Here is a 115,343-nt window from a genome sequence, read left to right as displayed (position 1 = left end):
CTTCAAAAAGTATAATTACCCCTAAGAATCAATCTATTTTTTATTATTCATATTTTAGTTTCTTTTTCATATATCAAGACTTTACTCAAACTTAAAATATCTTAAATATCAATTTAAGATAATTTCTTTATTTTCAAATATTAATTTGTCGAAATTATAATATTTTTCCCCGTAAAAATCATGTTTTTCATCTAAAAAATGTAGTTTTAAAGATAATTTATAAAAAAAATTAAAAACACAAAATAATAAGTTATTGATTAATAATAAAAATTTTAAACTATTGAAAAAATACAATATTCGTTAAATACAAATAATCATCTTAAAAGTACAAAGATATTTCACACAATAAACTTTACGATGAACTCACATTTGTTTAACTCCATCACTATTTTCACTAACAGTGAGACCAAATGTGATTTATTGAAATCATGAAAAGATGAACTCAATAAATTTAAAAATCGAAAATTAACCTTATCTAAAATAAATAGGTTTTACTATGAAATTGAGTCTATTAAGCATTACAACTTTATCTGCATTAACTCTTTCTGCTTCAGCTTTTGCTGCCGATCCTGTAACTGTGAATGGCGGTACAGTTCATTTTACTGGTGAAATCGTCAATGCAGCATGTGCAGTAAGTACAGAATCTGCAAATCAAACCGTTGATTTAGGGCAGTATCGTACTGCACGTTTGGCTGTTGCAGGTGACAAAACCACGCCAGTTCCTTTCCAAATTAAACTTGTTGACTGTGATCCAACAGTTCAAGCAACTGCTGCAGTCGCATTTTATGGTCAGTCTGTACCATCAAATGCAAATTTACTTTCAGTATCTGCGGGTGGCTCTAACTCAACAGCAGCTTCAAATGTTGGGATCGAACTCGCTGATGATACGTCAAAAATCTTAGGCGTTACTGGTTCAGGTTTCTCAACGCCTAAAACACTGATTGCTGGTGATAACACACTTCAATTCAGTGCTCGTTATGTTGCAACAGGCGCATCTACTCCTGGTCAAGCCAATGCTGATGCAACATTCGTTGTGAAATACGAATAATTTTTTAAATCCAAGTAATTATTTTTAGAAGTAATTATTTATTCATTCGTTCACAGAGCTTATTTTACCCATGAAAAAATATGTGATTTTAATTGCTGGAGTATTACTCAATACTCATTTATATGCAGACAGTTATGTATTCGGTGGAAGAGCTCACTTTTATGGAGCTTTAGTTAATCAAAGTTGCTCTATTTCATTTGAGCAAACAGTTCAAGATGTGATTGAAGCTCCACAATCCCCTATTCAACTTCATTTTTCGTTATGCACTGATAGCATCTACGATAATCTTGCAATTGGTTTGTCTAAGCAGAATAAACAAGTTCCAGAGATTTTTTTTAAATCCCCACAAGCTAAAAATGATCTTGATAAAGAGATAAATATTCAGAATTTTGAATCCATGAGTCGTGGTCAAAGCTTTATTTCTCAGTTCGACCACAAGACGCATTACGGCGCCATTTCAACAAAAAGTGTCAATATATTTCTTCAACCTACACTGAAAAGCTCACTGAATCAATCACCGAATATTTTAATTTCAATTTTTTATCCATAAATGAATTCTAAGGGTGTATATGAACTTCAACTTATTAAAAAAAGGCATTTTAAATATAACCTTAGCCTGTTTAGCATCTTCAAGTTTTGCAAATAATGACGGTTTTGGTGGGATTTCTCTTGGTTCTACACGAGTGATTTATCCAGCTGATGCAAAACAAATTTCATTGGCTATTATTAACAGCAATAACAAAGAACGCTTTTTAATTAATGCATGGATTGAAAATAGCTTAGACCAGAAATCTAAGGATTTTCTTATCACTCCACCTTTATTTGTAGCAGAAGCAAAAACTGAAAATACACTCAGAATCGTCAATCTCAGTCCCAATTTAGCTCAAGATCGAGAATCGGTATTTTGGGTCAATGTGAAAGCAATTCCATCAATTGATAAATCAACATTGGCAGATAAGAACATTTTACAGCTTGCTGTATTATCTCGAATCAAGCTTTTTGTTCGCCCAATAAACTTAAAAACTAAACCTGAAGCCAGCTTAGAAACACTTAAATTTTCGAAAAATACAGATCACATCACTGTAAATAATCCTTCGCCCTACCATGTCTCTTTTGTCAATCTTTATCTAGATGGCGTAAAGCAGCCTAATGTTATGGCGACACCATTTACAGAGACAAAAATTGTAAATGCTTCAGGACACAACTTAAGTTATCAAACAGTCAATGACTATGGTGGTCTAACACCTAAAGTTGATTTAGAACTGAAGTAATTGTTATGAATAATTTATTTTCAATACCATACAGCACTGTATGTATGAGGAAAAATATTCCCTACTACCCATTTGGTATAGCCGTGACTGTTCTTATTTCCGTTTTTACGGTGAGGACAAGTCATGCTGAACAAGTGTTTAATCCAGCATTTTTAGCTGACAACTTATCCAATACTCAAATCTCAGATTTAACCCGATTTGAAAAATCAACACATCAATTACCTGGTATCTATCGGGTAGATGTCTATGTAAATGATCAATATGTCTTTACTCGGGATATTAATTTCACTGAAAAACCTGAATCAGGTGATATTTCAGGGTTATTTCCATGTTTTGACAGTAAAACTTTACAGGGCTTTGGTATCAATATTGCCCAATACCCGTTATTGTCAGAAGAAAATCAGCAATGTATTGATTTCATTTCAATTATTGAAGGTGCAAATAGCCAATTTCAATTTGATAAACAAAAGTTAATGATTAGCTTGCCTCAAGCATCGTTACGTAACCAAATCCGTGGATACATCCCACCAGATCAGTGGGATGAAGGCATCAATGCCTTTTTTACCAACTATAGTTTATCTGGTTATGATAATTCCAAAACAGATACCAACAGTCTATTTTTGCGTTTAGACAACGGTATAAACTTTGGAGCTTGGCAATTTAGGCACTCAAGTAGCTGGAATTATAATGATCATAAAGGTCAAACAACAAACCGTTGGGACAATTTAAATACTTATCTACAAACACTTGTTATTCCTTTAAAAAGTCAATTAGTCATTGGTGATGGTTCAACGAGTAGTGAAATTTTCGATAGCTATGGTTTCAGAGGAATACACTTATCCACTGCCGATGCGATGTATCCAGACAGTCAACAAGGTTATGCACCGTCTATACGTGGTGTGGCTAAAACCAATGCTAAAGTGGTGATTAAACAAAATGGTTATGTGATTCATCAGTTGAATGTTGCACCGGGACCTTTTCATATTCAAGATTTGAATCCAACATCAATCAGTGGCGATCTGCTTGTCACTATTGAAGAAAATGATGGTTCGATCCAAAGCTTTCGTGTTCCTTATTCAACACTACCTATTTTACAGCGTGAAGGTCGGACTAAATATAGCGTTGTGCTTGGTGAATACCGTAGCGGTTTAGACTCACAAGATCGTCCAAGCTTGGTTCAAGCTACTGCAATTCATGGTCTAAATAATGGTATCTCTGTATATGCTGGGACTCAACTTGCAGAAAAGTATAAGAGTGCTTTGCTGGGTCTCGGTGCAAATCTTGGAAATTATGGTGCTTTATCTTTTGATGTAACTCATGCAGACAGTAAGTTAGCTGACCAATCTTCGAGTCGCGGACAATCATTACGCTTTTTATATTCAAAATCACTTTTAAGTTCAGGAACAACCTTTCAACTTTTAGGTTATCGTTACTCAACCAAAGGTTTTTACACACTCAATGATGTGGCATATAACCGCATGAGTGGCTATCACACCTCCGAAACACAAGACGGTAATCAAGCCAACACACCGATCATCACTGATTACTACAATTTATATAATGCAAAGAAAGGTCGTTTTGAAGTCAATATTTCTCATTCTTTGGGTAAATATGGTTCTTTATTTATATCAGGTAATCAACAAACCTATTGGAACACCAATAAAAAGAATGAGTGGGCTCAAGCAGGATATGCAAATTCTTGGAAATCTTTAAATTATTCTTTTTCAGTGAGTCATAACAAATATTCTGAACTTAAACAAAGTGACACGATGTATGCCATGAATTTGTCCTTCCCTCTGGACAAGTTATGGCCTAAAGCAAATTTCAGAGATCACCCTATTCAAAATGCTTATAGCACGTTTTCAACGACTCAAAATTCCAATGGAAATGAGTCATACATGGCTGGTGTTAGCGGTACATTACTCAAAGACCGCAACTTGAGTTATAGCATTAATCAAGGACGAGTGAGCCAGCAAGGTGATATTGGCTCCGTCAGCATTAATTATGATGGAAGTTACGGTAGCATTGGTGCGGGTTATAGCTATGAAAAAGATTCCAATCAATTTACCTACACAGCTTCTGGCGGCATCCTAGCGCATCGAGATGGAATTACTTTTGGTCAACCTTTAGGCTCAACCTCGATTTTAGTCAAAGCCCCAGGGGCTAAAGGTGTCAATATTGAAAATTATACGGGTGTGAAAACAGATTGGCGAGGTTATGCGATTGTTCCTTATGCCACTGAATATCGTGCCAATCGAGTTGCACTCAACTCAAATAGCTTCAGCAATAATCTTGAAATCAGCAATAACGTAGAAAATGTCGTACCGATTAAAGGGGCAATTTCAAGAGCAACCTTTAACACCAGTTTAGGGGTTAGAGCACTGATTACGTTAACTCATAATGGCAAATTTGCACCTTATGCAAGCCGTGTGATCGAAACAGAAAGTTCAGCACGCAGTATGGTTGCCGATGAAGGTCGAGTGTATTTAACAGGGCTTCCTGTCAAAGGGACATTACACATAGATTGGGATGAATCTGACACAGGTAAATGTCTGGCGACTTACGATATTTCAGAAATGGACCTCACTCAACCCGTTATTCAATTTGATCTTGAATGTAAATAAGGAGAGATCATATGACATTTAAGTTTTTAATTTCTGCAATGCTGATGGTCGCATCAACTCAAACTTTTGCAGTGGTATGCTGGAATAGTAAAGGACAAGGTGTTGTGGATGAGGTTTTTTATGATCTTTCCAATAGCTTCAGTAGTTCTAATAATGCTGTAGGAAAAATTGTCGAACTTAAAAAAAATTTTTCGGCACAAGTGAATGCGACTTGCCCTGTTCATAATGCCAGTATCAGTAACAACCGTACCAAACGAAGTTATATAACAGACCTGCCTGTGGTTGAAACTATAGATAACTTCAAATATTTACCAATCAATGACTATTTGGTTGGTGCAATGAAAATTACTGACAGTTATGCAGGCGATTTTTATCCACCCGCTAATTATATACAAATGGGTACGCACGCAAATGTCAGTAAAGGTCAGCCTTTTCCAGTCATGGATTCAAACTTTACCTTTCGATTAAAAGTCATTAAACCATTTATTGACTTCGTTCCAATTCCTAAAAAAACCATGTTCACAGTCTATGTGACTACAGCTTCAGGTGAACCTTTGGATATGCCTGTTTATCGAATCAGTTATAGCGGCTCAGTGAGTGTTCCCCAAAGCTGTAAAATCGGTACAGGTGATTTTTTAGAAATCAAATTTGGGGAAATTCCTGCATACGCATTTAGCCAAGCAGGTCCTGGTAATAAACCCAATAATGTCAATAAACAGACGCATACGTTGGCTATTCAATGCACCAATATCAATGCACAAGCAATTTTGACGCTTCGACTAGAAGCGGAAAAAGCTACTGGGGATATGATGGTTTCAGATAACCCAGATATTGGATTTAAACTTTCTGACCAAAATGACAAAGTGCTTATACCTAACAATATGAATAGCGTCATTCCTTTTAATATTTTACAACAGCCAGCAAATGTCATTATTAAAAGCTGGCCTGTGAGTATTACAGGAAATACGCCACAAATTGGTCCTTTTAAATCTAGAGGATACCTTCGAGTAGACTTTGAATAAGGAGTAAAGCAAACAATGCAAAAATTATTTAAGCCTCTGGCATTGATCGTGGCGATCTACGGTTCAAATGTTATTCAACTTGTTCATGCACAAGATTCTAATGTGGAATTGGGGCGAGTAAATATTGAGCTTTCAGGAATTGTGACGCTCGCAACTTGTGGCGTTTTAAGTTCCGAACAAGATAAATATGTGCAGCTTGGAAGTATCGCAAGTAAAGATTTACCCTCGGTAGGCAGTCAATCTAAAGAAACTCCAATCCACTTTGAAATGAGTAATTGCCCTCCAAATGGAACCGTGACGCTGACCTTTGACGGCATTCGTGACACAAATAATGCTGAACTTTTAGCCATCGATGCTTTAGTGAATAAAGCAGAAAATGTGGCGATTGAAATTCGAAGTGAAGATAAAAAAAGGCTGGCTTTAGGGCAAAAAAGTGAGGCTTTTTCTACCAATTCAGATGGTCATGTTTCTGCACTTTTTTACGCAAATTATATCGTGACCAAGGCACAAGCACAGGCAGGAAAGGCCAATGCAAATGCTCAATTTACAATAGAGTATCAATGAAAAATAAATATCTAAACTTTAACTGTTTGCTTGTCTGAACAAGAGAGGACGATCAGACAAAATATTAAGCATCATTTCTTATTTCAAAAAACTCAAATTCATTCCTGTAAATTCAAAGATTTGCTGGTGTACCTATGGTTTTTTTAATGCAAATAAAGTCAGAAGTAAACAATGAATACAAATGAAAATTCCAAACAAGATGAATTAAAACCCATCAACTTATCAACGATCTGTACGGAGAAATAATGAAATCCTTTTTAAAAACCAAAAGTGTTAATGAGAGCCTAATCGGTCTACTTAGTGACTTTTGTAAAAAAAAAGGGCTTCATTTTCCGCCAGAGTGTCAAAATAGATTAAATAATCATATCACTTTTGGTGAGTGGCTTAAAAAAATAAAAAACATTCGAAAACAATGCGATGAAGAAGGTTTAGGGCTTGATATTGGTGCTCTAATCAAACCCCATCATATGGGGGTGGTTGCCTATATGGCTCAATCTGGAGATACCTTGGAAAATTATATGGAGGTACTTTCAAAGTATGAGAAACTTTGGTTTAACTATACCCCAAAGAATATTCATATCGAAGATGGTTTTTTATCCATTTCATGGGATAAACCAGCTTACGTTCAAGCTGGCTTATATTTATATGAAACAATCATTACCGAAGAAATGCAGGTTTCTATTTTCTATCATCATATAAAACAGCTCATTGAATCAAATGAACCCATTTTTCATAGTTTAGAATTAGCAATTCCCGAACCTAACGATATTGAAAAATATACTCAATATTTTAACTGCCCAATCCTATTTAATACCCAGCAGACAAGAATCTTATTGCCACATACGTTATTAAACACGCAGTTGAAAGGCTCTGATCCCAATTTATTTGCGATTCTTTCAAATCATGCAGATGCGCTACTTCAAAAAATGCCAAAGCAAGATTCACTTAGAGAGATCATTAACTTAAGTATTATTAAAGCATTAGAAAGTAATGATGTAAAAATTCAAACCATTGCCAAATCTTTAAATACCTCACCAAGATTATTGCAAATTGATTTACAGAAAAATGGATTATCTTTTAGAAACATTTTAAACAACCTTAGGCAAACACTTGCAAAAAAATATTTAAAAAATAGAAATTTACTAGTTATTGAAATCGCATTTTTACTTGGCTATAAAGATCAAACCTCTTTTAATCGTGCGTTTAAAACGTGGACTGGTGTTTCACCATCTGAATGGAGAAAACGCCATCTTGATAAAAAATATGAAGCTTATTGAGACTTTGATGAGTTCATCAAAATTTAATGTTAAACATTTCAATAAAAAAACTCATTTTGTTAAAAATGACAAGAAATCATGTCTTATATGGAAAGTCTATTGTCCTTTTTTTAAATAAAATTATTAAAAAATGGAGGTATAAAGTTTTGCTAAAAAAAGTAACCAAACAAAAACTGAAACGAACCTATCTGCGAAAAGGTGATCATAGTCTAGTCTTGATCGCAAGCTTTCTGACGCATGTTAAATATTTAGGTTGGAGTGATGAGCAAATTAAGGAAACATTACAAGATGCAAGAAGTAAAGATTATGAATATTTATATGAAACATTAAAAAGAGCTGTAGAAGTACCATAAGGACTAAGCTACAGCTCTTAGATTTTTATACTATTATTAAAATAAATAGCTACATTAAATTAAAAGTAAAATCATCATTCAACTTATAAATCCAGCACTAATCTCCGACCTTTGGCACGAGAAACACAGATCATCATCGACTGTTGAGAAGACTTTTCATCATCGCTCAAATACTGATCAAAATGTTCTGCTTCACCCTCAATAATTGTAGTTTCACAAGTCCCACAAACCCCTTCACGGCAGAGACATTCCACATCAATATTTAATGCTTCAATGGCTTGTAGAATCGTTTGATTGCCTTGTACTTCAACTTCCTGATTAGATTTCGCCAGTACCACCGTAAAAGCTTCACCCTCTTCAGGCACAGTTGAAGCAAATTGTTCCCAATGAATATATTCATCACGATAACGATGAAAATTACAGCGATCAATCACAGCATCAATCATCGGCTTAGGTCCACATACATATATATGTGTTGCTTTAGGTTGTGATGCGATAAGTTGATCGAGGTCAAGGCTTTTGCCTTCTGAGTCGACATAGCTAAAAATATGTGCTGAATGTTTTTGTTTAAGTTCTTCTAATAATGCTGCATGTTCTGGTGAACGAAAAGCATAATGCAACTCGTAGTCTGCGCCACGCGCCGCCAACTCCTCCATTTGAGGTACAAACGGCGTAATACCAATCCCACCAGCAATTAAAATATGCTTGCTACCATTTTCAGCCAGAGGAAATAGATTTTTAGGCTCAGAAATGACGATTTCACACCCTTCTAGACACTGATCATGCATATACACTGATCCGCCTTTGCCTTCGACATCCTTACGCACACAGACCTGATAAGTCGAGAGATCTTCAGCACAACTCATCAGTGAATAAGCATTGGAAAGCTGATCATTCATTTTCACAATGATATGGCTACCGCCATTGAATTGAGGGAAATTTTGTCCATCCTGACGTTTAAATGTAAATCGTTTGATCAATGGGGTGAGTTGTTCTACTCGAGTAACCACTGATGGAAACATTTCATAATGACTTGCCATGTCTAAATCCTCTTTACCACATGCTGCTTCATACAAGCATTTCTTAATTTTAAGCGCAGATTTCAGGCTGGCTAATCTTCACTGATCGACCAACCTGTGTTGTTGCTATAAGCCTAAACACATATATTTAATGGTCATGAATTCTTCTAAACCATATTTTGAACCTTCGCGTCCCACACCCGATTGTTTAACACCACCAAACGGAACGACTTCATTGGAAATTGCGGTGGAGTTCATTCCCACCATGCCATATTCGAGTTGTTCAGCTACGCGCCAGATTCTCGAAATATTTTCACTGTAGACATAAGCCGCTAAACCAAAAATTGTATCATTGGCTTGTGCAACGACATCTGCTTCTTCACTGAAGCGAATCAGTGGTGCAACAGGTCCAAAGATTTCCTCTTGTACGATTTCCATATGCTGATTTACACCAGTTAAAACCGTGGGTTCAAAGAATGTTTGCCCCAATGCATGCGGTTTACCGCCACAAGCCACTTTCGCCCCTTTTTCACAGGCATCATCAATCAATTGCTGGGCTTTTACGACCGCTTTTTCATTGATTAAAGGACCAATCTGTACGTTTGCTTCAAGACCATTGCCAATTTTGAATTTTTGCACTTCTTGCACAAACTTTTCAGTAAATGCCTGATAAATCTTGTCATGCACATAAATACGATTGGCACAAACACACGTTTGTCCAGCATTACGGAATTTAGCAAAAATCGCACCTTGAACAGCTTTATCGAGGTCAGCATCATCAAAAATGATTAACGGTGCATTTCCACCCAATTCCAATGCCAGTTTTTTAATGGTGCTTGAACATTGCTGCATCAATAAACGACCGACAGGCGTAGACCCTGTAAATGTTAATTTTTTAACTTTTTCATGACTGGTAAATACCGCACCTATTTCTTGTGATTTACCGGTGACAACATTGATTACACCAGCAGGAATACCTGCCATTTCAGCTAACTTCGCCAAGGCTAAAGCACTGTATGGTGTTTCATTGGCGGGTTTAATCACAATGCTACAGCCTGCTGCTAAAGCAGGAGCTGCTTTACGGGTAATCATTGCAATCGGAAAGTTCCAAGGTGTAATTGCAGCAACAACACCGACAGGCTCTTTACTGATGATAAAACGTTGTTGATTGTTGGTGGTTGGAATCACATCACCATAAACACGTTTCCCTTCTTCAGCAAACCATTGGATAAATGAAGCTGCATATTTCACTTCACCCAATGCTTCAGCCAAAGGTTTACCTTGTTCAACCGTCATAATATGTGCCAGCTCATCTGCATTCGCCAACACCAACTGATACCAAGCAAGCAATAAATCTGCACGTTGCTGTGCAGTTAACGCTTTCCATGAAGCCAATGCTTGATAAGCAACTTCAATGGCTTCCGTTGCTTCAGCTGTTCCCATATTCGGAATCACACCAATTTCTTCACCTGTTGCTGGATTGGTTACAGGTACAGTGTCATGAGATTGAGCATCGATCCATTGACCATTGACCAATCCACGTTGTTGAAATAACTGACGACCTTGCAAACTTGTCATATCATGATCCTATAAAGTGACAAGAAGGTACGGCTAGATTTGCCGCACCTCTAAATTGATGAATTACTGATGGTATTGCGCAACCAGATTTTGGAAATATGCAATACCATGTTCGCTGATACCTGAACGTTGTCTATCAGTCATAATACGACCTTGACCACGATATCCCCGTGATTTCAACCCACGTTGCACACTTTCAACCAGATTTAAATCTTCAGGACGGAATACATTACGATACCATTCAATCAAATCTTTCTGATCTTGAGTGAGTTCTTCATTGGTAAAGTAAATGTCATAATGTTGTAAGGTCGTTTCAGCATCAACAGGAAATTCATAAATCACTGTCATAAAATTGCTGCCTGGTGGAACATTAAACATGGTGCATGGCCAAGTCCAAAAACCACTGAAGGTTGGGTCTTGAACAGATGGATCTAATTTGAATGATTTTTCTGAAGAACGTGCATAACCGTATTGTAAAGTCCAGTTTTGATGTGTGGTGTGCCAATATTTATCGACTTGCACTGAATCTGCAAAACCAGGATGTGCAGGACCACAGTGATAACATTCCATATAGTTATCAACGATCACTTTCCAGTTTGCTGGTGTTTCAGTGACAAAACGTGCTGCAAGTTTTAAATCTTTGATGACTGCACAGCTTTCATTGAGCTTTTGGGCAAATTCAGGTAACTGATCTTCTACACAAGTTGCATTTTCATCCATATTGATAAAAATAAAACCTGCATACTCTTCCACCTTTAACGGCACCATACTTGAGTTTTGTTTATCAAATGACTCAACATGGTCACAGTTACGTGCCAAAGCCAAGCTACCATCTAACTTAAATGTCCATGCATGGTATGGACAGGTAATCACGTTTTTTGCTTTACCACTGCCACTGAGCAACTCATGACCACGATGTGGGCATACATTATAGAAAGCGCGTAAAATATTATCTTTACCACGGATCACAATGATGTTTTCACCAATCACCTTGCGGGTAATATAATCATTGGCTTGTGCAACTTCACTGCCATGTGCCACACAAATCCAGCTTTTTGCAAAAATTTCTTCTTTCTCACGTTCAAAAACTTGAGAAGATGTATAGAACACTTTTGGGAAGGTCCATGCTACATCTGGGTTTGAGCAGAAATCTTCGGGTAATTTTTCAACTGCATTCATGGTTTTACTCCATTAAACTCTTTTGTCCTAACGACCGTTTCATTAAAAATTGGCTGATGCCCAAATCAATTGAGCATTTGCTTTATTGAACTCAGCATCTGCTGATATAAATCCTGTACGACTGGGCAATCACGAACTAAGCGTAGACTGCCATGTAGCAATCCCTTTCCAAGATAAAATTCCGTTTCGATATTGGCTTGTTTTAAGCTGTCAGCAAAAATACGTCCGTCATCACTTAAAGGGTCATACTCTGCTACCGCAATAAAACTCGCTGGCATACCAGAAAAATCCTGTGCGAACAACGGCGATAAACGTAAGTCTTGCCAATCATTTTCATTGGGTGCATAACCTTTTAAGTAATAACGCATGTCTGCTACGCTCAGTAACGGTGCTTGTCCATGCAACTGGCAAGATTCGCTATCAAACTGGGTGGTTAGACTTGGATAAATTAGTACAAGACCACATGCTTGATTTGCCGTATGTTGTAACTGAACTGCCAGTGATGCTGCTAAATTACCACCGGCACTATCTCCTGCTAATACGATTTGATCTGGATTAATACTCCATTCAATCGCATGTTGTTTAAGCCAGAGGTAAACCGTTTCACAATCTTCATAAGCTGCTGGAAAGTGATGTTCAGGCGCTAATCGGTAGTCGATACTCAGTACCACAACATTGAGATCACGACACAGATAACGGGTGATAAATTCATGTGAATCTAAATTTCCCACCATCCAACCACCGCCATGAATATAAACAACGCATGACCACCCTTTTTCTGGTGCTTCACCTAATGGTGAATACAATCGAACATTCACTGGATGCGTGATATGCGGTACGACTCTATCTTCAATATTGACTGTGTCATCTCTTGGCAAACTGTAATGTAAACACATTGCATCATAGGCAGCACGTATTGAATCAATATCCTGATCCGCAGGTGAATAAATACTGCTCCAATACACTAAGCTTTGCATTTCTTCACTTAATTCATAGTTCATGTTCGATTGTGCTGTCATGACAATTCCTTTTGACTTGCCTTATCTGCAATCGGTTCAATGGCAACATCAATATGCATATGCTTATTGGCTTCTGCATGATCCAATGATTGCAATTCATTAAAGCTACTTTGCTCAATCAGATGTGATGGAATCTTTGAATAATCTTCAATCAACCATTTCACTAAGCCATACGTCTGTATCAGAATAATCACGATAAAAGGCAAGGCGGTCACAATCGTTGCCGTTTTCATAGTGTCTAAAGGTGCTTTAGAAAAAATCATCGCAATCGGTACCAAGGTCAGCATCAAGCACCAGAATAATCGAGCATTTGGTGATGGATCTTGTCCTTCACTTAAGCCACGTGTACAGGTTGCTGAGACGGCATAACCAACCGCATCCATATGCGCTGCAAGGAAAATCACCATAATGCCGAGAAAAATCCACATCATCAGCTTGCCTGCTGGTAAAAGCCCCAACAGTTGACTGATCGCAACTTCACCGCCTTGCTGACTCAAGACTTGGGGAACATTCACCATGCCATGAATAAAGTTATATACACTGTAGTTTTCAAATACACCGAAGATGAACCATAAACCAACGCTACCACCAATCACCATGGCAAGAATCACTTCTTTAATGGTGCGTCCTTTTGAAACTCGGGTAACAAAAAGTGCGACACCCGGTGCATAAGAAATCCACCACAACCAATAGAAAACGGTCCATTCACGGGTGAACTTTCCATCGCCCATCGGGTCTGTAAATAAACTCATATCAACAAAGTTGGTTGCCATAAGACCAAAACTCATCAATGAATTATTCATAATGAATTGGGTCGGTCCAAAGCACAGGACATAGATTGCGAACAGTACCACACCCAGACAAACCATATGGCTGAGACGCTGCATCCCTTTGTCCATACCGACATAAGAACTCAAGGCAAATAAAATCGATACCGCAAAAATGATGACGACCTTGGTCATAAAGGTATTTGGAATACCGGTTAGCTGCGACAAAATATTGGTAAAGGTCACTGCGGTCAGTACCAATGAAATGGTTAAGGCACCAAACATACACAGCAAGAACATTAAATCAACCAAACGTCCAACGGGTCCTGTTGACTTAAACCCTGTGACCGCCTCTATCATCGAAGCCAAGCTCAAGCCTTTATTCTTTCTCACATGATAGCTATAGCACAGTGAAATAGACGCAAGTGCATAGATCGACCATGCGCTTAAACCAGAGTGAAAGAATGAATATGCCACACTGTATTTGAGTGCTTCGGCAGATTCAGGTGCTAAATTTAAGCCCGGGGTTTGGTAATAATATGCCCAGTCCAAAAAGCCCCAATACAATGTCGAAGAACCAATGCCCGATAAAATGAACATAAAAATCCACGACATGGTGCTGTATTCAGGTTTTCCCTCTCCCAACTTGATTTTGCCGTATTTACTAAATGCCAAACCAAAGGTAAAAATAATTGATAAAAAGGCAAATAAAAGCACGGGCGTGGTAAACACCGAAGTCGTCCAATGCATCCATTTAGAAGCCAATTCTATTGATTCAGATGAGTAGATCGCTAAACCAGCCACCGAAATAAACACAACGGCAAGACTGGTTATGGCTAAGGTCTTATCTGTATAGAGTTTTGTATTTTGATTATCCATATCTATTCAATCCATCTTGGATTTTGATCATTCCATATGGTGGTTATTCCATAGCGAATAAATCCATTTTCTCGTGAGTTACAAATGATGCAATGGCATCTCCAACTTGGTAAGTTTTTGCAGTTCCGCCAACATCCGGCGTTTTAGGTCCATGAACCAAGATATGTTCAATCGCCTGCATAATGTCTTGCCCTGCCTGAATCACCTGTTCATCACCATCTGCCAAGAAATCCAACATCATGGCACCTGACCAGATTGCAGCGATCGGGTTGGCAATTTGCTGACCAAAAATATCTGGAGCAGAACCATGTACAGGCTCAAACAGTGATGGAAATTTACGTTCAGGATTGAGGTTTGCAGATGCTGCTAAACCAATCGTTCCTGTACATGCAGGTCCCAAATCAGACAAAATATCTCCAAACAAATTCGACGCAACCACTACATCAAAACGTTCAGGCTGTAGTACAAATCGGGCAGCTAAAATATCAACATGTTGTTTATCTGCTTTGATTTGCGGATATTGTTTTGCCATTTCATCCACACGTTCGTCCCAATATGGCATGCTGACAGCAATTCCATTGGACTTGGTTGCAGCTGTGATCTTTTGAGCATCACGTTGACTGGCAAATTCAAATGCATATTTCAAAATGCGATCTACCCCATGACGAGTAAATACCGCTTCCTGTAATACGAACTCTCGATCAGTGCCTTCAAAAGCTTTACCACCTATTGCGGAATATTCGCCTTCGCTGTTTTCACGCACCACATAAAAATCAATATCACCTGGCTGTTTACCTGCAAGTGGGCATTTCACCCCTGGCATTAATCGAACTGGGCGTAAATTCACATATTGATCAAAACGACGGCGGAACTGCAGCAATGAGCCCCAAAGTGAAATATGATCGGGTACTTTTTCAGGCCAGCCCACAGCACCAAAGAAGATTGCATCATATTGCTGTAAAATCTCAAACCAGTTATCCGGCATCATTTTGCCGTGTTCAAGGTAATAATCGCAGCTTGCCCAATCAAAGGTATCCATTTGAAGTTCAATACCATATTTATCAGCCGCTGCCTTTACAACCTTGATTCCTTCTGGTAGAACTTCTAAACCAATCCCATCACCTGCAATCGTGGCAACTTTATACTTTTTTGCCATAACGCTCCCTTACACCTTTGGTTAATATCCTTAGATGTAAACATGCTGTTTTCAGCAAAAATGATCAATAAGAAAACTATCACCCCAATGGACACGGATCGTGAATAATCTACCTAACCTATCGGATTTAAAGGTTTTTTGCACAGTCGCAAAACGCAAGAGTTTTGTCGATTCTGCGGATGAGCTTGGCGTTTCGCCTGCTTTTATTAGTAAGCGGATCAACATTTTAGAGACCAATTTAAATTGTAAATTGTTTCATCGAAGTACACGCCATGTCAGTTTGACGGAAGATGGCAAACTTATACTCGATCGTGTTGCGCATATTTTGGAGGAATTTGACGAAATTAGTGAACTGGTCAATAACCCATTAAGTACGCCAACAGGACATCTGGATATTGTCAGCAGCTTTGGGTTTGGTCGAAAACATGTGGCGCCCATCTTGTCAAAATTGATGACCATGTATCCAAAATTGGAGATACAGTTTGATACCATTGATAATACTAAAGATCTGATTCAACACAGCATTGATTTGGATATTCGTATTGGTAACGAAATTGCACCCAATATGATTGCAAAAAAACTGGTGCCTAATTTTCGGATTTTTTGTGCCGCACCCAGTTATATCCTTAAAAATGGTGCGCCTGAAAATTTAGAAGATTTACGACATCATGACTGCTTAACCATTAGTGAGCGTGATCAATCCTCTGTATTATGGAAATTACGTCACGCCTCAGAAGATATGTCTGTACATGTTACACCACGCTTTATTTCAAACAATGGTGAAATTATTCATCAGCTTGCTGTAGAAGGTCACGGGATTATTTTACGTTCAATTTGGGATGTTGCGGATGAATTGATTAGTGGTCAATTACAACATATTCTTCCTGAATATTGGCAAGATGCAGATGTATGGGCAGTCTATCCATCACGTTTGAAAAGTTCATCCAAATTACAAACCTGTATTTTGTTTATTCAAAATGAATTATTGAATCGTTTGCAACATATCCAAAACCTATCACGAGGACAGTTGATTCAACCTGTAGAGTCTGTTCAACACAGCGCTGAGAAGGTATTTTTATAGGTATGCTTAGATTTTTGTTTTTTTAAATATCATCAATCATCAGCTTGATAAAACTGATGATCTACTGACACTAAAACTATGAGCACAACGATATTTGGTCTAATTTTACTGGCAGCAGCATTTCATGCAACATGGAATGCGATTGTCAAAGCGGGCTCAAATAAGTTCTTAACCACCGTACTGGTTACAGCATCAGCAGCAGTTTTAGCCATGCTATTGCTGCCCTTTTTCCCGATGCCCAACAGTGCAAGCTGGGCTTATATTTTAGCATCTACAGTGATACAAATTGTCTATTTTGGTATGGTCGCAAAAATCTATCATATCGCAGACATGGGACTGACCTATCCGTTAATGCGAGGTACTGCACCGCTTATCGTTGCTGTTTTAGGGACATTGTTGCTGGATGAAAAGCTCGAATTCTATGCATGGCTTGGTATCATCACGATTTCCATCGGCATTTTATCCATGATCTTCGCCGCACCTAAAAAGGGACGAAAAGGGATTGGTTTAGCCTTGCTAAATGCAATCTTGATTGCGAGTTATACCTTGGTGGATGGACATGGGATTCGCCTTTCTGGATCAGCTATTTCCTATATTTTATGGAGCTTTGTACTTTCTGGACTGATTTTCTTTATTTTTGCCTTAAAAATGCAGTATCGACAGATGGGGAATTATTTCCGTTTAAATTGGCATCTTGGTTTAATCGGTGGAATCGGCTCATTTTTCTCTTATGGTCTCGCCTTGTGGGCAATGACACTCGCACCTGTTGCCATCGTTGCCGCATTGCGTGAAACTTCAATTTTATTTGCGACTTTAATTGCAATTTTCATTTTAAAAGAACGTGCTACGGTCACTCGAATTCTCTCATCCTGTATTATTTTAATCGGCGCACTAATTTTGAGAGTCAGCTAACGCTTGATCACCAACAGCTCATTCCCAAATAAGCACCCATTAAACATCACTCTTTTTAAACCTTAGCTCAATTAAAAAGCCAGCTTATTTGGATAAAGCTGGCTCAATGGTCATGCTTTGTTTAGAAATAATAGCCTAGTGATAAATAAAACAATTTATTCCACTGATTACTTTCCCCTTGTGCAAGACCGTTTGCACCGCCTCCAGTCATCGGATCATTGCGACTCCAAATATATTCGCCCTGAATGCCAATTGCTTTGTAGTTAAAATAGACCCCAGCGGTGAGTCGATCTGAATCTTGGTAAGCTGTTTGATCTTTAAAGTAGCGACTATAAGCCAAATAAGGTTTTATATTCTCCAACTGATGAAAAGGCTGTGCCAATGTATAATTAATTTCATTAGACATAAACTTGCCTTTATTTGCCACTTGGTATGGATAATCGAAGGCTCCCATAGTCGAACTATTTGGTAGCAAATTGTCCGCATTGTTAATATTTTGCTCACCTGCCAAAAATAGCCATTGCCATGCTTGGTAGTTCAAAGTGTTAAATATAGCCCATGTACGACGATGTCCATCTTGCTGAGTTCGGTTGTTTTCCAATTCTGAATACCAATATGAACCACCGATTTCAGTCGAAAAGTTTTGTGATTTGTCCAAATCAAACTTTCTAGACAAACGTGTGATCCACATATTTTTTTCTTCAATATCTGTACCCTGACTTAAATCATCTGCTTGAACAAAATTGCCACTGTATCGACTTGCATCTTTGGATGTGCCTGTATAATTTCCACCATCAGTAGGATAGAAACCTAAATTAAAATTGTATTGATCATTTTTAAATTGATATTTTAGCCCTAGATTTTGTATGTCTTCAAAACCCACAGTGTTCAGCAATGTTTCATAATAACTATTGCCCCATAATCGACCAAAACCAAAATCTACAGATTGAAACCCGACAGACAAACGCTGCTGATCTGAAAACTTATAGCCTGCCCATGCATCTTTTAAAAACCAAGCATCACATAAACGACTGTATTGATAACAGCGAACATCCATCGAAGCGATCCAATTGGGGTTTTCATAAGTCAAAACAGCTTTAATATCTGCAAGTTGCCAATCCTGATTTTTAGAGCCCTCATTTGCCTCGACAACATAATCTTTGTACATATAGCGTGTTCGAATTGCGCCTGTGAGTTTCAGTTCCCCTGATTCTGTTTTAGGATCGCCTATACTTAAATCAGCTGCTAAAACAGGCATATTCGTTAACATACCCATTGATCCCAAAATTAAGAGTGCCTTCTTCATTATTCTACTTCCTTGTTTATCCTGCTAAGAAAATGAACAAATTCAACAAGACAAACAATGCTGAAACTATGTCGTCAGCATTTACAAAGTGTGTTTAATTTATGCTAATTATATTTAAATCATGCAAAATACCTTATTTTTTTAAATGAATATTCAAGTTATAAGTAAAATTTATTATGAATAAAAATTCATATTCAGGGCTCTTCTATCCCGCTAATCACATCAATATGCTCCTCTTCTTTTTAGATTGATAAATCTTAAATAATGGCTCGATTATGATGACGTTATATATCACTCAAATTTTTCAGAAAAGGATCATGTTATTATTAAACCTCTTGCGAAAATAGGTTTTTTTAATCATTTGGACTTTATCTAATACCTTATATATCAAACGTCGTGTCTGCTCAAATTTTGACTAACGCAAGAAATCTATCCTGCACAATTTTATTTATTTGTATATAAGTAAGAAAGTAAACATGAAATTTCGCACTTTTAAGCTTTCTAATTTAAGACCGTCATTTGTCTTCTTAAAATATACATTTTCAAGACACTAAACATTGAGCATAAACTAACTTTGTTAAATGCTTAAATTGGCTTATGATTCTAATCAATTTGTGCATGCATAACATCCAAGAAGATGATAAAACAAAATTTAACGCTGATTCTCATTTCTACTTTTGCTTTAAGTGCTTGTGCAAAAAGTAATGACACCAAACAAAATGCTTCTCATAGCCAAACTAAAGAAATCACAACCATTGCTCAATTAGATCCTGAACTACAAAAGAAAGTACAAAGTTTATTAGACAAGACCCAAAAAGAGTTGATCTTTGTCAAAGGTGGATCGTTTATGATGGGTGATTTTGGTCCACAACACAGTAAAGATGGACTGCCATATGATGGCGATGGAGATGCTGTCCCGCTTCATAAAGTGACCCTAAGTGACTACAAACTGAGTGCAAGCAAAGTCACTTATGCTGATTTTGATATTTATACCGCTGCTACAAAACAAAAACCTATAGGGGTCTTTGCAGAGTATTCTAAAAAAAATCGAATACCTGAAGTAGCGGCAGGTATTAATTGGCAACAAGGACGTGATTACTGCCAATGGTTAGGTAAACAACTTAATTTAAAAATGGATTTACCTACTGAAGCACAGTGGGAATATGCTGCCCGCAATCGTGGACAAATGATCATGTATCCCACCAATAATGGAAAGTTGGAAAATGGTAAAAATATTTGGAGTTTTGAACAGCGCAATCAAACGACTTCGAAATATAAAACTGTAGAAGTTGTACCACTCCTGAAACAGTTTCCTCCTACACCCATGGGGTTTTATGACATGGTGACTGATAATTATGAATGGATGCTGGATTGGTATGATCCAGACTATTATCGTAAATCACCTGAACATAACCCTCAAGGACCCTCTACAGGTACAAAAAAAGTGGTACGTAGTACCTATCCAGACGATGGACAAAATATAAAAATGTCGGGTGGCTTAACGATTAGCCGACATTCAATGTACCCCATAGCAGATCCAAAAGATTTAGAGTATTACAAGCATTCAAAATATAAAGACTCAATTGATTTAAATAAAAACAACTCTGTCCGATGTGCGGCAAATCTGTAAAAATTTAACTGAATATAGAATACGCAAGAATATTCAAATTTTCATTTTAGTAATGTCTATTTTAAAACATATACAACATAAACTAACTTTGTTAAATGCTTAAATTGGCTTATGATTCTAGCCAATTCATACACACATAACGTCCAAGAAGATGATGAAACAAAATTTAACGCTGATTCTAATTTCTACTTTTGCTTTAAGCGCTTGTGCAAAAAGTAATGACGCCAAACAAAATGCTTCTCATAGTCAAACTAAAGAAATCACAACCATTGCTCAATTAGATCCAGAATTACAAAAAAAAGTACAAAGCTTATTAGACAAGACCCAAAAAGAGTTGATCTTTGTCAAAGGTGGATCGTTTATGATGGGTGATTTTGGTCCACAACATAGTAAAGATGGACTGCCATATGATGGCGATGGAGATGCTGTCCCACTTCATAAAGTGACTCTAAGTGACTACAAACTGAGTGCAAGCAAAGCCACTTATGCTGATTTTGATATCTATACCGCAGCGAACAACAAGCAATTAGTTGGGCACACTGATGAAAGATCTATAGAAGAAAGAGTACCTACTGCTGCTGCTGGAATTAGTTGGCAACAAGGGCGAGATTATTGCCAATGGTTGGGTAAACAACTCAATTTAAAGATGGATCTGCCTACTGAAGCACAGTGGGAATATGCTGCCCGCAATCGGGGTCAAATGGTCATGTACCCCACCAATAATGGAAAGATAGAAAATGGTAAAAATATTTGGAGTTTTGAACAAAGACAAAAAACAAAAAGCAAATATAAAACCATTGTCGTGGTTCCAGAGCTCAAACAATTCCCCCCTACACCTATGGGTTTTTATGACATGGTGACTGATAATTATGAATGGATGCTAGATTGGTATGATCCAGACTATTATCGTAAATCACCTGAACATAACCCTCAAGGACCCTCTACAGGTATAAAAAAAGTGGTACGCAGTACTGCGCCCGATGATGGGCAAAATATAAAGATGTCGGGAGGTTTTACAATTAGCAGGCATGCTATTGATCCCGTAGCAGATCCTGAATTAGTGAAGGGTTTTGCGAATTCGAAATATTCTATTGATTACAATATAGAGAACTCTGTTCGTTGCGCTGTCAATTTCTAAAAACTTAAACTGAGTATAAGGACTATACCTTATACTCATGATCATTTGTAACAGGATTTTGTGGTTCAAATGGCGCTAAGATTTCAAGGTTACTCGCCATCAATACTCCATCTTGAGCTCCCAATGCACCTGGTAAGTTTTGTTGTAACTGTAGTTCACGAAAACGCGGGTCATGTTGATTACGTACAATCATATAATTCATATGATTTTTCACTGTCCGTGCCCCTTTACGATACTCCAGATATAACTTTAACCAATGGTTCAGATCATCACCCCCATAGTCTTGGTCGGTATTCAGGCAATTTAGCAGTGTTTTTAAGCGTTTTTCACTGGTGCTTTTTGTTTCTAATATGTCATAGTTTAAAAAACGAATTAAGTCACCTTCAACCTTTCCTACTTGTTGATCAGTAAGTTTAGTTCCTTCTGGATGTATATGTTGAATGGTATTTTTCCATTCCGCTTCCGAGGTACAAGTGGCTAAAATATTGGTAATCGCAGTTTTTCGTTCAGGGAAAAACTTTATATCAACCTCACTCCAGGATAAGCTTATACTGATGTCAAGGATGGGTGCCGTTTGATGGGTCCAATGTGACACCGCATAAAGTAAAATCCCTTTCGTTTCAGGAGTTGCATCTAAGAGCTCTTTTCGACCCAAATTGGAATTTACACGTCGTGCTGTCAGTAATCTACCTTGGTCTTTGTCTAAATTATTTATCCAGATCCGATACACTCTTGATAAGATTAAAACATGTGTAGTTAATGGCTGATCCTGACCAATACACACAGCTAATATTTGTGACAATCTTAAAAATGCCTGTTCATTTACATAAGCCAATGTTTTAAACCCAGCATAAGCAACCTGAGATTTGATAAAACCTGCAAAATTTATTAATTGATCTGCACCAACATCAAAAGCTGCGGTTCCCTTAGCACCGATCCCCCAACATAGATGAGCAGCAACTAAAACGCGGAAAGTATTTGATGCAGCAGAGTAACCAATCTGAAATTGTCCTTCTGCTCCGACACCTGCACTCACGCCTCCACCTGCCGATGCCGATGCAATTGTGACAAATTTTGCTTTAGAATCTTCAGATGTACCTGGATCAAACCACTCTATCCCCCCTTTTAAAACGCCTTGTAATTCAACCCCAGCAAATGCTTTAATTTGCGCTTGTGCTTGATTTGATCCTTTTTCACCCAACTCCTCCATCAACTCAAGATTGCCTTCTGCAGCATTAAATTTTGCACCTTTGGCTTTATCAATCATATTCGCCATAGAACGCTGAGGATCTCTTTTTACAGCAGTGATCAGCTGTTTAGTTCCTTGATGAGTGATATCAACCGATAAATTACCTGAAATACCTAAATTTGCACCTGAAAAACCTGAAATTTCACACCCGATAAGAAATCTAATTTCCCCTAAATGATAATTTCCATGTTCCAAATACCAGCCATTTTCGCTTGGGAAGAAGTAACGCCATTCCTTTTTACCCTCAAACAAAGTCCATTTAGCTGAAGCATTTGCATTAAGCTTCATTTGTACACCAGCCGATGAAGCACTAATTTCACCTTCACCATGGGCACCTGCCACCATCCTCATCCACTGAGCTTCTTGGCTGACATCAATCCCACGACTGGTTGTGTACTGTTCAGAGATTTCACCTCCTAATCCACCAATCAAGTTATAAACGGCTTTTTCTTCACTTCCAACTTCACCTTTGGCATTCAGGATTTTTTTTGATATTTCGTCAAAACTTTTCTTTATTTTATATGGGTCTGCTACCCTATTTGCGTTTTCTGCATTAGTAATTTCTACACGTATATCTTCATTAAGCCGAGAGTTTTTTAATTTTTCATAGGCAGCAGGTTTTAAATATCGTCTTAATAAATTAGTTTTGGATTGCCCTTTATCTATCTCTTTTGAAGCGATCCAGACTTCTTGTAAATCTGTTCTTTGTTGAAATTCACCATTAATTTTGCTTAAAGCTTCTTGCTGATTGATATTCAGTCGCTTTTCCATTTCACGAATGTCATCAATATTTTTAGCTTGAATAGCCCTTCTTAAACTTGCATTGGTTTGATGAACCTTTTCAACAGCATCGCTTAATATTTTTGTTTTATTATAGAAGTCTTCATAAAGTGAAGGTGGTAATACTACGACTTCATTGGTATATGGATTTATAACAATTGGTGGTTTTTTTAATGGTCCCATACCAATTTTATTGTTTACATTAGGATTGGTTATACCGCCACTCGTAGGAATAATAATTTGAAAAACGATTTGATCATCAACACATGTTATAGGTTTATGTAATGCTGATTTTATAGGTTTTCCTGCCATTGAATATTGGACATAATTATCTTCATATGTATAAGCAACCTGTGTAAATCCTTTGAAGTCAGTTGGACTAGGTCTCATATTTACAACAGGTTTTTCTTGTGTTTTTGCAAATATTTGATAATTAAAATTAGGAATAGATTTACCATTCGAAAATAAAAATTGATAAATACAATAGTTTTTAAATTTAAGATATTTCTGTTGTTTAAAGCTAACTGTATGCTGTTTTTTATATTCTTCATAAGACATATTGAATAGGCTACTATTCAAAATATTACCCACGCCATTACTTGGTGTTTTTTTATTTCCAAAAATAGGAAATGGTTGAGCATTTTGACCAAGGTTTCCAAATATTTTAGAACCTTTATTTGTATTCTTTTGTGCAGTTTTTTTTAAATGCTCTAACTTCTGTTGTGCATTTAGTTGCATGGCTTTGTATTGCTCAGCTGTTGGAAATTTTAGGTTTTCCTCCAATTTAGCTTCATTAATTTCAAAATTATTACTACCTTCGGCCAAAATAGGCGATATTAATGTTTTTTTACTAAAAATGGATGAATACCCTTCAACAAAAACTTGCAACTTTCCGTTTGTATCTATGCGTATAGGTTTAGTTTTTCCATTTTGATCCGTGGAATTCTTGTAAGTTTCCTTGGTTCCATTTTTTTTAGTAAATACTATCGTATATTTAACATTTGATAAGTGTTCATTTCTTTGGGAATAGAAAAGAAAAATCAATTCCAATACATTAAATTTATTCATTTTAAAACCTACTGATTATTATTTTCAACGATTTTATATTTTGAAGCATTTTCATCTGAAATATGTATTGCAATGTGTTCAGGTCCTTTCGTCTCAAATCTTTGAGTACAACCAGCTGCATCTGTTTTGCCTTTTTGCTGTGAACCATCCTCTCTAAATACCACATAATCAATATTCTTTCCTGGATTTCCGTTCTCATCAACAATCTCAAAAGTGAGATAACATGGGGAAGAATTTAACTTCAATGGTGGCGTTTCAACCTTTGCGCCACTGGTCAATTTTTGTTGCCCAGATTTGACTTCAAATAAACCTGGGGTAGTCGCAAATACACCTGAACCATTGATCTTTACTTCAGATGTATCTGCAACTAACCTAATTTCTTTAGAGCTAATAATATAAATCGTATCTTCTGTAGAAATAATTTGAATACCTTTGCGGGCAATCAAATCAGCACCATCACCCTGAGCTTGAATTTCAACTTTGCCTTTGCCTGCATAAAGCCTTGCACCTTCTTGTGCTGCAAAAAGACTGATTTTAGAACTTGCATGACCTAATAAGTTCTTTTGTGTACTGAGGTTAATGCTATCAACTGCACTATGGCTAATTTGTCCATCTGCTGAGAGGTGTATGTCTTCATTGCTCGATAAAGCAATAGAATTCGGTGCAGCTAAAACCATCAAGGCTTGTTTAAATGCATCAGCCTTATCTTTCTCACCGTTTTCTATTTGGTTCATAAATTGCTTTAACTTATCCAATACTTCTAAAGGATCAGTCTGTTGATTTTTCGCGACCTCACTTAAAGTTTTTGAACTATTTAAGCTCGATTCTAACTGCGATTTTGTTTCAGCCGCATCCAGATGATTGCCTGATGCGGAATCCTGAGCGTAAGTAGATAGCAACAAGCCTTTTTTCGCTCTTACTGCACCCCATTGGTCAGTTCTCAGTTCAAAACCTTCGCCTCGTCCTTCACTAGTCGCGGTTTCTTTTGGATGGCTTAAATTCCCAAGATTCAGTTGACTGGCACCATGACTGCTGTGTAACTGACTACTTATTTGGTTGGTGGTATCGTCAAAACGAAGCTGATTAAATCCATCAGATTGATATTCCTTACTTTTAATCCCAGAAAGTTGTTTAGTATCAGGTAGCTTTCCTTTGCCATCAAACTTAGTTGGATGACGATGTCCTTCATGAATACGTCCGACCACAAACGGTCTATCAATGTTCCCATCAAAGAAATCAATTGCGACCAACTCTCCAACCCGCGGTAGGAATCGAGCACCATAGCCTTCGCCAGCCCATGGTGTTAGCACATCCACCCAAGCCGAGTCGGTGTCATTATTGTTAGAACCTGCACCGCCATCATGTTGATGGTCTTCGGTACGAGTAAACAAGAAATTTACCTTAACCATTCCTCTTTCATTGACATAGATTTCTTCCTCACTTGGTCCAACGACTCTAGCACGCATTGGATGGGCTGTTGGTCTTTGGGTTAAGGGATTATATTCAGGAACAATGGCTATCTTGCGTCGTTGTAGTACCAATTGATTGGCTTGGCGTTCGTCACTGTTACCAATATTATTTATGCTGATATTAGCTGGTTGCCAATGGCTTTGTTTTAACAAAGTTTCGACTTGATGACTCAAGTCTTTCGGTAAATTATTCTGGTTATAAAAGTGCTTGGATATGATCAAAAATTGCTGTTCAGCAGAATCTTTTTGATCTAAACGAGGATTTTCATTCAGCTCAAAGTAATAGCCAACATGCGCATCTCGTACAGTTGATACAGCAACAAACTGTTTTGCTTGCGAGTCGTAGTAGTTGCTTAAGTTTTGGTTAAAACGTTCAACCTGACTGCTGCTCGATGGAGTTGCACCATCCTCATCATTGAGGTCTGCCACCCATGCAGGACTAAAGTGCCATACTTGTTCTAGACCTAAACTAGCGTTGTCATAGTTGTCACTGTGTTGGTGTTTACTTAAAACATTGCCTGCACCTTCTTCTATTTCTAGAGTATCTGCTTGCCAACGTTGGATATGCACAGAGGTCGGTTGCAGAGTTCGTTTCGCCAGTAAACTTAAAATCGAATCGCTTTTTTCAACGGCACTACTTCGATGGAAGCGAATACTTCGACGTTCTAAACTGCTATATTGCGTATTATCATCAATTAAACGGAACTTTTGGGGTTGGATTTGTTCGGTAAAACGAGACACTTTAAGTTGTGCTTCATCAATTAAAGTACTCACCCCTTCCTCAGCTAAAAGTCTTTGAACAAAGTCCGCATCCAGTTCATTTTGTTGCATAATGAATGGTCTGACATCGTAGTCTTTGGTTAAACCACTCTTATCCAGTGTTAGACTTGAAGCAAAGAGCTGAGATTTTTCTCGCCATTCATTAAATATAACCTCAACTGCCTGCAATGCAGACATATTCATAAATACACGCGAATTTCTACGCTGTTTCCATAGAGCGGTTGGATCTTCTACAGTTAAACGATAAATTGTAAGGGAACCATCAGATGCGCCCACCTCTGCTTTGGTGACAATGCCTGAAATGCGATTGAGTTCAGATTGATCATTGACAATATCAACGGCTACACGACATCCAATAAAGCTTTTTAAAGCAATATCAGTACGCAGAGACAAGCAAATGAGTTGTAAATGAATTCCTTTGGTAATCGCATGGGTTCCGTCAATACGTTGTAGGAATACCAGCTCATTGAGCGAACTATTGTTGAACTGAATATGTATCGCACGTTTTTGAGCAGTGAGCCCCAATTTGTCTAAAACAAAGTAAATATTATTTAACATAAATTATTGTTAAGTTTTTCTAAATCTGATTCATTATACTAAAAATCTCAATGAATTGTCTATACAGACTTGTCTAGCATTATGCTTAAAACAACAACTGAAAATTTTGCGACTTTGGACTGAGATTTAAACCTTATCTAGTACAGCCCCAAATTAAATATATAAATGCCGACATAAAAGCAGGGCTAAATTAAAACATTTAAGTTAGCCTTGTTTAACCATCATTAATCAATTTTATTAAAAACTTTCACTTAACATCAAAGACTCCGTTGTCTATTCAAGTACTTTTACCCCTTTAAGGATGTACAATAATTTTTACCGCAGATTCATTGTTATGAATCAAGGTTTCAAATCCTTGTGACACCAAATCTTCTAAAGCAATACGTTGGGTGATAAACGGCTCTAAATTAATTTTACCTTGCTCTACCAAACGTATGGTTTCTTGATGATCGTTGACATAAGCAATCGTGCCACGAATATCCAATTCTTTCATCACCACACTATGCACATTAATAGTGGCAGGATGACTCCAAATTGACACGATCACCACCACACCAGTAGGCTTCATGGCTGCAACCAAAGTATCCATGACTTTATTGACGCTACTACATTCAAATGCAACATCTACACCTTTATCTTGAGTCAGTTTCATCACTTCTGCCACCACATCCACTTGTGATGGATCAAGCACATAGTCTGCAACACCTGCTTCTAAAGCTTTTTCTTTACGTTTAGCGCTCAGTTCAGTAATGATGACTGTTAAACCTTTGGCTTTTAAAATTGCAGAAAGCAATAATCCTATGGGACCAGCACCACCGACCAAAGCAATATCACCAGCCTTTGCCCCACTTCTCACAAAGGCATGATGCCCTACAGATAAAGGTTCTATCAGTGCAGCTTGATCCAATGGAATTTTGTCAGAAATCGGATGAACCCAGCGTCGTTGTACAGCGATCTTTTCTGATAAACCACCACCTCGTCCGCCTAAACCAATAAAGTTCATATTTTTTGACAAGTGATAATGATCATTCGGACCCGTGGGTACATCATCTGCAATAATATAAGGTTCGACCACAACATGCTGCCCCACCTGAATATCCTCTACTCCCTCACCAACCGCATAGACCACACCAGAAAACTCATGCCCCATGGTCACAGGTGCAGATTCGCCAGAAATTGGATGCGGATGCCCACAAGGTGGGATAAAGATCGGACCTTCCATAAACTCATGTAAATCTGTACCACAAATGCCGCACCATGCGACTTGTATCCCCACAGTTCCGGGAAGGACTTGAGGTTCTGGAATATCCTCAATACGAATATCCCCTTTGTCATAAAAACGTGCTGCTTTCATAGAACTATTCCTTATACAGATAATAGAAAACTTAACCAAGAGATCGCCACTATCTGCATCTCATGCCTTGTTTATGTCGTTCTAACCGATCACCCAATACATTGTTGAAATGTCCTCAGACTCTAACGATAGACCATGCCACCGTCAGTCAAAATTGATTGACCAGTAATATAATTTGCATCCTCACTTGCCAAAAAGGCAACCAAAGCAGCCACATCATCTGGGGTTTCAGCTCGACCTAAAGCAATGCCATCAACATATTTTTTATAAGTTTCACCTACAGGTGCGCCTGTGATTTCAGCAAAGCGTTGGTCAATTTCGACCCACATATCTGTTCCCACGACTCCCGGACAATAGCTGTTGACCGTAATACCTGCACTGGCATACTCCTTGGCAGCAGCTTGTGTCAATGCTCTGACAGCAAACTTCGTTGCAGAATAGACACCCAATAAAGCAAAGCCTTCATGCCCTGCAATCGAGCAGGCATTGATAATTTTTCCCTGCTGTTGTCGTTGTTTAAATTTATTCGCTGCGGCTTGAATTCCCCAAAGTACACCACCCACATTGACATTCATGATTTGGTTAAACTCGCTGGGTGTGACTTCAGCTAAAGCTTTAACCTGCGCAATGCCAGCATTATTGATCATGATATCAAAACCATTTAAAGATGATTCTGTATGTGCAATAGCTTCACTGATCTGTATTGGATCAGCAATATCGGCAATAAATGTGGTGGCCTTTACACCCAATGCTTCAATTTCTTGTTGCACAGCATTTAACTTTTCTTGATGAAGATCTACCAGCGCAATATGTACGCCTTCTTGTGCCAAACGTAAGGCAATGCCTCGTCCTATTCCTTGTCCTGCACCTGTAATCAGTGCAACTTTGTTGTTTAAACCTTTAGGCATATTGTGACTCCTTAGATATGGATTGCACGTTGCATTGCCGATAAGACCGACTCATGCATCGCCTCAGATAAAGTAGGATGTGGGAAAATTACTTGCGCTAGACTTTCATCTGTAGCTTCTAAATATTTGGCGATAGCAAAGCCTTGGATATGTTCAGTGACTTCGTGCCCAACCATGTGTGCGCCCAACAACTCACCTGTTTCTTGATTAAAAATGGTTTTGACAAAGCCTGCTGTTTTACCCAACGCCAATGCCTTACCATTGGCTTGCAATGGAAACTTACCGACATGGATATTCAATCCTGCTGCTTTGGCTTTCTGTTCAGTCAAACCGATACTCGCCACTTGCGGATGGGTAAAGATACAACCAGGGATTTGAGTACGATCTAGTGCATGTACATGTTCAAGACCTGCAATTTTTTCCACACATAAAATAGCTTCATGACTGGCTTTATGTGCCAAACATGGTGCACCAGCAACATCACCGATTGCATAAACACCAGCAACATTGGTTTTGCACCATGAATCGACTTTGATAAAACCATGTTCAAATTCCATTCCCAGTGCTTCTAAACCTAAATGCTGTGTATTCGGTTGAACACCTATTGCTGAAAGCACCTTTTCCACAGTCACAACTTGCACCCCCTGTGCCGTTTCAATATGGCAATGTACCAAGTCATGATCCCGTTCGATTTTTTGTACTGCAGCTTCTGTTAAAACCCTCATTCCTTGCTGTTCAAATTGCTTTTGTACATATTGAGCAACCTCAAGGTCTTCGCTGGGTAAAATCTGTTTGGCTATATCCACCAAAGTCACTCGACAGCCCAAGTCTTGATATAAGCTTGCAAACTCACTTCCAATTGCCCCAGAACCAATCACCAATAAGGATTGAGGTAATTGTGTAGGAACTAAGGCTTCTCGATAACTCCACACCTGCTCACCATCTACAGGGATATGCGCTAAGTTGGCGGCTTTAGCACCTGTTGCGACAATAATATGTGGTGCTGAAATCTGCTGTTTTTGTCCCTGCGTATCAGTCAGCTCTAACTGTTCTTTGGCAGTGAATCGTGCAGTCGCATTAAAAACTGTCACTTGATTTTTCTTCAACAACTGTCCAATACCTTGCACCAATTGCTCTGAAACTTGTCTGCTATGTCGAACCAATTGCTGAATATCAAATTCAACAGCACCCAAACGAAAACCAAATTGCTCCGAATGTTTAAACTGTTGCGCCAATGCTGCTCCATTTAACAGTGCTTTCGTAGGAATACACCCCCAATTGAGGCAAATCCCACCCAAATGTTGTTTTTCAACAATTGCGGTTTTTAAGCCCAGCTGTGCTGCACGAATCGCAGCAACATAACCACCTGGACCTGCACCAATCACGATAAGATCAAATTGTGTCTCTGACATATTTAATCTCCTACACTAAAATCAATGCAGGATTTTCAACAAACTGCTTAAATGCTGCCAAGAATTGCGCCCCCAATGCACCATCAATCACACGGTGATCACAAGACATTGTTGCTGTAACCATTTGACGAATCACAATCGAGTCTTGTTCAATGACCGCACGTTTTTCTGCTGCACCTAACGCCAATATTGCACCCTGAGGTGGATTGATAATGGCATCGAATTGCTGAATGCCGAGCATGCCTAAATTAGAAATACTGAAACTCCCCCCCTGAAATTCATCAGGCGCTAATTTTCCAGTTTTGGCACGTGTCGCCAAATCACGCATAGCATTTGAAATTTGTGCCAAAGACTTACTATCGGCCGCTTTAATAATCGGTGTGATCAATCCATTCTCAATCGCCACTGCAACAGAAATATCGGCTTGTGCAAACTGTAAAATCTGTTGATTCTTTTCATCATATTGCACGTTGACTTGCGGTACTTTCATCAAAGCAGCGGCAGCAGCTTTAATCAGCATATCGTTAATCGACAACTTCACTTGGGGGACAGTGCTATTGATTTGCTGGCGTAATGCTTGGATTGCTTCAACATTGAGATCTATAGTTAAACGGAAATGTGGTGCATTACGTTTTGCTTCCTGTAGTCGTGATGCAATGGCTTTACGCATACCGTTCATGGCAATTGTGGTAGGTTTTGCTGATTGCGTTGTATTGTCCTGATCGCATTGTTGTGTCTGTACAGGGTTTTCACGCTGATAAACGGCTTCTACATCTTCTTTACAGACTCGACCTCTGGTGCCTGATGCGCGACAATCATGCAGATTTATGCCCCATTGTTTGGCTAAACGGCGTGCAACAGGTGTTGCTAACACTAGACTGTCATCTGCTTTAGATTTTGCTACTTTAGCACTGACTTGCTGGCGAATATCTGGCCATGAACCTCCAGCAGCTTGAACGGCTTGTTGAATATCATGGACACTGATACGCCCTTGTCGTCCTGTACCAGTAATTTTTGCCAAATTGACCTGATGCTTTTCAGCCAATTTCAAAGCATGTGGTGTCGCAAAAATCTCGTCACGCTGTTGATAACCTTGCAATACGGCGGGAATTGAATAGCCGCCTTGAGCAATAGATTTCTGAGTATTTACAGCATTATTCTGTTCAGGCAAATTATTCGGTTGAGCCACAGTAGCGACTGTTGTTTTAGCCTGAGTGGCTGATACCTCTTCTGATGTTTTTTCTGGTGCGTTTGTATGGGATTGCTTTTCACTGACTGTCGATGTGCCCGTTAAAGATTGGGCAAAAGCATCAATTTCTGCATCTGAAACTTGTGAATCAGCACAAATCGCAATTAATCCGCCCACCAACAAAGTATCGCCTGCTTTGGCAATGATTTTACGCAAAGTACTATCAAAGGGCGCTTCAAGCACATTGACGATTTTGGTGGTTTCAATTTCACAAATTTCTTGTCCTTTGCTAAATTGCGCCCCCTCTTGAATCAGCCATTGCGCAATTGTCCCTTCTTCCATGGACAAACCCCATTTTGGGATTTCTAAAGTTTTGATTTCGCTCATCCTAAGCCTCCAACGTTTTACGTACAGCCTGTTCGATACGCTCTACACTTGGTAACCATTCTTTTTCCAAAACGGGTGAGAAAGGTACAGGAGAATGTGGTGGTGTCACCAACTCAATCGGTGCTTTCAAATAATGAAAACCTTTTTGCGCAATCAATGCGGCAACATCATGCCCAAAACCACAGCGCGCAGCCGACTCGTCCACAATCACCACACGACCTGTAGACGCGACTGACTCTAAAATCCCATCCTCATCCAAAGGTGAAATCGTACGTGGATCAACGACTTCAACAGAAATGCCTTCTTTTGCTAATTTATCAGCAACCTCATTGGCGCGATGTACCATTAAACTCAACGCAATAATGGTAATATCCGTCCCTTCACGTGTGTAGTTGGCTACACCAAATGGAATGCTATATGACTCGTCTGGCACTTCTCCCTTGATGTCATAAAGCAACTTATGTTCACAGAAAACCACTGGATCATCATCACGAATGGCTTGAATCAGCAAGCCTTTCACATCATAAGCACTGGACGGTACAACCACTTTTAAACCCGGCACAGCGGCAAACACGTTGTAAGGTGATTGTGAATGTTGAGCAGCCGCAGAAAAACCTGCTCCGATCATGCCTCTTACCACTAAGGGTGCTTTGGCTTTTCCACCAAACATATAACGGAATTTAGCGGCTTGGTTATATAACATGTCATGACAAACGCCATAGAAATCCATAAACATCAGATCTGCTACAGGGCGTAAACCTGTTGCTGCGGCACCTGCTGCCATTCCAATAATGGCTGACTCAGTGATTGGCGTATCAATCACACGTTCTGAACCAAACTCAGTCCATAAACCTTTGGTAACACCCAACACACCACCAAAACCTTCGAGCTTATTGTCATCTGTGTTTTTGCCACCATGACCACCACGTACGTCTTCACCCACCACAATCACCGTGGGATCACGACGCATTTCTGATTCAATCGCTTCTTTAATCGCGTTTCGATAACTTTTATTTGGCATTGTTTTACTATTCCTTTAGTAAGAGACGTAAACGTCGGTGAGAAGTTGAGAAGCTTCTGGATAATTGGCTGCACGTGCTTTTGCTACCGCTGCATCCACATTGGCTTTTGACTCTGCATCAATCGCATCCAGTTTGGCGTCCTCAATTTTTCCTTTGACTTTTTCACGAAAAATTTTCAGTGGATCTTTATGTTCTTTGACATAATCAAGTTCTTCTTTTGAACGAATTAATCCAGGGTCACCTTCAAAGTGCCCGTAAAAACGATTGGTAATGGTTTCGATCACACTCGGACCTTCGCCACGACGTGCACGCTCAATGGCTTTTTGAGCGACTTCATAAACAGCAAAGAAATCTGTCCCATCAACTTTTTCAGCAGGCATACCAAAAGCGGCTGCACGGCCCGCAATATCCTTACTACCAACAGCATAGTCATGTGCAGTACCTTCACCAAAACCATTGTTTTCAAAAACAAAAATAACAGGTAATTTTAAGACCACTGCCATATTCATGGCTTCAAAAGTTAAACCTTGGTTAGAGCCTCCATCACCTGTAAAAGACAAACCGATTCCACCTGTTTTTAAAGTTTTAGCAGTCAAAGCTGCACCAATTGCCAAAGGAGGTCCTCCGCCCACAATACCATTGGCGCCAAGCATGCCTTTGTCCAAATCGGCAATATGCATTGAACCGCCCTTACCTCGACAAAGTCCGTCATCCTTACCGAAAATTTCCAACATCATCCCGTGGATATCACAGCCCTTGGCAATACAATGCCCATGCCCCCGATGTGTTGAGGTAATAAAATCTTTGTCCATCAAGTTTTCACATATTCCAACGGCTACAGCTTCTTCACCACTGTAAAGATGAATAAAGCCGGGAATATCGCCTGTATTATTTTCATCGTGTAGTCGATCCTCAAACTCACGAATATCTCGCATCCGTCGGTATGCTGCTAGCAATTGCTCTTCCGTTAATTGCATATCCTTAATCCTTAATGTTCACGTCTAGAAGTAAAAAACCAGATATTTAAAATTAAATACCGGTATTTAAAACCTGTATATTTATATAAAATTATTTTAATAGAAATTAATATTAGACTAAAAAAATATTAGTTTAAAACCAACACTAAAAACATTAAAAACAATGACTTAAAAATCAAAAAATATTTGTAATTTTTTATAATTTTCAAAAACTTAAAAAACCAAACCTTTAACCAACCTTTATTTTATAATATTAGTATTTTGCATATATTTATTCACAGTTAAAATATTATAAATATAATTGACATATTAAATAAAAATGTCACTTTATATTTATTATTTCATTTAATGGACTATTTAAAATGGATTTAAAGCGTTCAATCACCACAGGTGAAAAATTACGAGGTGCTGATAAACTGGCACGTATTCCAGTTAAAATCATCACTACAGAACAAATCCCTCAGAAACCAGAATGGATTCGTGCCAAAATCAGCCATCCAGAAGAAATACAACGCATTAAAGACTTATTACGCCAACAAAAGTTGCATACTGTCTGCGAAGAAGCCGCTTGTCCCAACCTACCGCAATGCTTCGGAGGTGGAACAGCAACATTTATGATTATGGGAGACATCTGTACACGCCGATGTCCTTTTTGTGATGTTGCGCATGGTCGCCCAAATACTTTAGATCCTGATGAACCTAAACATTTGGCGGAAACTGTTAAAAACTTAAATTTGAAATATGTGGTGATTACCTCTGTAGATCGAGATGATCTTAAAGATGGTGGCGCGCAACATTTTGTCGACTGTATTCAAGAAATTCGCCAAAGTAGCCCAGATACATTGATTGAAATTTTAGTTCCTGACTTTCGTGGCAGGCTAGATCTTGCACTTGAAATTCTCAGTGAAACACCACCAGATGTATTTAATCATAATATTGAAACTGTACCACGCTTATATCGGGCAATGCGTCCAGGCTCTGACTATCAACATTCTCTTGAGTTGCTTAAAAAGTTTAAACATTTGCGTCCTGATATTGCGACTAAATGTGGTTTGATGGTGGGATTAGGCGAGGTAGAAGCAGAAGTCATTGTTCTACTCAATGATCTCAGTGATCATTTGGTTGATTACGTGACGATTGGTCAGTATTTACAGCCGTCAAAGTCCCATGCCCCCATTCACCGTTTTGTATCGTTGAAAGAGTTTGAACACTATCAGACACATGGACAATTATTGAGATTTAAGAATATCTGGAGTGCGCCTATGGTTCGCTCAAGTTATTTTGCCGATCGTCAATATAAAGGCGAGCCTGTTCCTCAGCCATTTAAACGTGAAAATATCTTAAAAAGTGGCTAAAACTCAGCATTTTTGATCAAAGTTGAATAGCTTTGGATGGGTAACTTTATTTAACATTTATGCGCAGAAAACTCATTTTAAATTGAGCTCTGACATTTTAAAGTGGATATAGATCAAGACAAAAATACCCGAATTTTAATGCCATCATTTTGCTGGATTTAATGCGTCTTGAATGTGATGTCAAAACCGAACTATACAATGACAATGAATACAACATATTAATGGCGATAACCGCGCATCATAAAGGAATATGATATGAAGCTATTGAATCAATCGCGTAATCAAACATCAACATTACAAACCACACATTTATTCAATATCGCGCCAATGAATGCTGCGCCACTTTTAAGCCTGCCCATGGAGCAGGAACAATCATTATTTCGCCGTTCAATCCAACATAACTATGCAGATTTATTGAAAATTGCAGATGACTCAGAAATGGCGATTGGGATCACTGACCATCATGGAACATTATTATGGACATGGAGTAGCCGTTCTATGCTTTCGTCCGCAGAACAAGTCCATTTTGTTGAAGGGGGTCATTGGTCAACTCAAGCTGTGGGTACCAATGCAATCGGTCTAGCGCTGAATAATCATATTTCCAGCTGTGTGTATTCTCATGAAAATCAAATGAATAGTGTGCAGGATTGGGTTTGTTATGCAGCGCCAATCGTTGACCCTGTTTCTGGTCAATTTCACGGCATTATTAATTTATCCACCAAATATAAAAAACATACCTCGCTTGGTGTATTGGCTGTCGAGCGATGTGCCGAATTGGTTCAACGCGCAATCCAGTTTGAACAAAAAAATATGCTGTATCTGAAAGTTTTTGGTACACCTAAAGTACAGTTCAATCAACAACTTCTAACACTGACTCACAGACAAATTGAAATTTTGTGCATTCTCATTTTGCATCCAGATGGAATAAATTTAGATGAATTGCATTATGCACTGTATGGCGATCGTGACATCAGCGAAAAAACCTTAAAGGCAGAAATGTCACAACTCAGAACCTTGCTTCCGAATTGTATTTTATCACGTCCCTACAAACTGATTTGTGAAATTCAAACTGACTTTATCCGAGCAGAACAGTCACTCAATGCTGGTTTCCTAGCCAGCATATTTTCATTGTACAAAGGTAGTTTCCTCGCAAAATCAGAAAGTCCATTATTGACCACATGGCGAGACTGTTTCGATGCTCGTTTAAGTCATTTGATCTATCAAATGCAAGATATTGATCCATTACTCAAAATTATTCGCCATATGCCAGAACGAATTGACGCCATACAACGAGTACTGGAATTATTGCCACAGGAAAGCCAACACCGTGATCGCTTTTTAAAACTGCTTTGACCTGAACTGTATAACATCAATATGATTCAATATGCTGTGCTAAGCGTTGAATATTAAAGCGGATTTCCTCAGGGCTATGCGCGGCATAGCCAAATAAAACTGCTGCTTTTTGAGGAGGACTTTGGCAGTAACGAGATAAAGGCTGTACAGCTAAATCAACTTCTGCGCATATTTTTAGGAAATCTTGTTCTGTCCATCCTTGATTGAGCCAACACACCAAATGAATCCCGGAATCTGTCGGCTGTACAGTCAAGACATTAGCAAGTCTCTGTTGGATTTCTGCAATAAGCACCTGCTGTCGTTCATAACAAGCTTTGCGTACTTTTCGTACATGCCTCGCATAATGCCCCTCTTGAATAAACAATGCCAAAGCAACTTGTTCCAGATAAGCGCTTCGTGTATCGGTGTAGTATTTGGCGAGACTAAATGTCTCAATCAATGCTTCTGGAACGACCATGAATCCTAAACGGAACTCTGGAAACATCATTTTTGAAAATGTTCCAGAATAAATCACTCGTTGATGTTGATCTAAACCTTGTAAAGCCTGAATAGGATGCGTGCCATATCTGAACTCGCTGTTATAATCATCCTCAAAGATCCATTTTTGCTGACTCACCGCCCATTCCAGCAACGTCAATCGGCGACTCAAACCTAAAGTTCCCCCAAGTGGAAACTGATGTGATGGTGCCGTATAAATAAGCTGACTGTCTGGATAATGTTGAATGATTTCATTGATCTTCATTCCATCATCGTCACTCGCTATGGGATTCACAGTCATGCCAAAGCTGCGGAAAATATTCAATGCTGCATCATAACCAGGCTCATCCAAACAGACTTGGTCTTGCGCTTGCAATAAAGCATATGCCGCCAAATGAATCGCCTGCTGTGTGCCATTGACCACAATAATCTGCTGTTCATGGCAGTTTAGTCCTCGAGTCGAACGGACATAGTCACAAATGGCTTGGCGTAAAGGTAAATAGCCTCGACAATCATGAAACTGCCCCAACTGTCGGTAAGACTGACGCCATGCTTTTCCCAGCAACTTTCCCCAGAGTCGGTGTGGAAATAAATCAGTACAGCCCACACCGACATGAAAGATTTTCTCTTCCTGTCCAGAAACATTTTGTTTTTGCCATGCGGGCAACAAATTTGCGATGTGCGGATTAACCTTTAATTGCTGAGGAGGCTGGACTGAAGTCGAATTTGTATCCAAGGGTAAATTGATCAAATGATCAGGTATGATTTCAACAACATAAGTTCCAGAACTCGGTTTGGTCTGCAAATAACCTTCATCCAGTAAACGTTCTATCGCAGCCAGAACTGAGTTTCTAGAAATAGACATCATCTCTGCCAAAGCACGGCTTGAAGGCAGTTTGCTTCCTGCCCGCAAACGCCCATCCAAGATAGCATCACGCAAAACACGATATAAACCATCTTTGATCTGTCCTTCAGGCAGAATCAAATGTGGAAAAATAGCAGAAGATCGTGAACGCATAAGCAAAACTGGTACTGTCAAAAATACTAAAAGTGTACCTTATAAAAATACCACAATCAAAACTACACTCAATCTTACCATCCCAAATCATTGAGAAAAAAGACAATCTTTTACTCAAGTGATTGGGCTCTAGACACATGATTAAAATTTTGTGGGGTTGACTTATGCACGCTCAACAGCGCCCATTTCGAGTATTTTCTTCTGATCTGATCCATCCTGTTGTCGCAGGATTGATTTCGGTGATTGTCAATTATGGCGGTACTTTTATTCTGATCTTTCAAGCCGCTCAAGCAGCTGGATTAAGTGCAGAACTGACTGCATCATGGGTCTGGTCTATTTCCATTGGCGTGGGAATTTCTGGCATTCTATTAAGTTGGATCAGCAGAGAACCGATCATTACGGCGTGGTCGACACCAGCAGCCGCCTTTTTGATTACAGCATTAGTCAGCATTCCTTATGCTGAAGCTATCGGAGCTTATCTGATTTCTGCACTGGCTTTTGTGATTTTAGGCATGACAGGATATTTTGAAAAACTGATTGCTTATATTCCTCCAAGCATTTGTTCAGGTCTGCTCGCTGGAATCTTATTACAATTCGGCATTTCTGCATTTTCCAATATCAGTATTGATCCCGTCTTAGCGATCAGTATGCTATTTGTTTACATGCTGACTAAACGAATTTCTGCTCGCTATGCTGTTGTCAGTGTACTTGGGCTAGGTTTGATATTTTTAATTTTACAATCTCGTATTGACTTCTCAGCATTTGAACTGCAATTGGCTGCGCCTGTCTTTACCATACCTGCATTTTCAGTCAATGCACTTTTGAGTGTGGCACTGCCTTTATTTTTAATCACACTCACAGGTCAATATATGCCGGGCATCTTGGTACTTAGAAATGATGGTTATCAAACCAGTTTAAAACCGATATTTACGATCACCGGTTTGGGCTCTTTTTTAATGGCTCCTTTTGGTTCTCATGCATTTAATCTTGCCGCAATCACTGCTGCGATTTGTACAGGGAAAGCATCTCATACTGATCCATCTAAACGCTGGATTGCAGGTATTGCTGCAGGTATATTTTATATTTTGGTTGGAATATTTGGGCTAACGCTTGCAAGCCTCTTTAGTGCTTTCCCGAGTGTTTTTATTGCAACGTTGGCTGGACTTGCTTTACTGGGAACGATTGCAGGAAGTTTGGCAAATGCAATGCATGATCAGGACACACGGGAGTCTGCACTGATCACCTTTTTAGCCACTGCTGCAAATATTCATCTGTTGGGCATTGGAGGAGCTTTTTGGGGACTAGTCATTGGATTAATGTCCTATGTGATCTTAAATGGAAAATTTAAAAGATAAACCATTGTTTTACCATTACACTTTTATCGTGCCTACTATTTGCCATAGTTGTGATTTAGACATTATGGAATTCTATGACATACCTGACTAAAACAAGGGAGACTAAGACTCCCTTTTTTAGGTCTCAAAGCAACTGGTACTCTCAAAAAGATCAAAACTGTATCTTATGAAGATACCACAATAAAATTACACTAATTTCTCTGCTTTCAAACTTATACCGACTGGAGAATACCTGTGGAAAATTTATCAATTCAAATTGTACCTGTCACACAAGTGGACTACACACAGTGGTTAGGGTATTGGTTAGCCTATCAAGAATTTTATCAAGTCAGTTTATCAAGTGCAGTCACTCAAACCACATGGCAACGTTTTTTTTCTGATGCCGAACCTGTTTATTGTGCTGTAGCAAAACATGGAGACACTGTATTTGGCTTCGTTCACTATGTCATTCACCGCTCGACATGGGCTGAGCAGGATTATTGTTATCTTGAAGATCTCTATGTTTCACCAAAATCCAGAGGTCAACAGATCGGTAAACATTTGATTGAATATGTTAAACAACAAGCTCAAAAATCCCGATGCGCACGCCTGTATTGGCACACTCAACAAAGTAATCATACAGCACAAAAACTGTATGACTGGGTGGCAGAGAAACCTGGGGTGATTGAGTACCGTATGCCTTTAAATTAATTTAACGTGAATTCGATGCAATTAAATCTTCAACTCATTGAAAGATAATAAATCTATTTGGATTTTTGCTGGATTTTCATCCGATTTTAGGATGAGGAGCGGAGCTCCGCAAGGGCTCGCCATACTTGTTTTGGCATGAGGAGCGAAACTCCGTAAGCGCAACCATCAATATAGTTTCATTTCTCTGATCAATAAAATGAAGGCGATCAATAGATTGTTTGATGATCTAAAGCTTGCACTGCCACGCTTTACTTCTAAAGTTTAAATTGTTTTGCGTAGGCGATGCCTCACTTTTCAGAGATGAAAAGTGACAAAAATCTTTCGTTGAGCGAGGGGTTTATCCTTTACCCCCGCTCAACATGGCGACATCCATGTCGCCTCACGATAGCAAGAACATCAATGATTCAAAAAGTACAAAATAAATGAATCATCCAAGTCACTTGTATGAATAATCAGGCGGTTTGACTGTATCATCTTTCATCAAGGATTTTTATCGAACTCAGGTTAATTTATCCTTGCCAGAAATCAGTCAATTTCTGGCAATACTTTTGCTCAGCGTCGCTTATTCATTGCGCTCAATTTGGATGGTAAAAACACTATTCGAATCTTTATTTTGATATCTAATCGTGCCCTGATGAGCAATCACAATCGCGTGTACCACAGCCAGCCCTAAACCAGTTCCACCAAACTCTTTATTTCTCGACTGTTCTAATCTAAAAAATGGATCGAACAAATGGTCTTGATACTCTTGTGCAATGCCTGGTCCTTGGTCACCAATCTGTAAAATCCAGTTATGATCAATCACTTTTGAAGAAATAGTCAATTGACCTGCATGTGCATAGCGTACTGCATTATCAATCAATGCCATTAAAACTTGCTCAATACGACGTCGATCGCAATATACAGGTGTTGTCGTCAAATCCAGCTGAGGAATAAGTTGGGCTTGAGCCAAACGATCATCAAACAGTTTAATTACACGTTCAATACTTTCCTGTGTATTGACCCATTCATAATTTAATCTTAACTGCTGATTTTCGACCAAACTCAATGTGCGTAAGTCTTCAACTAAATGAGATAAACCTTCAACTTGATTTAACAGGCTTTTAAATAAGACCACATTGGGTTCAAAAACACCATCGATAATGCCTTGTAAGCGACCTTGTAAAATCGTCATTGGCGTTCTAAGTTCATGCGCAATTGCAGCATTCCAAACCTGAGCATTTTTAACTGAAAGCTCAAGTTTTTGTGCCATATGATTAAAGTTATGCATCAATTCAGAAATTTCAGCAGAATGTATCTGGCGGTCATCTGCTCGTGCTGAAAGGTCACCTTGGCTTATTTTCTCAGCGGCTTCTGCTAAATAATTAATCGGCTTAATAAACCGTTGCGCAAGATGCATCCCGATAATCAATGAAATCACCGACCCGCAAAAAACAACCGTAGACAACCAGATCCAATCGACAAAATGAAAGTCGGTCCATTCCCCTTGCAATGAACTTAAAGTAATCCAACCGACATCAATGGCATAGTTATAAATAATATAACCCAGCAAAACCGAGAATAATGTTACGCTCAAATTCACAATACTGAGTGCAATGAACAGCTGCTTACTGATTCCTGACTTATTCTTCATAAGCTTTCCAGCTTTATTCACCACGTGTTGATCCATATCATAGGTTCATTTTTTCTGATCTTACACACTTTTTCCGCAGTTTAAAGATCATTTCTCCGCAAACCTTGCAAACAATAACAGGACCAAATGTTATAGAGTTAAGTGAGATGATTAAACAAAAGCTAAATCTACGCAAGAAAATCGGTTTTATACTTTTAGCGATTGTCGTGGCGTATTGGATTGCCTTTCCTATCATTCCGTTCTTGGAGATTCCTCATAAAGCTTGGGTGATGACAGTCATGGCAATTGGTGGTGAAATTCTCTTATTGATTGTCATTGCCTTATTCGGTAAAGAATATTGGCACAGCATGAAACACAAATTTAAGCGTGTATATTCAACATTTAAAGATCGACACCAGAAAATCAAATGACCTGAATTAAACCAATCAAGATTCAAAATAGGTAAATGCTGAGGGCTGATCTAGTCGGTAACCTACTCCACGAACATTGATCAACATCTGTTGCAACCCAAGTTCTTCAAGTTTTTTCCTTAACTTGCTGACATGGCTATCTACCGTTCGTTCCAATGCATCACTGTCAGGCAAACAATGATTCATCAATTCACTGCGGGTAAAGACTTTGTGCGGATGGTGAATCATCAAACTGAGAATCTTATATTCAGTTAAGGTCAGATTGAGTAAAACGCGTTGATCTTGTTGATAGACATAGGCGCTATGAATCTCAGCATTGATCTCTATATTTTTATAAACGAGGTGGCTATTTTGAACCGAAATATTCTGTTGTGTCCGTCTCAACACTGCTTGCACCCGAGCAACCACTTCATTGGGATTGAATGGTTTGACCACAAAATCATCAGCGCCAATCCGTAGTGCCATCACCTTATCAATATCTTGATCTAATGCTGTCAGCATAATGACAGGGGTTTGCGCCTTTTGACGAATTTTACTCAGTACTTCCCAACCATTCATTTCCGGCAATTTAATATCTAAAAGAATTAAATCAATCGGTTGAGCTGAATGGATTTCAATTGCATGCCGCCCATTCATCGCTCGAATTACCCGCATTCCTTCACGTTTTAAATAACGCTCAATAATATCGCCAATATCATATTCATCCTCAACAACAAGGATCTGTTTATCGCGGCAATCAAAAGAAAATGAGGCTTCAAACATGAATGAATCATCAGATAATTTCTGTCAATCTGCATGATACGCTGATTTATCTGTTTTTCTCCACACTTTTTCCACACTTTGCTGATCAAGGTTACACAAACATCAAAAATAATGTGAACATCAAAAACTCCCAAGGCTTGGACAGAATGCAAAAGCATCTATTACTTCCATTATTTTTATCCATCGGGCTGCTGATGCAAGGCTGTGGCTCCAAGGAGGCAGCTCAACCAGAAACACCACCTGCAAAAGTCAGTGTACTCAACATCCAACCTCAATCAGTCAATTTCAGTGAGAATCTCCCAGCACGTGTACAAGCATTCCGTACGGCTGAAATTCGTCCCCAAGTCGGCGGTATTATTGAAAAAGTGTTATTCACTCAAGGCAGTGAAGTAAAGGCAGGACAAGCACTCTATAAAATTAATTCGGAAACATTCCAAGCGGATGTAAACAGCAATCGTGCATCGCTCAATAAAGCAGAAGCGGAAGTAGCACGTTTAAAAGTTCAGTTAGAACGCTATCAACAATTGCTACCGAGCAATGCCATCAGTAAGCAAGAAGTTAGCAACGCTCAAGCAGAATATCGACAGGCACTTGCAGATGTAGCACAAATGAAAGCCTTACTCACACGTCAAAATCTCAATTTACAATATGCCACTGTTCGCGCACCGATTTCAGGTCGAATCGGACAATCCTTTGTCACTGAAGGAGCCTTGGTTGGTCAAGGTGACAGCAATAAAATGGCTACAGTACAGCAGATTGATAAAGTCTATGTCGATATTAAACAGTCGATCAGTGAATATGAACGCTTACAAACTGCATTGCAAAATGGTGAACTGTCTGCAAATGATCAAAAGACTTTCCGAATTTCCAACAGTCATGGTCAACCCTATAACGTTACAGCAAGAATGCTGTTTGAAGACATTAATGTAGATCCGGAAACAGGTGATGTCACTATTCGTATCGAGGTCAATAATCCTGAAAGAAAGTTACTCCCTGGCATGTATGTTCGTGTAGATATTAACCGCGCTTCTGTTCCACAAGCTTTACTGATTCCTGCTCAAGCCATTCAACGTAATATCAACGGCGAACCGCAAGTCTATGTGATCAATGCCAAAGGTACAGCAGATATTCGCCCAATCGAGCTGGGACAACAATATGAGCAATATTACATTGCCAATAAAGGTTTAAAAGCCGGGGATAAAGTGGTAGTTGAGGGTATTGAGCGTATCCAACCTAACCAAAAACTTGAGCTAAGCGTATGGAAAGTTCCTGTCAATACAACAGCGAATAACTCTGTACATGCCGAATCAGCTGCAACACAAGGAGCTCAATGATGATGTCACAATTTTTCATACGCCGCCCTGTGTTTGCATGGGTGATAGCGATTTTCATTATTTTATTTGGGGTACTGAGTATTCCTAAATTGCCGATTGCACGCTTTCCAAGTGTTGCTCCGCCGCAAGTCAATATCAGTGCGACCTACCCAGGGGCTACTGCCCAAACCATCAATGATAGTGTCGTCACTTTGATTGAGCGAGAATTATCGGGGGTCAAGAACCTGCTTTACTATAGTTCAACAACCGATACCTCGGGTACAGCTGAAATTTCTGCAACGTTCAAACCGGGTACTGACGTTGAAATGGCTCAAGTGGATGTACAGAACAAAATCAAGGCGGTGGAAGCACGGTTACCACAAGTTGTTCGTCAACAAGGTTTACAAGTAGAAGCTTCTTCATCAGGCTTTTTAATGCTGGTCGGTATCAACTCACCCAATGGACAATACTCAGAAGTTGATTTGAGTGATTATCTGGTACGTAATGTGGTTGAAGAACTCAAGCGTGTTGAAGGTGTTGGTAAAGTTCAATCTTTCGGTGCTGAAAAAGCCATGCGGATCTGGGTAGATCCAAATAAATTAATTTCTTATGGTTTATCGATCAGCGATGTAAATACGGCAATTCGTGAAAACAATATTGAAATTGCACCGGGACGCCTTGGAGATCTTCCAGCGACAAAAGGACAATTGATTACCGTTCCTTTGTCAGCTCAAGGTCAATTGGGCAATGTAGATCAATTTAAAAATATCAGTTTAAAGAGTAAAACCAGTGGTAGCGTGATTAAGCTTTCAGATGTTGCAGAGGTTGAAATGGGTTCACAAGCCTACAACTTTGCCATTTTAGAAGATGGTCAACCTGCTACAGCAGCTGCAATTCAGCTTAGCCCGGGGGCGAATGCAGTCAAAACTGCTGAAGGTGTAAGAGCCAAAATTGAAGAATTAAAATTGAATTTACCTGAAGGTATGCAGTATAGCATCCCGTATGACACTGCACCTTTTGTTAAAATTTCGATTGAAAAAGTGATTCATACATTACTTGAAGCCATGGTTTTGGTGTTTATTGTGATGTATTTATTCTTACACAATGTCCGTTATACCTTGATTCCAGCCATCGTTGCACCTATTGCCCTACTCGGGACTTTCGCAGTGATGCTCCTTTTGGGCTTTTCCATCAACGTTTTGACTATGTTCGGGATGGTGCTTGCTATCGGGATTATTGTCGATGATGCAATTGTGGTGGTTGAAAATGTCGAACGGATTATGGCGACAGAAGGCTTGCCACCCAAAGAAGCTACCTCTAAAGCAATGAAAGAAATCACCAGCCCAATCATTGGGATAACGCTGGTGCTAGCTGCGGTATTTTTACCAATGGCCTTTGCCAGTGGCTCTGTCGGTATTATCTATCAGCAATTTACACTGACCATGTCTGTGTCGATTTTATTCTCTGCACTCTTGGCATTGATCTTAACACCTGCCCTATGTGCAACGATACTAAAACCAATTGATGGTCACCATCAAAAGAAAGGCTTTTTTGCATGGTTTGATCGGAGTTTTGATAAAGTCACCAAAAAATATGAATTACTGTTACTCAAAGTCATTAAACATACCATTCCAATGATGGTGATCTTTGTGGTGATCACAGCAATCACCTTTGCAGGCATGAAATATTGGCCTACCGCATTTATGCCAGAAGAAGATCAAGGCTGGTTTCTGACCTCCTTCCAACTTCCTTCAGATGCAACAGCAGAACGTACTCGCAACGTTGTCAATGAATTTGAACAGCATCTAAAAGACAATCCCAATGTAAAAAGCAATACAGCAATCTTAGGTTGGGGCTTTAGTGGTGCTGGTCAAAACGTTGCGATGGCATTTACTACGCTTACGGATTTCAAAGACCGTACTTCTACGGCGACAGAGATGACCAATTCAGTCAACGCTTTCATGGCGAATAGCAAAGAAGGCGCAACCATGGCGGTGTTACCTCCTGCCATTGATGAATTAGGTACGTTTTCAGGTTTTAGTTTACGTTTACAAGACCGTGGAAATTTAGGTATGCCTGCATTACTGGCAGCTCAAGATGAGCTGATGGCAATGGCAGCCAAAAATAAAAAGTTCTATATGGTCTGGAACGAAGGTTTACCGCAAGGGGACAATATTTCTTTAAAAATTGATCGTGAAAAGCTCAATGCTTTGGGTGTGAAGTTTTCTGATGTCTCTGACATTATTTCAACCTCAATGGGTTCAATGTATATCAATGACTTTCCTAATCAAGGACGGATGCAACAAGTCATTGTTCAAGTGGATGCCAAATCACGGATGCAATTAAAAGATATTTTAAGTCTCAAGGTAGCAGGCTCAAGCGGACAATTGGTTTCTCTGTCTGAAGTGGTCACACCTCAATGGAGTAAAGCACCACAACAATATAATCGCTATAACGGACGACCATCTTTAAGTATCGCAGGTATTCCAAACTTCGACACTTCCTCTGGTGATGCAATGCGAGAAATGGAACAATTGATTGCTAAATTACCCAAAGGTATAGGCTATGAATGGACGGGTATTTCTTTACAGGAAAAACAAACCGAGTCTCAAATGGCATTTTTACTGGTTCTTTCAATGTTGGTCGTGTTCCTTGTATTGGCTGCACTTTATGAAAGTTGGGCGATCCCGCTTTCTGTCATGTTGGTGGTTCCTTTGGGCATTTTTGGAGCAATTGTTGCGATCATGTCGAGAGGTATGATGAATGATGTGTTCTTTAAAATTGGCTTAATCACCATTATCGGTTTATCGGCGAAGAATGCCATTTTGATTGTTGAATTTGCCAAGATGCTCAAAGAAGAAGGCATGAGTTTAATTGAAGCCACAGTTGCAGCAGCTAAACTTCGTTTACGCCCTATTCTGATGACTTCACTGGCGTTTACCTGTGGTGTGATTCCTTTGGTGATTGCATCAGGTGCAAGTTCTGAAACTCAACACGCATTAGGAACAGGTGTATTTGGAGGCATGATTTCTGCGACGATTTTAGCGATTTTCTTTGTCCCGGTATTTTTTATTTTTGTCTTAGGCGCAGTAGAAAAAATATCCTCTGCAAAATCACCATCAAAACAAGACCCGCAACTTTAATACAGCATAATAGATCAGAAGAAAACTGATGTTTTCCTCTGATCTTGCTGATGTTTTCACCTTTTATAAATGGGTAAAAATCATGCCTAAATCAACACTCCTATTGCGTGGATTGATTGTCTCCACACTATCCATTGCTTTGACCGCTTGTATGAATTTACAAGCACCAAAGCCTGTCATTCAATCTAATATTCCTGAAAATTTTACTCAAAATTCTGCTCTAAATCGCTCAGAAATCTCAATTGCCCATCAAGGCTATTCAGATTTCTTTTCGGATGCCCGCTTATTGCAAGTCATTGAAATGAGCTTAGCGCATAACCGTGATTTGCGTACAGCAACGCTCAATATTCAACGAGCGCAGCAACAATATCAAATCACTAAAAATGATCAACTTCCGACAATCGGTGCCAATGGCAGTGCGCTTAGACAAGTCAACCCGACGGTTAATCCCAATAATCCTTATTCATCATTCCAAGTCGGACTGGGCATCACAGCCTATGAAGTTGATTTTTGGGGACGTGTAAAAAGCTTAAAAGATGTGGCTTTAAATCAGTATCTTGCCACTCAAAGTGCGCAACAATCCACCCAAATTAGCTTAGTCAGTCAAGTGACTCAAGCTTGGTTAGATTATGCTTTTGCACAATCTAATTTAAACTTAGCCAGGCAAACACTAACTGCCCAACAGGATTCCTACCATCTGAATAAAAAGCGATTTGATGTAGGGATTGAGAGTGAAGTTCCTTTACGTCAAGCCCAGATTTCTGTGGAAACAGCTCGAAATGATGTTGCCACCTATAAAACGCAAGTCGCACAAGCCCAAAATCTGCTGAACTTATTGGCAGGACAAAGCGTCCCTCAAAGCCTACTCCCCAATCAAGCAGTTGAACGTATCAGTACACAAGCTACTTTTACTACGGGTTTGAGCAGTGATTTACTCAATAATCGACCTGATATCAAAGCTGCCGAATACCAACTTCTTGCCGCAGGTGCCAATGTGGGGGTGGCAAAAGCAAGACTGTTCCCCACGATTAGCTTAACGGGTTCTGCTGGCTATGCTTCAACAGATCTTCAAAATTTATTTAAATCAGGTGGCTTTGTTTGGTCAATTGGACCTAGTCTGGATCTACCCATTTTTGATTGGGGGACTCGAAAAGCCAATATAAAAATTTCTGAAACAGATCAAATGATTGCACTTGCAGATTATGAAAAAGCCATTCAATCAGCATTCCGTGAAGTTAACGATGCTTTAGCAGCACAGGCTCATATAGACGAACGTTTAGATGCGCAACGTCGACTTGTCTCGGCAACACAAACCACTTATCGACTTTCTTCGGCTCGCTTTAAAGCAGGAATCGACAATTATCTTTCAGTTTTGGATGCTCAACGTTCTGCTTATACTGCTCAACAAGGTCTACTCACATTAGAGCAAAGCAAATTGAACAATCAAATTGAATTATATAAAGCTTTGGGGGGAGGATTAGAACAAAAATAATAAATGTTGGCTCAAGTAAAGTACGAAAATTAAGTACTAGAACGATACTTTCGCCATAAAAAATTCGGTATGGCTCAAGCCTTGTTTTATGAATAAGGCTTGAGAAAATTAAAGACTTGGTGAATAGACTAAACACATCTCTATGAATATCCATAAAAGCGAATAGTATTGATCATTTAAATAAAAAATTTATTTCACTTAGAACCAGCAATATTTTGAATTTTAAAAACATCAACTTTACTGATCATTTTTAATTTTAAAAGCAGAAAAATTAATGTTACAGTATATCATAACACTATATTTTATCTTTTCTTTATGTCTACGTCTCCTTCCCAGCGCTTACAAGCCATTGATGCATTAAGAGGTTTAGTTATCTTAATCATGATGGTTGATCATGTCAGAGAAACCTTTTATCTACATCATCAAGTTCCAGATCCGATGATTATTTCAGCGACAGAAGAACCCTTAATTTTAAGCAGAATTTTGGCTCATTTATGTGCGCCTGTCTTTGTCATTTTGACGGGTTTATCGGCATATCTTTATCAAGCAAAAAATAATAGCCTTCAGATGACCCGTAAATTTTTAATCAAACGTGGGCTTTTTTTAGTTTTTCTGGAATTGCTAATAATCAACTTTGCATGGACTGGGAAATTTCCACCCGATGTCATTTATCTACAGGTGATTTGGGCAATTGGCATAAGTATGCTTGCTTTGGCAGCACTGATTGGATTACCGCAAAAACTGCTATGGTGTATCAGCTTGATGATTATTTTTGGTCATAACCTACTTGATCAAATCTCCTTTGAAAATATCCCAGTTTTACACCAACTTTGGCTCATCTTACATGACCGTGGATGGATCGAAATTGGAGACATCGTTCGTTTAAGAACCTCTTATCCTGTTTTGCCTTGGATTGGTGTGATTACACTGGGATATTGTATTGGTCATCAGGTTTTTGCCCCATCCAATGATACGGCAAAAAGAAATCAGATCTTGCTCCGCTTTGGTTTATCCAGCATTGCACTATTTTTCATACTGAGAATCATCAATCTCTATGGTGATCAAGCATGGCAAGTTATGCCAGCATTCTCAGAAACATGGATGAGCTTTATGAACCTCACCAAATACCCACCTTCGTTACTGTTTATTCTTTGGAATGCAGGTATGGGGCTTATTCTTTTGGTACTTTTACAAAAAGTTGAAACACAAAAATGGGTTAAACCGTTAATTATTTTTGGTTCAGTTCCTATGTTTTTCTACATCGTTCATTTATATCTTTTAAAAGCGTTGTATCTGGTTGCAGTGCAAATTTTCGGTACGACACAAGGTCAATACTATGGTGTAGATCAGGTCTCTACCTTATGGTTAATCTCCATACTATTGAGTATTTTGCTCTATCCATTGATGCTCAAATTTTCCAAGTTTAAACATCAAAACAAACACATCCCCATTTTAAAATATTTATAAAATGCGTTTGGGCTAAATCAGCACATATACACTCAACACACTGATGCTAAATGATTTTAGCATCAGTTTTTCTTAAAATATCACCAACATCTTAGAATCATAGTATCCTTTAAATATGGGACTCATCATGTTTCAGTGTCGGTTCTGATCTTAATTTCTGGGCGAGAAATTGAATAAATACTTCTATTTTTGGCGCTAAATAGCGTGTCGGTGGATAGAGTAACCACGCAGCACCACTGTAATAGGTTTTAAAATACCATTCTGGCAGAACTTGCAACAAAGTATGGTTTGCCAAAGCCTGACGGGCAACGAAGTAAGGTAAACTTGCAATCCCCATATGATTTAATGCTGCATCTAAGCGTATACCAGTATGATTTGCAGAATATCGTCCTTTAACAACAACACTGGTGGTTTTATTGCCTTTTTGAAACTTCCACTTTGAGTCGCTGGCTTGCTCACCCAAATAGATACATTGATGATCCACTAAATCCTGAGGCTTTCGTGGAATGCCATAACGTTTGAGATACTCTGGAGTTGCGACCAGTACATGATCAATCTGAATTAATTTTCTTCCCTTTAATCCCAATGCTGGTTCATTGGTAATCCGTATCGCCAAATCAATCTCATCATCAATAAAATCAACAATGCGATCTTCCAATAACAGTTGAATATCGACTTTGGGGTATCGTTCTAAAAATTCAGCAAGATGTGGATGAATCATATAGTGTCCCACAGCTTTGGGTACGCTGATCCTTACTGTACCACTGGGTTCACTGTTTAATTTTCCTGTGTTATCGATTACAGCCTGAGCAGCATTGAGCATTTCAAGACAATGTCCATAAATTTGCTGACCACTTTCGCTCAAACGTAATTTTCGTGTAGTTCTTTGCAACAGTCTGGTTTCTAGTGCCTGTTCAAGTCGAGTAATGGCCTTACTGATTGCAGAAGGTGTATTGCCCAGTTGTCGTGCTGTTTCTGAAAAACTTCCTGTCTCCACAACCTTGACGAAAATAGCCATTTCCTGAAGTAATGCAATGCTTTGATTTGTGCCCATGAGGAAAAAGTAAATTCATTTTTTACTAGATTATCATCAATAGGATTGCTTCATATAATTCTTTCTTAGAAATTTGCGTAGAAGTTAATATGACTCAGGCTTTATATTTATCTGACCAGACCAGTGCAGACGTTCAGGTTTTATTCTGCGAATTAAATCAAGATGGTTTATTTGCAGTTCGGCTAGAACAAACACCGTTTCATCCTCAAGGCGGTGGACAACCGAGTGACTTAGGTACAATCAACGATGTGAATGTCGTGCATGTTGTACAACAGGATGGTGATATTATTCATTATTGTCAGGGTGAAATTGCTCTGGGTCTGGCTTTTGCCCAAGTTGCCCAGAAACAAAGACATTTTTATAGTCGTCTCCACTCCGCAGGTCATTTGATCGGGCATATCATGCAAAGCTTTGGGTGGCATCCTGTAAAGGCACAGCATTGGCCTGAAGATGCAAAAGTGCAATTTACCCAATCAGAAAGCTCACAAGATATTAATCAAATCCATCTACAAGAGATATGTCAGCAATACATTCGCCGTGATTTACCCCGTATGATGCAACAAAATGACCAAGGTTATCGTGAGGTTGGTTTTGGCGACCTGCCTAAATTTCCTTGTGGTGGGACACATGTTCAATCTTTATCAGAAATTGGCAGTATCGAAATTACTGCCTATAAAATAAAAAAAGGCAAACTCACAGTTGCCTATAAAGTTACAGAGATGTGCCTATAATATTTAGGCAGATCTCTTCATTTTTTGGAGATACGCTATATTTGACTAAGATGAAAGATCAGAAGATAAAACTTTAAATAAATCACGATGCCAAGCAACTAAAGTCATCAAGATATACATTGGAATAATTAGCCAGCACGATTAATCATCCTTTGGGGGAATTGAAACTGTTCTATTTTTACAAAATATTTTGCATGATTTTGTTCAAATACATATTCAACTTGAGTGAATAACTATGGATATCACCATCTATTTGCCTATTTCCAGATATTTTACCCAGTCGTAATCGAGCACGAATGATCACAAACTAACGCTCAAGTGCTGCAAGCCTTTTTAACTGCTTTCTTGCGATCACAATTTTTTCTTTGGTGGTTTGCAATTGTTCGGCAATCTGTTGCATGGTCATTGTTGAGCTGGTAATGATTGCTTGATTTGCCAAAAGCCAACGCTTATTTTCGATACGTTGTGGATGAGGTTTTTTGACTTTTGCATAACATCTTAAATAGCGAGCATAACTACTGACTTGATCTTTGTTTAAACCATATTGTTGATACAAATCTTCAAAACCATCCCCCAATAACTCATCTTTATGTTCGATTGCCCATTGATGATTTAATACCACTTTTTCCCGTTGAATATTCAATTCTTTTCGAAGTCGAGAAACTTTGATGCCTGAAAAATTCAATTGCTTCATCACAGTTTGACGGGAGTTTTGCCGTATAAAATCTGCCAGTTCTGGTGTTAGGATGCAGGCATAACTGCCACGGGTCGTACTATACGCCCGACCTTTGTAAATGATTTGACCGATCTCTGTCTTATACTCTTCATAGACATCCCAATCCTCACCTTGCCAATCTTTAATGACTTTAATGGGGTGAAGTTTAGGTTTATATCGAGAAGTCATCACAGCAGCCTTTTTTAATACGACTATACTGTTTTATAAGTTTACCTTTATAATTTCAAGATATATTATCTAAAAAATGAATTATTATTTTAATTTTTTTTAACAATTTGCTATTTTATGAGACAGTTTAGTAGAAATCATCCAATATCTTGAAAATCTTCCGTTCGCGTTAATATTGAAATGATCTCAAACAGAACTGCTCAATCGCGAAACAAGTACCCGCCATATCCTAAAATTTAAATTGAGTACCCGTCAAAATTACCCGCAAAACTCTTAAAATAAGTATAGGGTCTGTGGACAATTCGTCTATGTTTGCGACTAGGTGTGTTTTTTAGGCGATTCTAGGCACAAAATACGAAATTTAGTCATTCTAAATGATTAGTTCGTAACGACGAAGCGACAAAAAACACGCTAGTCCCGAAGGGTTGTGGCTAAAATTATCTCAGGCTACGTTATGAAACTTAAAAATAGTCTCGCTATTCTCTTCATTTCATGCCTTGCCTGCTCAATTTTAACCTACAACGCAAGCCATTTATGAAATGTCCACAGCCCCTAAGTTAAATCCATTATTTTTTAAATAAACAATTGATTTATAGATTAATAATAACTTGATAAATCTGTTCAAATTGTTGGCAAAAGTCTTTCATCTGTTGTTCTGTCATATCAGCCGTACTGATTCTTATGCCTTCAACTTCTTGATTGACGCTAAAATCTCGTCCTGAACGTACCAACCAACCTCGTTGCGATAAAATCTTGCTGATTTTGTCTGCATGTGGCAATTCAAGCCAGATATTTAGACCATCATAATGCATCGCACAAGGGATATTAAACTGTTGTAAATACTGCACAATTTTTTTATTCTGTTGTTGGTAATAAGATTTTGCCTGATTTAAGTTGACTGAAAATTTTTCAGCACTGAACAACTGGAACACCATTTCTTGGATGATATGACTGACCCATGTTGAGCCTGCATTCAATTTTCGTCGCAATCTATCTGAAGTTTCAGCATCACAACCAACAAATGCAAAACGAAAATCTGGCGATAAGTATTTGGATACTGAACGTACTACAGCCCAATGTTTCGTTGTGGTGGGAATGATATGTTGGTAACAGGTTTGAGAAAGCACTGAAAAATGGTCATCAACAATCACCAATACATGTGGATAGTTTTCCAATAGTTTTGAAATTTTCTCAGCCTGAGTGCGATCTAAACTATAGCCTGTTGGATTTTGCGCACGTGGCGTAATAATCAATGCTTGTGCACCTGCATATAAGGCTTGTTCAATTGTATCAAGAACAAAACCATCGCTCCTGACTGTAAAAGGTTGCATTTTAAATTGCTGATGTTCAATTGCAGAGATACTGGTGATAAATCCTGGTTGCTCGACAGCCACTAAATCGGAAGGAACGAGGTAGGCAGCGAGTATTCGCTCAATCGCATCGACTGCACCGTAGGTAAATTCAATTGAAAATGGTTGAGGAAGATCTGCAAAAACCTGTTGTTGGGCAATATTTAATAATTCAGCATGATAGATGTTTTCACCATATAAACTGCTGTTCAGATGACCAAAATTGATTTGACTTAGAGTTGGTAACCATTCTCGGTGGGGATTACCATGAGCCAAATCGACTGTGCCCTCATTTAATGCTTGAAAGCCTTCTGATATTCGACAAGATTGTTTTGATTTGACTTGTGTGCCTAAACGTCCTTTAGACACCACAATGCCCATCGACACTAAACTTTTATAGGCAGCAGCCACCGTATTTCGGTTCAGCCCAAGTTGTTCTGCTAACTCACGGACACTGGGCAAGAAGTCGCCTTCATTTAACTGCCCTTCATTGATCAGTGTACGAATATTATCTTGAATATCCTGAGCGCTGTTGCCTTTAATTTTCATAAAAAAATCTATATCGAGTTTTATACAGGAATGAGGTGATTAAGCCAATCACGTAATAACAGCTTGGCTTTGTCCTGTAAGGATTGCCCATATAGTACATTTTCTTGACGTAACTTTAAAATATCAATCTTCGCCTGATTGAGTTCAGTCGCATGTCCAATCAACCAACGCTCTAATGTTTTTGGATCAACTTCAACATGAAATTGCAATGCCAGAATATTGAGACCCACAGCAAAGGCTTGGTTGGGATAGTAAATTGAACCTGCTAAGCGTTTAGCGGATTCAGGTAAATCAAAGGTGTCACCATGCCAGTGTAAAACCTGAACATTTTCCAAATGCTTTAAAGCTGAGGCAAAGCCTTGACTGGTAATGGTTAATCGACTCCAACCTATTTCTTTGATATGCCCCTGATACACCTTTGCACCTAAAGCCGTTGCTATTAACTGAGCACCTAAACAAATACCCAGTGTTGGATAGTGATGAGCGAGACGGGTACGTAGTGCATGAATTAAATCCGATAAATAAGGATAATTAGCCGTTTCATATACGCCGATCGGTCCACCCAATAAAATAACAGGATGTTTTGAAGCAAGAGCCTCATCCACGGCATCGACACCTAACTGTAAATACTGAATTTGATAATTTAAGTCATTCAGCGTCTGTGCAAAACTGCCTAAATCTTCAAATGCCAAAGTTTGAATCGCATAGATCATTTTCATCTTGGTCACGCTACTTTTTCAATGGGATGAATGACTTTAAGCAAGCCATATATTTGTTGAGCTAAATATTCAATTTGTGTGCTATTGATAATATAAGGTGGCAATAAGCGAATAATTTTTCCTTGGGTGACATTCACTAAGATATCAAATTCTTCACTGGCAATTTTTGTCAGGTTTTCAATCGGATGGATCAGTTCAATTGCAATCATCAATCCCACACCACGAACCGATTGCACATTGTTTAAACCTGTTAATTTGGACTGTAGTAAATCGAGTAAGTGATAACCTTTTGCATGAATTGAGGATAAATACTGTGTTTCCAGTAGATGCAACACTCGATACGCCACACGACAGGCTAGAGGATTTCCACCAAAGGTAGAACCATGTAAGCCTGACTGTAATAGTTGCCCCAACTTAGGGTGGGTTAAACAGGCACCAATCGGCAAACCATTGCCCAAGCCTTTGGCAATGGTGAGTACATCAGGACAAATTTCAGCTTGTTGATAATAGAACCATGTTCCTGTACGCCCCAGTCCACATTGGATTTCATCCAACATCAACAACCAATCCTGTTGATCACATAGTGCTCTGAGTTGCTTGAGATAAAATGCTGAAGCAATATTCACCCCAGCTTCGCCCTGAATTGGCTCAAGTAATACTGCCACAACATCGGGATCATTTTGATAAGCTTCGATCGCAGCCAAATCATGAAATGCAACAAACTCAAAACCAGTTAATAAGGGACCAAAAGCCTGTCGATAATCAGCTTTTGCCGTTGCAGATAACGCCCCTAATGTGCGTCCGTGAAATGCCTGTTGCATGACAATTATTTTGGGACATTGAATGCCTCGCTGATGACCATATAAACGGGCTAATTTAATTGCCGTTTCATTGGCTTCTGTGCCTGAATTACAAAAAAAAGTCTGGGTTAAACCCGTAATCTGTGCCAGTTTTTCAGCAAGACGTTCATTCCAAGTATGTTTAAATAAATTGGAAAGATGTAAGAATGTTTGGGATTGTGCCACGATTTCCGTATGAATATCAGGATGAGCATGCCCAAGTAAGGTGACACCGACACCTGAAATAGCATCCAAATAACGCTTATCTTGGTGATCCCATAGATAGCACCCTTGACCACGTTGAAATTCAATGGCTAAAGGTTGATAAACGGGCATTAAATAACTCATGTCATCTCCTGCGACAAAATATTCATCGAACAGGGCTGATAGATATATTCACTTCCCAAGAGCTGCATCGTCCCCTCTTTTTGCATAAGAAAACGCGAATCTTCAATCACTTGATGTAACTCATAGCTTAATTCGGTTGTATGCTGTAAATAACTCAACAAAGTATTAATTTTCATTAAAGCGTGCATAGAACGGCTTTGAAAATGTCCCAATAATTTGCCCTGTTGATAGATGGTTAATTGATAATGTTGACTCATCTTGGCTTACTCCGCCCAGTAATAATGATCAGGCAGTGCTCTTGCACCAAAAATAGCCTGCCCAATGCGAATATCCGTTGCACCTTCTTCGATGGCAATTTCAAAATCTCCAGACATCCCCATAGATAAACGCTGGACATCAGGATAAATTTTTTGAATTTGATCTCTTAGTACACGTAAAGTCTGAAAACATCGCCTCACCTCAACAGCATCTTGACTGTGAATAGCCAGCGTCATTAATCCAATTATTTTGAACTGCGTAAACTGCTGACACTGCTCAATTAAAGCTAAGGCTTGTTCAGGTTCAACACCAAATTTACTGTGTTCATTAGAGGTATTTACCTGAATAAAAACAGGAATTTTGCGTTGTTCGAGTAATAAGCGATGATTTAGTTTTTCTGCAAGTTTTAAACTGTCTAAGGCATGAAACTCATCAATAAATTTGGCAACATACTTCACTTTATTGCTTTGTAAATGCCCAATTAAAATCCAATGAATTGGTAAATGTTGTAGCGCTTCATATTTGGCTTTCGCCTCTAACACTTTATTTTCACCAAAACTACAAAAGCCTAATTGATATGCCTGTTCAATTTTTTCAATCGCTAAAGTTTTGGTCACAGGCAATAAGCGAATCTCTGCGGGATTACGTCCTATTTTTTGGCATATCGCTGTAATCTGTTGCTGAACCTCACTAAAGTTTTGCTGCAACCCAATTAAATTGCTCGGCGTAACAAAGTGCTCCATAAAAAACCCATGACAAATTAATTTTGTCCTATGACAATAATATGGTTTAAAAAATTGCGCAAGCTTTTTATCGTCTTGCTCGACAAATTAGCTTGCGCTTACTCAATAAAACCCATTCATCACCGTGACTAAATCACGCGCTAAGAATTAAAGTTATTGCCATTTTTTACATACCCAATGCTCATGTTATTGAGCAGGTTTCCAAACAAATTGTGCAGCTTCAATTTGATTAGGAATCAACTTTTGACTATAGAAGAGGTCTGCAATCTTTTGTTGAGATTGAATAGCCTCTAAACTTAAAATCGCAACAGGATTTGGTTTTGGTTTTTTAGCAATGACTTTTTGCGTCACTTTGACATCTAAACCCGTGCTCTTCGCCAAAATCTCAGCTGCTTCTGATGGATGAGCATTAATCCACTGATCACTTTGATTTAATACAGCCAATACTTTTTCTGCATCCTTTGGATGGTTTTTGACAAAATTAGGCTGCGCCAAATAGTAGCTATAGGTCGTTGGCAAATCTGTAGACTCGAATAAAATCTTTGCATTTCCATCAATTTCGGCAGCGCTAATATAGGGGTCCCAAACAGCCCAAGCATCAATTGCCTTTTTATCCAAAGCAGCACGTGCATCGGATGGCGTCAGCCAAACAGGTTGGATATCTGCCCATGATAGATGAGCTTGCTTTAAAGTTTCAGCCAAAAAGTTATGCGCACTTGAGCCTCGGGTTAATGCAATTCGTTTTCCTTTCAAATCCGCAAGACTTTTAATCGAACTCTGATTCGGCAATAAAATTGCATGAGCTTGACGAGATGATTGCTCATAACCTAAATAATTCAATTGTTTCCCCGCGGATAATGCAAATACAATCGGTGCATCACCGGTATAACCGAAATCAATTGAATTGACAGATAAAGCCTCTAAGGTCTGAGGACCCGCAGGAAACTCTTTCCACTCAATTTTTACATGAGGGAATTGTTTTTCAAACAATTGATTCTGCTTCGCCACGATCAATTTTAATGCTGCTTTTTGATAGCCTATATTGAGTGTACTGATCTGATTGCTATCAATGGATTTTTTATCATCCTGTGTCTGTTTTGAACAACCTGAAAGCAGTAACCCTGTACTAAAAATGGTAATCAATCCATACGCTAATAACTTATTCATATTCACTCAAATCATCTAATATTTCATCGAGTGTATACAGACAATAAAATATTGATAAATATATAATCTTTATATATTTATCACATAATATTCACAAAGGTTTTTAACGCTTCAATGTTCTATTTTTTATAGCGAATACAATTACGCCCTTCTGCTTTGGCTAAGTATAAATATTCGTCAGCAGCTTTAAATACCTTATGAATATCTGTAGATATTTCAGGCCAGTGTGCAATACCAACCGACACAGTCACTGCGGGAATATCATCAATTGGACTTTTTTCCAACAGTTGGCGAATTCTTTCAGCAATATTGATACTTAAATTTTGGCTATCTATCGGACTTAATATGACAAATTCCTCGCCACCAATTCGACAACAAATATCAATATTTCGTACACAGTCCTTGATATGCTGTGCCGTACGCTTTAACACCATATCCCCCTTTTCATGCCCATATTGATCATTGATTTTTTTAAAGTAATCAATATCTACAGCAATAATGGCAAAAGGAATATTGGATTTCATCAAGCGTTCAATATGCAGCTCCATCCCACGACGGTTATACAGACCTGTCAAAGGATCAGTATTTACATAATGGTTGAGTGTGGAAATTCGTTTGCTAAAATTTGAAGAACTTTGCAACAAGGATCGTTTAAAATTCCTGACTTCATAATAGAGCGCATCAACATCTTTAATTTGATTGGCTGTTTCTGGATTGTTTAAATGGCTCGCCATCGTTGCCAAGCGGTTTAATGGCGCAGAAATATAATAGGAAATTTTCCAAATAATTAAAAAAATTAGAATATAAAAAACAAGCATATATGCAATGATTTTATAGATAAGGTTGGGTACTTTTTCTAATAGTTTATGCGTGGGTTGTTGTGAAACAATAATCCAATCGGTGTGTTTCACTTTTGCAAAACCCGCTAAATTATCAACCCCTTTACTATTGATCAATCTTATTTTCCCTATCGGATGTTTCTCCATATAATCCAGACCTGTATTGTCTGTTGCATATGTTCCTATTCGATGAACATCAGGATGAAAAATGATTTTATGCTGGCTATCGAGCACATACATATAGCTGTCTTTATAATTAAAACTAATGGTCAATAACTCATTGATAATATTTCTTTCTTTTAAATAAATCGCACCACCTACAAAACCTAGATAATTCTTATGCTGATCAAAAATTGGTTGTGAAATAAACACAATCAAATTCTTTTTGACTGAGTAATACGGACTTGTAATCACGGTCTTTTGGGTATCTAAAGATTCAGTAAAGCCCAATGTTCTATTGATTACATTTTTATTCAATGCAATTTTCGATGGTGAAAAATTGAGGATTCGACCATGTTTATCAGAAATAATCACACTATCAAAAAAGTTAGACTGAAATTTGAGGCGGTCTACTTCTGATTGTTTAAATTTTTCGTCATCAAATGATTGCCCCAATAACATGGCACTGTAATCAAGTTGTTTTAATACCGTCTGAATTTGTGAATCTGTTTTTTGCGCAATCTTCGTTGCATACTCCATATTCACAGACAAAGACGTATCTAATAATTCTTTTTTTTGAATAGAGTAGTTTACGAATAAAGATGCAATAAAGAGGATAACAATACTGAAAACAGCCAAAAATAGAATAAGTTTCCTTAGGTTTAATTTTAAACAAAATATGAATTTTTTTAGTTTCATTGAGTCAATTGCAAACAGCATTTGCTTGAATTTTATGCTCTTTTAATCATTATTACTACAATATTTTTATTATTATTAAACTTATTTCCAATCCCCTTAAAATAAGATGCGCATAATATTATCAACAAATTATAACCATCACTTCATATAATAATACTTAAAAATAATTATAACCCTCTGTAATATAAATAAGAAATTCATTTTACTCTCTAATTGAACAATATACTCAGGGGATGTATTTTTTACCTTCTAGATTTAATGTAAAAATATATTATTCTTATTAACATGACTTTAATCATATATTAAGCTCTACTTCGCATATTCTTTATATCAACTAAATTAATAGATTTTACAACGACAGCAATTTGCCTAATTGTCTTGAATTGATGTCTGTTCAAGAGTCATAACATTACTATGTTTATCGAATAAAAAATATTTAATCAACCAGTGCTTTGACCGACACGAATGTTTATCAATCAAAAGCAATCAACAAGTGACTGCCATGAATATAGAGTATCCTTGGCAATCAAGTTGATTTTCATGGTGATTTAAACTGCTTAGATACTTTTGGAATTATTCGACTTGCCAAGCAAAAAATTTAAATGTTGTCGTACCGCAGCCCATTCACTTTTTAAAATACTATACACATATGTATCACGCAAAATATCATCTTTCACAATTTGATGGCTACGCAATATGCCATCGAGTTTTGCACCTAAACGTTCAATCGCGGCTCGGCTTTTGAAGTTAAATGAGGATGTGCGAAACTCAACTGCAATACAATTCAAGTGATCAAAAGCATAACTTAGCAGTAACTGCTTACATGCTGTATTGATATGTGTTCGTTGCACAGATTGTCGATACCAAGTTGAACCAATTTCGACACGGCGATGGACCGCTTCGATATTCATAAAACTGGTCATACCTAAAACTTGAGCTGTTTGTTTTTCAATGACGGTATAAGGCAACATCTTGCCTTGAGTCTGTAAGTTCAATCGTCGCTGAATCTCAGCCCCCATTTGCTCAGGCGTTGGGATATGTGTAAACCATAAGTTCCATAGTTCTCCGTCACATACAGCTTCTATCAGCGCTTCCATGTGTTGTATTTCAAGCGGTTTTAAAATGACATGATCATTTTCTAAAACCTGAGACGTTAGCCAAGTCATTTAATTCTCCTTCTACCCACATAGAGATGAGTATTTATTTATTTTTCTCTGCTGCAACCTGATACATTGCATCAGCAATTACACCATGCTCTGTCTGAGATAATGCATTGGCAACGCCAACAATATCTCGATAATCTTTGTTCTGACCGAGTTTTGATTTTCCTTGAAGCCGTGTAATTTCAATTTCGATACCAACAATTTCCTGAAGCATCGGTTCTAAATAATCTTTGGGAGCATCAGACATTTTCCACGGCGTAGGTTGAGTTGCTTCATGTGTCCGAGTTAAACGTGCAACTACACCTCGTACATAACGCTCGTCATCATGAATACGGATTTTGCCATGCGCATGTACAACCCTGTAGTTCCATGTTGGCACCTGTCGATGGTGTTCATGTTTACTTGGATACCATTGAGGTGAAATATAGGCATCTCCAGCACGGAATACCACCAACACCTCATCACCGTCATGAAGCTGCTGCCAGATAGGATTCTGTCTTGACACATGGGCATGGAGTGTACCCAACTCTGACTGTTCTAACTGTAGTTCAAAAGGTAAATGGTTAGCATCTAGACCCTGTGTGCTATGACTCAACAGTATTCCCAGTGGATATTCACACATCAGTTGATGCATCTCTTTCACTTCAGTGATTTCAAAATCTTTAGGGATATACATAGTCGACTCCTCTCACTCTCAATCATTAAAACAGTCATTAAACATAAACTTTCTGTTGTAAATTTTCTGATTTAATTGGATTATTCAAAAGTACCAGTTTGTATTTATTTAAGTAGTCCAGAATTATGGCGAGAATGGCAAAAGTGGTTGAGCTTCCTTCAATTTCGAAGCTCAACAAACAGCAAGGCAAAGTGACTGCGCAACTGATACAGATCCTCAGAGAAGCTGTACAACAAGGAGATTTAAAGGCAGGTGATCCTTTGCCCTCGTCACGTGAATTGGCGCTCAGCTTAAGTGTTTCCCGTGGAACGATAATTGAAGCATATGATCAATTACTGGCCGAAGGTGTTTTAGAGGCACATCCACGTAAGGGAACCTTTGTTGCACAGTCTTTAATCAACACGCCACATCAACAACATCAAAAAGACATTGTTACCAATACATTTAAATCAAATCTGACAGCAGCCGCACAAGCCTATGCCGAGATATTAAAAGAATTTAAACCTTTGCCCCATTTACCCTTTGCGATATCTGTTCCTACCGGACGTACTCAACCCAATGATGTCTGGCGCAAATTTGGCAATCGCTATCGCGCTCAAGGAGAAGGCTTACCCTCAGGCTATGATGATCCTCAGGGCGTATGGTCATTGCGAGTTGCAATTGCAGAGTATGTTCGTCGTTCTCGTTCAGTTCATTGCCAACCTGAACAGATTGTGATTACCAATGGCATACAACAAGCTTTATATATTTGCAGTCAAATTTTATTTGAACCGAAGGATCAGGTATGGCTCGAAGATCCTGCTTATCGTGGAACATCAGCCATTTTAGAAAACACTGTACAAAACATCCAAATTGTTCGTGTTCCTGTTGATGAGGAAGGATTGCAAATCAATACAGCCATCAACCTTGCTCCTCATGCACGAGCAGCTTTCGTTACCCCTTCTCATCAATACCCGATGGGTATGCCGATGAGTTTATCTCGTCGTCATGCCTTATTGGCATGGGCATCACAACAACAAGCATGGATTATTGAAGATGATTATGACAGCGAACTACGTTATCACGGGCAACCTTTTCCAGCCTTACAAGGTTTAGCACCTGAACGTGTCATCTATTTGGGTACTTTTAGTAAAGTGCTTTTCCCTTCACTTCGACTGGGTTATGCGATTTTACCGCAAGCCTTAGTTGCACCTTTCTGTGGTTTAAGAGTGTTGATCGACCGTCACCCTGCTTCAGCAGATCAACATGTGCTCGCCAAGTTTATTGAGCAAGGGTATTTAGAACGACATATCCGTAAAATTCGCCAAGTTTATGCCGAAAATCGTCAACATTTGATGACGATAATTGCAAGACATATCCCTGAACATCTCGGTTATTTAGAGTCTGGAGATCAAGGCATGCATATGGTGCTTTGGCTCGCAGAACATATCAATGACCTTGCCATTGCCCAAGCAGCCGTAGACATGAAAATTGCAGTGAAAGCTATTTCTCCAACTTTTTCAGCACAACGAAAACGTTCAGGTTTAATTCTTGGCTTAGGTGATTTTAATCTCAAGCAAATGGAAAGTGCGGTCATAATTTTAGCTGATCTTATTCAACAAGCTAATGTTAAATCAGCATCCATCTAGTCAATCAGTTAAAAACATGTATCGCAAAATCGAATTTCTGTTGATCAATATGAATCTGCGCATATCGATCTATACAGACCAGTTTAGATCTAAACCCAACTGCAGAGAGTCAATTCTTTACAGTTTAGTGCTGTTCTTCTTGATATTCCTGAATAGCTTCTTTGGCTATACGAAAACTGTCTACCGCAGCAGGTACACCACAGTAAATTGCAACTTGTAACAGCACCTCACGAATTTTGTCTTTTGGTACACCATTTCGTAATGCGCCTTTAACATGTAATTTTAGCTCATGTGGACGATTTAATGCAGAAATCATGGCAAGATTAATCAGACTACGCTCAGGTTTGCTCAGTTCTTCACGTCCCCACACTGCGCCCCAACAATACTCAGTGACCAACTCCTGTAAGGGTAAATTAAAATCATCCGCATTGTTGATCGATTGATTGACATAATCTTCACCCAGTACTTGTTTACGAATCACAAGACCTTTTTCAAATTTTTCATTACTCATCTGTTTAATCCTCCAAATAAGGTGTATTTAATTTCAAGGTAATCTTCAATGCCATACTTTGAACCTTCACGCCCTAAACCTGATTGTTTGATTCCGCCAAATGGTGCAACCTCATTAGAAATCAATCCTTTATTGATACCTACCATGCCGTATTCCAATTGTTCACTCATACGCCAAGCACGTCCGAGGTCTTTGGTATAACAGTAGGCTGCTAAACCAAACTCTGTTGCATTGGCCATCTCTAACGCCTGTTGCTCGGTTTCAAACTTAAATACAGCGGCAAGCGGACCAAAAGTTTCCTGAGTTGCCACATCCATGTCTGCGGTCACATCTGCAATAATGGTTGGCTGATAAAATAACTCTCCTGCGCTGTGACGTTGCCCCCCTGTCACCAAACGAGCAGCTTTGGATAAGGCATCTTGTACATGGGCTTCAACTTTCTTCACAGCATTCAGATTAATCAGTGGACCAATTTCACTACCAACATCCAAACCATTGCCAATTTTAAAAGCACTGACTTTTTCACTTAATGCGTTGATGAATTTATCGTAAATGCCTGCTTGAACCAAAAAACGATTTACACAAACACAGGTCTGCCCTGCATTTCGATATTTTGCAATCAATGCGCCTTCAATGGCGTCATCCAAATCTGCGTCATCAAAAACAATAAATGGTGCATTACCACCCAATTCCAAAGAGACTTTTTTTAAGGTTTGTGCAGAACGTTGATAAAGCATTTTTCCCACAGGTGTAGATCCTGTAAATGTAAACTTTCGCACCACATCACTTTCAAAAATAGCATCTCCAATCGTGACTGCATCCCCTGTAATCACACTGAAAATTTCGGCAGGAATCCCAGCTTGCACAGCTAAATCAACCAACGCTAAAGCTGTAAATGGTGTTTCAGGTGCAGGTTTAACAATACAAGGGCAACCTGCCGCCAATGCAGGCGCTACTTTTCGTGTAATCATCGCTGCTGGGAAATTCCACGGTGTAATCGCTGCAACGACTCCGATCGCTTGTTTTTGTACCACAATACGTGCATCTGGATATGGGCTTGGGACGATATCCCCATATACACGCTTTGCTTCTTCAGCAAACCACTCTACAAAACTGGCAGCATACAAAATCTCTCCTCTCGCCTCTGCCAATGGTTTGCCCTGTTCACTGGTGAGAATAAAAGCAAGTTCATCTGCCTGCTCAACCATCAATTCAAACCAACGTTTTAAAATGATTGAACGATCTTTTGCTGTTTTATTTTTCCAAGCTGACCAAGCATTTGCAGCAGCTTGAATTGCTCGTTCTGCTTCGGTTTTCCCCATATTGGGTACTGTCCCAATAAGTGCTTGAGTTGCAGGATTATAAATATCTGTTCTTTGAAGGTTGTCAGCATCACACCATTGCCCAGCGATGAAGGCTTGTTGGTGAAAGAGAGACATGTCTTTGAGTTGCATATGGATCATCCTGTTTAGATGCAAACATCCGTATGTGCTTATAACGCTATGGTTTGTATCAGCACATACTTAATCTTGTATTATGGCATACCAAGAAAATGATGAAAAAAATTTTCGGTTGCCCGAATGTTATGATTCAACGTTAAAAATAATAGAATAAAGTCAAATTCAATAACTTATTCCACTTGTTATCATCCCCCAATGCCAATGATGCTGCATTGCCACCGATAAAAGGATCATTTTTACTCATGATATATTCAGCAAGCAAAGAAAGCTTTTTATGATCAATGGAGACACCCAAGATATTTCGAATGGAATCCTTTGCTTCAGCCTGATCTTTGTTATATCGGCTATGCATGAGATAAGGGGTAATATTGCCAATTTTTCCGACATCTTTAAATGCATACCCCAGATCAGCCGTGTAATAACTGGCTTTGTTGGCGACGGCATATTCAGTGTCATAAGATCCCATGAGCGAAGTGTCAGGTTGAATTAAATCTTTATTGTTGACATCATTTTTGCCTCCAGTCAAAGTCAACCCAAGCTGCCCATAATTTACTTTGGTAAATACTGACCAAGCATTACGTCGTCCAGTCTGGTTGGTTTTCTTATTGTCTATTTGCGAGATCCAGTAAGACGCACCAAGCTGCGTATCTAAACCATCGATACCCAAAGGAATATCTTGACTCACCCGCCCCACCCACATGTTTTTCTCTTGTAAGTTGGTTTGTGTCACATCATCGGAACGTACATAATTGGCTGTGTAACGACCTGAATCTGGCGTATAGGTCCCTGAATAATGACCACCATCAATCGCAAAATAACCAAAATCAAATTTGGTCGCTGACGATAATTCAGCATGATAGTTCACACCAACATTATGCACATCTTCCAAACCCGCAGTAGTATTGATACTACCATACAAGCTATTACCCCAGAAACGTCCGGGTCCAAATGGAATGGCTTGCATACCCACCACAAGTTGATCTGTTTTATTCAAACGATAACCTGCATAAGCATCAATCATGCTGGAAAAATCACAAAACCGCTCATATTGATAACAACGATATTCTGCGTGTCCAAACAGATTTCCACGTTCATAATCCAATTTAAGTTGCGCTGCATCGAAACGGATTTTCTGATCATCGGCATTCTCACCATAATCTTTGACTTGGTAATTGCCCCGTACATAACCAGATACAGTGAGCTGACCTGTTTCACTATTGGATTCACCAAAACTGATTCCAGCATAACTTGGTGAAATATATGCAACTAAAATTGAAGCGATAACCCATTGTAAATTATTATTTTTCATCGTGAAGATTCCTTTCACATCACATTTTAATGTTAAACTTTGATATCCAAAGCTGAGTCTGCGTATTTAATCTTGCTGAAATTAAACAGGTAATACACGATAAAACTCACCACCAATCCAATCACCCAAGAAACATCAACATCAGGGATCACATTGGCAAATGGTCCTGTAAAAAAGGCATTGGTCAAGAAAGGAATCTGAATCATAATCCCGATAAAATAGGCGATCAGCGCTTTGGCATTAAACTTGCCGTAAATACCACCATCTTGGGCAAAAATAGACTGAATATCATAAGATTTCTTGTTGACCACATAGAAATCCAAAAGATTGATCGACACCCAAGGTACTAAGATAAACAACAAGGCAAAAATCACATTCAGGAAGAAACTAATAAAGTTGCTCGAAGCCCATAATGCAGTGAAAGTTGCCAGAATCAGTACCACAACTGACAGCACAATTCGAATATTCTTACTCGGTATCCATTGTCCTGCAAAGGTTTGAATCGAAGTAATGCATGACAACACTGCACCATATAGATTCATGGCATTGTGACCAATAATATTACAAAGAAATAGAATCATCAGAACATAGCCAAATATGCCTGTGCCTGATTTAACAGCTTCCATCGCATCTGTCGTGGAACCGATACTGACCGCTACAGTTCCAAAAGCCATAGCAAAAATTGTACCGAGAGATGCACCCAAATAGGTGTAAATAAAGGGTTTATAAATGCCAATACTTTTAGGTAAATATCTTGAATAATCTGAGGTATATGGAGAAAAACTAATTTGCCAAACCGCACATAAACCAAACATGGCAAACCAGCCTTTCAGGTTGAAAGTTCCTTTTGCCAAAACCTCAGCATTGATATGCGGCAGCATAATGATTAGACCAATCAACAACGAACCACCCATAAACCAAGTTCCAATCTTATTGAACTTATGAATCAGGTGATAACCGACGATTCCAATGGTCGTTGCAGCAATTGCTCCGATCACGGTTGCTGTAGGTACAGGAATTGCGGGAACAACCGTGTGCAAAGTTTTACCCGATAAAATAATATTGGAAATAAAGAATCCAAGGTAAATCAGGGTCGTAAATAGCACCACCAACAAAGCCCCATAGCGCCCAAACTGCGCACGGCTTTGAATCATTTGTGGAATACCCACTTGCGGTCCTTGTGCCGAGGTTAGTGCTAAAATCGCTGCACCAAAGAAATGTCCTGCACAAATTGCCACCAAAGCACTGATTAAGCTTAGCTTAAAAGTGAGCATCGACATTGCACCTGTAATCACAGCCAAAGGCGCAATATTGGTACAAAACCATAAAGTAAAAAGATCCCGAACTTTTCCATTGCGTTCTGATGGATCTACATAATCAATCGAATGGCTTTCTATCGCAAAAGCATTTTTTTCATTTTGACTCATATCCTTAATCTCTCTTCGAGGAATTCATTTTCCTCAATCTGAATTTATTTGTGAGCGTAAATGTAGATTTCACAACCTACTTTGTCAGCATCCCATTCAAATGACCTGACCACGATATTGACGATATGGCTGACTAATACGCTGTCGTTTGCGTGAATTCAGCCTAAAAAAGATAAAAGACACCCCATGTGAGACTTTTTTCAAAGCTCAACAATATTTATCCTTTTCAATTACAGTAAAAATTTATAGAACTTTAGTGTTCTGCATATATTTTCATCCTTGAAGTTAAATTCCTTAAATTAAAATATGATCTTCTGATTCATGACCATCATTTATCTCATGACTATCTTTTATCTCATGATAAAGGGATCATCAATCGGTTGATCAGAGGTACGTAACCAAACCGTTTTGGTGGTGGTGTAGTCAAATACCGCCTCAAAACCACCTTCTCGACCATGTCCAGATAAACCATGACCACCAAAAGGTGCAAGTGGTGACACTGCACGATAAGTATTGAGCCAAACAATTCCGGATTGAATCGCTTTTGTCATGCGGTGTGCGCGACTTAGATTTGTAGTAAACACGCCTGCGGCAAGACCATAAGCGGTATTGTTTGCCGTGTGTATTGCCTCAAGCTCTGTTTTAAAACTGACCACGGACAGCACTGGACCAAACAACTCATTCATTACACAATCGGCCTGAGTCGCATCACTACAATCCAAAATAGTGGGTGGATAGTAATAGCCTGCACGGTCAATACTCTCCCCACCTGTCAATAGCTTTGCCCCCTGCTGAATTGAACTTGCGACAATCTGTTCAATTTTTTGCCGTTGGCGTAAAGTACACAATGGACCGAACTCAGTTGCCATATCCTCAGGCAGACCAATTTTGATGCTTTGCACACGTTGTACCAAGCGTTGTACAAATTCATCTTTGATGCTTTCTTCAACCAATAAACGAGAACCTGCCACACAACTTTGTCCAGTTGCAGCAAAGATCGCTGCGACTTGAGCATTTACAGCACTTTGTAAATCAGCATCTGCGAACACAATAAATGGAGATTTCCCCCCTAACTCAAGAGATACTTTGGCAAGATTTTCAGCAGAATTTCTGACAATATGCTGCGCTGTTTCAGGTCCGCCTGTGAATGCCACATGTGCAACATCAGGATGACGGGTTAAAACAGCACCACATTCAGCCGCAAAACCTGTAATCACATTTACCACACCCGCAGGGAAACCAGCTTCATGTACTAAGCGTGCAAAAGCCAGCAAAGGTGCTGGACCTTCTTCCGACGCTTTTAAAACCACGCTACAGCCTGCTGCCAAAGCAGGACCAACTTTAACTGCGGATAAAAATAACTGACTGTTCCAAGGTACGATTGCTGCAACAACACCTACAGGCTCTCGAATAGTCCAAGCTTGCATATCAGGCTTATCAATCGGTAAATATCGACCTTCAAGTTTGTCAGCAACACCAGCATAATAGCGGTAATACTCGGCTACATATGCAATCTGGCTCGATGTTTCACGGATAATTTTACCGGTATCTTGTGTCTCAAACAGCGCCAACTCTGGTGCTGATCGTTCAATTAAATCCGCAAGTTTATACAGCAACTTACCCCGCTGAGATGCGGTTAAATCAGCCCAAGCTGAATCTTTTAATGCTTGTGAAGCAGCTGCAACCGCACGATTCACTTCATCTGTACGTGCTTCAGGCATTTTTGCCCAAACTTGTCCTGTTGCAGGATTGATACTGTCAAATTGTGCAGCACCATCCTCAAACTGACCATTGATATATAACTGAAATGGAGAAGTCATGGTCTTCTCTCCTATGCAAAAGCTGGCATCACTTCGTTGATCATACGCTCCAATGAGGCTTTTTTACGTTCAAAGCTCATTCCTGTATCGATCCAGAATGAGTATTCGTTATAGCCCATTGCCTCATAAGCTTTTAAACGATCAATCACTTCTTGCGCTTGACCAATCACATTATTTTTACGCATAGCTTCTGGACTATAGAAAGGATGTTGCGCCATTTCTTCCTTGGTCATCGGTGCGATCAGCCCTTGGCTAATTTCACGCTCATTTTTAAACCATGCACCAAAATAATTATAGAATGTATTGATTTCATCTGCGGCGAGTTGAGCATCTTGCTCACTGTCAGCGACATAGGTATGACGAAGTAACATAATTTCAGGACGTGGAATGTCTGCAAATTTCTCACATGCTGCATTAAAGTTGCCCATCAATTTCTCAACTTCTTCATCACCCAAATGTAATGGTGTCACTTGCACATTACAGCCATGTTGAACTGCAAATTCATGACTATTTGGATCACGTGCTGCAACCCAAATCGGTGGATGTGGCTCTTGTAAAGGTTGAGGAGCAGAGGTTGTTTTCGGGAATTGCCAAAACTCACCTTGATGCTCGTAATCGCCTTTCCACAAGTTTTTAATGGCAGGAATCATTTCACGCAAACGCTGCCCTGCACTCCATGCATCCATACCCGGTACCATGCGCTCATATTCGAAAGAATAAGCTCCACGGGCAATACCGATATCCAAACGACCATTGCTGATAATATCTGTCATTGCTGCTTCACCAGCCAATTTGATTGGATGCCAAAACGGCGCAACGACTGTACCTGTACCTAAGCGCACATGTTGAGTTTTGTTGGCCAAATCAGCCAAATTGATAAATGGATTAGGCGCAATGGTAAAATTCATCGCATGATGTTCACCTGTCCAAATCGCATGCATTCCGCCTCGATCTGCAATCTGACAAAGTTCAACCATTTCATCATAAAGCTGTTTTTGTGTTTGCTGATCAGAAACACGTTCCATGTGTACAAATAATGAAAAACGCATAGTTAAACTTCCTCTTTAACAATTTGACGAACTGTACCTGTTGTTTGATTACCGTAATACACCCCATAAGTTTTGAGATAATTTTCTTTACGATAACGCATCAACATACTTTCCAAGGCACTATCAACAAAAGTAAGCTGCTCAAGATCATTCAAGTCTATAAACTGACCCTTATGTGCTTGAAGTACTGGGGTATTACATAAGAAGGCAATATACTGTTGCTGTGTGGTGATATCGTCATATACAGAATATATAAAGCTTGGCGATGCCTCAGGTTGATAGACACTGAAGATTTTTTCGAGGGCTTTTTCAGCACCATCTTTGTTGACGAGCAAATGCGGCAAAGTCCATTTGCCATCAGCAGTTTGTTCAAGCAAAATCTGGTTTTCATGACCGATTAACGCCATCATCATGACTTTCATACTTGAAATCACATCGGTCGATGATTTAGCGGGTGTGAAATAAGCACCACGATAATAACCAAGACCTGCAAAGCCTGCTGAAGCAAAGTTTTCTACTTGACCAATCAAAATCGCATGGTCACCTGCATCTACAATTTGATAAGTGGTGCAATCAAACCATGCACTCACGTGGTCAATAATTGGATTTTGATACTGACTCGTCTTCCAAGACAGATTTGCAAAACGATCATCACTTGGTCGTGCAAAAGTATTGGAAATATCTTTCTGCTCTTCAGCCAAAATGTTAATCGCAAAATGCTGAGCCTTGGCAAAATGATGATAATTGCTCGATGTCTTGGCAATGCTGACCAGTAGTAATGCTGGGTCCAAAGACACCGAAGCAAAAGAGTTTGCAGTAAAACCGAGCGCAGTTCCATCATCTGTACAGGTTGTGACTACGGTAACGCCGGTCATAAATGATCCAAAAGCATCACGTAGTTCACGTATTTTATTTATCGTATCCATTTCACTCATTGCTATATCCCTTCATCAAGCAATTTAGACGCTGGTTTCCAACCATGCTTGCATTGCATTATTCACTTTGTCTGGTGCCGTTAAATTCACCATATGTCTTTCATTTTCAATCACAATTGCTTTTGCATTTTGTGCTTGCTGAGCCATTTGTACTGCCATTTCAGCGGTTGAGTTGGGATCACCTGTTCCTGTTAAAATCAAAGCAGGACATGTGATTTTTGACCAATCATCTGCGTAGGTTGAATCTCCTTGGGCAAATGCTGAATAAGCTGTAGCGTAGCCAGCCATGTTCACATTTTGCAGCCATGTTTTTACCTTTAATGCTGCTTGGCGTTCGACTTCGCTGTCACCAAACCAACGTTGCAATGGTGTATCAATGTCGATCTTTCCTGTTTTCAGTGCTTCAGCACGCTGAAGCACGGCATCTTTGGCTTTTTCTGTGCGTTTATAAACACCATTTAAAACAGCCATTCGTTTAACTAAATCAGGACGTGTTGCACTCACGCCTGTGGTAATCAAAGAACCCATTGAGTGCCCTGCTAAATTCACAGCACCCACATTCAGTTGACATATAAACTCAATCGTCCAGTCAACAAATGCCTGTAAAGGGGCATCATTGACCAATTGGGTACTCTGTCCATGACCTGGCATATCCACCGAAATCACACGATAGTGTTTCGAAAAAAATTCTATTTGTGGATACCATGCTTCAGCTTGCATACCCACACCGTGAATAAGCACCAATGGCTCGCCTTCACCCTGCTCAAAATAATGAGCAATCCGATTATTTGACAGCTGCAGGGTTTTTGAGATCATGACCTAACTCTTCCAAATCTTGATAACGATCACCAATACGATGATGTGGACGACCACCTGTTGCGGCACCAATCACCACAACCAATTCATCTGCTGCAGGTGCATCAGGAATAGCAAATTGTAAAGTCAGATAATGAGAACGACGACCTTCATCATTTTTATCCATCATCGGGATCAAGATCGGCGCATTGGCAGGACCACGGGTATTGTTAAATGCCAAGTAAGATTTTGCACCGACCGCACTACGGTAAGTATTACCAAAATGCAAGGTGTGAATCAGTGCAGAAGCATGCTCAAGCTCACCGTTTAAACCCACAACCGCACTCTTACCAAATGCTTGTACAGCTTCACCTGAACCGACCTCATCCAAAATCAGACGAGTTAAATGCTCACTTAAAATTGGTGCAATACGGCGAATTTCTGGTGCCAAGTTTTCAACATAGCCCTGTCCTGCCCATGGATTTTGGATTACAGCTGCTGCTGCAACCATTTTTAAAGGTATTGCTGCTTCTTTACCACCATCGACATAGGTCGTTTCAACATGCAGTACAGTTTTACGGATTAGATTCATTGTTCTTCCTTGTGAATTCAACTTGCCATTCGTATTATGGTATACCATAATACATAATGAAAAAAAAGCAAGAGTTTGCTATGCTAATTTTGACAAAGAAACATGTAACAAAATTGTGCATGATTAAAATTGGGAAAGTTCAATCACCATGAATCTTAAAATTGAAAATCCACCTGTGACTTTACGTGAGTTGTGTTTGAACAAACTTCGTAATGCCATTATTACGGGATACTTCCCCTCTGGAAAAAGATTAGTTGAAAGAACCTTGTGCGAAGAACTTGGTGTAAGCCGTTCAGTGGTTCGAGAAGTCATTCGTTATTTGGAAGCAGAAGGTTTGGTTGAAATCCTGCCGAACAAAGGACCTATTGTGTCCTTGTTGGATTGGGAACTTGCATCACAAATTTATGAAATTCGTCTGTTATTGGAACAAAGTGCAGTTGCTGATTGCACCAAGAACCTCACCGATGAAACGACAACTCTACTCAAACGTTTACTCAATGAACTCGAGCAAGCATTCGCTACTGATGATATTGATCTGATTATTTCAACCTCAGCCAAACTTTACGAAACCATTTTTACCACAGCCAAACATTTTATCGCTTGGGAAGTTGTGCAACGTTTAAATGGACGTATCAGCCGTCTGCGTGTCATGACCATGAAATCCACCAAACGACAAATTTCTGGTTATCAACGCATTAAAAATATGTGTGAAGCAATCTATTTACATCAGGATGCTGAAAAAGCCAAACAAGCAGTTGCAGAACATATTGCAGAAGCAGCATCAGTGGCAAAAAATATTTTGAATGCCTGAAAGCATAGACCGTGAAATGATTTAAACCTCAACAAAGGAATGAAAAGATGTCTGCATATTGGATTGCCCACGTCACCGTACATGATTTAGAACAGTACCAACAATATATGGCTTTAGCTCCATTGGCTTTTGAAAAATATGGAGCAAAATTTCTTGCACGTGGTGGGAAGTCATTGGTGATGGAAGGTTCTGAATATGCACGACATGTCATTATTGAATTTGTAGATTTGGCCACAGCTCAGGCTTGTTATCATTCCGAAGAATACCGTAAAGCCAGATTGGCACGTGAAAATTGTGCTGATGTCATGATCAGTATTGTTGAAAGCTTAGACTAAGTGATTGGAATATTTTAAGGCAGTGCTTGATCGATGCCATTGTGCAATAGATTGAAAAGAGCAGCTAAACTCTTTTCAATCTGCTCGCTGACTGGTTCTCACTGTTTGGAAAAACTTAGACAAGGCATATTAAAAGTCCAAAGAAACTGACAACATATATGTCCGCGGAGCGCCCAGTGCTAAACTGGATAACTGCGGCATTCCCCAATAAGCTTTATTGGTGACATTATTCACACTGGCACGTATGGTCATTGGAAACTGTATTAGCGCTGATTTATACCTTGCGCCCAAGTCAAATAATGTTCGACCTGAAGCAGATAATGTATTTTCCTGATTGATATATTGCTTAGAAACCGCAGTTGCATTTGCTGTCAAAGTCAAGCCATCTAAGATCGACGTATCCCACTCTAAGCCCAGCTTAGCTTGTTGTTTTGCAACACCTGTTGCGGTATTGCCCTGATTTTTTCCGCCTGCTGTTTTGGTTAATTCAGGATCAATATAAGCAATCCCCCCCAGTAGACGAACATGCTCAACAGGTGTCGTTAAAAAGCTCCATTCAACACCTCGGTTACGCTGTTCGCCATCCGCAGTGAAAATATTGGTCACTGGGTCTGTATAGCTACTTGGTTTTTCAATTTCAAACACGCTTAAAGTGTTACTGAATTGACCGATATCAACTTTTAATCCCACCTCTTTTTGCTTGGTTTTAAAGGGTGCAAATACCTCCCCAGCATTTACAGCAGTATATGGAGCGGTTGTTCCTTGGCTTAATCCTTCAATATAGTTTGCATAGAGTGACAGATAATTCGTGGCTTTAAATAAAATTGCTGCGCCTGGTGTAGTCGCACTTTTGTCATAGCGAGAAATTCGGTTGCCTGTGACAATATTAAACGATTCGCTCACCACCTCCTGTTGTCGTACACCCACGGTCAGTTGCACCTTGTCTTGGGCAAAAGATAAAGTATCGGCAATACCATAACTACTGAGGCGCGAAGAAGTTTTTGCGATATGTGGTGTATTAAATGGTACTGGTTTTCCCCATACTGGATCATATAAATTTGTGATCCATTCAGCACCAGCAACATTTCTGACTCCATAATCATTTTGATCATGTTCATAATAGGTCGCATTGGCAACCCATTGGTGGGCAACTACACCTGTATTCAAATGTCCTTTGAAGCCAATATCTGCCGATTTTTTTTCAAGATCAAATGCCAATTGACCCATTTTAGTTTCTAAAGTTCCTTGTTGATCAAGCACTGTGGCGGACATTGCACCATTATATTTATAATCAGTTTTGCTCTGTCCATAACTTGCATAAGCCATCAACTGGTCATTGATATCATATTCACCACGTATCATTGCTCCCTTATCTTTGGTTTCAACAAATGACCAGTCTGGATTGAGTAAAGTATCTGGCTTAGGCGGTTTTGGAATATCCACCCCGGGCGCAAGGTTAATTCCTCGATTCACACCGTCTACACGATCCTCTGCACGATATAAATCTGCAGAGAAACGGGCATTTTCTCCACGCCAGTCGAGTCCTAAAGAAAATTGTTGGGTCTGCTTATCTTGATCTTTGATTGCTCCATTTCCATCACGATAGACACTATTGAAACGCACACCAAATGCTTTATTTTCTCCAAAACGTCTCCCCAAATCCAGATGTCCTCCCCATTGGGAGTCTGACATATACGTTGCCGTGAAACGGTTTAATGCTTCATCATCCGCCCTTTTGGTCACCAAGTTAACCACACCTCCTACCGAACCTGCTGGTGGCATTCCATTTAACAAAGCCGAAGGTCCTTTCAAAACTTCAACTCTTTCAAACATCTCTGGAGAGGTGCGATAAAAAGGTGTAATTCCAAACATTCCATTCATCGACATATCACTGGTACTCGATGAAAATCCACGAATGTAGTAATTTTCACTCCACCCACCACTCGCCCCATTGGTAAAAACAGAAGGATCAGTTTTTGCAATCACCTCAGTGATATCTTTAGCTTGTTGGTTTTCAATATATTGATCTGTATAGCCAATACTATTAAATGGCGTTTCCATGAAGTCTTTATCACCCAGAAAACCTAGGTTATTTTGCGATGAAATCTGTCCTGCAAAAGTTGAAGATTTATCTTGTAACGCTTGTACATTGATGGTCGGTAATTGTGGTGATGCGGATTGAGACAAGTTTAACTTTTGGGTGTCTTCTGCATGGACTAAAGAAATCGGGAAGCTTAATGTAAGCCCCCAACCCAACATCATTTGTGCAGAAATCAAGTTTTTAAGCTTAAATTTAGACTGTAAACATCTGAATAATTGCGTTTGACCAGTCGATACAACGCTATTGAAAAATTTCATATCTGTATATCCATTGATTTTTTAGACACAGCTTTCCTGAGCACACTTTTTTCAATAAAAGTATGCGATCTGAATATCTGAACGGTATGTTTTTGGCTAGATGTTTATCTGGCTATAAATTTATCGTAGAAAGACTTAATTCATAGTCGATACCCCTTGAGAACATCATTCATTAAAATTTGCATAGAACTCGGACTTGCTGCCGTGGTGTACCACGCATCTGCATCAACAAAAACAACTTTGCCTGTTTTCCATGCTTTGGTCTGACGCAACAATGGATTGCTAACATTTTGTGCATCAATTGTTGGGCGATGTTCCATAACCGCAGTACGGTCTACGATATACAAAATATCGGGATTCGCCTGTTGAATGAATTCACTCGAAATAGGTTGTCCATGCAAACTGGTATCTACCATCGTACTGGCAGGTTTTACACCCAAGTCATTAAAAATAAAGCCATAACGTGACTGAATACCAAAATTACTAAATGCACCATTGTTATGTAGAACCACCAATGCTTTTTCTGGACGAGTAGCAGTTATCTGTTGAACTTGTCTAATTTTTTTATCTAATTCAGCCACTTTTTGTTGAGCCAAAGCTGTTCGATCAAAAATTTTTCCCAAACTCATCAAATGGGTTTTGATCATGTCTATATGATGATGCTGACTGTTATTAAAGTTGATGTCATAGTGTAAAGTCGGTGCAATTTTAGATAACGCTTGATATTGATTTGCTTGTAATGGCGTCATCAAAATAAGATCAGGCTTTAATGCATAGATCTTTTCCATATTCGGCTGAACAATAGCACCGAGATCTTGAACATTTTTATCTTGTTTATACTTGCTTAAAAAGTGTGGTACATAGTCCTTTGGCATTCCCGCTATAGGAACATCCAATTGGTCGAGAAAATCTGCCTCATTCATATCCAATACAGCAACACGTTGCGGTCGATAATCCAGTTGTGTTTTACCCAGTTCATGTTTAAACACAATAGGCGTATCAAGTTGAATAGTCTGTTGTGCTTGGTCTTTGGGTTTGATTTGATCGTTGGATTCTTGGCAAGCCGTGAAATTCAACATGACCAAAATGGCAACCACAAGACGTTGAGATTTGTTGTTCCAATTCATAGATTCAAGCTCCTGATGAGTTGAAGTAGTTACACATATAGCCATGCTCACTATAGCTAATGTCAAAATTTAGCTCGTACAGGTCACTTAACTGTGCCGCAGTAATCACCCTTTGAGTTGGTCCACTCAAATAAACTGTATTGTTTTTCAAGGCGACAATATGATCTGAATAATTTGCAGCGAAGTTAATATCGTGAATCACTAAAATCACGGTTCGCCCCTGTTCATCACACAATCGACGTAAGGCCTGCATAATATGAACAGCATGTTTCATATCGAGATTGTTGAGAGGTTCATCCAATAACAGCACCTCAGTTTGCTGTGCAATGGTCATTGCCAAAAATGCCATTTGACGCTGACCACCACTGAGTTCATCGAGATAACTGTCACTCAAAGCATCTAAATCTAGAAATTGGATTGCTTCATCAATCACATGATGATCATATGAAGTCAATGAACCACGACTATAAGGAAAGCGCCCAAAAGCTATCAGCTCTTTCACGGTCATCCGCAAATTCATCCCTGGTGTCTGTCTGAGGGTTGCCACATTCTTGGCATATTCCGCGAGGTGTATCTCCCGAATATTTTGAGTATTGAATAAAATCTCCCCCTGATCTGGCTGAGACAAATTTGCCATCATCATCAATAGCGTCGATTTACCTGCACCATTGGGACCAATCAAGGAAGTTAACTTTTTTTCAGGAAAATCAATGGTCACTTCAGAGAGTATATTTTTGATACCATAGGATTTATAGATATTACGAACACTGATCATGTCACACCTCGAGTACGGACCACCAATATGAGAAAATAGATACCGCACACCAAATTGATCAAAATACTGACTGTCGTTTTATAATTAAATACATGTTCAACAAGGATTTGAGCGATTAGAAAAATTGCGACTGCAACCAGACACCCTATCGCTAGAGTAAATTTATGCTGATAACTTTTTGCAATGGCATAAGCGATATTGGCAATAAACACGCCCATAAATGCTGTAGGACCAATTAAACTGGTTGAAACTGCCACCAAAACGGCAATCAAAGCCAAATAAAATTTGACATAGTGATGATGATCAACGCCTAGTGATATTGCTTGTTCACGCCCTAAACTTAATACGTCCAAAATTGGTAAAGTATTCAGCACTCGCCATAAAACAAAGACAATCATAATCACGGCAAAGATCAGGGTTTCTGACTGAACACGGTTAAATGATGCATAACTTAATCCTTGAAAAACTGAAAATTCACCCGGACTAATTTTTAATTGAATAAATTGAGTGACAGTGCCAAGCACCATGGTAAAGACCAAACCAAATAGCAAAAGCTGAAAAATATCTTTGTGTATGCGCGATAATAAAAATAGATGAAGTGCCCATGAATAGAACAACATCAGAAAAATACCCATAAAAAACTGAGCAGTTATGCCAAGCCATAACACCCCTTGAGTACCAAAAATAAATAACAATAGGGCTTGCCAGAGTAAATAAACCGCTTCATAGCCCATGATGGCGGGTGTTAAGACACGATTGCCCACAAGAGTCTGAAAAATGATAGAGGTACATGCCACACAAATTCCGCCCAATACAATCGCAGCAAGTCTAAATAGGCGCTGAGGAATGACATAATCCATATCAAAGTGGGAACCGAAGAATATAAAAACAATTGCAAGAGCAACGGTTGCACATAGCATTGTGCCGAGCTTGTTTATATTCATTAGCGCAGCCCTCTCAGTATCAAGAGCAAGAAGATCACTCCTCCTGCGCCACCTGCGGTGAGACCGATAGGAACTTCAAATGGATAAAGGACAGAACGCCCAACAATATCGCAGAGTAGAAGTAATGAAGCACCAGCCAAAGCAACGATGGGTAAAGTTTTTACTAAATTCTCACCATACTTCAAAGCCACCAGATTGGGGATCACCAACCCTACAAATGGAATTGCTCCAACTGTAATCACTGTTGCTGAAACTGTAACTGCTACAAGCAATAAGCCGATTGCAGTCATCGTGGCATAATTTAGCCCCAAGCTTGATGCCATGTCTTGACCCATACCCAGTACAGTGAAACGATGTGCAAAAATATAGGTCAGTAGGATGATGGGTAAAATAAAATAAATAATTTCATAGTGCCCTTGGATTACACGAGAAAAATCTCCCATCAGCCAAGTTTGCATACTCTGCATGATATTATTTTGATAGGCATAAAATTCCGCCAGGGCAGTCAATATACCGCCATACATTAATCCAATCACAGGGACTAATACGGTGTTCTTAAAGCGAATTTGGCGAATAATCACAATGTAAAGCAAACTGGCAATCAGACAGAAAAGCATTGCAAATAGCATTTTACTCAATGTACTTGCTGCTGGAATGAGCGTGAGTGACACCAATATCCCAAGTTTTGCTGCATCTAAACCACCCGTGGTTCCAGGTTCGACGAAACGGTTACGGACAATATGTTGTAAAATCACACCACATACAGATAAGCCAATACCAGTCAAAATAATGGCAATCAAACGAGGAATACGGCTTGCAGTCAGGGTCAACCATGCTTCACTCGACATGGATAACAAGCCATTAAAATCAAGTTGTTGTGCACCAAGCAAAAGTGAACTAATACAAAGCACACAGAAAACAAAAAATAAAGCTAGAGGCATTTTGAAGTTGCCTCAGCCTGTATTTTTTTGCTAATTTTCCATCCCTTAACGTTCTGACTCTGTTTTAAATATTTGGCATAATAACCACCACTTAAGCACAGTTGTGAAGGTGTTCCTTGTTCAATTATCTGTCCATTCTCTAATACGACAATATGATCGGCTGTTGCAATGGTTGAAAGCTGATGGGCAATCACCAATATGGTTTTTTTCCCACGTAAATCGTTTAACACCTCAGCAATAATTGCTTGATTTTCTGCATCCAAGGCAGCAGTTGCTTCGTCCACCAATAAAATTGGTGCATCTTTAATCAGCGCCCTAGCAATCGCAATGCGTTGTCGCTCTCCGCCTGAAAGTAGAGCGCCCCCCTCACCTGTCTTGGTCTCAAGACCTTCTGGTAGACGAGCAATCATTTCTGAAATTCCCACTTTTTCAGCAACTTTTAGAATATCTGCATCTGTTGCATTGGGCTGACCAATTCGAATGTTTTCTGCAATCGTGCCAGCAAATAAATAATTATCTTGAAAAATTTGACTGATCTGTTGGCTAAGCTGTTGATCAGGCAGTTGTTTAACATCAACCCCACCAATCAAAACTTGACCTTGATTGGCATCAAAAAAACGGGCGATCAATTTGACCAACGTGGTTTTTCCTGAACCCGATGCCCCGATCAATGCCGTCATCATTCCTGAAGGAATAAATAAGCTCAGGTCTTGTAATATTTTTTGCCCATCTTGTGTATATTGAAAATCGACATTTTTAAACTCAATTGAAGCATCTACAAGCTGTTGTGTTTTTTTGCCTTCTGTGAATACTTGGATATTTAAAATATCTCGCATTTCCTGTAACTGACTGTCTGCACTGCGCAACACTTCGCTATAACTTGCGACTTCTAATAATGCATCAATAAAGCGGCTGATAAATAACAACGATATGGCGATACTTAGCATATCCTGACTGAGAAAATGCCCTGTCATTTGCTGATTCACGAGCATAAACATAGCCAAAATTAGCAGGACAAAAACAGCTTGAATTGCCCATGTATTCATTACTGAGGATAACGATGACAGTAAAATCAGTTTAAAGCTGGCTTGACGTTGTTGATCAATTGCTTGATCAAGAAATCGCTGGCTATTTCCTTCAGCATTAAAAGCACGAAAAACAGATTGTGCCTGTGCAAACTCCACAACACGCTGACTGGTTTCAGCAAAACGCTGCTGATAAGTTTCATCTGCATATTTGGCAATTCTTGAACTGAACCAGAACACGACGACAATTAAAGGAATTGCCAACAACGCAATTAATCCTAAAATGCCATAGATAAACAGTAAACCGACAATAATCACCAATGGTGTAATCACCCCAGAAATTAAAGGGGTAAAAACATGTGCTGGAAGCTGTGCAACAGACATCATGCCTTGTGTCACCAGATGATTAAATTTTGCTGTATTTTGAGGATTAAACCAACCGACAGGTAGGCTCGCAACATGCTGACCTAGACTTAAACGAGCATGTTCTAAAAGTGCAATTCCAACCTTAATTCCCATTTCTTCAACAACACGGCGTAAGCACCAACACAACACAATTCCAGCAAACAATAGACTCAACCAAAGTCCAATTTGTTGAATATTGCCAAGGATTAACTGTGACAAAATCAATCCCAGTAGCAAAATGCTCAAACCACAAATTAGACCATATAACAGAGCAATCCCAAGATAACGATGAAAAATAGAGACATCGTCACCCAACAGTTGAGAAAATGTTTTCAGCATAGGGTTTCTCCAGTTGATTGTTGGGTATGTTTGTCCAGATGTGACCACAATTGGGCATATAAGCCCTGATGGGTTAAAAGTTGCATGTGCGTCCCCTGCTCAATGATTTTCCCTTGATCGAGCACCAAAATACGGTCTGCATGCATAATGGTCTCCAAGCGATGTGCGATCACTAAAAGAGTTCGATGTTGAACAAAATTGGACAGTGCATTTTGGATGGCCATTTCATTTTCGATATCCGCTGCTGCTGTCGCTTCATCGAGAATAAGAATGGGTGGATCGAGTAGAATTGCTCTAGCTATACTGATCCGTTGGCGTTCACCACCAGAAAGTTGAATCTCATCACCGATCATGGTTTGGTATTGTTTGGGTAAACGCATAATACGATCATGAATATTGGCTGCTTTTGCTGCTTGTTCAACCTCCTGCTGGGTTGCATTAGATCGTCCTAAAGCAATATTGTCATAGAGACTGGCATGAATCAGTTGTGTGTCTTGCAACACAAACCCTATTTGCTGATACAACATATTTGGCTGAATATTGCGCAAATCGACTCCGCCCAATGTGATATGACCTTGGCTTGGGTCAAAAAATCGTAAGATCAATTGCGCTATGGTTGATTTTCCTGCTCCTGATGGACCCACGATGGCTGTAAAGGTTCCAGGTTGCAGCGAAAAATCTAGTTGAGATAACACCTCATGCGTTTGATCATAGGCATAGCTCACCTGATGAAAACAGACTGTCTGATCTTCGAGTACAAGTGATTGTGTTGTTGGAGAGACCTTTAATATCGGTTTTTCTAACAATGCTAATATTCGTTGTGCTGCAGCATCGCTAGCTTGCAAATCATGCAATAAAGTATGTAGCAATAAAGTGGGGGCACAGATTGCCGGAGCAATCAAGACAAAAGCCAATAAATCAATGGGATTTAACCACCCTAGATATATGAAAATTGCGCCACTCAACATGACCACACCCAATATCGTGATCGGTGAAATCATGGCATGTGCATGCGCCATAGATTTAACCAACGGGCGAGTAAACACTTTAAATGCGTGTGCAAAAGTACGAACAGCCTGTTGATACCCCACCGAAGCTTGTCCACTTTGAGCGAAAGTTTTTACGATCGGAATTGCACGGGTAAATTCAACAGCAGCACTATTAATCTGCCCCATTTGAACAGCAAAATCTTGGATATTCTGCTCACTTGCATGCATGGCTTTGCGCAAAAAAAACACAAAACCTACGAATGGGAGCAGTGACAGAACTGCCATTCGCCAATCAATATAAAATAGAAAGATAACAGCAATAATAATACCTAGCGCTCGTCCAACAGCTGGATAAAAATGCGCAGTCAAACTATGAAGCTGCCCCATATCATCTTGAATAACTTGTTTTACTTCCCCAGAACTTCGTTGTGTAAACCATCCTAAAGGCAGTTGAGTAAGATGCTGAGTAATATCTTTTTGTAATATCCCAGTGATTTTATGGTCTGCTAAATGTGCAATGAATTCACTGAGGGTGATCAATAACATCCCCAACAATAAACTTCCCAAACAGCCTAACAATATCCATAAGGCATCAGATAAATCGACGTTAGACATCTCCATGGCACTGTGACCAAGAAACAAAACTTTGACGAAATAGGCAATGCCGATGAGTGGCACTAAAGTCAGCATTGAACCCAGAGCAGCAATCAACGAAGCTAAAAATAAATAGAGCCGTATGGGTTTCAGAACAAAGCTGAGTGGGTTAATAGGTCTAGGCTGAATTTCATTTACATCACTTGCACACATAACATAAAAAACCTGTTTTGATTATTCCCGTTCCGCCAAGTTCTGATGTTGTTGAGAAAATGACAGTAAATCTATTTATAAATACAAATGAGAATTAATATCAATAGATTTAGTTGCATTGTAGTAAACTAATTAAATAAAGTAAACGGATTTGACCCACTTCTCGTCACATGGCAACATGAAAAAATCAATTGTATGGAATAATTATGCCTCCTTTAGCTAAATCATCATCTCGCGGACGACCACGTACAATCACCCATGAGCGCATCATGAATGCTGGTATAGAGATAGGTTTATTGAATATTACTTTTGTAGGTGTTGCCGCTGCGTTGGGTATTAGCCATATGGCTTTATATAAACATATTGCCAGTCTGGAAGAGCTTAAATATCTAATTGCAGAAGAAATTTTTCTGAGATGGCAGATTCCCCTACCAAAATCTCCTGATCAAATAGAATTAAAAGAATATCTCATTATTTTTATGCATTCACTGCGTGAATTGGTCAAATCAAATCCAGGTTTTACCCCTTATTTAATTCGTAGGATGGCATCAACACCATCCATGGTGACTAAAATTCAGCACCATCATCAGGCTGTTGCTGAAACCTATCAACTTACTCAAGAACAGGCACGATGGTTAAATGCAACGATTGCTTTTCATTGCATTGCTGTCGCTGACACCATTTACTCTGTGGCAGGCAAAGACCCGATTAAGGCTGATCATCGGGAAATAGAAGAAGCGGAAATGGAAGCAGAATTCATCCAAAGTATGCAAGCGTTAATTATCGGTGCTTTACAGATGCTGAATATAAAATAACGCTATCTATAATTTCTCCATATATATTTCATATCACACGAATTGTTAAATTTTCTTAGCATCAAAACTGTGAAGAAATCACGATGGATTGAAGGTAGCAGCAATAGCATGTCTACATCAACCTATCATGATTTCATTTACATCATATCTTTACATCAAGATCGTCAAACTCAGTTAAACCCTGCCCTTGTTGAACCAGCTTTGAATAATGTTCCAATCGAGCTTCATCGATAACGCTACTGCTCACACCTGCTTTCCAATAACCAAATACACGTACATCTTCTTTTGCCATTTTGAGTTGTTTTAGACAGAACTCTCGGATTTGGCGAGCTTGCTGACGTTCACAGGCTGCCCAAATTGTCATCTCATCAATACATTCAAGTTGTTGCACCTGTTCAAATAAGCCTTGATTTTGAACATTCTGCTTAAGCCCAGTTTGATTAATGAGATGATAATTGACGCCCTTAATATCAGGTAATTCACTTAAAAGTTCAGCTTCGTGAGTGTCCAAAAATATCTCAGCTTGAACATGTTCTGGCCATTGATGCAACATTGCATATACAGCAGGAATACCCGTGTCATCAGCAAAAATATAACATTTTTTGCTTGTTTCAAAATTTGGGTTGGTATGTACACGAGGTCCAGTCAATGCCACCTTTGCGCCTATTTTTACTGTATTTAGCCATCGCATTGCCGGACTTGGAGATGAATGACGCACTAAATCAATTTCAATTTCTTGGCTGAGCTTGTCAAAAGCGCGTATGGTATAAATACGTGAAATTGGTCGCGAATTTACACTTTGCTCTACATCAATCCGTACCGCTAAATTGGCTGTACTCCACAATTCAATTTGATCCGTTTCAATTTTCCCTCGTAGTCGTGTAATTGAATCAAAAGGTTGAGTGAGTGAGGTAATCGTCATTTCGTGATGTTGCATCCCACTCATATGATCTTCTTTTTCTAGTAATTCAACGTTTTGAGTTTTCATAATCTATTACCTTTGGCTCTATTTTATCAATTCGTTATCTAAATTAGCTGTGTTGAAGTACCAGCTTTTTTAACCGATGTCTAAAACAATACCATAATAAATAATGATTATCATTTACAAAATCATAGAAAAGGCAAATTCCCCCTTTTAATAATACGTGAAAAATCTTTCTTTAAATTCAAATAGAATATTATGGTTCAACACGCTCTAAAATACGTGGACCAGAACCCTCTTGCCCCAGTACATCTTCTGGATTTCGCAAAGGACATTGTTTTAACGACAAACAACCACAACCAATACACCAATCCATCTCATCTCTTAAACGTGTCAGTTTTTGAATTCGTTCATCTAAATCTTTGCGCCAACGTGACGACAGTTCAGACCATTGCTCCGCACTTAATTTGCTGCCAATTGGATAAACACTCAATGCCGTTTTTATCTCCTCCAAAGAAATTCCCACTTTCTGTGCAACTTTAATAATTCCGATATAACGTAAAACAATTGCTGGAAAACGACGTTGATTACCATTGGTTCGAATGCTTTTGATTAAACCCTTAGATTCATAAAAATGTAAGGTTGACACAGCCACACCACTGCGTTTGGCAACTTCACCCACCGTCATCATTCGATCAAAATCAATTTTTATGTCTTTTTCCATTGCAACATTCCTCAACATTACTTGAGGTTTTATAGGTTAAGCCGCTTGATTTGTCAATTGATCTACTCACAATCATCCTCAAACTTTCAAGAATTATTTTGGTGTTTAAGACCACAGCTTTAGTCTACAAATTTAGCTCAAAACATCGAGATCGAACTATTCTTAAGCAACCTAGAGCAGCTCAATTTTATGCTGAAAAAACCGTTGACCTCAATATAACTTGAGGTTTTAGACTGCTTGACACGGTGGTAAACAACACCAACAAGCTATTCTTTTTTAAGAATTTTAATCATTCAGTCTAATTTCTTCTGGAAATATTCTTATGCCTTATTTGGTTAAATTAAGTTTAGAAAGCCAGTGGCTGTGGGTCATTGTCAAATGTAGCCTCGCCTTTTTATTTTTAAGTTCGGGGCTGAGTAAAGTGATAGATGTTGAAGCTGGATATATGGAAATGCAGGCAGCAGGTTTAACACCTGTATGGTTTTTCAATTATGCTTCAGCACTGATTTTACTGGTTGGTGCTTACTGCATTTTATTTGAACGGCACATGTGGCTAGGTTCGTTGTTGCTTTCTATCTTTTTGCTCCTGACCATCTTTATCGTACATACTTTTTGGACAATGTCAGGGCTACAAGCCACAATTGCGCTTTACTTTGCGATTGAACATATTGCTGTGATTGGTGGGCTTTGGAGTATTACCATTGCCAGCCATTTTCGCCAGCAACTCCGTAGTCATGGAGTCATTGCATGAAAAGTAAAACACTGATTTTCACAATGAGCATGATTGTACTGTTAATCGGCTGCGGCAGTTATTTTTATATCAGCTCTAGTAAAGCAACTGAATCACCCTCCTCCCAATATCCACTTGTTAAAGTTGCCCTGAGTACAGTCACTGAACAAACGATGCCACAAACACTTTCCAGTATTGGTGAATTGGAAGCAATTCGACAAGTTCAAGTCTCTTCTGAAAGTAGAGGAATGATTGAGAAAATTTATTTCCAATCAGGACAGTATGTACAGCAAGGACAGTTATTGGTACAACTCAAAAGTAATGTTGAACAAAGCGAATTAGGTCGTTTACAAGCCAAACTGAAACAGGCAGAAATGACCTATAAACGCAGCCAACTGCTCATCGATAGCCATGCGATTTCACGTGCGGAAATGGATAGTGCCTTGGCTGATCGAGATATGACACGTGCTGAAATACAACAACTTCAAGCCACAATTACACAAAAGTCCATTCGAGCACCATTTGCCGGTGTGATGGGCATCCGCCAAATACATCAAGGTCAATTTTTAGAAGCTGGAACAGGCATTGCCAATCTGGTCGATTCACAACAAATGCTGGCAAATTTCACGTTGGATGAACAACTGGCATCAAAACTCAAATTAGGACAATCTGTACAGCTACAAATTGATGCATATCCTGAAAAAACCTACACCGCGATTGTTAATGCTATCGAGCCCATCGTGAGTAAGTCTCGAACCATTTCAGGACAAGCGATTGTGAATAATCAAGATCGCCAACTCAGACCCGGAATGTACGCTAAATTAAGCATTCAAGAAGCTCAACGCTCAAGTTTGGTTATCCCTGAAACCGCAATCACCTATACCACTTATGGCAATACTGTTTTTGTTGCCAAACATGACGCTCAAAAAATTACCGTACAACGCGTTACTGTCGAGGTGGGTGAACGCCAACAAGGACGTGTTGAAATCAAATCTGGGTTAAAAGCAGGTGATCAAGTTGTAGTTTCTGGGCAGTTAAAATTAAGTGATGGTATGCAAATTGAGCCTACGCTGAATACGCTCGAATACCTCACATCTTCAGTAAAACCTGAAGTTTAAGAGGGTCATGCCATGAAGTTTACCGATCTTTTTGTCAAACGCCCTGTACTTGCGCTGGTGGTAAGTACCTTAATTTTATTGGCAGGCTTATTTGCCTTAAATAAACTGCCGATCCGTCAATACCCACAACTTGAAAGCTCAACCATTAGTATCAGTACTGAATACCCCGGTGCATCTGCTGAACTACTACAAGGTTTTGTTACTCAACCGATTGCACAAGCCGTCTCTTCAGTTGAAGGGATTGATTATTTGAGTTCTTCTACGGTCCAAGGACGTAGTGTCATTACGCTTAGAATGCAATTGAATCGAGACTCGACTCAGGCATTAACCGAGGTTATGGCTAAAGTGAATCAGGTTCGCTATAAACTGCCACAACAGGCTTTTGACCCTGTGATTGAACGTTCCTCAGGTGAATCAACGGATGTTGCTTATATTGGATTTTCCACAGAACAATTGTCATTGCCAGAGTTAAGTGATTATTTGTCCAGAGTTGTCGAGCCAATGCTCTCCACCATTGAGGGTGTTGCCAAAGTACAATCTTATGGTAGTCAACGTTTAGCCATGCGAATTTGGTTGGATGCAGATCGTCTAGCAAGTCGAGGGGTTACGGCTGCTGATGTTGCTAACGCCATTCGCCAAAATAATTATCAAGCTGCGCCGGGACAGGTTAAAGGTGAGCTGGTGATTTCCAATGTCAATGTCTCCACCAACCTCACCAGTATTCAAGATTTTAAAAATCTGGTGATTCAAAATAACGGACAGAATTTAATTCGACTTCAAGATGTCGCTACAGTTGAGTTAGGTGCAGCATCGACAGAAACCAGTGCATCTATGGATGGAAAGCCTGCGATATTTATCGGATTACAAGCCACGCCAACAGGAAATCCATTGGTCATTGTTCAAGGCATTAAAGACAAACTACCTGAAATTCAAAAGACCTTGCCTCCGGGTGTCAAAGTCAATTTGGCCTACGAAACAGCACGCTTTATCGATGCATCGATTGATGAAGTTTTACACACTTTTATCGAGGCACTGTTGATTGTCATTGCAGTGATCTATTTATGTTTAGGCTCTTTGCGTAGTGTATTGATTCCAGTGATTACTATACCTTTGTCCATGTTTGGTGCATTGGGACTGATGTTGCTTTGTGGCTTTAGCATTAACTTGTTGACTCTTTTGGCGATGGTCCTTGCGATTGGGCTGGTGGTGGATGATGCAATTGTGGTGGTGGAAAATGTCCATCGTCATATCGAAGAAGGCTTATCTCCAATAGCGGCTGCGATGATTGGTGCTCGAGAAGTTGCAGGTCCAGTGATTGCAATGACCATGACCCTTGCAGCAGTCTATGCGCCTATTGGTTTAATGGGAGGGCTCACAGGTTCTTTATTTAAAGAGTTTGCATTTACACTGGCTGGCGCTGTTTTAGTTTCAGGCATCATCGCCCTCACCTTATCCCCAGTCATGAGTTCATTTTTGCTTCAATCTAAACAGCAAGAAGGAAAAATGGCAAAGGCAGCTGAATGGTTTTTTGAACAGTTAACGCAAACCTATCGAAAAATATTGGATTTTTCATTGCATCACCGTTGGATCACTGTACTTTTTGCCATCGGTGTTTTTGCCAGTCTCCCCTTACTCTATCAATTGCCACAAAAAGAATTGGCGCCTCTTGAAGATCAAGCTAGTGTACTGACAGCCATTAAAGCACCACAACATGCCAACCTAAAGTATGCTGAACATTTTAATCTTGAACTGGATAAAATTTTTTGGCGTTTTCCTGAAACCAGTACGACATGGATTATTAATGGAACTGATGGACCCGCTTCCAGTTTCGGTGGAACCACGCTTTCCTCATGGAAAGAACGTCATCGCTCTGCGGATGAAATTCAACAAGGTCTACAAAGTCAGGTCGGCAGTGTAGAAGGTACCAGTATATTCGTGTTTCAAAACCCATCGCTGCCCGGCTCTACTGGAGGCTTACCGGTACAGATGGTATTAAGGACTTCGCAAGACTATTCTACGCTTTACCAAACCATGGAGAACATCAAACAGAAAGCGCGTGACAGTGGGCTTTTCGTGGTGGTCGATAGTGATCTAGATTTTAATAATCCCATGACACGGATAGAGGTTGATCAATCCAAAGCCAATAGCTTAGGGATACGTATGCAAGATATTGGCGAAGCACTGGCAACATTAGTCGGTGAAAATTATGTCAATCGTTTCAGTATGCAAGGACGTGCTTATGATGTAATACCACAAAGTATTGGTCAGCAGCGCTTGACATCACAAGCATTAACCCAACAATTTGTCCGTACAGATCAAGGCTCACTGATCCCACTTTCGACTGTGGTACATTTGAGTGAACAGGTCGAACCGAATAAACTCACTCAGTTTAATCAGCAAAACTCAGCAACTTTTCAGGCAATTCCTGCTCCGGGTGTATCTTTAGGTCAAGCTTTGGCTTTTCTTGAACAGGTCGCTGTGGAATTGCCAACAGGTTTTAGTTATGACTGGCAAGCAGATGCACGTCAGTATATGCAAGAAGGCAACAGTTTAATGTTTGCATTTTTAGCGGCATTGATCGTCATTTATCTGGTGCTGGCTGCTCAATATGAAAGCCTGATGGATCCTTTTATTATTCTGATCACTGTACCTCTTTCGATTTGTGGTGCGCTGATTCCTTTGGCGTTTGGGCTTGCAACTGTCAATATCTATACCCAAATTGGTTTAGTCACACTAATTGGTTTGATCAGTAAACATGGTATTTTGATGGTTGAATTTGCCAATGAACTGCAAGTTCACGAAGGTTTAAATCGGCGAGAAGCCATTCTAAAAGCAGCTCAAATTCGTTTACGTCCGATTCTCATGACCACTGCGGCAATGGTGTTTGGTCTGATCCCTCTACTGTTCGCCACTGGTGCTGGCGCACATAGCCGTTTTGGCTTAGGGCTGGTGATTGTATGTGGCATGCTGATTGGAACATTCTTCACCCTATTTGTTTTGCCAACCATATACAGCCTGCTCGCACGTCGGCATAACCAAGATGCTGAGTCTGGTCGTTTTAAAGCACTTAAACAATTTGAAACTGCGGAATAATGGAGTTTGATTCAGGAATGAATTAAAAAACGATTCAATTCGTATGATTTAATCAGTCAAATAGATACCTTAAAATCATTCATGATTTACTAGTGAATAATTGAATAGTGAATGATTCAGGTATGCAAAAAACTGGTGTTAAATAAGCGTTCACTGTTGTGGCTTTACAAATGGCTTGGGATGGCGCCTTTTGTCGCCTCCCAATTCATCACAGCACGATCACGATCTAGTAAGAAGTCTAAAAGACATACGCTAATTTTTCAGTAATAGTATCGATTAGAATGCAGTTTTATCACATTGAATGATCTACGCTTGATTTAATCAATCCCCCTCAGCAACGTCTCTATATTTCAATTTCTTTGCTGACCATTGCTGAAGCTATCGCTTGTGCTGTGGACTTTACCCCCAAACGCTTACGAACATTTCTTAAATGATTTTCGACTGTTCGCTCTGAAATTTTTAAGATTTCCGCGATTTCAATTTGTTTATGTCCGATTGCAGCCCATTTCAGCACTTCTTTTTCTCGTTGGGTCAATTTACGCTGCTGTACCGAAGTATCAGTTCGATAGGATAAAATTTTTCGGAATGCAAGCTGACATATCATTTGAAGCATTAATTTAAAATCATCACTGACATCAGACAGGTTTCCTGCAAAGGAAAAAGCACCTTCTAAACCAGTTCGACCAAAAATAGGGACTTGTATCCCGCTGAGCTCATCTTGAAACAACGTATTTTTAATAACCCGATAGCTTTCTTTTCCGGTTTTTTTATTTAAAGCCTTGGTCCAAAAAAAGGGTTCATCATATTCAAAAATATGACGAGTGATGGGACAACGACGTAAATAGATTTCACGCTCATCAATATTTTCAACATTCGACCAAGGCCCTGAAACAAAGAAAATTTCATCCACCCATTCACTTTGATTGTGAGGGAAAACACTGCAAACAATAATACGATCAAAATTTAATGTTGCTGCAAAACTCACCAGAATCTGAAAAACCTGTTGCAGGTGATGCGCCTGTTTCAATTGATGCACTGTCTGAAACAATAGATCAGCCAATTGATGTGGTGCAAATCGTAGCGCTTTATTTGTCAATTTTAATCTCTTGGTCAAAAATCAGCATTAAATTTGTATTTATTAGGGGCTGTGGACATTTCATAAATGGCTTGCGTTGTAGGTTAAAATTGAGCAGGCAAGGCATGAAATGAAGAGAATAGCGAGACTATTTTCAAGTTTCATAACGTAGCCTGAGATAATTTTAGCCACAACCCTGAGCAAGAACAAAGCACTGCTTTGTTTGCAGCGCAAGGCGTAGCGGGGACTAGCGTGTTTTTTGCCGCTTCTTCGTTCCGAACTACTTATTTAGAATGACTAAATTTCGTATTTCGCGCCTAGAATCGCCTAAAAAACACACCTAGTCGCAAACATAGACGAATTGTCCACAGACCCTAAACTTTTCAATTAAATTTTTAGCATCGAAAGTAGTCTCCGCAGAGACTACTTTCCTCAAACTTTAAACCAATTCAGGATCAGCCAGTAAAGTTTCAGCCGCTAATTTACCCAGATTATTTGAAGCTAAAGGACTATCTCCAGTCAGGAGTTTACGGTCTTTATGTACTTGCCCAGTGATACCTTTATTGAGAATTTTTACCCCCAATTTTTCTAGGTTTTCACCCACCAACCACGGCAAAGCACCCGGCATATAACCAATTTCAATATTTGCACCTTGATCTAAAGAATCTGGAAAAACACAAATCTCATAATCTTTAAAAATATAGTTTTCAGGCTTTTCATCTACAGCGGCAGCAAGTAATGATGCCGGACCATGACATAAGGTAATCACATACTTATCATGTTTTACCGCCCACGCTAGTAATTGTTTTACCGCTCTACTTTCTGGAATTTTTGCTAACACACCATGCCCACCTGGGATAAATATACCAGCATAAGGCGAATTTTCACTGATCGCCTCAGTAAGAATATCGTCAAGCTGCAATGGATTTTTAAGTTTTTCAGCATACTTGTGATAAGTATCTAAAACAGCTTTATCCTCATTGGGCATTGCCCACATTTCAAGTTTGACAGGATTCCCCGAAAGTGTAGCCACCTCCACTTCAAAACCAGCAGCATCTAAATGAAATACAGGAAGAAGCATTTCTACTGGATGATTACCTGTTGAAAAAAACTTTCCATTTTGCATCAAGATATAACGCTCATCCGTTGCAATCATCAGTATTTTTTTATTGCCTGTATACGGTGTCGGATAAGTTGTCCCATCATAATCAGTTTTTGAAGATGTATATTGACTTAAAGAGTATGGGGATGGGAAAAAAGCATTATCTTCAGCTAAATCTGGGGTTGGCAGTTTACTTAATTCACTCATGTTACGCTCCAAAATTTTTTTGTGGTTTAGCTCAGTGACTACAGTATATTCTTGAGTAAAACATGTTTTGAATGAGGGAAACCCCCTAGACATACAAATTTAAAACACAAATATGCAGTACATTTAAATCAGATATCATTCAGTGAAAATAGGTATCTGATTCATCTGATGAAATATGGCAAACATGATTCAATTACAAATGTAATTCTGTTGTTATATTTGATATTTAATTGAATAATTTAGACTCGCAGCATTTTTTCTTTTATTCTTTTTGATCATAATAAGTAGCTAAAAAAACCAGAAACTTAACCTAAATGAATAAATTAAGTTTCAAGCGCATATCGTATCAATCATAGATCATTTTTACATGATCAAAACAAGGATTAAATTATTTCCATTCCATTTCGCCTGTGAGCACTTTAGAACTCAACTCCAAAGAACTTTCTTCAGCTAAATTTGGATATTTTTCCTTTAATGCAGCGATAACTGATGCAGAATCTTTATGATCCTTTAAAACTTTATCGACATCCACAAGATATTGGTAAGTGAAATCAATGGCTTGTGTTGCCTTTGGAATATCACCGATATAATGCCCAGGAATAACAGCACTTGGGCTTAAACGCTTCATTTGTTTCAGTGTTTTCTTCCAAGCATCTCGTTGTTTTTCACTTTGTGTATCTGCTGTCCACAAATGAATTCCAGAAGATATCCCTACCCCACCAAGAATGGTACGGTTATGTGGTACCCAAAGATAAGATGCATATTTGCCAGGTGATTTAATTTCAATTTTTTCACCTTCTAATTCAATTGATTTTGCTTCAGTGACATTCGGAACAATCACTTGAGTGGGTGCAGCATCTTTTAAAATCGGTCCCCAATAGGCGAATTTACCAACTTTTGTGGCTTCAATATGCTTAACCACTTCTGGCGTAGCGATCACTTTAGCATTTGGAAAAGCTTGAACCAAAGGTTCTAAACCAAAGTAATAATCTGGATCACCTGCGGTAATCACAATATATTGAAGATTTTTACCACTGTCTTGAATCAACTTGACCAAGTTTTTAGCATCATGCGTGCTAAATTGTGCATCAACCAATATTGCGTCCTTTTCCCCCGAGATTAGAGTCGAAGTCACAGGAAAAATACCCTGAGTTTGAGGGTTATACACTTTATAGGTGAGTTCTGTCGCAAATGCTGAGGAACTCAAAGCAACTGAACTGACTAGAATAGATTTTAAAAATAATTTCATTGCCTTATCTCTCTTTAGAATTAAATGAAGTTTTAAGTAATTGTTGCTCTACAAAACGTACCAAATCTTGTGGTTTATTATAAAAACCATGAATAGGAAGCTGACCAATCTCCGCATGTTGGTTTTCAAAAACCACTGTAGGAAAACCTTGTCCTCGAACACGTGATAACAGTTGACGTGTTTGATCTATGTGTTGATCTAGCTGATTTTGATCCACAGCTTCTAAGTATTTTGACCACTGGTCAGGGCTAATACCCAGTTCAGCAACGAGCTGAGCAAGCACACTATATTGTGTGACATTTAAGCCTTTCAGATAGTAAGCTTGTTGTATTAAATTTAATAACACCATCATCGAATCATGACCCAGCGCCTGCTTGATACTTAACAATGCATGTGTTGCAGGAATTGAGTTCATCTTTAAGGTGCTGTCTTTGAGCAAGCCATTTTTATAATCGTCACCAAAGTTTACGCCAGTGAGTTGATGGATTTGCTCATCATAATGAATAATTTGTGCGCGCATTGCAGCCGTCATTTGCGGTTGATGATCTTCACTATATAAACCACCAAGATGTAAACGTTGAAGATTTGGAAAACCTTCCTCAATTGCATTTATCAAAGGCAATGCACCATAACTCCAGCCACAAATCGGATCAATAATCCAGTGCAGAATCGGAGACGCCATAAACTTCCTCTTAGAAATAGATAGACTTTCGAAATATGCAAAACACATTTCAGCTGATATTTGTTATAGTAAAGAAGACAATTACTTTTTGTAAGTACTTACAAAAAAGTAAGTGACTTGATCTTGGAAAATCTATGAAAACTGACACGTCCTGTTTAGCTGCAAATGTTTTATCAAAAAATTGCCCGTCTCGAATGCAATTAATGCATTTAACTAATCGTTGGGGCGTACTGGTAATGTTTTGTTTAAGAAGAGGCACGCATCGTTTCAGTGAATTGAGACGTAGAATTGATGGTATCAGCGAAAAAATGCTGACCCAAACTTTACGTGATTTAGAAAATGATGGTTTTGTTGTGCGTAAAGAATTTCCTGTCATTCCACCGCATGTTGAATACTCATTATCTGAAAATAAAGGCATTGAAGTCGCTGAAAAAATTTATGACTTGGTGCATTGGATTGAGCAGAATAGCAATTAAGTTGCTTGCAGAATGATCCTAACGATCCTACCACGAGGATCGTTGATTCAAAATTATAAATTAATTTTAACAGCCGCGTTTTTCCCCATGGTTAAACGTGGCGAGATGACACACTTAACGTTCACATTCTTTAAGATCTCACATTCGATTTGAGGTCGAACATAAATTCATTTGCAAAATATAAGATTATTTTTTTGTGAAGCAAACAAACGTGCTTAAATTTCACAGAAATTATGACGGCTTAATAGATCAACACGTTTAATACTACAGTGCAAATCAATTAGCATTAATCCATAGATTTCTCAGCATTAAAACTTTTAATTTCATAAGGTAAACCGACATAGTTTTCTGCCAATGCGGTTAATCCAGCATTTGAATCTAAAATATAACTCAATTCAGCCTGTTTAATTTTATGATCAAACTCGCTTTCTGTTTCAAAACGATGCAGTAAATGCGTCATCCACCATGAAAAACGTTCCGCTTTCCATACTCGCTTCAAGCATTTTTCAGAATATTCTTCAATGCCTTTCTCCGAGTCATTGTGATAAAAATCAATCAAAGCATGGGATAAATAAGCAATATCAGAGGCTGCTAAATTTAAACCTTTTGCACCTGTAGGAGGTACTATATGCGCAGCATCACCTGCCAAAAATAATTTTCCAAATCGCATTGGCTCTGTCACAAAACTACGTAAAGGTGCAATACTTTTTTCAAGGGAAGTCCCTGTTACTATTTTTTCACGGCTTTCTTCATCCAAACGATTTTTTAATTCATTCCAAAATCTTTCATCCGACCATTCATCAACATGATCTGTCACAGGGACTTGCAAATAATATCGACTCCGTGTTTGAGAGCGCATACTACATAAAGCAAAGCCCCGTTCTGACTGCACATAGATCAACTCATTTGATACAGGGGGTACATCTGCAAGTACACCTAACCAACCGAATGGGTAAATCTTTTCAAAAGTTTTGATTCTATCTTGAGGCACACTTGCACGACAAACCCCATGATAGCCATCACAGCCTGCAATAAAATCACATCTGAGCTGGTACGATTGACCATTATGCTGAAAGCTAACATACGGGTTTTGCTCAAAATCATGAATTTGTACATGCTCAGTTTCATAGTAAGTAGGTAAACCTGCTGCTTCACGAGCATGCATTAAATCTTTTGTGACTTCCGTTTGTCCGTAAACCGTAACTTGCTTCCCCTGAGTTAATTTAGCTAAATCGACACGATGCTTTAAGCCATTGGTTAAAATTTCAATACCATCATGTGGCAGTCCAAGCTTTTTTAAGTTCTTGTCCACACCCGCTTGGGCTAATAAATCTACAGAGACCTGTTCAAGAATGCCTGCTCGAATGCGTGCAGCTACATATTCAGCACTACGTTGTTCAATAATCACATGTGAGATGCCCGCTTTAAACAACAGTTGTCCAAGCAATAACCCTGCTGGTCCTGAACCAATAATCGCAACTTGTGTGGTTAAATTTTCCATAATATTTTCTCCATATCCTGACACTTAAATTAATTTCTTTGCTGTACTTTTGATATGGTGAAAACTGGATAATCACCGTATAGTGGTAACAATGACCGTATATCGGTCAAATACAATCGAGAATGAATGAACGATGAGATACGATTTAGTCAAAAATGAAATTTCAGGTGAAACCATTAAGCAGGACGACTACATCGCTGGACTTGCCAAAGGACTGAGTTTACTTGAAGCTTTTGGTATTGATCGTCAAAAACTCAATTCGACTCAAGTTGCTGAACGTACTGGATTAAGCCGCACAGCAGCTCGAAGATATTTAAGAACTTTAAAATATTTAGGTTATTTAGAAAGTGATGATCATTATTTCTGGTTAACACACAAAGTATTACGCTTATCGAGCTCTTATCTGAGTTCTGCTCATCTGCCTAAAGTTGTACAACCGATTTTAAATTTATTGAGTGCACAAACAGGTTTGACTTTTTCATTGGTGGTTTTAGATGAACATGAAGTTGTGCCAATTGCACGAAGTTATTTACCCCAACAAGATAATCTACGCGTAAGTCCGTACGGCATGCATTTGGGTAATCGCTTACCTGCTCATGCAACTTCAACAGGTAAGGTTTTACTGGCAGCACTGCGTCCAGAAGAGCAAAAACAATGGCTGAACAAATATGGTTTAAAAAGACTTACTGCTTATACCATCCAAGATGAAACTCAGTTTTATCAAATATTGAATCAAGTACAAAAACAAGATTATTGTTTATCAAAAGAAGAGCATGAATTCGGTGTTATTGCGATTGCCGTTCCTGTTTTAAATGGTCAAGGTGATGCGGTCGCAGCGCTAAACTGTATTGCACAAACTCATCGAATGACTGATGAACAACTGCTTCAGCAAATTTTGCCTTTACTGAGAAATACAGCTTATGAATTAAGATGTATGATTTAAAATCATGCTTATATTTTAGCCTAATCTGTATCATTATCCCTGCTCAATTGAATGAGATTGCTTCATATTCACCAAGCTTCGCCCGATTAAGCAATTCTCCATTTAATGGAAGAATATATTAATAATAAGCACTATTAACTGTTCGATCTTATTTGAAAAATATTGAGGCTCAATAACTTACCTCAATTAAATAAATTAAAAATTTAAAAAAAGCATAAATCTTTGTTGATTTTTACCCTTATTTTAAATGATAATAATTATCACTAGCATCTTTATAAAAAAATTATTCCAATGAAACTTTCAACACTAAGCTTATCTGTACGTCATGTTCTTTTCAGCTCTCTCACCTTGATCAGTTGTACCGCAATCGCAGAAGACTTCTCAACACAATTGCCAACAATCGAAGTAAAAGCCGATACAGAAAAAAACACGGGATATACTGAAAGAAAATCTCGAGCAGCAACGAAGCTTGATCTGACCTTGAAGGAAACTCCACAATCCGTAACGGTGATGACCAGCCAACATATCGAAGATCAAAATTTAAATACCGTTGAAGAAGTTTTATCACAAACACCTGGCATTTATGTACAACGCTATGGTGCACAAGGTGCAGTTGGGAATGGTGGTGAATACACCTTCTATTATGCGCGGGGAAATCAAATCTTGAACTATCAGGTAGATGGTGTAATGACCTCTCCTGCAACCAGTGGCAAAAACGGTTCATCTCTCAGCAATTTAAATCCCATTATTTATGAAAATATTACCGTACTCAAAGGTGCTGCTGGACTCACCAATGGTGCAGGTTATCCAAGTGCCAGTATTAATCTCAATCGTAAACATGCAACCAGTACTACACCAACAGGTCAGATTCAACTCAATGTAGGATCAGATCAAGCGATTCGCTCAACGTTTGATGCGCAAAGTGCCTTAACATCGTCAGGAGATGTCCGTGGGCGAGTCGTCGCTGCTTATGGTCAAAGCGATTCATGGCGTGATTGGGGAGATCAACGTGATGCCACACTTTATGCAGTAGTTGATGCAGATCTCAGCGAAAAAACGCAGTTCAGTGTTGGTTCTCTACTCAGTCGCTCTCGTCTCAATGGACAAGGTGTACACGGGATCACTGTATTTGGTGATGATGGCACATTGATGCCGTTCAATCGTGAATTTAACCCCAATGCACGTTGGGCTTATAGCAATGTGGATACACTCAATTTATTTACTGAGTTAAAACATGAATTCAACAATCGTTGGAAAATTCAAGCCAATTATAACTATACCAAACAAGACATTGATGCTTTATATGGCGTCATTGGTGTTGCCCAAGTCGACTACACCAAAATGACTGCATCACTTGCAGCATCACAAAATGATTTCAGCCCAGAAGAACATAGCTTAGATCTTTCAGTCACTGGCGACTACTCTCTTTTGGGACGTGAACATGAATTAATGCTTGGTGCAAGTTATCAAAATCTAAAGAGTAATAACAATGCTTATGCAGGATATAGTAGTAAAGATACGATTAACTTAAACACATGGAATGGGCAAATTGCTCTCCCGCCAGAAGCTCGCATTGCGACTGGTGTAAGTAATAAAGACTATCAGCAAAGTGGCTACTATCTTGCAACTCGACTTAATCCGATTGATTCCTTACATATTATTGTGGGTGGGCGTTTGTCCAATTATGATTTAAAAACCCATTCTACAAATACAGTTAGAAATACAGTTTCAGATTCTAAAATCAAAGAATCCAATCAATTTACACCTTATGCAGGGATTACTTTTGATATCTCCTCATATCTTACTGCTTATGCGAGTTATACCAATATTTTCTTACCGCAAACCAACCGTGATTATGCATACAATATGTTAGCCCCACAGCAAGGTGACAATTATGAAGGTGGGTTTAAAGCAAGTTTTTATGATGACCGATTAAATATGAGTGCCGCTTATTTTCAAGCAAAAATGGATAATGTTGCTGAATCTGCTGGAAAATATAGTGATACAGATCAAGCTGTCATCAATGGATGGACAACAGCGGGATCAACTTATTATCACGGCGTCAAAGGTGCAAAAACGCAAGGTTTTGAACTTGAAATTTCAGGGCAAATTTTACCTGAATGGAATATTCAAGCAGGCTATACCCAAGCTGAAACGAAAGATAAAAATGGTCAACGTATCAATACCGATCGCCCTACACAACAATTTAAATTATTCACCACCTACAACTTACCCGTGATGGAAAATAAATTAACCGTTGGTGCAGGTGTAAATTGGCAAAATGAATTTTATGATAAAAGTAAAACAGGTCTAAATTATGAAGCTTTTCGTCAAAAATCCTTTGGCTTAGTTGATGTAATGGCTCGTTATGCAATCAACAAAGATCTTAATCTTGGACTAAATGTCAGTAATTTAACTGATGAAAAATACCGTCTAAATACGTGGGCAAATACTTATGGCGATCCACGACGTTATACCGCATCAATTCAATATAAATTTTAAAAATGAATTTGATTTAAAACGTCATTAAAGCACCATGCATGGGTCCAGTCCCATCATGGTCAATACTCTAAGTATTGATTTACATATAATACCTGCTACTGATTGAGCAAGTGTTTACTTTTTAAATTGGTGTGATGACATCACAAATATAGAATGGATCTTTCTATGATCAAGAAAACTTTTCTCTACTTGGCTTTGGGCGTATTGTCTATGCAAATCTCAATACCAAGTTTTGCGGATAGCAGCATCAAAATTGGAGAAACACACAACTTCGTGTCCACTGTATTAAATGAAAAAAGAGCAATTCAGGTCTATCTACCAGCCAGCTATAATCAATATCCCAATCAAAAATACCCTGTTGTATATCTTTTAGACAGTGAAAGTAACTTTCATTATGTGACAGGGATTATTGAAAAATTATCTAAGTCTCCTTATCCCTCAATACCTGAAATGGTGGTTATCGGCATAGTCAATACAGATCGAGCACGTGATTTAACACCTACACCGCAAAAGCCTCAAATTAAAGAAGGACGGCTGATCGAAGGTAAAACTGGCGGAAATCTTGCTTTCTTTAATTTTTTAGAAACTGAGCTTATGCCTGACGTAGAAAAAAAATATCGTACTAATGGCTTAAATGTATTGATTGGTCATTCTTTTGGAGGAATCACTGCACTGAATCATATGCTTAACGGTCACAAAAATATTCAAGCTTATATTGTGCATGATCCCAGTATTTGGTGGGATGATGAAATCATGCTCAAGCGTTTTAAGGAAGTAAAGCACAAAGATTTTCAACATAAAAAACTATTCTTAACACAAGTCGGCAGCAGTGAAAATACCGCCAGTTTGGACAGCCATTACAATGGTATTCAAAAATTCAATCAATATTTAACTCAACAACCCTTTGCACATTTGAACTATAAATATATCCAATATGAAGGTGAAGATCACGGCACTGTACCATTGAAAGGTAACCTTGACGGTTTGCGTTATATTTTTGAAGGTATGCAGATCAATATTAAATCAATTCCTGAAAATCTAGATCTGGTCAAACAGCATTACACTCAACTCAGTCAAAATTTAGGCTTTGAATTACAACCGAGTGAAGTTTATTTAAATGCCGTTTTTGACTATTTAAAACGCTCAAATAATCCTAAAGTAACACAACAGTTTCAGCGCTATATTCTGTCGATTTACCCACAATGGCAATCCAAAAGCACATCCTAAAAGCTAGTTTTTCCTCATAGTATATGGCTGTCATTTTTATTCAATATAGGGTGGTATTTAGACCTCTACTACCACTCTGTCATTGCTTAAGTTGCTTATCTCTATAATTCAAAATTAATTAATTTTTATTAAATAAATCAGACTATTGTGAATTCACTTCACCCCAAGATTATTAATTAAAACGATATATCCATCATTTTATTCAGATCAGTATGCTTATCATAATTTAAACCTCTTACCATTCACTTTTTAAAATATACGATTCCACAAAAACAAAAATAAAATCACAAATTATTATTTTTACCTTATTAAAATCACAAATTATTCATATAATGACTACAATTTATAATTCCACGATTAAAATAAGTCATACGCATTACTACTAAATAAAAAAAATTGAAATATTCATATATTGGCTATAATTTACCTACGGATACACATTAGCAACAGCATTAAGACAAAAAATAAAACATAAATAAATTACCTAAATTTTCATATACTTAACAAAAATAAAAAGATAATAAAACTGCTTTAAAAGCAACAAAAAACTATTAAATTATTATAATAATTTTTTTAATTTAATTTAATTATTTAAATTTACTTATTAAAGATAGCCTCTAAATAATAAATTGTTAGACAATTAAAACTGTAATCAATCATAAGAATGCAATCCCTTAAGAATAATTTTATATTCGCTGTATATTTAAATTCAACAAAAAATAATGATGAAATAATTTAAATATAAACCTAAAAATTTACAGCGCTTTAACTAAATAGTATTTTCATTGAAGGCAAAATTTAAATATCTTATTTCATTATCAAATATAGATTAAATAATAAAGGTGGGCCGTAAAATGATTGAATGGCTACAAGGCGAGTTAAAACATAGTCCAGAAATCCTATTATTCTTATCTTTAGCAATAGGTTTTTGGATCGGTCAATTTCAATTCGGTAAGTTTCAATTTGGGGGGGTTGCAGGATCATTGCTTGTCGCAGTAATTCTGAGCTTGATTGGTGTTCCCATAGACAATGGCGTAAAAGCCATTCTTTTTGCTCTATTTATTTATGCAGTTGGCTTTGAAAGTGGTCCACAGTTTTTTAAATCACTTGGTCCACAATCGATTAAAGAAATTCTGTTGGCGATCTTTATGGCAGTATGTGGTCTGATCACTGTTTTAGCAATGGCAAAAATCTTTAATCTGGACAAAGGTTTAGCCGCTGGGCTTGCTGCAGGTGGAATGACTCAATCCGCAATCATCGGTACAGCAGGAGATGCAATTTCTCGTTTAGATTTACCACTTGCAGAAATCCAAAAGCTCCAAGCCAATGTTGCGATTGGATATGCTGTAACTTATATTTTTGGCTCATTGGGTGCCATTATTGTCTGTGTAAATCTTCTACCAAAATTCATGGGTCGAGAAATACATGATGATGCGTTGAAGGCACAAGCAGAACAGTTAAAAGGTGCTTTTGAACTTGCACCAGGTCAAGAACTGGCAATGCCTGAAATTGTTGGACGAATCTACAAAGTCAAACAAGCCGCGGGACAAACTATTGCAGAACTTGAAACCATTGCCCCAAGTGTGACCATTGAACGATTGAAACGTAAAGATCAGTTTATTGATGTTAGCCCTGACATCAGCTTACAAAAAGATGATGTTGTGCTCGTAGTGGGTCGACGAGCAAGTATTGTTTCCATCTCTGCGTCTATCGGATCTGAATTACAGTCCTCACAAGGCATGGAAATGATCATGGATACGACCGATGTTATTTTGAGAAATTCAAAATATGCCAACCGCACACTTGGTGATATTAAGACCAATACGCCAGATTATTTAAAACATGGCATTTATGTCCTTGCGATTAAACGTAACAGTGAAGCTCAAAGGTTGAGTGATGATACTGTACTTCACCAAGGTGATGTCGTGACTGTCTATGGAACAAAAAGTGATCTTGATCGTTTAGTCAAAGAAGCAGGAAAAGCCTTACCTGAGAGTTTAAAAACAGATTGGATTTTTCACGGTGCTGGCTTAGTCGTTGGTTTGGTCATTGGTTTATTTGTTATCCGAATTGGGGATGTACCTTTAACGCTTGGCGCAGGTGGTGGTGCTCTGCTTTCAGGTCTACTCTTCGGTTGGCTTCGTAGCCGAAATCAAGTGCATGGCAACATGCCCTTAGCCGCTTCACAACTACTTAAAGATCTCGGTCTTGCTGGTTTTGTTGCTGCTGTTGGACTGCAATCAGGGCTACAGGCTATTCAAACCATTAAAGAAAGTGGCTTATCGCTCTTTATGATTGGGGTTGTGGTTACCCTAGTCCCACTTATTCTTTCCATGCTCTTTGCCCGTTATGTCCTTCGTTATGACAATGTCGCCGTAATGGCAGGAGCATTAACAGGCTCACGAAGTGCCAATCCTGCTTTTGGTGGCGTACTAGACAAAGCTGGAAATTCGATTCCAACTGTTCCATTTGCAATTACCTATGCACTCGCAAATGTATTTTTGACCCTGCTCGGCCCACTGATTGTTGGTTTAGCATAAATAAATTTATAAATCCCAAACACATTGATATCAATATAATGAAGGAGACTTCCCATGGGGAACGTTGATTATTCAAAATACGCAAAACTCAGCCCATTTGAACTTAAAGATGAATTGATTGCTTTGGCACAAAGCCATACTGACCGTATGATGCTCAATGCTGGACGAGGCAATCCCAATTTTCTCGCAACCATTCCACGTCGTGCCTTTTTCCAATTGGGTCTATTTTCAGCCACTGAATCAGAATTTTCTTTTTCCTATATTCCAGAAGGGCTTGGTGGATTTCCCCGTGCAGAAGGATTGCAATCACGCTTTGACCATTTCGTTTTAGAAAATCGCGACAAACCTGGTGTTGTTTTTCTTGGGAAAGCGATTTCTTATGTGCGTGATCAATTAGGACTCGATCCAGATGCTTTTTTACTTGAAATGGTCGAAGGTATTCTCGGCTGTAATTATCCAGTTCCTGATCGAATGCTCAAAGTCAGTGAAAAAATTATCAAAGAATACGTTTTACGTGAAATGGGCGTACAAGGTATGCCTAAAGAGGAACTCGATTTATTTGCAGTTGAAGGGGGGACGGCTGCAATGGCTTATATCTTTAACTCATTAAAAGAAAATAAGATTATTTCACATGGTGATCGTATTGCCATAGGTTCTCCTATCTTTACCCCTTATCTTGAAATTCCCAAACTTAACGATTATCAACTTGAAGAGGTGTTGATCGAGGCTGATCCAAATCTAGGTTGGCAATACCCTGAATCAGAGTTAAGAAAATTAGAAGATCCATCAATCAAAGCCTTTTTCTTGGTCAATCCAAGTAACCCACCTTCGGTTAAAATGAGTGATGAAGGCTTAGCGATTTTGGCTGATATTGTCAAAAAACGCCCTGATCTGATTATCTTAACTGATGACGTTTATGGAACATTTGCTGATAATTTTAAATCTTTGTTTGCGATTTGTCCTGACAATACTATTCTGGTTTATTCTTTCTCTAAATATTTTGGCGCGACAGGTTGGCGTTTGGGTGTCATTGCCTTGAGTAATCATAATATTTTAGATAAAAAAATTGCAGCGCTTTCTAAAAAAGACAAGAAAGAACTCGAAGAACGCTACTCATCCCTCACCACAGATCCATCAAGTATTAAATTTATTGACCGTCTGGTCGCTGATAGCCGAAACGTCGCATTGAATCATACAGCTGGTTTATCGACACCTCAACAAGTACAAATGGTCCTGTTTGCATTATTCAATATGATGGACTCTCGTCAAAGTTATAAAAAAGCAGTGAAATCTGTGGTAAGAGAACGTGATGCTGCCCTGTATAGACAGCTTGGCGTTGAAGTTCCACAAGATCCAAACGCTGTTGATTACTATACCTTGGTCAATTTAGAAAATACCTCAAGAAAACTATATGGTGATGCGTTTGCTGATTGGGTGATGAAAAATAAGAATCCAACAGAATTACTTTTCCGAGTTGCTGATGAAACAGGTGTAGTGCTGCTTCCGGGTTCAGGTTTTGGTGTTCAACACCCTTCTGCACGTGCCTCGCTTGCCAATTTAAATGAGTTCCAATACGCTGCGATCGGAGCTTCATTACGCAAATTTGCTGAGGAGGCATATGAAGAATATAAAAAAATCAGCAAAAAGAATAAATAAGCATGGATAGCTTAAGTATTCGTTTTAAAAGAAAAAGATCGCATTAATGCGATCTTTTTTGTTTGCGAATGGCTACCCAAGTTAAGCACTATTTACCTGTGGCGATCAAATCTCATCACAGTATGCAAACAGTCTTAATTCTGCACTTTACATTTTATTGCTTTTGCAGGAGTAATATTGGTCGCTGAAACTAATTGAGTTGAATCAAAACCTTCAGTTTCCTCTATAAATAAATGATAGTCTTTAATTTGAATCGTTGCCTGTCCTTCATATTGGCAATAACCTTTTTTAATATTGTCTGGTAACTTAAAAGTCTTTTTTGCTGCATCAAAGTTGCTAAAGCAAAACCATACATCTCGTGTGTCACCTTTTGGACGTGGTATCAGTGCAGCCGAGGTTTTATTGGGTTCAAAGCAAATATCATCCCCCATATAATCCACATATTCAGGGTCTAAATTACGTGAAAATTTTCCTGTTAAAGTAGCTTGTCCCTGATAATTTTTAAAACCAGACTCGGTGTTTGTGTATTTGAAGCTTTGTGCTTGTGCAAATACTGGCAATACCGCTAAGGCAATCAGTAAAATTTTGTTCAACATGCTAATTTCCATTTTATAAAGTGCTAAATTTGCTGTAATTTTACCCAATCTTAACAAATAAAAGAACCACTTAGCTGTCTATTGCATTAGTCTTTTTCTCAACGGCTTAGCTTATTCTACTCATTGAGCTCTCACAACGATTTTTAGACTTTCGCCAAAACCCATGTATTGAAAATGGATTTTAACTTAGACACTTACTGAACTCCCCCCTTAAGTAGAACATACTTAATCGAGGGAGTTTTATATCAAAACATTAGTCTTGTGAGTCAGGATACAAAGGACGATTTCCGGGGCTAATTCGATTGATATGTAAAAAGGTCATATGACGTTCGTACTTATCTAAAATATCATTAATCACCTGCTCTTTGGTGTATCCGACCAAGTCATTGTCCTGCGAACCTTCGTACAAGAAAGTTTCTAAACGATAGTAATATTGCATACCGCGTTTACCACGCTCACTAAAGGTCGGTGTGATATAACGCACAGGCCAGATCTGATAAATAAAATTAAACTCTTCTTCGATGTAGATGGTTAAATCAAGATGATACAAGGTATCACTATCTTCGACCTCTCCTTGCGTTACTTCGATACTCATGCCACGTTTAACCAACTCATCTGCAACCGTCTGAACCGCAGGTTTACACACGCTATCGAGCATACTCAGTGTTTCACGACTACCAGGATGAAACATGACACGAGACAAACGTTGCTTCCAGTTTAGAATATCAACATTCCCTACTACAGGTGCTGCATTTGGACTACGACTCGCTTTACGATAATCTTCCAAGCGCAAGGATTTATACAAACCTGCCATCACTAACAACATGACAAAACTGAAGGGTAATCCCATAATGACTGTTGCACTTTGCAAGGCGGTGATTCCGTTCGCCATAAGCATGGCTACCGTCAGTAAGCCAATTGCAGTAGCCCAGAAGATACGCAACCAACGTGGGGCATCATGATCAACACTAGAAAATTTGGTCGTAAAGTTCCCGAGTACCAAAGCGCCTGAATCTGCTGAAGTAACGTAGAAAAGCAAACCTGTAATGGTGGCAATACTGGCAATAAAGGCAAAGCCTGGATACTGAGCAAGTAAGTCATAAAAACCATGTGCAGGATTGGTTAATACGGTTTGTGCCAGTGTGCTATTACCATCAAAGATCACACTATGTAAGGCACTATTACCAAAAATAGACAACCATGTGATAGTGAACAACAGAGGAATGATCAAAGTTCCACAAACGAATTCACGAATCGTACGACCGCGAGAAATCCTCGCCAGAAATAAGCCGACAAATGGAGACCAAGCTACCCACCATGCCCAGAAGAACAAGGTCCAGCTATTCATCCAGTCTTTTGGTCGATCAAAGGCAAAACTTTCTAAAGCTAAACTCGGGAAGCGACTAATATAATCACCAAAGTTTTGTACCAGTGCATTGAGCAGAAATTCGGTATTCCCAAGGAACAATACGAACAGCATCAAGCCAATTGCGGCATAGATATTAATTTCAGACAAAACCTTGATGCCTTTATTTACACCAGCGGTGACTGAAATAATAGTCACAATCACAGCAACTAAAATCAGCGCAATCTGAATCCAGAGATTCTCTGGGATATCCAACAGCACATGTAGACCATAATTAATCTGAACTACTGCAATACCACAGGTGGTAGCAATACCAAAGATCGTTCCGATCACAGCAGCAATATCAACCGTATGCCCAATAGGACCATCAATTTTTTTACCAAAGATTGGATATAGTGCAGAACGAATCGTTAATGGCAAATTATAGCGGTAACTAAAATATCCCAATGCCATCCCCACCAAGGCGTACATCCCCCACCCTGTTAAGCCATAGTGGAATAATGTCCAAACCATGCCCTGACGTGCAGCTTCATAAGTCTGTCCTTCACCTATGGGTGGATTCATATAATGCGATAACGGTTCTGCAACCGAGAAGAACATTAAGTCGGTCCCAATTCCAGCAGCGAACAGCATCGCAGACCAACTTAATAGACTAAACTCAGGTTTCGAATGCTTTGGACCAAGTTTGATATCGCCATAACGTGAGAAAGCGATAAAAATCACAAAGACTAAGTACAATGTTGCAGCTAATAAATAGTACCAGCTGAATTTGTCACTGACCCACGCCAACACGACATTCAATAAATGATTAGCAAAGTCGTTAAATAAAATCGTAACAAGTGCAAATGTTAAAATAAGTAGAGCTGAAATATAAAAGACCACACGATTTAAATGGTCTTTATTTGCTAATGCAGCATCATCAACTGCTCTTGGATTATCTGTTGCCATACAATCCTCAGGAAGTTAGAGAAGAAGAAAATATTCATCTACATCTTTCCATCGCTTAATCAATGAAAATAAATATCTGAATAGAAAACGAAAAACAAAAGTTATTTACCCAATTTAAATGTTTCTGATTTTTCAGTGATGTAATGATATGATAACTGAGTTAACTTCGTGATCACTCGCATTGCTAAAGGATTAAATTGATTCTGTTTGAGTGCATTGGCTAATGCCAAACACAAAACAGCAAAATAATGATGGAGAATAATAATCCAAAGCGCATCACCGCACTTTGTAAGCCGAAGCTTGCTATTAACAACTGTCAGATAAAGACGATACTAATCACTACAGACCAAAAAATGAGTAATCAAATTGCTGAGACACTTTTATTACATCCCCTTTCGAGGAAAGATTTGCAACCTGAGTATAACAGAACCTACAAAGTCAAAAACAATATGAAACAAATCACAACACCCCATTAACATACGGGTTCAAAGATAGATTGGAGAAGCTTAATTCAAGATAAACGGAATGAATGAAACAGAGTCATTGAAACCTTTTTGATCTTTAGTACTTGTGCGGAGATGATTATGATAATAAGACTAATAGTATTGATAAAGAAGCTTACTGTAGAAATCAATAGATAAGCCCTCATCATCAAGAGAATATTATTGTTCTTTTGCTTTTAGATTTTTACTTGTGAATCTGAAAGCATTTAGCACCTGTTACACGTGTGTCACTCCTGTGTAACATCATATCTTGATAGTACGTTATTCTCAAATGATGTTAGTGATAGTAATTTAGGCATTAAAAAAAGCCCTGAAAGTGTTAAATTTCAAGGCTTTATTAAGTTTCATGATTCATCATTTAAGTTTGTGATAGATCATGATTTGCAAATTTGGTGGAGATGGCGGGAGTTGAACCCGCGTCCGCCAACACTACACTCGAGAATACTACATGCTTAGATATCGTCAATTATTTTAACGCTAAGTGACCCGACGAACAGGGTACAAAACGCGATCCTCTAAATTTAGTACAAAGCCCCGAGGCTTGACTTTATACGGACTTGTGTGCGTGCGCTTCGGTCGGGTTCACTGACCACAAGTATTCAGTGAAGCGGACAAACTGCCCTTAGGCAGCTAGAGCGTAAGATTCGTCGTTTGCGACTAAAATATGCAAATTTTATTTACGAGAGAAAATGCGCTCTCGGCATGCATCTATGAGCTTCATCATCAGCGTCGAAGCCAATAACATCCCCAGATAACAAACTCATCATAACATAAATGTTGTAAATTAAGCAGATAATTCACGACATTTATTCTAAATGATGCGCCTAGTCCTATAATTGCGCTACTATCAGTATTTTTCAAGGGACAAATATAAAAAAGATGAGCTATTTACTCTCACTTGATCAAGGAACGACCTCTAGCCGTGCAATCATCTTTGATGAGCATGGAAAAGTATATGCTTCAGCACAACGTGAAATCCAAATCAAAACGCCGCATTCGGGATGGGTAGAACAAGATGCAATGGAAATATGGACCACACAAATTGCTGTGGTTCAACAAGCGATTGCCTCTGCCAGATTACTTGCCAAAGACATCAAAGCCCTCGGCTTAACCAATCAACGCGAAACAACCGTTGTATGGGACAAACGAAATGGAAAGCCACTTGCCCCTGCTATTGTTTGGCAAGATCGACGTGCAACTGACTGGTGTAATCAATTGAGCCAGCAAAATTTATCTGAAAAAATTCACAAAAAAACAGGATTAAGAATTGATCCTTATTTCAGTGCAGGAAAGTTGGTTTGGCTATTGGACAATGTCGAAGGATTAAGACAACTGGCTGAGCAAAACCATGTTGCTTTTGGAACAATTGACAGTTGGCTGATCTGGAATTTAACCCAAGGCTCAGAACATGTGATCGAAGCCAGTAATGCGTCTCGTACCATGTTGATGGATTTAAAAACTCAGCAATGGGACCAAGAACTCTTAGAAATATTTAATATTCCCCCAAGTGTGCTTCCTCAAATTATTCAATCAGACTGTTATATTGCCAATACTGCGACAGGGTTATTGGGTGCTGAAATTCCAATTTGTGGTGTATTAGGTGATCAACAATCTGCGCTATTTGGTCAATCTTGTTTTGAAGCAGGTACAGCAAAAAATACCTATGGCACGGGTTGCTTTATGCTATTCAACACAGGAAACGAAATTCAGTATAGTCAAAATAAACTGCTCACGACCTTAGCATGGAACTGTCAAAATCAGTCGAACTATGCCCTTGAAGGCAGTGTGTTTATGGCAGGAGCAATCGTGCAATGGTTGCGAGATGGTTTAGGCATTATCAAAAACAGTGCTGAAGTCGAAAAGTTGGCATGCCAAGTCAACACGACTGATGGTGTTGTGCTTGTACCTGCATTTACAGGTTTGGGGGCACCGCATTGGGACAGTGATGCGCGTGCATTACTCTGTGGCATGTCACGCGGAACCAATAAGTCACATATTGCCAGAGCAGCTTTGGAATCTATCGCATTTCAAGTTTCCGATGTCCTTACAGCAATGCAGTCGGATATTTCTCAGCCTTTAAAAGAACTCCGTGTAGATGGTGGAGCAAGCCAAAATGATATGCTGATGCAATTTCAAGCTGACATTTTAAATGTCCCTGTATTACGTCCAAAGCTTTTAGAGTCTACCGCATGGGGAGCGGCAGCTATGGCAGGTCTTAAAACCAATGTATTTACTAATCTAAATGAAATTTCAGAATCTTGGCAGTTAGATCGAGCTTTTGAGCCGAATATGAGCAATGATCAACGTGAGTATCATTTAAGCTTATGGAATGATGCTTTACAAAGAGCAAAGTCTAGTTAAAGTGTATTCTTTGGAAACTGGGCTAAATGTTTGATCAATGCACATTCTCGCCCAGTTGCTAAATTAAATTCGCTCGACGAAAAGCACACCATTTAAATGGTCAATTTCATGCTGAACAATTCGAGCAGGAAAACCATGAAAGGTCTGAATCACTTTCTGACCGTTTAAACTAAAAAACTGCACTGTAATCTGTTCAGCCCGAGCCACTTGCCCACGTTCATCAGGTACGCTCAAACAACCTTCTTCTCCCAATACAGTTTGTACTGATTGCTCAATGATTTCAGGATTGACCATGGTGATGGCATCCATTTCAGGCGCATCAGGATAACGAGGATTAGATCGTGAAGCGACGATAATCACACGCTTAGAAATATAAACTTGCGGTGCTGCAATCCCGACTCCATTTCGCTCCAACATCGTTGTCTTTAGTGCTTTGGCAAGTTCTTCCAACCAAGTACTTGAAAACTCAGTGTCAGCAACAGGGGCTGCAATTAATTTTAAAATATCTTCACCACGTTGGGCGATGGGTAAAATGATACTCATGGTCTTATCTGATTTATCAGCATATCGTTCAATGCCTTGATTTTAACATTTAGCGATTCAATCGCAATTGAATAATTCCATACAAGCAATTCACTTTTTGTGCTCAACTCTTATTGTTCAAATATCAAATTTAAAACTGTTTCTTTAATTCAATTTTAATCATGATCTTGTAAATAACAGTCACTCACTCATGAGATTGTACCAATGAATAGTACCACCTTATTTCTCGGTTTGATTTTTAGTTCGATTGGATTAGGTTATTTTATTTATGGAAAAAAACAAAAAATGATCGTGCCCTTCATCTGTGGTATCGCTTTAATGATTTTTCCCTATTTCATTGAAAATAATCTGTTGATCAGCGCTATTGGAATGATTCTTAGCCTCATCCCATGGTTTATTCGCATATAGTGGCATCTTTTTTCCTAAAGCTTTCATAAGTGA

At 38.9% G+C, this 115,343-nt stretch carries 92 protein-coding genes and 1 other RNA gene; 37 read left to right on the top strand and 56 right to left on the bottom strand.

The genetic code is table 11. The features are described from left to right. Window positions 1-496 precede the first annotated feature (496 nt). The 8 genes from fimA (at window position 497) to AC1Z3T_RS09615 (ending at window position 8,159) form a co-directional block, all read left to right on the top strand. A complete protein-coding gene (fimA, locus tag AC1Z3T_RS09650; RefSeq protein WP_046760524.1) occupies window positions 497-1,048 on the top strand; it encodes a type 1 fimbrial major subunit FimA in 552 nt (183 codons plus the stop codon). 70 nt (window positions 1,049-1,118) lie between these two features. Next, window positions 1,119-1,598, top strand: a complete 480-nt coding sequence (locus tag AC1Z3T_RS09645; RefSeq protein WP_046760525.1) for a type 1 fimbrial protein — start codon at window positions 1,119-1,121, stop codon at window positions 1,596-1,598. Window positions 1,599-1,617: 19 nt separating this feature from the next. Continuing rightward, window positions 1,618-2,319: a fimbria/pilus periplasmic chaperone gene (locus AC1Z3T_RS09640; protein ID WP_046760526.1), complete on the top strand. Its 702-nt coding sequence runs from the start codon at window positions 1,618-1,620 to the stop codon at window positions 2,317-2,319. Window positions 2,320-2,324: 5 nt separating this feature from the next. Next, window positions 2,325-4,943: an outer membrane usher protein FimD gene (fimD, locus tag AC1Z3T_RS09635; protein WP_100885763.1), complete on the top strand. Its 2,619-nt coding sequence runs from the start codon at window positions 2,325-2,327 to the stop codon at window positions 4,941-4,943. 11 nt (window positions 4,944-4,954) lie between these two features. After that, entirely contained in the window at window positions 4,955-5,965 is a 1,011-nt protein-coding gene (locus tag AC1Z3T_RS09630) for a fimbrial protein (RefSeq protein ID WP_058971858.1), read from the top strand. A gap of 15 nt (window positions 5,966-5,980) precedes the next feature. Continuing rightward, window positions 5,981-6,529, top strand: coding sequence for a fimbrial protein (locus tag AC1Z3T_RS09625; protein WP_100885764.1), 549 nt, complete (start codon window positions 5,981-5,983; stop codon window positions 6,527-6,529). A 245-nt stretch (window positions 6,530-6,774) separates the two neighbouring features. Further along, window positions 6,775-7,806: a helix-turn-helix domain-containing protein gene (locus tag AC1Z3T_RS09620; protein ID WP_046760530.1), complete on the top strand. Its 1,032-nt coding sequence runs from the start codon at window positions 6,775-6,777 to the stop codon at window positions 7,804-7,806. A gap of 26 nt (window positions 7,807-7,832) precedes the next feature. Beyond that, on the top strand, window positions 7,833-8,159 hold the full coding sequence (locus AC1Z3T_RS09615; protein WP_227566064.1) for a hypothetical protein: 327 nt from the start codon (window positions 7,833-7,835) through the stop codon (window positions 8,157-8,159). 83 nt (window positions 8,160-8,242) lie between these two features. Here the strand turns inward: AC1Z3T_RS09615 and cntB are convergent, their stop codons facing one another. From cntB to AC1Z3T_RS09585, 6 genes are all read right to left on the bottom strand, one after another. Further along, window positions 8,243-9,199 carry a carnitine monooxygenase, reductase subunit CntB gene (cntB, locus tag AC1Z3T_RS09610; protein WP_005033180.1) on the bottom strand — a complete coding sequence of 319 codons (957 nt, stop codon included), beginning with the start codon at window positions 9,197-9,199 and terminating at the stop codon, window positions 8,243-8,245. A gap of 105 nt (window positions 9,200-9,304) precedes the next feature. After that, complete coding sequence (locus AC1Z3T_RS09605; RefSeq protein WP_100885765.1) at window positions 9,305-10,756, bottom strand: NAD-dependent succinate-semialdehyde dehydrogenase; 1,452 nt, start codon at window positions 10,754-10,756, stop codon at window positions 9,305-9,307. Between the two features lie 63 nt (window positions 10,757-10,819). Continuing rightward, window positions 10,820-11,935: a carnitine monooxygenase subunit alpha gene (gene cntA / locus AC1Z3T_RS09600; protein WP_005033186.1), complete on the bottom strand. Its 1,116-nt coding sequence runs from the start codon at window positions 11,933-11,935 to the stop codon at window positions 10,820-10,822. Window positions 11,936-12,000: 65 nt separating this feature from the next. Continuing rightward, entirely contained in the window at window positions 12,001-12,954 is a 954-nt protein-coding gene (locus AC1Z3T_RS09595; RefSeq protein WP_100885766.1) for an alpha/beta hydrolase, read from the bottom strand. Then, entirely contained in the window at window positions 12,951-14,606 is a 1,656-nt protein-coding gene (locus AC1Z3T_RS09590) for a BCCT family transporter (protein ID WP_139420340.1), read from the bottom strand. The genes AC1Z3T_RS09595 and AC1Z3T_RS09590 overlap by 4 nt, the downstream gene beginning before the upstream one ends. A 37-nt stretch (window positions 14,607-14,643) precedes the next feature. Beyond that, on the bottom strand, window positions 14,644-15,756 hold the full coding sequence (locus AC1Z3T_RS09585; RefSeq protein ID WP_058971596.1) for a tartrate dehydrogenase: 1,113 nt from the start codon (window positions 15,754-15,756) through the stop codon (window positions 14,644-14,646). Between the two features lie 100 nt (window positions 15,757-15,856). Between AC1Z3T_RS09585 and AC1Z3T_RS09580 the strand changes: the two genes are divergently transcribed. After that, window positions 15,857-16,837, top strand: coding sequence for a LysR family transcriptional regulator (locus tag AC1Z3T_RS09580; RefSeq protein WP_100885767.1), 981 nt, complete (start codon window positions 15,857-15,859; stop codon window positions 16,835-16,837). 78 nt (window positions 16,838-16,915) lie between these two features. Then, the gene (locus AC1Z3T_RS09575) at window positions 16,916-17,749 is read left to right on the top strand and encodes a DMT family transporter (protein WP_009586801.1); all 834 of its coding nucleotides are present in this window, start codon (window positions 16,916-16,918) and stop codon (window positions 17,747-17,749) included. Window positions 17,750-17,870: 121 nt separating this feature from the next. Here the strand turns inward: AC1Z3T_RS09575 and AC1Z3T_RS09570 are convergent, their stop codons facing one another. Beyond that, window positions 17,871-19,055, bottom strand: a complete 1,185-nt coding sequence (locus AC1Z3T_RS09570; RefSeq protein ID WP_100885768.1) for a TonB-dependent receptor — start codon at window positions 19,053-19,055, stop codon at window positions 17,871-17,873. A gap of 637 nt (window positions 19,056-19,692) precedes the next feature. On the opposite strand from AC1Z3T_RS09570, the gene AC1Z3T_RS09565 reads away from it, so the two are divergent. Further along, a complete protein-coding gene (locus tag AC1Z3T_RS09565) occupies window positions 19,693-20,685 on the top strand; it encodes a formylglycine-generating enzyme family protein (protein WP_171266136.1) in 993 nt (330 codons plus the stop codon). Between the two features lie 154 nt (window positions 20,686-20,839). Further along, entirely contained in the window at window positions 20,840-21,823 is a 984-nt protein-coding gene (locus AC1Z3T_RS09560) for a formylglycine-generating enzyme family protein (protein WP_171266162.1), read from the top strand. 22 nt (window positions 21,824-21,845) lie between these two features. On the opposite strand, the gene AC1Z3T_RS09555 is transcribed toward AC1Z3T_RS09560, so the two are convergent. The 8 genes from AC1Z3T_RS09555 to AC1Z3T_RS09520 form a co-directional block, all read right to left on the bottom strand. Next, entirely contained in the window at window positions 21,846-24,920 is a 3,075-nt protein-coding gene (locus AC1Z3T_RS09555; protein ID WP_100885771.1) for a hypothetical protein, read from the bottom strand. 8 nt (window positions 24,921-24,928) lie between these two features. Continuing rightward, window positions 24,929-27,727, bottom strand: a complete 2,799-nt coding sequence (locus AC1Z3T_RS09550; RefSeq protein WP_100885772.1) for a type VI secretion system Vgr family protein — start codon at window positions 27,725-27,727, stop codon at window positions 24,929-24,931. A 295-nt stretch (window positions 27,728-28,022) separates the two neighbouring features. Continuing rightward, entirely contained in the window at window positions 28,023-29,081 is a 1,059-nt protein-coding gene (locus AC1Z3T_RS09545) for a 2,3-butanediol dehydrogenase (protein ID WP_100885773.1), read from the bottom strand. A 122-nt stretch (window positions 29,082-29,203) separates the two neighbouring features. Next, window positions 29,204-29,989, bottom strand: coding sequence for an acetoin reductase (locus AC1Z3T_RS09540; RefSeq protein ID WP_100885774.1), 786 nt, complete (start codon window positions 29,987-29,989; stop codon window positions 29,204-29,206). An 11-nt stretch (window positions 29,990-30,000) separates the two neighbouring features. Next, window positions 30,001-31,401: a dihydrolipoyl dehydrogenase gene (gene lpdA / locus AC1Z3T_RS09535; RefSeq protein WP_100885775.1), complete on the bottom strand. Its 1,401-nt coding sequence runs from the start codon at window positions 31,399-31,401 to the stop codon at window positions 30,001-30,003. Between the two features lie 10 nt (window positions 31,402-31,411). After that, the gene (locus tag AC1Z3T_RS09530) at window positions 31,412-32,977 is read right to left on the bottom strand and encodes a 2-oxo acid dehydrogenase subunit E2 (RefSeq protein ID WP_100885776.1); all 1,566 of its coding nucleotides are present in this window, start codon (window positions 32,975-32,977) and stop codon (window positions 31,412-31,414) included. Window position 32,978: 1 nt separating this feature from the next. After that, on the bottom strand, window positions 32,979-33,998 hold the full coding sequence (locus tag AC1Z3T_RS09525) for an alpha-ketoacid dehydrogenase subunit beta (protein ID WP_004829597.1): 1,020 nt from the start codon (window positions 33,996-33,998) through the stop codon (window positions 32,979-32,981). A 15-nt stretch (window positions 33,999-34,013) separates the two neighbouring features. Then, window positions 34,014-34,976, bottom strand: a complete 963-nt coding sequence (locus tag AC1Z3T_RS09520; RefSeq protein WP_046760538.1) for a thiamine pyrophosphate-dependent dehydrogenase E1 component subunit alpha — start codon at window positions 34,974-34,976, stop codon at window positions 34,014-34,016. A gap of 362 nt (window positions 34,977-35,338) precedes the next feature. Here AC1Z3T_RS09520 and lipA point away from each other — a divergent pair, with 362 nt between their 5' ends. Together lipA and AC1Z3T_RS09510 are read left to right on the top strand one after the other, a co-directional pair. Beyond that, window positions 35,339-36,331: a lipoyl synthase gene (lipA, locus tag AC1Z3T_RS09515; RefSeq protein WP_419320520.1), complete on the top strand. Its 993-nt coding sequence runs from the start codon at window positions 35,339-35,341 to the stop codon at window positions 36,329-36,331. Window positions 36,332-36,586: 255 nt separating this feature from the next. Next, window positions 36,587-37,684 carry a helix-turn-helix domain-containing protein gene (locus AC1Z3T_RS09510; RefSeq protein WP_100885778.1) on the top strand — a complete coding sequence of 366 codons (1,098 nt, stop codon included), beginning with the start codon at window positions 36,587-36,589 and terminating at the stop codon, window positions 37,682-37,684. Between the two features lie 16 nt (window positions 37,685-37,700). Here AC1Z3T_RS09510 and pdxR (AC1Z3T_RS09505) read toward each other — a convergent pair whose 3' ends face one another. Next, window positions 37,701-39,179 carry a MocR-like pyridoxine biosynthesis transcription factor PdxR gene (gene pdxR, locus AC1Z3T_RS09505; RefSeq protein WP_100885779.1) on the bottom strand — a complete coding sequence of 493 codons (1,479 nt, stop codon included), beginning with the start codon at window positions 39,177-39,179 and terminating at the stop codon, window positions 37,701-37,703. Between the two features lie 164 nt (window positions 39,180-39,343). Between pdxR (AC1Z3T_RS09505) and AC1Z3T_RS09500 the strand changes: the two genes are divergently transcribed. Beyond that, a complete protein-coding gene (locus AC1Z3T_RS09500; protein WP_100885780.1) occupies window positions 39,344-40,534 on the top strand; it encodes a benzoate/H(+) symporter BenE family transporter in 1,191 nt (396 codons plus the stop codon). A gap of 234 nt (window positions 40,535-40,768) precedes the next feature. Further along, a complete protein-coding gene (locus AC1Z3T_RS09495; protein ID WP_042066058.1) occupies window positions 40,769-41,224 on the top strand; it encodes a GNAT family N-acetyltransferase in 456 nt (151 codons plus the stop codon). A 562-nt stretch (window positions 41,225-41,786) separates the two neighbouring features. On the opposite strand, the gene adeS is transcribed toward AC1Z3T_RS09495, so the two are convergent. After that, window positions 41,787-42,857, bottom strand: a complete 1,071-nt coding sequence (gene adeS / locus AC1Z3T_RS09490) for a two-component sensor histidine kinase AdeS (protein ID WP_058971611.1) — start codon at window positions 42,855-42,857, stop codon at window positions 41,787-41,789. Between the two features lie 146 nt (window positions 42,858-43,003). Between adeS and AC1Z3T_RS09485 the strand changes: the two genes are divergently transcribed. Beyond that, window positions 43,004-43,267 (top strand): transporter suffix domain-containing protein, encoded by a 264-nt coding sequence (locus tag AC1Z3T_RS09485; RefSeq protein ID WP_100885781.1) that lies wholly within the window; start codon window positions 43,004-43,006, stop codon window positions 43,265-43,267. A 15-nt stretch (window positions 43,268-43,282) separates the two neighbouring features. Here AC1Z3T_RS09485 and adeR read toward each other — a convergent pair whose 3' ends face one another. Next, on the bottom strand, window positions 43,283-44,029 hold the full coding sequence (adeR, locus tag AC1Z3T_RS09480) for an efflux system response regulator transcription factor AdeR (protein ID WP_100885782.1): 747 nt from the start codon (window positions 44,027-44,029) through the stop codon (window positions 43,283-43,285). A gap of 146 nt (window positions 44,030-44,175) precedes the next feature. Between adeR and AC1Z3T_RS09475 the strand changes: the two genes are divergently transcribed. The 4 genes from AC1Z3T_RS09475 (at window position 44,176) to AC1Z3T_RS09460 (ending at window position 51,444) form a co-directional block, all read left to right on the top strand. Then, window positions 44,176-45,363 (top strand): efflux RND transporter periplasmic adaptor subunit, encoded by a 1,188-nt coding sequence (locus tag AC1Z3T_RS09475; RefSeq protein ID WP_100886322.1) that lies wholly within the window; start codon window positions 44,176-44,178, stop codon window positions 45,361-45,363. After that, window positions 45,363-48,485 carry an efflux RND transporter permease subunit gene (locus AC1Z3T_RS09470; protein ID WP_100885783.1) on the top strand — a complete coding sequence of 1,041 codons (3,123 nt, stop codon included), beginning with the start codon at window positions 45,363-45,365 and terminating at the stop codon, window positions 48,483-48,485. The genes AC1Z3T_RS09475 and AC1Z3T_RS09470 overlap by 1 nt, the downstream gene beginning before the upstream one ends. An 82-nt stretch (window positions 48,486-48,567) precedes the next feature. Further along, entirely contained in the window at window positions 48,568-49,977 is a 1,410-nt protein-coding gene (adeC, locus tag AC1Z3T_RS09465) for an AdeC/AdeK/OprM family multidrug efflux complex outer membrane factor (RefSeq protein WP_157811020.1), read from the top strand. Between the two features lie 315 nt (window positions 49,978-50,292). Further along, window positions 50,293-51,444: an acetyltransferase domain-containing protein gene (locus tag AC1Z3T_RS09460; RefSeq protein ID WP_100885785.1), complete on the top strand. Its 1,152-nt coding sequence runs from the start codon at window positions 50,293-50,295 to the stop codon at window positions 51,442-51,444. Between the two features lie 109 nt (window positions 51,445-51,553). On the opposite strand, the gene AC1Z3T_RS09455 is transcribed toward AC1Z3T_RS09460, so the two are convergent. After that, entirely contained in the window at window positions 51,554-52,498 is a 945-nt protein-coding gene (locus AC1Z3T_RS09455; protein ID WP_046760546.1) for a LysR family transcriptional regulator, read from the bottom strand. Between the two features lie 89 nt (window positions 52,499-52,587). Here AC1Z3T_RS09455 and AC1Z3T_RS09450 point away from each other — a divergent pair, with 89 nt between their 5' ends. Then, complete coding sequence (locus AC1Z3T_RS09450) at window positions 52,588-53,229, top strand: alanyl-tRNA editing protein (RefSeq protein WP_121774183.1); 642 nt, start codon at window positions 52,588-52,590, stop codon at window positions 53,227-53,229. A gap of 307 nt (window positions 53,230-53,536) precedes the next feature. Here the strand turns inward: AC1Z3T_RS09450 and AC1Z3T_RS09445 are convergent, their stop codons facing one another. From AC1Z3T_RS09445 to AC1Z3T_RS09400, 10 genes are all read right to left on the bottom strand, one after another. Beyond that, entirely contained in the window at window positions 53,537-54,133 is a 597-nt protein-coding gene (locus AC1Z3T_RS09445) for a hypothetical protein (protein ID WP_121774184.1), read from the bottom strand. Between the two features lie 590 nt (window positions 54,134-54,723). After that, on the bottom strand, window positions 54,724-56,031 hold the full coding sequence (locus AC1Z3T_RS09440) for an aminotransferase class I/II-fold pyridoxal phosphate-dependent enzyme (protein WP_419320514.1): 1,308 nt from the start codon (window positions 56,029-56,031) through the stop codon (window positions 54,724-54,726). A gap of 20 nt (window positions 56,032-56,051) precedes the next feature. Beyond that, entirely contained in the window at window positions 56,052-56,750 is a 699-nt protein-coding gene (locus AC1Z3T_RS09435) for a glutamine amidotransferase (RefSeq protein ID WP_058967577.1), read from the bottom strand. A gap of 5 nt (window positions 56,751-56,755) precedes the next feature. Next, complete coding sequence (locus AC1Z3T_RS09430; RefSeq protein ID WP_151752041.1) at window positions 56,756-57,937, bottom strand: aspartate aminotransferase family protein; 1,182 nt, start codon at window positions 57,935-57,937, stop codon at window positions 56,756-56,758. After that, complete coding sequence (locus AC1Z3T_RS09425; protein WP_009586787.1) at window positions 57,934-58,194, bottom strand: hypothetical protein; 261 nt, start codon at window positions 58,192-58,194, stop codon at window positions 57,934-57,936. The genes AC1Z3T_RS09430 and AC1Z3T_RS09425 overlap by 4 nt, the downstream gene beginning before the upstream one ends. Before the next feature lie 6 nt (window positions 58,195-58,200). Further along, window positions 58,201-58,938, bottom strand: coding sequence for a YggS family pyridoxal phosphate-dependent enzyme (locus tag AC1Z3T_RS09420; protein WP_419320511.1), 738 nt, complete (start codon window positions 58,936-58,938; stop codon window positions 58,201-58,203). Window positions 58,939-59,124: 186 nt separating this feature from the next. Beyond that, a complete protein-coding gene (locus tag AC1Z3T_RS09415; protein WP_419320509.1) occupies window positions 59,125-60,105 on the bottom strand; it encodes an aliphatic sulfonate ABC transporter substrate-binding protein in 981 nt (326 codons plus the stop codon). A 119-nt stretch (window positions 60,106-60,224) separates the two neighbouring features. Next, window positions 60,225-61,823: a sensor domain-containing diguanylate cyclase gene (locus AC1Z3T_RS09410; RefSeq protein WP_419320507.1), complete on the bottom strand. Its 1,599-nt coding sequence runs from the start codon at window positions 61,821-61,823 to the stop codon at window positions 60,225-60,227. Between the two features lie 536 nt (window positions 61,824-62,359). Then, window positions 62,360-62,968, bottom strand: coding sequence for a GNAT family N-acetyltransferase (locus tag AC1Z3T_RS09405; protein ID WP_100885800.1), 609 nt, complete (start codon window positions 62,966-62,968; stop codon window positions 62,360-62,362). A gap of 34 nt (window positions 62,969-63,002) precedes the next feature. Beyond that, window positions 63,003-63,641 carry an FMN-binding negative transcriptional regulator gene (locus AC1Z3T_RS09400; RefSeq protein ID WP_100885801.1) on the bottom strand — a complete coding sequence of 213 codons (639 nt, stop codon included), beginning with the start codon at window positions 63,639-63,641 and terminating at the stop codon, window positions 63,003-63,005. A 125-nt stretch (window positions 63,642-63,766) separates the two neighbouring features. On the opposite strand from AC1Z3T_RS09400, the gene pdxR (AC1Z3T_RS09395) reads away from it, so the two are divergent. After that, on the top strand, window positions 63,767-65,269 hold the full coding sequence (gene pdxR, locus AC1Z3T_RS09395; protein ID WP_171266137.1) for a MocR-like pyridoxine biosynthesis transcription factor PdxR: 1,503 nt from the start codon (window positions 63,767-63,769) through the stop codon (window positions 65,267-65,269). Between the two features lie 124 nt (window positions 65,270-65,393). Here the strand turns inward: pdxR (AC1Z3T_RS09395) and AC1Z3T_RS09390 are convergent, their stop codons facing one another. The 9 genes from AC1Z3T_RS09390 to AC1Z3T_RS09350 form a co-directional block, all read right to left on the bottom strand. After that, window positions 65,394-65,780, bottom strand: coding sequence for a carboxymuconolactone decarboxylase family protein (locus tag AC1Z3T_RS09390; protein ID WP_004829624.1), 387 nt, complete (start codon window positions 65,778-65,780; stop codon window positions 65,394-65,396). After that, the gene (locus AC1Z3T_RS09385) at window positions 65,777-67,234 is read right to left on the bottom strand and encodes an NAD-dependent succinate-semialdehyde dehydrogenase (RefSeq protein WP_100885803.1); all 1,458 of its coding nucleotides are present in this window, start codon (window positions 67,232-67,234) and stop codon (window positions 65,777-65,779) included. The genes AC1Z3T_RS09390 and AC1Z3T_RS09385 overlap by 4 nt, the downstream gene beginning before the upstream one ends. Before the next feature lie 142 nt (window positions 67,235-67,376). Further along, window positions 67,377-68,549, bottom strand: coding sequence for a hypothetical protein (locus AC1Z3T_RS09380; protein WP_100885804.1), 1,173 nt, complete (start codon window positions 68,547-68,549; stop codon window positions 67,377-67,379). A gap of 32 nt (window positions 68,550-68,581) precedes the next feature. After that, entirely contained in the window at window positions 68,582-69,976 is a 1,395-nt protein-coding gene (locus tag AC1Z3T_RS09375) for a purine-cytosine permease family protein (RefSeq protein ID WP_046760557.1), read from the bottom strand. Between the two features lie 350 nt (window positions 69,977-70,326). Next, entirely contained in the window at window positions 70,327-71,796 is a 1,470-nt protein-coding gene (gene tgnC, locus AC1Z3T_RS09370) for a (Z)-2-((N-methylformamido)methylene)-5-hydroxybutyrolactone dehydrogenase (protein WP_100885805.1), read from the bottom strand. Between the two features lie 11 nt (window positions 71,797-71,807). After that, window positions 71,808-72,845, bottom strand: coding sequence for a flavin-dependent trigonelline monooxygenase oxygenase component (gene tgnB, locus AC1Z3T_RS09365; protein WP_009586728.1), 1,038 nt, complete (start codon window positions 72,843-72,845; stop codon window positions 71,808-71,810). 2 nt (window positions 72,846-72,847) lie between these two features. Next, on the bottom strand, window positions 72,848-73,780 hold the full coding sequence (gene tgnA / locus AC1Z3T_RS09360) for a flavin-dependent trigonelline monooxygenase reductase component (RefSeq protein ID WP_009586735.1): 933 nt from the start codon (window positions 73,778-73,780) through the stop codon (window positions 72,848-72,850). 24 nt (window positions 73,781-73,804) lie between these two features. Further along, window positions 73,805-74,596: an alpha/beta fold hydrolase gene (locus tag AC1Z3T_RS09355; protein WP_046760560.1), complete on the bottom strand. Its 792-nt coding sequence runs from the start codon at window positions 74,594-74,596 to the stop codon at window positions 73,805-73,807. Next, complete coding sequence (locus AC1Z3T_RS09350; RefSeq protein WP_009586814.1) at window positions 74,565-75,167, bottom strand: amino acid synthesis family protein; 603 nt, start codon at window positions 75,165-75,167, stop codon at window positions 74,565-74,567. The genes AC1Z3T_RS09355 and AC1Z3T_RS09350 overlap by 32 nt, the downstream gene beginning before the upstream one ends. 148 nt (window positions 75,168-75,315) lie before the next feature. Here AC1Z3T_RS09350 and AC1Z3T_RS09345 point away from each other — a divergent pair, with 148 nt between their 5' ends. Together AC1Z3T_RS09345 and AC1Z3T_RS09340 are read left to right on the top strand one after the other, a co-directional pair. Next, the gene (locus AC1Z3T_RS09345; protein WP_005033289.1) at window positions 75,316-75,978 is read left to right on the top strand and encodes a GntR family transcriptional regulator; all 663 of its coding nucleotides are present in this window, start codon (window positions 75,316-75,318) and stop codon (window positions 75,976-75,978) included. Window positions 75,979-76,025: 47 nt separating this feature from the next. Next, window positions 76,026-76,313, top strand: a complete 288-nt coding sequence (locus AC1Z3T_RS09340; protein ID WP_005033291.1) for a DUF1330 domain-containing protein — start codon at window positions 76,026-76,028, stop codon at window positions 76,311-76,313. Between the two features lie 129 nt (window positions 76,314-76,442). Here the strand turns inward: AC1Z3T_RS09340 and AC1Z3T_RS09335 are convergent, their stop codons facing one another. From AC1Z3T_RS09335 to AC1Z3T_RS09305, 7 genes are all read right to left on the bottom strand, one after another. Further along, window positions 76,443-78,671 carry a TonB-dependent receptor gene (locus AC1Z3T_RS09335; RefSeq protein WP_100885806.1) on the bottom strand — a complete coding sequence of 743 codons (2,229 nt, stop codon included), beginning with the start codon at window positions 78,669-78,671 and terminating at the stop codon, window positions 76,443-76,445. Window positions 78,672-78,811: 140 nt separating this feature from the next. Continuing rightward, window positions 78,812-79,798: a siderophore ABC transporter substrate-binding protein gene (locus AC1Z3T_RS09330; RefSeq protein ID WP_042088256.1), complete on the bottom strand. Its 987-nt coding sequence runs from the start codon at window positions 79,796-79,798 to the stop codon at window positions 78,812-78,814. Between the two features lie 4 nt (window positions 79,799-79,802). After that, complete coding sequence (locus AC1Z3T_RS09325) at window positions 79,803-80,573, bottom strand: iron ABC transporter ATP-binding protein (protein WP_005033297.1); 771 nt, start codon at window positions 80,571-80,573, stop codon at window positions 79,803-79,805. Beyond that, complete coding sequence (locus AC1Z3T_RS09320; protein WP_100885807.1) at window positions 80,570-81,517, bottom strand: iron chelate uptake ABC transporter family permease subunit; 948 nt, start codon at window positions 81,515-81,517, stop codon at window positions 80,570-80,572. The genes AC1Z3T_RS09325 and AC1Z3T_RS09320 overlap by 4 nt, the downstream gene beginning before the upstream one ends. Further along, entirely contained in the window at window positions 81,517-82,458 is a 942-nt protein-coding gene (locus AC1Z3T_RS09315; RefSeq protein WP_100885808.1) for an ABC transporter permease, read from the bottom strand. Before AC1Z3T_RS09315 ends, AC1Z3T_RS09320 begins: the two co-directional genes overlap by 1 nt. After that, window positions 82,449-84,227, bottom strand: a complete 1,779-nt coding sequence (locus tag AC1Z3T_RS09310; RefSeq protein ID WP_100885809.1) for an ABC transporter ATP-binding protein — start codon at window positions 84,225-84,227, stop codon at window positions 82,449-82,451. Before AC1Z3T_RS09310 ends, AC1Z3T_RS09315 begins: the two co-directional genes overlap by 10 nt. Then, a complete protein-coding gene (locus AC1Z3T_RS09305) occupies window positions 84,221-86,023 on the bottom strand; it encodes an ABC transporter ATP-binding protein (RefSeq protein WP_100885810.1) in 1,803 nt (600 codons plus the stop codon). Before AC1Z3T_RS09305 ends, AC1Z3T_RS09310 begins: the two co-directional genes overlap by 7 nt. Before the next feature lie 206 nt (window positions 86,024-86,229). Between AC1Z3T_RS09305 and AC1Z3T_RS09300 the strand changes: the two genes are divergently transcribed. Continuing rightward, window positions 86,230-86,838 (top strand): TetR/AcrR family transcriptional regulator, encoded by a 609-nt coding sequence (locus AC1Z3T_RS09300; protein ID WP_058967561.1) that lies wholly within the window; start codon window positions 86,230-86,232, stop codon window positions 86,836-86,838. A 142-nt stretch (window positions 86,839-86,980) separates the two neighbouring features. Here AC1Z3T_RS09300 and AC1Z3T_RS09295 read toward each other — a convergent pair whose 3' ends face one another. Together AC1Z3T_RS09295 and soxR are read right to left on the bottom strand one after the other, a co-directional pair. Continuing rightward, window positions 86,981-87,826 carry a siderophore-interacting protein gene (locus AC1Z3T_RS09295; RefSeq protein WP_100885811.1) on the bottom strand — a complete coding sequence of 282 codons (846 nt, stop codon included), beginning with the start codon at window positions 87,824-87,826 and terminating at the stop codon, window positions 86,981-86,983. 190 nt (window positions 87,827-88,016) lie between these two features. Continuing rightward, window positions 88,017-88,484: a redox-sensitive transcriptional activator SoxR gene (gene soxR / locus AC1Z3T_RS09290; RefSeq protein WP_005033313.1), complete on the bottom strand. Its 468-nt coding sequence runs from the start codon at window positions 88,482-88,484 to the stop codon at window positions 88,017-88,019. Between the two features lie 322 nt (window positions 88,485-88,806). On the opposite strand from soxR, the gene AC1Z3T_RS09285 reads away from it, so the two are divergent. The 3 genes from AC1Z3T_RS09285 to AC1Z3T_RS09275 are packed head-to-tail and all read left to right on the top strand — an operon-like array spanning window position 88,807 to window position 93,425. After that, the gene (locus AC1Z3T_RS09285) at window positions 88,807-89,235 is read left to right on the top strand and encodes a DoxX family protein (RefSeq protein WP_100885812.1); all 429 of its coding nucleotides are present in this window, start codon (window positions 88,807-88,809) and stop codon (window positions 89,233-89,235) included. Then, window positions 89,232-90,332 (top strand): efflux RND transporter periplasmic adaptor subunit, encoded by a 1,101-nt coding sequence (locus AC1Z3T_RS09280; protein ID WP_100885813.1) that lies wholly within the window; start codon window positions 89,232-89,234, stop codon window positions 90,330-90,332. The genes AC1Z3T_RS09285 and AC1Z3T_RS09280 overlap by 4 nt, the downstream gene beginning before the upstream one ends. Before the next feature lie 12 nt (window positions 90,333-90,344). Beyond that, window positions 90,345-93,425 (top strand): MexW/MexI family multidrug efflux RND transporter permease subunit, encoded by a 3,081-nt coding sequence (locus AC1Z3T_RS09275; RefSeq protein WP_100885814.1) that lies wholly within the window; start codon window positions 90,345-90,347, stop codon window positions 93,423-93,425. Between the two features lie 343 nt (window positions 93,426-93,768). Here the strand turns inward: AC1Z3T_RS09275 and AC1Z3T_RS09270 are convergent, their stop codons facing one another. From AC1Z3T_RS09270 to AC1Z3T_RS09255, 4 genes are all read right to left on the bottom strand, one after another. Beyond that, entirely contained in the window at window positions 93,769-94,521 is a 753-nt protein-coding gene (locus AC1Z3T_RS09270; protein ID WP_100885815.1) for a PA1136 family autoinducer-binding transcriptional regulator, read from the bottom strand. 418 nt (window positions 94,522-94,939) lie between these two features. Next, complete coding sequence (gene hchA, locus AC1Z3T_RS09265; protein WP_100885816.1) at window positions 94,940-95,809, bottom strand: glyoxalase III HchA; 870 nt, start codon at window positions 95,807-95,809, stop codon at window positions 94,940-94,942. Window positions 95,810-96,197: 388 nt separating this feature from the next. Then, a complete protein-coding gene (locus tag AC1Z3T_RS09260; protein ID WP_100885817.1) occupies window positions 96,198-97,058 on the bottom strand; it encodes a Vmh family MBL fold metallo-hydrolase in 861 nt (286 codons plus the stop codon). 4 nt (window positions 97,059-97,062) lie between these two features. Beyond that, window positions 97,063-97,740, bottom strand: coding sequence for a DsbA family protein (locus tag AC1Z3T_RS09255; protein ID WP_100885818.1), 678 nt, complete (start codon window positions 97,738-97,740; stop codon window positions 97,063-97,065). A gap of 134 nt (window positions 97,741-97,874) precedes the next feature. Between AC1Z3T_RS09255 and AC1Z3T_RS09250 the strand changes: the two genes are divergently transcribed. Further along, window positions 97,875-98,216: a winged helix-turn-helix transcriptional regulator gene (locus AC1Z3T_RS09250; protein WP_005033331.1), complete on the top strand. Its 342-nt coding sequence runs from the start codon at window positions 97,875-97,877 to the stop codon at window positions 98,214-98,216. Between the two features lie 286 nt (window positions 98,217-98,502). On the opposite strand, the gene pobA is transcribed toward AC1Z3T_RS09250, so the two are convergent. After that, complete coding sequence (gene pobA / locus AC1Z3T_RS09245) at window positions 98,503-99,717, bottom strand: 4-hydroxybenzoate 3-monooxygenase (protein WP_100885819.1); 1,215 nt, start codon at window positions 99,715-99,717, stop codon at window positions 98,503-98,505. A gap of 133 nt (window positions 99,718-99,850) precedes the next feature. Between pobA and AC1Z3T_RS09240 the strand changes: the two genes are divergently transcribed. The 5 genes from AC1Z3T_RS09240 (at window position 99,851) to AC1Z3T_RS09220 (ending at window position 108,585) form a co-directional block, all read left to right on the top strand. Then, on the top strand, window positions 99,851-100,660 hold the full coding sequence (locus AC1Z3T_RS09240) for an IclR family transcriptional regulator domain-containing protein (RefSeq protein ID WP_100885820.1): 810 nt from the start codon (window positions 99,851-99,853) through the stop codon (window positions 100,658-100,660). A 291-nt stretch (window positions 100,661-100,951) separates the two neighbouring features. After that, the gene (locus AC1Z3T_RS09235) at window positions 100,952-103,162 is read left to right on the top strand and encodes a TonB-dependent siderophore receptor (protein ID WP_100885821.1); all 2,211 of its coding nucleotides are present in this window, start codon (window positions 100,952-100,954) and stop codon (window positions 103,160-103,162) included. 165 nt (window positions 103,163-103,327) lie between these two features. Next, window positions 103,328-104,389, top strand: a complete 1,062-nt coding sequence (locus tag AC1Z3T_RS09230; RefSeq protein ID WP_100885822.1) for an alpha/beta hydrolase — start codon at window positions 103,328-103,330, stop codon at window positions 104,387-104,389. A gap of 854 nt (window positions 104,390-105,243) precedes the next feature. Further along, on the top strand, window positions 105,244-106,929 hold the full coding sequence (gene aspT, locus AC1Z3T_RS09225) for an aspartate-alanine antiporter (RefSeq protein WP_005033337.1): 1,686 nt from the start codon (window positions 105,244-105,246) through the stop codon (window positions 106,927-106,929). A gap of 54 nt (window positions 106,930-106,983) precedes the next feature. Further along, window positions 106,984-108,585, top strand: a complete 1,602-nt coding sequence (locus tag AC1Z3T_RS09220; RefSeq protein ID WP_100885824.1) for a bifunctional aspartate transaminase/aspartate 4-decarboxylase — start codon at window positions 106,984-106,986, stop codon at window positions 108,583-108,585. A gap of 134 nt (window positions 108,586-108,719) precedes the next feature. On the opposite strand, the gene AC1Z3T_RS09215 is transcribed toward AC1Z3T_RS09220, so the two are convergent. The 3 genes from AC1Z3T_RS09215 to ssrA all read right to left on the bottom strand — a co-directional run bounded on the left by AC1Z3T_RS09215 (window position 108,720) and on the right by ssrA (window position 112,747). Next, a complete protein-coding gene (locus AC1Z3T_RS09215; protein ID WP_171248712.1) occupies window positions 108,720-109,181 on the bottom strand; it encodes a hypothetical protein in 462 nt (153 codons plus the stop codon). A gap of 253 nt (window positions 109,182-109,434) precedes the next feature. Further along, window positions 109,435-111,495 carry a choline transporter gene (locus tag AC1Z3T_RS09210; RefSeq protein ID WP_005033340.1) on the bottom strand — a complete coding sequence of 687 codons (2,061 nt, stop codon included), beginning with the start codon at window positions 111,493-111,495 and terminating at the stop codon, window positions 109,435-109,437. An 893-nt stretch (window positions 111,496-112,388) separates the two neighbouring features. Beyond that, window positions 112,389-112,747, bottom strand: a transfer-messenger RNA (tmRNA) gene (gene ssrA, locus AC1Z3T_RS09205). 130 nt (window positions 112,748-112,877) lie between these two features. Here ssrA and glpK point away from each other — a divergent pair. After that, entirely contained in the window at window positions 112,878-114,359 is a 1,482-nt protein-coding gene (glpK, locus tag AC1Z3T_RS09200; protein ID WP_046760580.1) for a glycerol kinase GlpK, read from the top strand. Window positions 114,360-114,422: 63 nt separating this feature from the next. Here glpK and def read toward each other — a convergent pair whose 3' ends face one another. Continuing rightward, window positions 114,423-114,902 (bottom strand): peptide deformylase, encoded by a 480-nt coding sequence (gene def, locus AC1Z3T_RS09195; RefSeq protein ID WP_058967529.1) that lies wholly within the window; start codon window positions 114,900-114,902, stop codon window positions 114,423-114,425. Window positions 114,903-115,106: 204 nt separating this feature from the next. Between def and AC1Z3T_RS09190 the strand changes: the two genes are divergently transcribed. Next, window positions 115,107-115,310, top strand: coding sequence for a hypothetical protein (locus tag AC1Z3T_RS09190; RefSeq protein ID WP_005033343.1), 204 nt, complete (start codon window positions 115,107-115,109; stop codon window positions 115,308-115,310). The last annotated feature ends 33 nt before the right edge of the window (window positions 115,311-115,343 follow it).

It is taken from the genome of Acinetobacter sp. B-6, assembly GCF_056930735.1.
This window is presented reverse-complemented; position numbering and strand designations above follow the sequence as displayed.

Bases quoted from the DNA above. Each gene is read 5' to 3' on its own strand.
- AC1Z3T_RS09595 (WP_100885766.1), bottom strand. From the start codon at position 12,954: ATGACAGCACAATCGAACATGAACTATGAATTAAGTGAAGAAATGCAA.
- AC1Z3T_RS09440 (WP_419320514.1), bottom strand. From the start codon at position 56,031: ATGAAAATTAAAGGCAACAGCGCTCAGGATATTCAAGATAATATTCGT.
- AC1Z3T_RS09240 (WP_100885820.1), top strand. From the start codon at position 99,851: ATGAGATACGATTTAGTCAAAAATGAAATTTCAGGTGAAACCATTAAG.
- AC1Z3T_RS09325 (WP_005033297.1), bottom strand. From the start codon at position 80,573: ATGATCAGTGTTCGTAATATCTATAAATCCTATGGTATCAAAAATATA.
- AC1Z3T_RS09405 (WP_100885800.1), bottom strand. From the start codon at position 62,968: ATGACTTGGCTAACGTCTCAGGTTTTAGAAAATGATCATGTCATTTTA.
- AC1Z3T_RS09445 (WP_121774184.1), bottom strand. From the start codon at position 54,133: ATGACTTCTCGATATAAACCTAAACTTCACCCCATTAAAGTCATTAAA.
- AC1Z3T_RS09460 (WP_100885785.1), top strand. From the start codon at position 50,293: ATGTCTACGTCTCCTTCCCAGCGCTTACAAGCCATTGATGCATTAAGA.
- AC1Z3T_RS09345 (WP_005033289.1), top strand. From the start codon at position 75,316: ATGAATCTTAAAATTGAAAATCCACCTGTGACTTTACGTGAGTTGTGT.
- cntA (WP_005033186.1), bottom strand. From the start codon at position 11,935: ATGAATGCAGTTGAAAAATTACCCGAAGATTTCTGCTCAAACCCAGAT.
- AC1Z3T_RS09340 (WP_005033291.1), top strand. From the start codon at position 76,026: ATGTCTGCATATTGGATTGCCCACGTCACCGTACATGATTTAGAACAG.
- AC1Z3T_RS09560 (WP_171266162.1), top strand. From the start codon at position 20,840: ATGAAACAAAATTTAACGCTGATTCTAATTTCTACTTTTGCTTTAAGC.
- AC1Z3T_RS09335 (WP_100885806.1), bottom strand. From the start codon at position 78,671: ATGAAATTTTTCAATAGCGTTGTATCGACTGGTCAAACGCAATTATTC.
- AC1Z3T_RS09320 (WP_100885807.1), bottom strand. From the start codon at position 81,517: ATGAATATAAACAAGCTCGGCACAATGCTATGTGCAACCGTTGCTCTT.
- AC1Z3T_RS09565 (WP_171266136.1), top strand. From the start codon at position 19,693: ATGATAAAACAAAATTTAACGCTGATTCTCATTTCTACTTTTGCTTTA.
- pobA (WP_100885819.1), bottom strand. From the start codon at position 99,717: ATGGAAAATTTAACCACACAAGTTGCGATTATTGGTTCAGGACCAGCA.
- AC1Z3T_RS09615 (WP_227566064.1), top strand. From the start codon at position 7,833: ATGTTAAACATTTCAATAAAAAAACTCATTTTGTTAAAAATGACAAGA.
- hchA (WP_100885816.1), bottom strand. From the start codon at position 95,809: ATGAGTGAATTAAGTAAACTGCCAACCCCAGATTTAGCTGAAGATAAT.
- fimA (WP_046760524.1), top strand. From the start codon at position 497: ATGAAATTGAGTCTATTAAGCATTACAACTTTATCTGCATTAACTCTT.
- AC1Z3T_RS09645 (WP_046760525.1), top strand. From the start codon at position 1,119: ATGAAAAAATATGTGATTTTAATTGCTGGAGTATTACTCAATACTCAT.
- AC1Z3T_RS09500 (WP_100885780.1), top strand. From the start codon at position 39,344: ATGCACGCTCAACAGCGCCCATTTCGAGTATTTTCTTCTGATCTGATC.
- AC1Z3T_RS09605 (WP_100885765.1), bottom strand. From the start codon at position 10,756: ATGACAAGTTTGCAAGGTCGTCAGTTATTTCAACAACGTGGATTGGTC.
- AC1Z3T_RS09625 (WP_100885764.1), top strand. From the start codon at position 5,981: ATGCAAAAATTATTTAAGCCTCTGGCATTGATCGTGGCGATCTACGGT.
- AC1Z3T_RS09305 (WP_100885810.1), bottom strand. From the start codon at position 86,023: ATGTGTGCAAGTGATGTAAATGAAATTCAGCCTAGACCTATTAACCCA.
- AC1Z3T_RS09275 (WP_100885814.1), top strand. From the start codon at position 90,345: ATGAAGTTTACCGATCTTTTTGTCAAACGCCCTGTACTTGCGCTGGTG.
- adeC (WP_157811020.1), top strand. From the start codon at position 48,568: ATGCCTAAATCAACACTCCTATTGCGTGGATTGATTGTCTCCACACTA.
- AC1Z3T_RS09235 (WP_100885821.1), top strand. From the start codon at position 100,952: ATGAAACTTTCAACACTAAGCTTATCTGTACGTCATGTTCTTTTCAGC.
- AC1Z3T_RS09410 (WP_419320507.1), bottom strand. From the start codon at position 61,823: ATGCTGTTTGCAATTGACTCAATGAAACTAAAAAAATTCATATTTTGT.
- glpK (WP_046760580.1), top strand. From the start codon at position 112,878: ATGAGCTATTTACTCTCACTTGATCAAGGAACGACCTCTAGCCGTGCA.
- tgnB (WP_009586728.1), bottom strand. From the start codon at position 72,845: ATGCGTTTTTCATTATTTGTACACATGGAACGTGTTTCTGATCAGCAA.
- AC1Z3T_RS09545 (WP_100885773.1), bottom strand. From the start codon at position 29,081: ATGAAAGCAGCACGTTTTTATGACAAAGGGGATATTCGTATTGAGGAT.
- AC1Z3T_RS09250 (WP_005033331.1), top strand. From the start codon at position 97,875: ATGAAAACTGACACGTCCTGTTTAGCTGCAAATGTTTTATCAAAAAAT.
- pdxR (WP_171266137.1), top strand. From the start codon at position 63,767: ATGGCGAGAATGGCAAAAGTGGTTGAGCTTCCTTCAATTTCGAAGCTC.
- AC1Z3T_RS09230 (WP_100885822.1), top strand. From the start codon at position 103,328: ATGATCAAGAAAACTTTTCTCTACTTGGCTTTGGGCGTATTGTCTATG.
- AC1Z3T_RS09295 (WP_100885811.1), bottom strand. From the start codon at position 87,826: ATGAAAACTCAAAACGTTGAATTACTAGAAAAAGAAGATCATATGAGT.
- AC1Z3T_RS09285 (WP_100885812.1), top strand. From the start codon at position 88,807: ATGCCTTATTTGGTTAAATTAAGTTTAGAAAGCCAGTGGCTGTGGGTC.
- pdxR (WP_100885779.1), bottom strand. From the start codon at position 39,179: ATGCGTTCACGATCTTCTGCTATTTTTCCACATTTGATTCTGCCTGAA.
- AC1Z3T_RS09310 (WP_100885809.1), bottom strand. From the start codon at position 84,227: ATGCTGAAAACATTTTCTCAACTGTTGGGTGACGATGTCTCTATTTTT.
- AC1Z3T_RS09330 (WP_042088256.1), bottom strand. From the start codon at position 79,798: ATGAATTGGAACAACAAATCTCAACGTCTTGTGGTTGCCATTTTGGTC.
- AC1Z3T_RS09640 (WP_046760526.1), top strand. From the start codon at position 1,618: ATGAACTTCAACTTATTAAAAAAAGGCATTTTAAATATAACCTTAGCC.
- lipA (WP_419320520.1), top strand. From the start codon at position 35,339: ATGGATTTAAAGCGTTCAATCACCACAGGTGAAAAATTACGAGGTGCT.
- AC1Z3T_RS09420 (WP_419320511.1), bottom strand. From the start codon at position 58,938: ATGGAGCACTTTGTTACGCCGAGCAATTTAATTGGGTTGCAGCAAAAC.
- AC1Z3T_RS09430 (WP_151752041.1), bottom strand. From the start codon at position 57,937: ATGAGTTATTTAATGCCCGTTTATCAACCTTTAGCCATTGAATTTCAA.
- AC1Z3T_RS09190 (WP_005033343.1), top strand. From the start codon at position 115,107: ATGAATAGTACCACCTTATTTCTCGGTTTGATTTTTAGTTCGATTGGA.
- AC1Z3T_RS09450 (WP_121774183.1), top strand. From the start codon at position 52,588: ATGACTCAGGCTTTATATTTATCTGACCAGACCAGTGCAGACGTTCAG.
- AC1Z3T_RS09260 (WP_100885817.1), bottom strand. From the start codon at position 97,058: ATGAAATTATTTTTAAAATCTATTCTAGTCAGTTCAGTTGCTTTGAGT.
- AC1Z3T_RS09350 (WP_009586814.1), bottom strand. From the start codon at position 75,167: ATGAATCTAATCCGTAAAACTGTACTGCATGTTGAAACGACCTATGTC.
- aspT (WP_005033337.1), top strand. From the start codon at position 105,244: ATGATTGAATGGCTACAAGGCGAGTTAAAACATAGTCCAGAAATCCTA.
- AC1Z3T_RS09475 (WP_100886322.1), top strand. From the start codon at position 44,176: ATGCAAAAGCATCTATTACTTCCATTATTTTTATCCATCGGGCTGCTG.
- AC1Z3T_RS09280 (WP_100885813.1), top strand. From the start codon at position 89,232: ATGAAAAGTAAAACACTGATTTTCACAATGAGCATGATTGTACTGTTA.
- AC1Z3T_RS09630 (WP_058971858.1), top strand. From the start codon at position 4,955: ATGACATTTAAGTTTTTAATTTCTGCAATGCTGATGGTCGCATCAACT.
- AC1Z3T_RS09520 (WP_046760538.1), bottom strand. From the start codon at position 34,976: ATGCAATTAACGGAAGAGCAATTGCTAGCAGCATACCGACGGATGCGA.
- fimD (WP_100885763.1), top strand. From the start codon at position 2,325: ATGAATAATTTATTTTCAATACCATACAGCACTGTATGTATGAGGAAA.
- AC1Z3T_RS09385 (WP_100885803.1), bottom strand. From the start codon at position 67,234: ATGCAACTCAAAGACATGTCTCTCTTTCACCAACAAGCCTTCATCGCT.
- AC1Z3T_RS09540 (WP_100885774.1), bottom strand. From the start codon at position 29,989: ATGCCTAAAGGTTTAAACAACAAAGTTGCACTGATTACAGGTGCAGGA.
- tgnC (WP_100885805.1), bottom strand. From the start codon at position 71,796: ATGACTTCTCCATTTCAGTTATATATCAATGGTCAGTTTGAGGATGGT.
- AC1Z3T_RS09585 (WP_058971596.1), bottom strand. From the start codon at position 15,756: ATGGCAAAAAAGTATAAAGTTGCCACGATTGCAGGTGATGGGATTGGT.
- AC1Z3T_RS09525 (WP_004829597.1), bottom strand. From the start codon at position 33,998: ATGCCAAATAAAAGTTATCGAAACGCGATTAAAGAAGCGATTGAATCA.
- AC1Z3T_RS09485 (WP_100885781.1), top strand. From the start codon at position 43,004: ATGATTAAACAAAAGCTAAATCTACGCAAGAAAATCGGTTTTATACTT.
- adeR (WP_100885782.1), bottom strand. From the start codon at position 44,029: ATGTTTGAAGCCTCATTTTCTTTTGATTGCCGCGATAAACAGATCCTT.
- AC1Z3T_RS09470 (WP_100885783.1), top strand. From the start codon at position 45,363: ATGATGTCACAATTTTTCATACGCCGCCCTGTGTTTGCATGGGTGATA.
- AC1Z3T_RS09575 (WP_009586801.1), top strand. From the start codon at position 16,916: ATGAGCACAACGATATTTGGTCTAATTTTACTGGCAGCAGCATTTCAT.
- AC1Z3T_RS09555 (WP_100885771.1), bottom strand. From the start codon at position 24,920: ATGAATAAATTTAATGTATTGGAATTGATTTTTCTTTTCTATTCCCAA.
- AC1Z3T_RS09400 (WP_100885801.1), bottom strand. From the start codon at position 63,641: ATGTATATCCCTAAAGATTTTGAAATCACTGAAGTGAAAGAGATGCAT.
- AC1Z3T_RS09620 (WP_046760530.1), top strand. From the start codon at position 6,775: ATGAAATCCTTTTTAAAAACCAAAAGTGTTAATGAGAGCCTAATCGGT.
- tgnA (WP_009586735.1), bottom strand. From the start codon at position 73,780: ATGAGTGAAATGGATACGATAAATAAAATACGTGAACTACGTGATGCT.
- lpdA (WP_100885775.1), bottom strand. From the start codon at position 31,401: ATGTCAGAGACACAATTTGATCTTATCGTGATTGGTGCAGGTCCAGGT.
- cntB (WP_005033180.1), bottom strand. From the start codon at position 9,199: ATGGCAAGTCATTATGAAATGTTTCCATCAGTGGTTACTCGAGTAGAA.
- AC1Z3T_RS09510 (WP_100885778.1), top strand. From the start codon at position 36,587: ATGAAGCTATTGAATCAATCGCGTAATCAAACATCAACATTACAAACC.
- soxR (WP_005033313.1), bottom strand. From the start codon at position 88,484: ATGGAAAAAGACATAAAAATTGATTTTGATCGAATGATGACGGTGGGT.
- adeS (WP_058971611.1), bottom strand. From the start codon at position 42,857: ATGAAGAATAAGTCAGGAATCAGTAAGCAGCTGTTCATTGCACTCAGT.
- AC1Z3T_RS09425 (WP_009586787.1), bottom strand. From the start codon at position 58,194: ATGAGTCAACATTATCAATTAACCATCTATCAACAGGGCAAATTATTG.
- AC1Z3T_RS09550 (WP_100885772.1), bottom strand. From the start codon at position 27,727: ATGTTAAATAATATTTACTTTGTTTTAGACAAATTGGGGCTCACTGCT.
- AC1Z3T_RS09380 (WP_100885804.1), bottom strand. From the start codon at position 68,549: ATGAAAAATAATAATTTACAATGGGTTATCGCTTCAATTTTAGTTGCA.
- AC1Z3T_RS09375 (WP_046760557.1), bottom strand. From the start codon at position 69,976: ATGAGTCAAAATGAAAAAAATGCTTTTGCGATAGAAAGCCATTCGATT.
- AC1Z3T_RS09435 (WP_058967577.1), bottom strand. From the start codon at position 56,750: ATGAAAATGATCTATGCGATTCAAACTTTGGCATTTGAAGATTTAGGC.
- AC1Z3T_RS09455 (WP_046760546.1), bottom strand. From the start codon at position 52,498: ATGGGCACAAATCAAAGCATTGCATTACTTCAGGAAATGGCTATTTTC.
- AC1Z3T_RS09255 (WP_100885818.1), bottom strand. From the start codon at position 97,740: ATGGCGTCTCCGATTCTGCACTGGATTATTGATCCGATTTGTGGCTGG.
- AC1Z3T_RS09415 (WP_419320509.1), bottom strand. From the start codon at position 60,105: ATGAATAAGTTATTAGCGTATGGATTGATTACCATTTTTAGTACAGGG.
- AC1Z3T_RS09220 (WP_100885824.1), top strand. From the start codon at position 106,984: ATGGGGAACGTTGATTATTCAAAATACGCAAAACTCAGCCCATTTGAA.
- def (WP_058967529.1), bottom strand. From the start codon at position 114,902: ATGAGTATCATTTTACCCATCGCCCAACGTGGTGAAGATATTTTAAAA.
- AC1Z3T_RS09570 (WP_100885768.1), bottom strand. From the start codon at position 19,055: ATGAAGAAGGCACTCTTAATTTTGGGATCAATGGGTATGTTAACGAAT.
- AC1Z3T_RS09390 (WP_004829624.1), bottom strand. From the start codon at position 65,780: ATGAGTAATGAAAAATTTGAAAAAGGTCTTGTGATTCGTAAACAAGTA.
- AC1Z3T_RS09210 (WP_005033340.1), bottom strand. From the start codon at position 111,495: ATGGCAACAGATAATCCAAGAGCAGTTGATGATGCTGCATTAGCAAAT.
- AC1Z3T_RS09530 (WP_100885776.1), bottom strand. From the start codon at position 32,977: ATGAGCGAAATCAAAACTTTAGAAATCCCAAAATGGGGTTTGTCCATG.
- AC1Z3T_RS09215 (WP_171248712.1), bottom strand. From the start codon at position 109,181: ATGTTGAACAAAATTTTACTGATTGCCTTAGCGGTATTGCCAGTATTT.
- AC1Z3T_RS09300 (WP_058967561.1), top strand. From the start codon at position 86,230: ATGCCTCCTTTAGCTAAATCATCATCTCGCGGACGACCACGTACAATC.
- AC1Z3T_RS09355 (WP_046760560.1), bottom strand. From the start codon at position 74,596: ATGATCTCAAAAACCCTGCAGCTGTCAAATAATCGGATTGCTCATTAT.
- AC1Z3T_RS09315 (WP_100885808.1), bottom strand. From the start codon at position 82,458: ATGCCTCTAGCTTTATTTTTTGTTTTCTGTGTGCTTTGTATTAGTTCA.